Here is a 115,343-nt window from a genome sequence, read left to right as displayed (position 1 = left end):
TAGGTGCTTCGGTAGAAGAGGTTTCTAAATTAATCAACAAGGACAATCAAGCGGTTTTAGTGGATTTAGGAAATGGAAAACATCATATTATAACCAAACACGATATTATTAATTCGATTAAATAATTTTATTCGACAGATAATTTTAACCTGCAAACACTCCAATGTTTGCAGGTTTTTATTTTTTTATTACATTTGATTATTATACGCCAGTTAATTATTATACGCCACATTTATGAAAGAAGATTTTTTGCACTACGTGTGGCAAAATCAGAAATTTGATTTTGCCAATCTCCAAACTTCCGAAGGGGAGTTGCTACAAATTTTACAAACGGGAAAGTATCTACATCAAGCAGGTCCCGATTTTTTTAACGCTCAAATCATTGTTGGAAACCAAAAGTGGGCTGGAAACGTTGAAATCCATCTCAAATCTTCCGATTGGTATTTGCACCATCATGAAACTGATAAAAATTATGATAACGTCATTCTGCATGTAGTCTGGGAGCATGATGTAGGGGTTTTGCGAAAAGACAAATCTGAAATACCTGTCTTAGAACTTAAGGGATATGTTGCTAACAATTTAAGGCAGCAATATCAACAATTAAAACTTCAAAAGTCTTGGATTAATTGCGAGAACGATATCCAAAAAATACCTCAATTTATTTTTAAAAATTGGCAAGAGCGTTTGTTTTTTGAACGCTTGGAGCGGAAATCAAAACCCATTCTGGAATCGTTGGAAACAAATAATTACGATTGGGAGGCTACTTTGTTCTGTTTTTTGGCTAAAAACTTCGGACTGAATACCAACGGCGAAGTCTTTTTTCAATTGGCTAATGCCATTCCGTTTTCAGTTATACGAAAAGAAAGTTTTGATGTGCAGTACCTGGAAGCTTTGTTTTTTGGTAAATCGAATTTAATTCCAACCACTCCGGAAGATAGCTATTCAAAGGATTTGCGAAATCTGTATGACTATATTTCGATGAAGTATCAGTTACAAACGGATATTTCACAGCCAGTCCATTTTTACAAATTGCGCCCCGATAATTTTCCAACCATACGATTGGCGCAATTTGCAATGCTCTATCATAAGCAGCAAAATTTATTTACAAAAATCATTGGAGCAAAATCAATGTCAGCGTTACATCAACTATTTAATATTTCTGTCTCCGATTATTGGTTGCATCATTACAATTTTGAAAAACCATCAAAGTATAAGCAAAAATCGCTTTCCAAATCATTCGTAGAATTGGTCATTATAAATACTGTTTTACCTATAAAGTTTGCCTACGAACAAAGTTTGTCGATGGATTTTTCGGAGGAGAATATTGATTTGTTAGAGCAAATTCAGCCAGAAAATAACACCATTATTGATAAATTCAAAAGTATTGGTGTCGAATGTAAATCTGCATTTCAAACACAAGCCTTGTTGCAATTGAAAAAGGAATATTGCGAAAAAGGAAAATGTTTACAATGTGCCATTGGAATTGAACTACTTAAAAATTAAGAATCATGGAAAGAGCGATATTATTTCAAATAAAAAAAACTAACTTTATAACGATTAAATTATACATGTTGTCATTCGTAATTAAACTTAAATATTTCTTCGAAAAACAAGGATTTCATATTGCCTCCCGCTTAGCAGATAGGTTAGGGATGAGGGCCAATAGTGTTCGTTTGTTTTTTATTTATATTTCATTTGTTACAGCAGGTCTTTGGTTTGGGGTGTACCTTACAATAGGTTTTTTAATTAAGTTAAAAGATTTAGTCCGAGCAAAGCGTTCATCTGTTTTTGATTTATAGGGAGAGAGATGAAAGAATATTTCAGTTTTAATAAAGGGCAGCGAATAGGTTTGGTTGCCCTAGTTGGACTTATCCTTGTAGTTCAGTTCGTAAATTTCTTAATTAATCGTACTCCAGAAGAAAAGATTCAAAAAGATGAGCAACAATGGTTAGTGATGCAAACGAAAATTGATTCGTTGAAAAATACCAAGGAAGACTCGGGTTATAAAATATATCCCTTTAATCCTAATTTTATTACCGATTTTAAAGGGTATAAGTTGGGAATGAGTGTTGAAGAAATTGATCGCTTGTTGGCTTATCGTAAGACAGGTAGATTTGTTAATTCGGCAGAGGAATTCCAACTAGTCACCGAAGTTTCCGATTCATTATTGGCTAAAATTGCACCTTATTTCAAATTTCCAGATTGGGTAATTCAAAAGAGAAATAAGTATCAGAATTATTCAAAACCGGAGTATAAAAAGTATGAAAAACCTATAAAAAAGATTGTTGTTCAAGATATTAATACTGCTACCAAAGCGGATTTAATGAAAATTTTTGGAGTGGGAGATGCTATTTCAGAACGTATTATAAAGCAACGTGAAATTTTTGGTGGTTTCATAAGTATGGAACAAATGCAAGACGTTTGGGGACTTTCACCGGAAGTGATTTACGAAATGAATAAAAATTTCAAAATCGGAACAATACCTACGATCACTAAAATCGATATCAATAATGCTTCCACGAAAGAATTAATGAAATTGCCTTATTTTCGATATCCTTTAGCTCGGGAAATAGTGACGTATCGAAGCATGAATGGCGGAATTAATTCTGCTGACGATTTAACAAAAATTAAGGGCTTTCCAGTAGAAAAAGTAAAAATTATTGCCCTATATTTGGACTTCTAAAATCACAACAATTTTTTAATCAGATTATGAATTCAATATATTTTACAGAAGAACATCAATTATTCAGAAAAAGTTTGCAAGATTTCTTACACAAAGAAGTGGTGCCTCATATTGAAAAATGGGAAAAAACAGGAACAATTGAACGTTTTATTTGGAAAAAATTTGGTGAAATGGGCTTCTTCGGATTAAAGTACCCAGAAGCGTATGGAGGATTAAATTTGGATTTATTTTACACAGTAATATTTTTAGAAGAACTTCAAAAAATAAAATCTTCTGGTTTTGCGGCTGCTATGTGGGCACATGCGTATTTAGCGATGACTCATTTAAATGCTGAGGGAGATGAACGAATCAAACAAGAGTATTTGACCGCAAGTATAACTGGAGACAAAATTGGTGCCTTGTGTATTTCTGAGCCTTTTGGTGGTAGTGATGTGGCAGGAATGCGAACTACTGCAGTAAAAAAAGGAGATAAATACATCATTAACGGTTCTAAAACTTTTATTACCAATGGTATTTATGCCGATTATTATGTAGTGGCAGCAAAAACAAATCCGGAGTTGGGAAATAAAGGAATCAGTATTTTCTTGGTCGATACAACTACAAAAGGAATTGCGGCTACAAAATTGGATAAATTAGGATGGAGGGCTTCAGATACTGCTGAAATATCGTTTGATAATGTTGAGATTCCGTTGGAAAATTTAATGGGAGAAGAAGGAAAAGGATTTCCATACATTATGCAACATTTTGCTTTAGAACGTTTGATAATGGCTATAAATGCGCATGCCCGTGCTGAATATGCGATTGAGTATACCTTAGGTTATATGTCGGAACGTGAAGCCTTTGGAAAATCGCTAGATAAGTTTCAAGCCTTGCGTCATACGATGGTAGAACATGCTACAGAAGTAGAACATATCAAGGTGTTTAACTATGCAGCTGTAGCTCGATTAGACAAAGGCGAGTATGTAGTAAAAGAAGCTACGATGGCAAAATTGAAATCCACTAAAGTAGCGGATCAAACTATTTACGATTGTCTACAAATGTTAGGTGGATATGGTTATATGGAAGAATATCCATTAGCTCGATTATCTCGCGATAGCCGTTTAGGTCCTATTGGTGGTGGTACTTCAGAAATTATGAAAGAAATTTTATCAAAAATGATTATTGACAATCAAAATTATAAACCTGCGGTAGAATAATTGTTTTAGAGTTTGGTATTCACTTTATATAAAAGCCAAGGGTTAAATATTCTTGGCTTTCTTTTTTTTGTAATTTATTAGTATGATAGGATTGTTGATTTGTATTTTAATTTTGCTTATTCCAGTGTATTTTCAATTCAAATATGGAATTAAAGCTGCTTCGAGTTGGATTGATTTAAAGTTATGGCAATTAACTTTAATCTGCCTTTTTTCTGAATTATGTATTGCTTTTTTAATGTTTTTTATTCTGATGTTTTTGGATTCAAGTACAAATACAATGAAATGTGGTTTAGGATGAACGGGTGTCGTATTATTTGCTTTTCCAATTTCATTTTTCATATTTTTGATTGGGATATTTCAAAGAATTGTTATTAGAAAGGATGAATAATTCTGGGAATGAAATTTAGATGTTTTTTTTATTCTTCCACAACCAAGGTGTCTGAACTTACCCCCAACTCAAGTAAAATTCTAGAAATACTTTTCACAAAACTATCCGGACCACACACGTAAAAATGCTGACTAAAATCGGCGATAGTGTCGATTAAAAAATTGCGATCAATTCTTCGGCCTAGATAACCAATGATGTTTTCTCTTGTGTAAATATTTAAATAATTGTCTTTTAGCATTTCGCTTAGTTCTGCATCCATGATCACATCTTCCGAAGTTTTGTTCGTGTAAAGTAAACTGTTTCCTTCTAATTTGTTTTGTTGATGCAGGTCTCTAAATATAGAAATGAAAGGAGTGATACCGGCACCAGCAGCAATAAAAACACCTCTTTCTTTGTAACGAATTGCGCCAAATACGTCGTGAAGTATTAACTCGGCGCCAGCATTCATGCTGCCTAATTTGTTGGTAACGCCATCATGATCCCGATAAATTTTTATCATAAATTCGAGATAATCATCGGTTCGCAAACTAGTAAAAGTAAACGGACGCAGTTTGTCTTCCCAGCTGGCTAGATTTATAGATATTTCGGTAGCTTGACCTGGGATGAAATCATAATTTGTTGGCTTTTCTACCTTAAAACATTTTACATCGTGAGTAATATAATAGGCTTCAACTATTTTTACTATGTGCTTTTCCATTTTCCGAATGATTTTGATTATTATAAAGTTACTATTTTTAAATGAAAAGATGTTACAGAATTGTTGTTGATGGTCTTTATTCATTTGTCTATTCTCTTTTTTCTTTAAAAAAGGATTTGTAATCCAAAAATATTTTATAAGTTTGCACCCGTAAATGAGAGGAGGTGTCTAGATTATGTTAATTATACCAATTAAAGACGGAGAAAATATCGACAGAGCGCTTAAGCGTTACAAACGTAAATTCGATAAAACTGGAGTTGTAAGACAACTAAGAAGTCGTCAAGCTTTTATTAAGCCATCTGTAACAAGAAGAGCTCAAGTTCAAAAAGCGGCTTACATCCAAGGATTAAGAGATAGCTTAGAAAGTTAGTAGTTAATTTTCTGATAATATAAAATCGTTAGTTATAGAAGTTTTGTACTTTTATGCTAACGATTTCTTATTTTAACTAGGTACGAAGCAACCCAATCCTTTAATGAGTAACCAACACAAATTCCAAGACTATTTATTAAAAGAAAAGAACTATTCGGTTCATACGGCTTTGGCCTATGGAAAGGATTTGGAATTTTTTCAAGAATTTCTGCAGCAAAATTATGATGTGACAACGTTGGAAGAAGTTTCGTATACCTTAATTCGAAGCTGGATTGTTACTTTGGTTGACAAGGGAATGAGCAACGTGTCGGTCAATCGAAAAATTGCCTCGCTGAAAGCTTTTTATAAATTTCTTCTGAAAACCAAACAAATTGAAATCAATCCGCTAACCAAACACAAAGCGCTCAAAACACCTAAAAAAGTGCAAATACCATTTTCGGAAGAAGAGTTGGATTCGGTGCTCAATCAAATTACCTATAAAGAAGGTTTTGATGGATTGCGAGATAAGTTAATCATTGATTTATTTTATACCACAGGAATTCGACGTTCTGAACTGATTAATTTACAGCTACAGAATGTCGATATCACGAATCGTTCGCTTAAGGTTTTGGGAAAACGTAATAAAGAACGCATTTTACCGATGTTGGGTGTGATTTCTGAACAAATTGAAGTGTATTTAACTGAAAGAAATACATTACAAAGCATAAATGATGCGAATTTTTTATTTCTGCTTTCCAATGGAAATAAAATCAATGAAACGTTTGTATATCGACTAATAAATTCCTACTTTAGTAATGTCTCCGAGAAGGTAAAAAAAAGTCCGCACATGCTACGACATACATTTGCTACTCACATGCTGAATCACGGAGCCGATTTAAATTCGATAAAAGAACTCTTAGGACACTCAAGTTTAGCATCTACACAAGTATATACACATTCCAGCTTGGCTGAATTAAAAAATGTGTATCAGAATGCTCACCCCCGTAACCAAAAGTAGTTTCTTTTAATTGTATAACCGTAAAATTTTAAATTATGAAGGTAAATGTTCATGCAGTTAACTTTAACGTTGACAAAAAATTGGTAGATTTTGTAGATGTAAGAATAAATAAATTAGAAAAATTTTATGATAAGATTGTTTCTTCCGATGTTTTTATGAAGGTTGAGCAAACGAGTGAAAAAGAGAATAAAATTGTCGAAGTAAAAGTCATTGTTCCGGGTGACGAATTTGTAGTAAAAAAGACGTGCAAATCATTTGAAGAAGGTGTAGATTTATCAATTGAAGCGTTAGAAAGATTGTTAGTGAAACGAAAAGAAAAATTAAGAGCACATGCTTAATCAAAATTTTTAGAAAAAAGTTTTGATTAATAAAAATAATACATACATTTGCAGTCCGTTAGAAATAGCGGACTTTTTTATTGAGTCGCCGGTGTAGCTCAGCTGGCTAGAGCAGCTGATTTGTAATCAGCAGGTCGTGGGTTCGAGTCCCTCTATCGGCTCAATTTTCTTATTTTCAATCCGTTGGATGAAATAAGGTATTTGAAATATTGTGAAAAGCAAGGGGGGGGAGATACTCAAGCGGCCAACGAGGACGGACTGTAAATCCGTTGGGAAACCTTCGCAGGTTCGAATCCTGCTCTCCCCACAAAGTTTTAAATAAGAATTTATTCGAAAGTTTACTTTCGAATAAATTCGTTTTAAAAGTTTGAGTAAGGCTCCGCCTTACAGGATCAACGAATGAAAATGAGTTAGTCCGCAAATGGTTTTTAGCCAGGGAAAACTGCCGACTTAGCTCAGGGGTAGAGTGCTTCCTTGGTAAGGAAGAGGTCACGGGTTCAATTCCCGTAGTTGGCTCAACAAAGTAAAATTTGAACACTAATAAATTAATAAAGATTAAAACTAAGTAAAATGGCAAAAGAGAATTTTAACCGTTCGAAACCACACTTAAATATCGGTACGATCGGACACGTAGATCACGGAAAGACTACTTTAACTGCAGCAATCACTAAAGTATTATCTGATGCTGGTTACTGTCAAGCGAAATCATTTGATCAAATTGATAACGCTCCAGAAGAAAAAGAAAGAGGTATTACAATTAATACTTCACACGTAGAGTATGAAACTGCTAACCGTCACTACGCTCACGTTGACTGTCCAGGTCACGCGGATTACGTTAAGAACATGGTTACTGGTGCTGCTCAAATGGACGGTGCTATCTTAGTAGTTGCTGCTACAGATGGTCCAATGCCACAAACTCGTGAGCACATCCTTTTAGGACGTCAGGTAGGTATTCCACGTATCGTTGTTTTCATGAACAAAGTGGATATGGTTGACGATGCTGAGTTATTAGAATTAGTAGAAATGGAAATCAGAGATTTATTATCTTTCTATGAATATGATGGAGATAATGGTCCTGTAGTTCAAGGTTCTGCTTTAGGAGGATTAAACAACGATCCAAACTGGGTACCAAAAATTCTTGAATTAATGGAAGCTGTAGATTCTTGGATCGAAGAGCCAATCCGTGATACTGAAAAACCTTTCTTGATGCCAATCGAGGACGTATTTACAATTACTGGTCGTGGAACTGTTGCTACAGGTCGTATCGAAACAGGAGTTTGTAATACAGGTGATCCAGTTGAAATCATTGGTATGGGAGCTGAGAAATTAACTTCTACAATTACAGGTATTGAAATGTTCCGTCAAATCCTTGATAGAGGTGAAGCTGGAGATAACGCAGGTATCTTGTTAAGAGGTATTGCTAAAGAAGATATTAAAAGAGGAATGGTAATTGTTAAGCCAGGATCTGTTAAACCACACGCTAAATTCAAAGCTGAGGTGTATATCTTGAAAAAAGAAGAAGGTGGTCGTCACACACCATTCCACAACAACTATCGTCCACAGTTCTACGTACGTACAACTGACGTAACAGGAGTAATCATGTTGCCAACAGGAGTTGAAATGGTAATGCCAGGTGATAACTTAACTATCGATGTAACTTTATTGTCTCCAATTGCAATGAACGTAGGTTTACGTTTCGCTATCCGTGAAGGTGGTAGAACAGTTGGTGCTGGACAGGTTACTGAAATTGTTGAGTAATTAATCGACAAAAAATAAATAAGAATCCAGTGTCGTACTAACGACACTGGATTTTAACAAACGGGCGTAGTTCAAGGGTAGAATAGCGGTCTCCAAAACCGTTGATGGGGGTTCGAATCCCTCCGCCCGTGCAAAAAAAATAACAAAATGAATAAAGTTACTAATTACATATCAGAAGCTTTTGAAGAATTAAAGTCAAATGTAACTTGGCCTACATGGGAAGAGGTGCAAAAACTAACGATAGTTGTTGCTATTTTTTCTGTGATTTTTGCTCTAGCTACATGGGGTGTAGATACTGTTTTTGCTAAAGCAATTGAAGGATTTTTTAATTGGATTAAAGGTTAATAAATTGTTATGGCTGAAACTAGTGTAAAAAAGTGGTATGTTGTAAGAGCTGTAAGTGGCCAAGAAAACAAGGTTAAAGCTTATATCGAGCAAGAAATTAATCGCGTTGGAATGGCAGACTATATCTCTCAGGTATTGGTGCCAACCGAAAAAGTGGTAACCGTACGAGATGGGAAAAAAATCAGCAAAGACAAAGTATATTTTCCTGGTTATGTAATGATTGAAGCTAACTTAACAGGTGAAATCCCTCACATTATTAAGTCGATTACGGGTGTAATTGGTTTTTTAGGTGAAGTAAAAGGTGGAGATCCTGTGCCTTTACGTATGTCGGAAGTAAACCGAATGTTAGGTAAGGTTGATGAGTTAGCAGTAACAGTAGATCACGGCGCCATCCCTTTTACAGTTGGAGAAACTGTTAAGGTAACCGATGGTCCTTTTAACGGTTTCAATGGAACTGTTGAAAAAATTAATGAAGAAAAGCGTAAGCTAGAAGTAATGGTGAAAATTTTCGGAAGAAAAACACCATTAGAATTAAGCTTTATGCAAGTAGAAAAAGTATAATATTTTTGTTACATATATTAACCGCATTGATCGCTTCCACGATTAATGTAAAATTTTAAACAATGGCTAAAGAAGTTAGTAAAGTAGTTAAACTACAAGTAAAGGGAGGTGCTGCGAACCCGTCGCCACCGGTTGGACCTGCTTTGGGAGCTGCTGGTGTTAATATCATGGAGTTTTGTAAGCAATTTAATGCTAGAACTCAAGATAAAGCCGGCAAAATATGTCCAGTGCAAATCACTGTATATAAAGACAAATCGTTTGATTTTGTTGTAAAAACTCCACCTGCTGCTATTCAATTATTGGAAGCAACAAAATTAAAATCAGGATCAGGAGAGCCTAATCGTAAAAAAGTAGCTAGCGTTACTTGGGATCAGATTAAGACTATCGCTGAAGATAAAATGCCTGACTTAAATGCGTTCACAATTGAAAAAGCAATGAGCATGGTTGCTGGAACAGCTAGATCTATGGGTATAACTGTAACTGGAGATTCTCCTTTAAAATAAGAAGAAATGGCAAAATTGACGAAAAAACAAAAAGTTGCTGCTTCAAAGATTGAAAAGAATAAATTATATTCTTTAAAAGATGCGTCTGCATTAATCAAAGAAGTTGCTGCTGCAAAATTTGATGAATCAGTTGATATCGCTGTTAAATTAGGAGTTGACCCTCGTAAAGCGAATCAAATGGTTAGAGGTGTGGTTTCTTTACCACACGGAACAGGTAAAGACATGAGAGTATTAGCATTAGTTACGCCAGATAAAGAGGCTGAAGCTAAAGCTGCTGGTGCAGATCACGTAGGTCTTGATGACTATTTACAAAAAATTAAAGATGGTTGGACAGATGTTGATGTAATCATCACAATGCCTGCAGTAATGGGTAAATTAGGTCCATTAGGTCGTATTTTAGGACCTAGAGGTTTAATGCCAAACCCTAAAACTGGTACTGTAACTATGGAAGTAGGTAAAGCAGTAGAAGAGGTAAAATCTGGAAAAATCGACTTTAAAGTAGATAAAACAGGTATCGTTCACGCAGGAATTGGTAGAATCTCTTTTGATGCTGCTAAAATTCAAGAGAACGCTCACGAAATTATACAAACATTAATTAAATTGAAACCAACTGCTGCAAAAGGTACTTACATCAAGTCTATTCACTTGTCAAGTACTATGAGTCCAGCTATTGCTTTAGATCCTAAAGCCGTATAATTGGTAGTTAAAAATTTTTGATATGACAAGAGAAGAAAAATCAATCGCTATTGGAGATTTAACTGCACAGTTAGCTGGAGCAAATATCGTGTATCTTGCCGATATTTCTGGTTTAAATGCAGAGACTACTTCAAATTTAAGAAGAGCTTGCTTTAAAGCAGGAATCAAATTAGAAGTTGTTAAGAATACATTACTTGAAAAAGCAATGGAAGCTTCAGATAAAGAATTTGGTGAATTACCATCTACTTTAAAAGGAAACACTTCAATCATGATTTCTGATTTGGCAAACGGTCCAGCTAAAATCATCAAAGAATTTCGTAAGAAAAGCGATAAACCAGTTTTAAAAGGTGCTTTTATTAATGATGAAATCTATATTGGAGACAATTTATTAGATTCATTAGCATCACTTAAATCGAAAGAAGAAGTTATCGGTGAAATCATCGGATTACTTCAATCGCCAGCTCAACGTATTATTTCTGCATTATTAAACAATGCTGAAACTAAAGGAGAAGCTGCAGAATAAATTGCGCACAAATAAATTAATATAATTACAAATCATTTTAAAAGATAGAAAAAATGGCAGATTTGAAACAATTCGCAGAACAATTAGTTAACTTAACAGTTAAAGAAGTTAACGATTTAGCTACAATATTAAAAGACGAGTATGGTATCGAGCCAGCTGCTGCAGCGGTAGTAGTTGCTGCTGGTGGTGGTGATGCAGGTGCTGCTGCTGAACAAACTGAGTTCACAGTAGTATTAAAAGATGCTGGTGCTTCTAAATTAGGAGTTGTTAAAGCGGTTAAAGAATTAACTGGTTTAGGTCTTAAAGAAGCTAAAGATTTAGTTGATGCTGCTCCAACAAATGTAAAAGAAGGAGTTTCTAAAGATGAGGCTGAAGGTCTTAAAAAATCTTTAGAAGAGGCTGGAGCTGTTGTTGAGCTTAAATAAGCTTACATAGTTTAGAATACAGGTTTAGGTCTTTGAGAGCATTCTCAAGACCTAAACCATTTTTCGTATAATGAAATTGTTTAAATTTTATTAGCGATATAATTTAAAAAACGAAAGTTTTTAAACCAATACGAAGACGGAAATAAAGTTCTACTTCATTTTATTTTTTAGAGATGTATCGGTTATAAAAAGAAGTATAGATTGTTTTATAAATTACTGTGTTTGACACACAAAAAATTACTTTTTTTTAATCAAAATTTTGTCCATTGATGATAACAAATCAGACTGAAAGATTGAATTTTGCCTCTACAAAGAATATTCCTAACTACCCAGATTTTCTGGATGTTCAGGTAAAATCATTCCAAGATTTCTTTCAATTAGAAACGAAATCAGACGAAAGAGGCAATGAAGGGTTATACAACACCTTCATGGAAAATTTCCCGATTACGGATACACGTAATCAGTTTGTCTTAGAATTCCTAGATTATTTTGTTGACCCACCTCGTTATACAATTGAAGAGTGTATAGATAGAGGTCTTACCTATAGTGTGCCGTTAAAAGCCAGATTAAAACTATACTGTACAGATCCTGAGCATGAAGATTTCGAAACAATTGTACAAGATGTATATTTAGGTACTATTCCTTACATGACTCCTAGCGGAACGTTTGTAATAAACGGAGCAGAGCGTGTGGTTGTATCGCAATTACACCGTTCACCTGGTGTGTTCTTTGGACAATCATTCCATGCTAATGGAACTAAATTATATTCTGCCCGTGTTATTCCTTTCAAAGGATCATGGATTGAATTCGCTACCGATATCAATAGCGTAATGTATGCGTATATCGATAGAAAGAAAAAATTACCAGTAACTACTTTATTCCGTGCAATCGGTTTCGAAAGAGATAAGGACATCCTTGAAATTTTCGACCTTGCAGAAGAAATTAAAGTATCAAAATCTGGTTTAAAGAAATATGTAGGAAGAAAACTTGCTGCACGTGTATTAAATACATGGCATGAGGATTTCGTAGACGAGGATACTGGAGAAGTAGTATCTATCGAGCGTAACGAAATTATCTTAGATCGTGATACTATTTTAGATAAAGATAATGTTGAAGAAATTGTAGAATCTAATGTAAAATCTATCTTATTACATAAAGAAGACAATAATTCGGCTGATTATTCTATCATTCACAATACCTTACAAAAAGACCCTACTAACTCTGAAAAAGAAGCAGTAGAACACATTTACCGTCAGTTACGTAACGCTGAACCGCCTGATGAAGAAACAGCTCGTGGAATTATCGACAAATTATTCTTCTCAGACCAACGTTACAACTTAGGAGATGTAGGTCGTTATAGAATGAACAAAAAATTAGGTCTTGATATTCCTATGGACAAGCAGGTGCTTACCAAAGAGGATATCATTACTATCGTGAAATATTTAATCGAGTTAATTAACTCTAAAGCAGAGATTGATGATATTGACCACTTATCTAACCGTCGTGTTAGAACGGTTGGAGAACAATTATCAGCTCAGTTTGGTGTTGGTTTGGCTCGTATGGCACGTACGATTCGTGAGCGTATGAACGTTCGTGATAACGAGGTGTTTACTCCAATCGATTTGATCAATGCGAAAACATTGTCATCGGTTATTAATTCATTCTTCGGAACGAACCAGTTATCTCAGTTCATGGATCAAACGAATCCATTAGCAGAGATTACGCACAAACGTCGTTTATCTGCCCTTGGACCTGGAGGTTTATCTAGAGAAAGAGCTGGTTTCGAGGTACGTGACGTTCACTATACACACTACGGTCGTTTATGTCCTATTGAAACTCCTGAGGGACCAAATATTGGACTTATTTCTTCTCTAGGTGTATATGCGAAAGTAAACGGAATGGGATTCATCGAAACACCTTACCGTAAGGTTACCAATGGTGTGGTTGATTTAGAGTCGACTCCAATTTACTTGAGTGCTGAAGAGGAAGAAGGAAAAATGATTGCGCAAGCAAACATTGAAATGGATGCAAAAGGTAAAATTACTGCTGATAAAGTAATTGCTCGTGAGGAAGGTGACTTCCCAGTAGTAGACCCAACCGCGGTTCACTATACTGACGTTGCACCAAATCAGATTGCTTCTATTTCAGCTTCATTAATTCCGTTCTTAGAGCATGATGATGCGAACCGTGCGTTGATGGGATCGAACATGATGCGTCAGGCCGTACCATTATTACGTCCTGAATCTCCAATTGTTGGTACCGGATTAGAGCGTCAAGTAGCTTCTGATTCTCGTGTATTAATTAATGCAGAAGGAAACGGAACTGTTGAATACGTTGATGCGAACATGATTACTATTAAGTATGAAAGAACGGATGCCGAAAGAGCAGTAAGTTTTGATACGGATGAGAAATCATACAACCTTATCAAATTCAGAAAAACGAATCAAAGTACGTCTATCAACTTAAAACCTATCGTAAGAAGAGGTGACAAAGTGGTTAAAGGACAAGTACTTTGTGAAGGATACGCAACGCAAAACGGAGAGTTAGCTTTAGGTAGAAACCTACAGGTAGCGTTCATGCCTTGGAAAGGGTATAACTTCGAGGATGCGATTGTAATTTCAGAAAAAGTAGTTCGTGATGATATCTTTACATCAATCCATATTGATGATTATTCATTAGAAGTTCGTGATACTAAATTAGGTAACGAAGAATTAACGAATGATATTCCAAACGTATCGGAAGAAGCTACTAAAGATTTAGATGAAAACGGAATGATTAGAATTGGTGCTGAAGTAAAACCTGGCGACATTCTAATCGGAAAAATTACACCAAAAGGAGAATCTGATCCAACTCCAGAAGAAAAACTTTTAAGAGCGATCTTCGGAGACAAAGCAGGTGATGTGAAAGATGCGTCATTAAAAGCATCTCCTTCTTTACACGGTGTAGTTTTAGATAAAAAATTATTCTCAAGAGCAGTAAAAGACAAACGTAAACGTTCTCAAGACAAAGACGCTTTGGCTGAACTTGAAATGGAATTCGAAACTAAATTTGTTGAATTAAAAGACAGATTAATCGATAAATTATTTGTAATCATCGATGGTAAAACATCACAAGGGGTTATGAATGATTTAGGCGAGGAAGTATTACCAAAAGGTAAAAAGTATTCGAAAAAAATGTTACAATCTGTTGAAGACTTTGCTCACTTGACAAAAGGACAATGGGTTGCTGATGACGAAACGAATGCTATGGTTAATGATTTAATTCATAACTATAAAATTAAATTAAACGACCTTCAAGGAGCGTTACGTCGTGAAAAATTCACTATCACAGTTGGAGATGAGTTACCAGCAGGTATCTTAAAACTAGCTAAAGTTTACATCGCTAAGAAACGTAAATTGAAAGTGGGTGATAAAATGGCGGGACGTCACGGTAACAAAGGTATCGTTGCACGTATCGTTCGTCAGGAAGATATGCCATTCTTAGAGGATGGAACACCAGTAGATATTGTATTGAATCCACTTGGGGTACCTTCTCGTATGAACATCGGTCAGATTTATGAAACGGTGCTAGGATGGGCAGGTAAAAAATTAGGAAGAAAGTATGCTACACCAATTTTTGATGGAGCTTCTTTAGACCAAATTAATGCCTTAACTGATGAAGCGGGAGTGCCACGTTTCGGTCACACGTATCTTTATGATGGTGGTACTGGAGAGCGTTTCCACCAACCAGCAACTGTGGGTGTAATTTACATGTTGAAATTAGGACACATGGTTGATGATAAAATGCACGCACGTTCTATTGGTCCGTACTCGTTAATTACGCAACAACCATTAGGAGGTAAAGCACAATTCGGAGGTCAACGTTTCGGAGAGATGGAGGTTTGGGCACTTGAGGCATATGGTGCTTCTAGTACACTACGTGAAATCTTAACCGTGAAGTCAGACGACGTAATTGGTAGAGCTAAAACTTACGAAGCAATCGTTAAGGGTGAAACTATGCCAGAACCAGGATTACCAGAATCATTCAATGTATTAATGCATGAATTAAAAGGTCTTGGTTTAGACATTCGTTTAGAAGAATAAATAAATTTTCAGTAGTCGGTTCCGATTTTTTCGGGACTGATTACTCATTATTAGAGTTTTTAGGATTTAGCCCCGTAAACCGTTCCGATTTTTTATAAACCATTGCGTTTATAATTAGCACTTCAGAAAATGAAGTTTAGAGAAGTAATCCGAGGTAGTGGAAAGATGTTAGGATAACACCACTATAAATCAATTTTAATTGCAAATAAATCAATAGTAGAAACTATGATGAATAGAAATAAAGAGAAGAATACCATTAAACGATTCGATAAAATTTCGATAGGTTTAGCTTCACCAGAATCAATTCTGGCAGAATCTCGCGGAGAGGTATTAAAACCAGAAACGATTAACTATAGAACTCACAAACCAGAACGTGATGGTCTTTTCTGTGAACGTATTTTCGGTCCTGTAAAAGATTTCGAATGTGCTTGTGGGAAATACAAAAGAATCCGTTATAAAGGAATCGTTTGTGATCGTTGTGGTGTAGAAGTTACTGAGAAAAAAGTACGTCGTGATAGAGTAGGACACATCAATTTGGTGGTGCCTATCGCTCACATTTGGTACTTCCGTTCGTTACCTAACAAAATTGGTTATATTTTAGGATTGCCATCTAAAAAATTAGACATGATTATTTACTACGAGAGATACGTAGTAATCCAAGCCGGTATTGCTCAAAGTGCCGAAGGAGAATCATTAAAACGATTGGATTTCTTAACAGAAGAAGAATACTTGAATATCTTGGATTCTCTTCCGATGGAAAATCAATACTTAGATGACAACGATCCAAATAAATTCATCGCCAAAATGGGTGCTGAATGTATTATGGATTTATTAGCTCGTATTGACCTTGATGCGTTATCATACGAATTACGTCACGCAGCTAATAATGAAACGTCTAAACAAAGAAAAACGGAAGCATTAAAACGTCTTCAAGTTGTAGAATCATTCCGTGATTCAAATAAAAACAGAGAAAATCGTCCAGAATGGATGATTCTTAAAGTTATTCCAGTTATTCCGCCAGAATTGCGTCCGTTAGTGCCACTTGATGGAGGGCGTTTCGCAACTTCTGATTTGAATGATTTATACCGTCGTGTAATTATCCGTAACAATCGTTTGAAGCGATTAATGGAAATTAAAGCACCAGAAGTAATCTTACGTAACGAAAAACGTATGTTACAGGAATCTGTAGACTCGTTATTCGACAACACTAGAAAAGCTTCTGCGGTTAAAACAGAATCAAACAGACCATTAAAATCATTATCTGATTCTTTAAAAGGTAAGCAAGGACGTTTCCGTCAAAACTTACTTGGAAAACGTGTAGATTACTCGGCTCGTTCGGTAATTGTCGTTGGACCAGAATTGAAAATGTATGAGTGTGGTATTCCTAAAGATATGGCTGCTGAGCTTTACAAACCTTTCGTTATTCGTAAGTTAATCGAAAGAGGAATTGTAAAAACAGTGAAGTCTGCTAAGAAAATCATTGACAAAAAAGAGCCAGTAGTTTGGGATATCCTTGAAAACGTAATTAAAGGTCACCCAGTATTACTTAACCGTGCTCCTACGCTTCACCGTTTGGGTATCCAAGCGTTCCAGCCTAAGTTAATTGAAGGAAAAGCAATCCAGTTACACCCATTGACCTGTACGGCATTCAACGCCGATTTCGATGGTGACCAGATGGCGGTTCACTTACCATTAGGACCAGAAGCAATCTTAGAAGCACAATTATTAATGTTGGCTTCGCACAATATCTTGAACCCTGCTAACGGAGCACCTATCACGGTGCCTTCTCAGGACATGGTATTGGGTCTATATTATATGACAAAAGAGCGTATTTCGACTCCAGAGCATAAAATTTTAGGCCAAGATTTAACGTTCTATTCTGCTGAAGAAGTGCATATTGCCTTAAACGAAAACAGATTAGAATTAAATGCTCGTGTGAAAATTAGAGCAAAAGACTTCAATGAGAATGGAGAATTGGTTAACCAAATCATCCAAACTACTGCAGGTCGTGTATTATTTAACGAAGTAGTACCAGAAGCAGCAGGTTATATCAATGAGGTATTAACTAAAAAATCACTTCGTGATATTATCGGAAAAATCCTTGCAGTAACAGATGTTCCTACAACGGCTGCTTTCCTTGATAACATGAAGGATATGGGTTATAAATTTGCATTCAAAGGAGGATTATCATTCTCTTTAGGGGATATTCGTATTCCAGAGCAAAAAGGACAATTAATTGCAGATGCAAGAGAGCAAGTTGAAGCAATCTCTGTGAACTATAATATGGGTCTTATTACCAATAACGAACGTTACAACCAAGTTATTGACATCTGGACTTCTGCCAATGCACAATTGACAGAATTAGCAATGAAAAACATTAGAGAAGATCAACAAGGGTTTAACTCGGTGTACATGATGCTTGATTCTGGAGCGCGTGGATCGAAAGAGCAAATTCGTCAGTTAACTGGTATGCGTGGTTTGATGGCTAAGCCTAAAAAATCGACTGCTGGTGGTGGTGAAATTATTGAAAACCCGATTTTATCGAACTTTAAAGAAGGTCTTTCTATCTTAGAATACTTTATCTCTACGCACGGTGCTCGTAAGGGTCTTGCGGATACGGCGTTAAAAACGGCGGATGCAGGTTACTTAACGCGTCGTTTACATGACGTTTCTCAAGATGTTATTGTTAACACTGTAGATTGTGGTACTTTAAGAGGTGTAGAAGTTTCTGCTTTAAAGAAAAACGAAGAAATCGTGGAAACTTTAGGAGAAAGAATTTTAGGACGTGTTGCATTACAAGATGTAATTAATCCGTTAACTTCTGAAGTATTAATTGCTGCCGGTGAACAAATTACCGAAGCTATCATGAAAACTATTGAGGCTTCTCCAGTTGAAAAAGTGGAAGTACGTTCTCCATTAACTTGTGAAGCTGAAAAAGGTATTTGTGCGAAATGTTACGGACGTAACTTAGCAACTGGTAAAATGACTCAAAAAGGGGAAGCAGTTGGTGTTATTGCAGCACAATCAATTGGTGAGCCAGGTACACAGTTAACACTTCGTACGTTCCACGTTGGAGGGGTTGCTGGAGGTATTTCTGAAGAGTCTAGCATCGTTGCTAAATTCCCAGGTCGTTTAGAAATCGAAGATTTAAAAACGGTTAAAGGAGAAGATAGTGAAGGTAATATTGTAGATATCGTAATTTCTCGTTCAACAGAATTGAAATTAATTGATGAGAAAACAGGTATTTTATTAAGTACTCACAACATTCCTTACGGTTCAAGTATTTTTGTTGCTGATGCACAATCAGTAGGAAAAGGAGATGTAATCTGTAAGTGGGATCCATATAATGGGGTAATTATTTCAGAATTTACTGGTAAAGTTGGTTACGAAGATTTAGAGCAAGGACAATCGTTCATGGTTGAAATCGATGAGCAAACTGGTTTCCAAGAAAAAGTAATCTCTGAAGGTAGAAACAAAAAATTAATCCCAACATTACACATCTATGGTAAAGACGGTGAATTAATCAGAACCTACAACTTACCAGTAGGAGCGCACCTTATGGTAGAAGATGGCGAGAAAATTAAAGCCGGTAAAATTTTAGTAAAAATCCCACGTCGTTCTTCAAAAGCAGGCGATATTACAGGAGGTTTACCAAGAATTACCGAGTTATTAGAAGCTCGTAATCCATCTAACCCAGCGGTAGTTTCTGAAATTGATGGTGTGGTTTCTTTTGGTAAAATCAAAAGAGGTAACCGTGAAATCGTGATCGAGTCTAAATTTGGTGAAATCAAGAAATACTTGGTGAAATTATCCAACCAAATCTTAGTACAAGAGAATGACTTCGTAAGAGCTGGAGTGCCATTGTCTGACGGTGCGATTACTCCGGAAGATATCTTAAGAATTCAAGGTCCAGCGGCTGTTCAACAGTACTTGGTAAATGAAATTCAAGAGGTATACCGTTTACAAGGGGTAAAAATCAATGACAAACACTTTGAAGTAGTGATTCGTCAAATGATGCGTAAAGTAAGAGTGGAAGATCCAGGAGATACTTTATTCCTTGAAGAACAATTAATTCATACAAAAGACTTTATCGTTGAAAATGATAAATTATACGGAATGAAAGTAGTAGAAGATGCTGGTGATTCAGAAAACTTGAAACCAGGTCAAATCATCTCTGCTCGTGAATTGCGTGATGAGAATTCGTTACTAAAACGTAATGATAAAAACTTAGTAGTAGCTCGTGATGTAATCACAGCTACAGCGACTCCAGTATTACAAGGTATTACAAGAGCCTCGTTACAAACTAAGTCATTCATCTCGGCGGCATCGTTCCAGGAAACAACTAAAGTATTAAATGAAGCTGCTGTTGCAGGTAAAGTTGATAATTTAGAAGGTCTTAAAGAAAATGTAATTGTAGGTCACAGAATCCCAGCCGGAACCGGTATGAGAGACTATGATAACACAATTGTAGGTTCTAAAGAAGAGTATGATGAATTAATGATTACCAAAGAAGAATATAATTATTAATAATTAATTTTTCTGACTATATTTATAAATCCTAACAGTGTCATGCTGTTAGGATTTTTTACTATTTAAAAAAGAGAAAAATGAATAATCAAAACCCACAAGAAGGACAGATTAATATCGAATTAGACGAAGCAACCGCGGATGGTATTTATTCCAATTTAGCGATTATTAATCATTCTAATACCGAATTTGTTTTAGACTTTATCAATATCATGCCTGGTGTTCCTAAAGCAAAAGTAAAATCGAGAATTATCTTAACGCCACAACATGCCAAACGATTGGTAAAAGCACTGGCAGAAAATATCCAACGTTTTGAAAATGTGCATGGCGTGATTAAAGAAGTTGAGCAAGCGCCCATCCCCCTAAATTTTGGACCTACTGGCCAAGCCTAATAATACAACCTCTTCAATCTGAAGGGGTTTTTTATTTTGTATTAGTTTTTTTTGTAGATTTGAGTTTATATTGCTTTTAACAAATCAAACTAATTTTTATGATGAAAAATTACTTTCAAATTCGAACAAGACAAATTTCTACATGGAAATCCTTGTTTACAGCTTTTGTAATGTTATTCGCTTGTCAGACGATCTCTGCGCAAGTAGATGTGACTGCAACTGCTGGAACCCCAGCGGCAACTTATGCCACTGTAAAGCTAGCTTTCGACGCTATTAATGCGGGAACACACATGGGATCGATTGGAATTTCCCTAACAGGAAACACCACCGAAACAGCAAGTGCTGTATTAAACTCAGGTGCTGTTGGACCAGCATCGTATACTTCGGTTGCGATAACTGCAACGACTCCAGTAACAGTGAGTGGTGCTATTACAGGTGCTGTAATTAAACTAAACGGTGCTGATAACATAACCATTGACGGTCGTATTGGCGGTACAGGAAGAAATATTACGGTACAAAACACAAGTACAGCAGCTGCTACGGCAGCAATATGGTTGGCTAGTGTAGCTGCAGGTAATGGGGCTTCAAATAACGTTATACGTAATTTGGAACTGTTAACGGGTATTGATCCAACTGCTTCAGGGAATTCAACATTTGGAATTATTATGTGTGGTACAACTATTAGTACCACTGCTAATGGTGTAGATAATGATAACAATTCATTTATTGCCAATAGAATTATAAAAGCCAGATACGGAATTGTAACCAGAGGTACTACAACCGATTTGAATATCAATCCGATTGTAACAGATAATATTATCGGACCAAATGCTTTTGGAACAGATCAAATTTCTAGAGTGGGGATTCTTATGCAAGCTGATACGGGAGCACTTATAAGTAGAAATACAGTTCAGTTTGTTGGTGTTTTAGAACCACAAGCAGCAACAGGTGCTGATAGATTAGGAATCGCTATCGGAGGAGAAACTTGGACTATGACGGAAACAGCATCGATTACTTCACTAGGATATACAATTACCAAAAATGTGGTTCACGATGTTGTGGAGGAAAATACTTTTTCCGCTGTTGGAATTCGATTAGGGACTACTCAAAGTGGTGGTGCTACCAACAATCTAGTTGCCAATAATGTTGTGTATAATATTCGTTCAAACGGAACAACAGGTGACCAAGTTTGTGGAATTGGAGTTGCTGCCGGAAATGGTGATGTCATTGCCAATAATTCGATTAGCATAACAGGTGATATGGATCCTGGAGCTTCAACAGCTTCAGCTACTTCTGGTAATGCAATCAGAATTCCAGGGGCTAATGGGACTAATAATGCAAATTTTGTAGTGCAGAATAATAGTATTTATTTAGATGCTAGTAGTTCAAGTACAGCGGCATTGCGTTTTTACGCGATTTCCCTTAACTCCAATGCGTATGTGTTCGGAACAGGTGGTTTAAATTATAATAATTATTATATAAATGCTGCCAATACGCAATTACAAACTGGTGCGACAGGTACTGCAACAACTAATGCGCAAACAAATCAATTCGCAACTTTAGCAAACTGGCAGGCGGCACTTACTGCCCCACAGGATGCGAATTCAATACAAGCCAATCCAAATTATCCATCAGCTACTGATTTTCATTTATCTGGATCTTCTCCAAATGTTAATGCGGGAACTACAGTTGCAAGTGTAGTAGAAGATTTTGACGGTGAAGCAAGACCAAATGGTGCTGCTTATGAAATTGGGGCAGATGAGTATTATGCGAATCCAGGTGCTTTTCAATTTAGCTCTGCTACCTATGCCTCTAATGAAGGTACAACTTTAACGGTAACTGTTAACCGTGTAGGCGGTAATGCAGGGGCTGTAGGGGTTACCTATACATTAACTGATGCTACAGCAACAGGTGGAGCAGCATGTGGTGTTGGGGTTGATTATGTAAATCCAGGGCCTCAAGTTTTAAATTTTGCTGATGGTGTTACTTCGTTAACTTTTAACGTAACTATTTGTACAGATTTAATTTTAGATCCAAGTGAAACTTTTACTATTGCATTATCTTCTCCTACTGGAGGAGCCTCTTTAGGCTCGCCTGCGTCCACAACCGTAACTATTGGGGATGTTCCACCACCATTAAATGGAGTGTACACGGTTGGAACAGCTGGTAATTATCCTTCATTGACTAATGCAGGTGGAATTTTTGAAGCTATTAATCTTTCTGGAGCATCTGGAAATATAACTATTAATATCATTTCTGATTTAGCTGCTGAAACAGGTTTACATTCATTAAATGAAATTGCTGGCGGATTTACTACTTTGATTCAACCTTCAGGAGCAGCAAGAACTATAACAGGAAGTATCAACGGAGCATTAATCAAATTAAATGGAGCTGATGGTGTTACTATCAACGGTTCTACCACTGGAGCGACAGCAGCAGCATGTTTAGTAGGTGGTGACGCAGCTCTACGTGAATTAACAATTGCAAATACGAATGTAGGTACAAGTGCTGGAGTTATTTCTGTGCAATCAGGAACTAATGGAGCTATGAATAATGTAATTAAAAATGTAAACGTTATTGGTCAGGATCCAACAACTACTTTAATTGGAATTTCATTAGGTGGAAATACACTTGGAACTGTTGGAACAGATAACGATAATAATCGTGTAGAAAACTGTTCTGTACAAAAAGCAATATTCGGAATTTATGCTGCAGGTTTAAGTTTAGCAAATCAAAATACAGGTACTGTAATAAAACAAAATGATTTGTCTGGAACTGTAACAAATCGTATCAGAAGAGTAGGAATTTTAATGTTTAATGATAATGGTGCTGAGGTAAGTTATAATAATATTGGAGGTTTAGATTCTAATGAAAGTGCTGATGTTGTTGGAATTGCAATGGGTAATCAAGCCATTGATGCTACAATTGTTACTAACGGTGGTATCACTGGAGCTCTTGTTTCTAATAATAGAATTAATGGAGTAAACAGTAATAATACTTCTGGGTTTTCTTCTGCAGGTATAACTATTGCAGGAGCTGCTGGAGGATTTAATACTATACAAAACAATATGATTTCCGGAGTTATTTGTAACGGTACAAGTCCAGACTATCCTTCTGGGATATTTGTAGTAGGTGCCGTTGGATCAGATACTAGAATTTATCACAATACGGTGGTAATGACTGGAGATAGAGGAGCTACAGCTACACAAATGCCAAGTTATGGAATTGCTGTTACTGGTGCTGATGAATTATTACAATTGAAAAATAATATCATTTTTACATCACAAACTGCTTCAGGGGGTGGAGTAAATGCTAAAAGTTATGCAGTTGGTTTAGTTAGAACTGTATTTGCTAATTTGGATTCAAATTACAACGACTTTGTTAGTTCTGGTGCAAATGATGGAGGTTTCCGTACAGGTTCTCTTGCAGCTGGAGCTGGAGTTGATTACGCTACTGTTGCATTATGGGGAGCTGCTGTAGCTGATGATGCTAATTCAGTAGAAATTACTCCTGTTTTTGTATCTGCTTCAGATTTACATTTAGACCCTGTTTTAAATCCGACGTTAGACAATCTAGGAACACCAATCGCGGCGGTTACTCAAGATTTTGATTGTATTACAAGAGATACTTCAACTCCAGATATGGGAGCTGATGAAGGCGTTTTCTTAAATACTTCTCAATTTGATATGGCTAATGGTTTGAGAGTTTATCCAAATCCAGTAACTACGATTTTAAATATTGAATACACTACTGATTTGACACAAGTTTCTGTTCACAATATGTTAGGACAACAAGTGTTAGCTAAAAAAGTAACAGCAACTTCAACTCAAATTGATTTGTCTAGCTTAAATGCTGGAACCTATTTGGTAAAAATTGAAGCAGGTTCACTTACTAAAACCTTAAAAGTTTTCAAAAAGTAATCCTTACATTTTAATACTAATAAAAATCCCATTCATTAATATGAATGGGATTTTTTATATAATTGTTTTAACGTAATGAAATCAGATTAATCAAACTCTGAAGTAAAAAATAATTTCACACTCGGAAATTTACTTTGTGTCATTTGTATCGAAAAATCAGAATCGGCTAAGAATACTAATTGATTGTATTTGTCTTTGGCCAAAAACTTTTGTTTGATACGCTTAAACTCAGCAAATTCTTCGTTCTTGGGATCTTCTGGTTTTACCCAACACGCTTTGTACGCTGGGAAGTTCTCGTAATTACATTTGGCGCCGTATTCGTGCTCTAAACGGTATTGAATGACCTCATATTGAAGTGCTCCAACTGTTCCGATTACTTTACGGTTGTTCATTTCCAACGTAAACAACTGTGCTACTCCTTCGTCCATTAACTGATCGACTCCTTTTTCTAATTGTTTGGCTTTTAGTGGATCAGCGTTATTGATGTAACGGAAATGTTCTGGAGAGAAACTCGGAATTCCTTTGAAACTCATCTGCTCGCCTTCCGTCAAAGTATCTCCAATTTTAAAGTTACCGGTATCATGCAAACCAACAATATCACCGGGATATGAAATGTCTACAATTTCTTTTTTCTCGGCAAAAAAGGCATTCGGACTGGAGAATTTTAAATTCTTCCCGTGGCGAACATGTAAATAGGGCTTGTTTCGTTCGAAAGTTCCCGATACAATTTTAACAAATGCCAAACGGTCACGGTGTTTTGGATCCATATTGGCGTGGATTTTAAATACAAACCCAGCAAATTTATTTTCTTCAGGTTTTACTTCACGAGTATCAGAATCCTTTGGTCTTGGCGAAGGAGCAATATCTACGAAACAGTCTAGTAATTCACGCACTCCGAAATTATTCAACGCCGAACCAAAGAATACAGGTTGTAAATTTCCAGCCAAGTAGGCTTCTCTGTCGAATGCAGGGTATACTTCCGAAATTAATTCCAATTCCTCACGTAATTTGTTAGCTGGTTTTTCTCCGATAATTCCTTCCAATTCAGGGCTGTCAATATCATCAAAAGCAATGGTTTCTTCGATGTTTTTGCGACTGTCTCCTTCGAATAAGTTGATGTTTTTCTCCCAAATATTGTAAATTCCTTGAAAATCATATCCCATACCGATAGGGAAACTTAATGGAGTCACATGAAGACCCAATTTCTTTTCTACTTCATCCATCAAATCGAACGCGTCTTTTCCTTCACGGTCTAATTTGTTGATGAATACAATAATTGGGATATGACGCATGCGGCAAACAGAAACTAATTTTTCGGTTTGTTCCTCGACCCCTTTTGCAACGTCAATAACAACAATAACACTGTCTACAGCGGTTAAGGTTCTGAAAGTATCTTCTGCAAAATCCTTGTGTCCTGGAGTATCCAGAATATTGATTTTTTTGTCCTTGTATATGAATGCTAAAACCGATGTAGAAACAGAGATTCCTCTTTGACGCTCAATTTCCATGAAATCGGAAGTGGCTCCTTTTTTAATCTTATTACTTTTTACAGCACCTGCTTCCTGAATGGCTCCTCCAAAAAGAAGTAATTTTTCAGTTAAGGTAGTCTTACCAGCATCGGGATGTGAGATGATTCCGAAGGTTCTTCTTCTTTCTATTTCTTTTAAAAAACTCATTATTTGTAATTTTTGGCAAAGATAGCTAATACTTAACGGTTAGTAAATATTATTGTTTAAATTTAATGTTCAGAACTTTATCTTTGTCTAGTTGAAAAATAAATTTTATTAAGAAATGAGTTGTAAAACCTATTGGTGTTTCCTTATAATGTGTTTGGTTTCAGCTCATCAATTGCAAGCACAGCAAGAGGCACAGTTTACACAATACATGTATAATACCAGTGATTTTAACCCTGCATATGCGGGTTCTAGAGGATGTTTAAGTGTTTTGGCAATGCATAGAACACAATGGGTAGGATTAGAAGGTGCTCCAGTGACCAATACTGTAACATTACATACACCACTTGGGTCAAGCCAGAAAGTAGGATTGGGAGTTAGTTTTGTTAATGATCGTTTAGGTCCCTCTGATGAAAATACAATTTCAGTAGATATGAGTTATACAATACCTACTTCTGAAACGTTTAAACTAGCCTTTGGAGTTAAAGGGACAGCAAATCTTTTTAACGTTGATTTCAATAAATTGAAAACATTCGATCCAAATGATCCTTTGCAAAAAGGTAGAGAGAATATAGATAATAGGTTTTATCCAAATGTTGGAGCAGGTGTTTTTTGGTACTCACTTAGAACATATGTTGGACTTTCAATTCCATATATGCTAGAGCAAAAATACTATGACAATGATGTACAATATGTTGCAGGAGAAAGAATGCACATTCATTTTATTGCTGGGCATGTTTTTAAATTGAGCAATGAAATACAATTCAAGCCGGCAGCTTTAATAAAAGCGGTTAAAGGGGCTCCATTTCAAGCCGATATATCAGGTAACTTTTGGTTTAATGAAAAATTCTCTCTTGGGATTGCTTACCGTTTAGGTGATGCTGTTAGTGGGTTAGCTGGATTTCAAATTTCTGACTCTTGGTTAATAGGCTATGCTTATGACAAAGAAACAACACGATTAGGTAATTTTAATTCAGGATCACATGAAATATTTTTACGTTATGAGTTGTTTAAAAACTTCGACAAAGTAGTAGCTCCAAGATTCTTCTAAAAAAAAATAGATTATGAAAAGACAAATTCAAATAATATTTGTTACTTTATTAACTAGTTTTTCATTCTTTGCTCAAGAGACTAAAGTCGCTAAAGCAAATTCACAATATGATAATTTAGCCTATGTAGACGCCATTAAAACCTATGAAAAAATTGTGGCAAAAGGGTATAAATCAGTTAACCTATTTCAAAAATTAGGAGATTCGTATTACTTTAACGCCAACTTATTAGAAGCAAATAAATGGTATAATGAATTGTTTGTCTTAAACGAAAAAGTTGCTCCCGAATATTATTATCGTTATTCTCAAACTTTAAAAGCAACCGGAGATTACACTAAAGCAAATCAGTTTCTAGATAAGTTTTATGAATTAGCAGGTAATGATCTTAGAGGTAAATATTACAGTGAGCAAAAAAATTATAAAGAAATAATTGCAAAAAACTCTGGTAGATACGAAATAAAAGCTACTGAAGTTAATACAAAAGCATTCGAATACGGACCATATAAGTACGGAGATAAAGTGCTATTTTCTACGTCAAGAGATAGTATAGGTTATGCAAAAATCAAAACAAAATGGACAGGTCTTTCTTTCACAAATTTATATGCCGCAGATTTATCTGAAGATGGTTCTCTAGTGAAACCAAAACGTTTTTCTAATAAATTAAATTCTAAATTTCACGAGGATACTCCAGTATTTACAAAAGATTTGAAAACAGTTTATTTCACTAGAAATAACTACAATGATAGGAAAGTAGGTAAAAGTGCTGATAAGTTAATTTTGATAAAATTATACAAAGCAACACTTGAAGGAGAAGAATGGACTAATGTGAAAGAGTTACCATTTAATAGTGATGATTTTAGTACTGCTCATCCTGCTTTAAGTCCAGACGAAAAAACGTTATATTTTGCTACAAATAGACCAGGAACAACTGGACAATCAGATTTGTATAAAGTAGCAATTTTAGGTAACGACACCTATGGCGAGCCAGTTAAATTAACAGGTGGAATTAATACAGAAGGCAGAGAAACATTTCCCTATGTAAATGAAAATAATGAATTATATTTCGCCTCTGATGGTCATCAAGGTTTAGGAGGTTTGGATATTTTTATGGCCAAGCTTGATGAAAATGGAATGCCCACTAAAGCAGTGAATGTTGGTGAACCCGTTAATAGTCCGCAAGATGATTTCGCACTGATTATTGATGCAACAACAAAAAAAGGGTTTTTTACATCAAATAGAGCGGGTGGAAAAGGTTTAGATGACATCTATAGTTTTATTGAAAATAAACCATTAGAGATGGATTATAAACATGATTTGGAAGGCGCTATTACTGACTTAGAAACAAATCAAGTAATTCCAGGTGCAACAGTAACTCTTTTCGATGATAAGTTTAATACTGTTGCGACAACAACTGCTGACGAAAATGGAAATTATAATTTTAAAAATATTGATGCAGGTAAAAAATACTACGTAAGAAGTGAAAAAGAAGATTACGATACGGTAGAAACTCCTATTTTAATTCCTAATAAAGCTGGTAAAACCCAACTTCCAATCAAAAAAGGTAAAAAAGTTAAAGAGATTAAAGTGGGTACCGATTTAGCAAAAACTTTCGATATTAAAATCATTTATTTCGATTTAGATAAATCAAATATCAGAAAGGATGCCGCTTTAGAATTAGAAAAAATTCTAGATGTAATGCAACAAAATCCAACTCTAAAAATAGATGTAAGATCTCATACGGATTGTCGTCAAACAGCCGATTATAATATGAAATTATCTGAGCGCAGAGCAAAATCAACAATTGCTTGGTTGGTAAAAAATGGAATTTCTAAAACTAGATTAACAGGAAAAGGGTATGGAGAATCGCAACTAACAAATGATTGTGGTTGTGAACCAACCAATAACTCTTCTTGTTCTGAAGAGCAACACCAACAAAATAGAAGAAGTGAATTTATCATTGTTTCTATGAATTAAATTAGTCTCAGTAAAATTTTAAGAGCATCAATTACATTTGATGCTCTTTTTTTGGATAAAATTTTGTTAATACAAAGGGGATTACTTGTTTAATGTAAGCGAATTGTTATTTTTGCTACTCTATTTTAAAATAAATAAATTGAAAATGAAGTCAAGTCCTTTTTTGGTAGTTTTTTTTATGCTAGTTACAAGCGTTTTAGTTGCTCAAAATAGCGCTAAAGAGGTTTTGTTTACAATTGATGAAAAACCTTATTTTACTGATGAATTTGTTAGAGTTTATAATAAAAACATCGATTTAGTAAAAGACGAATCTCAAAAAGATTTGAATCAGTATTTGGAATTGTTTGTAGCCTACAAACTAAAAATTGCCAAAGCCAACAAATTAGGATTGCAAAACGGGCAACAATATATTAATGAATTGAAATCGTACAGAGGTCAATTATCAAAAAATTATACGTCCGACTCAAAAGTAACTAAAGCCTTGATCGAAGAAGGATATAATAGAATGCAAAAAGAAGTAAAAGCGGCACATATTCTTATCAAATGTGACGAAAATGCTTCGCCAGAAGACACGCTAAAAGCTTTCAATCAAGCATTAGATATTCGCAAAAGAATTGTGTCGGGTGAAAATTTCGAAGAGGTAGCTCAGCAAGTTTCTCAAGATCCTTCGGCAAAAGAAAACAAAGGGAATTTAGGTTATTTTTCAGCATTTAGAATGGTATATCCTTTCGAGACTGCGGCCTATACCACTAAAGTAGGTGAGGTGTCTAAACCCGTTCGTACCAGATTTGGTTATCATTTAGTTAAAGTATTAGATGTTAGAGAAAATAGAGGTGAAGTAACAGTTGCGCATATTATGGTGCTTAAACCGCAAACAATTACTCCTGAAATTACCGCAAAAATTACATCAACAATTAAAGATATTTATGCAAAATTAAAACAAGGTGAAAGCTTTGAAGCGTTAGCCAATCAGTTTTCTGAAGATAAAAACTCTGCACCAAAAGGAGGTGTTTTACCACGATTTGCTTCGGGTCAATTGAGTTCTGAAATTTTTGAAAATGTAGCTTTCGGATTGAAAAATGCGGGAGACTATTCAGAACCTTTTGAAAGTCAATTTGGATGGCACATCGTGAAATTATTAGAAAAGCATCCAGTTAAAAAATTAGAAGAGATGGAACGCGAATTGGATACTAAAATCCGTAAAGATGATCGTTCTAGAATTATTACAAACACTTTAAATGCTAAATTGAGAACCAAGTACAAAGTGGTTCGTAACGAAAAATTATACACAAAAATTAAAGCGTCAGTAACCGATAAGTATTATACTGGTGAATGGAAATTGCCGGAAGACACTAAAGAGTTTGATGCAGAATTGTTAAAAGTTGAAAACAAATCGATTACAGGATCAACGTTTTTACAAGAATTGAATTCGAAGCAGAAATCTAAATTAGCTATTAAACCAATCAGCAAATTAATTGATAATGTGTACACTAGTTTTGTAGACGGTCAATTAAATACCTATTACAATGATAATTTGGAAACTGAGTTTCCTGAATTTGCGAATATCGTTGAAGAATATCGTGATGGATTATTGCTTTTTGACTTAATGGAAAAAGAAATTTGGAACAAAGCCAAACAAGATTCTATCGGTTTAAAAAAACATTTTGAAGCCAACAAAGCGAATTACCAATGGAAAAATCGTGTTGAGGTGGTAACTGTTTCTTCTGCAAAAGAAGATTTTGTTAAAAAAGCGATGAAATTACTGAAAAGCGATGTCAAATTAGACGATATAAAAGCAAAATTAAACACAAAAGATGCGGTGAACGTGATGATAAAAGAAGAAATTCTTGAAGAAGGCGACGCGACTAAAAAGATTGCCTTCAAAGTAGGATTGTCTGAAATTTATAAAGACAAGGATTTTTATTATGTGAACAAAGTGATAAAAGTAATTCCAGCTGGACCAAAAACATTAGAAGAAACCAAAGGAAGAGTCATTAACGATTACCAACAATATCTTGAAGATAATTGGGTTTCTGAATTGAAAAAAGAATTTAAAGTCAATACTAATACTGCAGTTTTTGAGAAATTGAAAGCTACAATGAAAAAATAATTAAAGCCAAATAAATTAAATACAAATGATATTAATTAAAAAAATAAGTCTTTTTGCTGCCTTTTTACTGGTAACTATTTCTGCGTCTGCACAAAAGACAAAAATCGATGGAGTTGTAGGTGTCGTGGGAGATTATGTGATTTTAGATTCAGATATCGATAAGACCTATTTAGAATTAAAACAACAAGGCGTTGAGACTAAAGAAATTTCTCGTTGCCAAATGTTCGGAAAATTATTAGAAGACAAATTATACGCGCACCAAGCGATTCAAGATAGTATTGTGGTGACCGATACTGAAGTGAATCAAAAATTAGACGAGCAACTGAACTATATGGTAGAACAATTAGGTTCTATGGAAAAAGTAGTGCAATATTTCAAAAAGTCTAGTGTTGAGGATTTTAAAACCGAATTGTTTGATATTATCAAAATGAACAAGTTGACTTCAGAAATGCAAAAAAAGATTGTTGACGAAGTGAAAATCACACCAGAAGAAGTTCGTGATTTTTTTAAAGCAATTCCAAAAGATGACTTGCCTGTTTTCGGTGCCGAAATGGAAGTAGCTCAAATTGTAATAAAACCTGAGGTTTCAAAAGAAGCAAAACAAGCAGTTATTGATCAATTGAAAGCTTTTAAAAAGGACATCCAAGAAAATGGCGCTAGTTTTTTTACTAAAGCGGTTCTGTATTCAGAAGATCCTGGATCTAAAAACAATGGTGGGTATTACAAAATGAACCGTAAAACTCAGTTTGTTAAAGAATTCAAAGATGTAGCGTTTAGTTTGCAAGAAGGGGAAATTTCAGAGCCTTTTGAAACAGAATTTGGATATCACATCATTCAAGTTGATAAAATCAAAGGACAAGATGTAGAATTAAGACATATTGTTATTGCTCCAAAAGTTCCGGAAGCTGCTTTAAAAGCGGCCAAAGAAAAAGCAGAATCTATCCGTACAAAGATTTTGAACAAAGAAATCACTTTCGCAGAAGCAGCTCGTACCATGTCGGAAGAAAAAGAAACTAAAAATGATGGTGGTGTTTTAACCAATCCAAAAACACAAGATACGCGTTTTGAATTGACAAAAATGGATCCAGCAATGTATTCGGTTGTGGCGAATTTAAAAGATGGTGAAGTTTCTTATGCTGTTTCCGAAGACGATAGAACGGGTAGAAAATTTTACAAAATCATGACAGTTACCAATCGTTTCAACGAGCATACTGCCGATTATTCTAAAGATTACATTCGTCTAAAAGAATTGGCTTTAAAAGAAAAACAATTGAAAGCCATTGCAAAATGGAGTGAAGAAAAAATTAAAGAAACACACATCAAAATAAACGGAGAATACCGTGATTGTACTTATACAAACAACTGGTTAAAAAAATAAATTTTTATTAATTCAGATAAAAGAGTTAGTTTTATGAAATCATAGAATTAACTCTTTTTATTTTTACTAATGTCATGTTGAGATACTCTGTGAGAGCACAGTTTAAGTATCGAAGCATTAATATTCAAATTAAAAATGTCAGACGTTACCGCCATTCAAAATTTAGTTCAAAAGCAACAAGAACTAAAAAAAGAAATTGCAAAAATAATTGTAGGTCAAGAGGATGTTGTCAATCAAATTGTGTTGAGTATCTTTTCTGGAGGACATGCACTATTGGTCGGAGTTCCTGGATTAGCAAAAACCTTAATGGTTAACACTATTTCACAAGCTTTGGGCTTAGATTTTAAGCGTATTCAGTTTACACCCGATTTAATGCCTTCCGATATTTTGGGGAGTGAAATTCTAGATGAAACCCGAAATTTTAAGTTCATTAAAGGGCCTATCTTTTCCAATATTATTTTGGCCGATGAGATCAATCGTACCCCACCCAAAACACAAGCGGCGCTATTAGAAGCGATGCAGGAGAAATCGGTAACCGTAGCCGGACATCATTATAAATTAGAATTGCCGTTTTTCGTATTGGCAACGCAAAACCCGATCGAGCAAGAAGGGACTTACCCGCTTCCAGAAGCACAATTGGACCGTTTTATGTTTGCCATAAAATTAGATTATCCTTCTTTTGCGGAAGAAGTACAAGTGGTAAAAAGTACAACATCCGATTTTACCGAAAAAGTGAATCCGTTGTTTAGCGCACAGGAAATAATCGATTTTCAGCATTTAATTCGCCGCATTCCAGTGACAGATAACGTAATCGAGTACGCGGTGACCTTGGTGTCTAAAACACGACCAGATAATGCTTTAGCAACCGATTATATTAAAAATTACATCGATTGGGGTGCAGGACCTCGTGCGTCACAAAATTTAATTTTAGCAGCCAAAACACATGCGGCTTTGAATGGTAAATTTTCACCCGATATTGAAGATGTACAAGCAGTAGCTACGGGAATCTTGCGTCATAGAATTATTAAAAACTACAAAGCCGATGCCGAAGGAATCACCGAAGAAATGATTATTAAGAAATTGTTTTAATTTTTAATGCTCGGACTTAAAGTTACCTTAGAAAACAGATATCCTGGTCTAGATTTAGCAAGGAGTATCGCGATTTCATTAGTGGTATTTTCCCATTCCTTATGGATTAGTAATTATTATCCTTCCCTTATCAGCTGGTTAATGCGATTGAGCGGAACCATTGGTGTCGAAATATTTTTTGTAATTAGTGGTTTCCTAATTGGAAAAATAGTGTTGAAATTGATTCAGAAGGAAGATTATTCCTTACACGATGTTTTTGTTTTTCTGAAAAGACGCTGGTTTAGAACACTGCCCAACTATTATTTGGCATTGTTGATCAATTTAATTCTTTGGATTTGTATTTATAAAGAAATTCCAGAAAAATTATTTTTGTATTTCTTTTATCTTCAAAATATTACCACGACTTCACCTGCTTTTTTCAGAATAGCTTGGAGTTTAGCGGTAGAGCAGTTTTGTTATATTGTAGGTCCGATTTCCTTATTTTTCCTAATCAAATGTTTTCCAAAACAAGACAAAGGGAAGCTTTTTGTAATCATGTCGCTTCTAGTTATTCTAATCTTCGGGCTAATACGCTACTATTTTAACCAAACACACGTCATTCACAGTTTGTCCGATTGGAATGAAAAACTTCGTAAAGTGACTATTTATAGATTAGATGCAATCTATTATGGTTTTATCGCTTTTTATGTTGTCCACAACTATGCCATTTCAGATACTTTGAAAAGGCTATGTTTTAATATAGGTTTGACTATTTTACTCACCTTACACATCTTCATTTTTGCCCTGGGAATAAATGTGGAAGAATTTCCGTTTTTCTTTAATGTCTTGTTTTTACCTTTAAACTCCATCGCCATTTGTTTGCTATTGCCTTTTTTAACCACAATACAATTTCGATCGATGCTTTTTACCAAATGGATCACCTTAATTAGCGTGATATCCTACAGTATTTATTTACTTCACTACACAATTATACTGCATTTAATTAAAGAGATTTTCCCATCCGATACTTTGGCTGGATTTTCATTGGGTTTATACACAGTGACTTATTGGATGATTACGTTTGTATTTTCTTATTTGTTGTATAAATATTTTGAAAGTCCAATGACACGTCTTAGAGAAGTTAAAAACAACTAATTTCTAATTTGAAATTGCTATTTTTTTATTCTATTTTTTGAGTTTTATTTAAAAAAACGGTGTCAAATTTGTCTTTTGATAAAAAATGCAAATCAATTAACTTATTTATCTGAAAAATTTTCAAACAATAGCGCTAATTTGTAAATTTGGACAATAAAAAATAAAACTTCTAAAATGAATACTTATCAAGATTACATTAAAGAAATTGAAGAACGTAAAGGTCAAGGGTTACACCCAAAACCAATTGACGGTGCAGAATTATTAAGCGAAATAATTTCGCAAATCAAAGATGTAAACAATCCAAATAGAGAAGATTCTCTTAAGTTTTTTATCTACAATACATTGCCTGGAACAACTCCGGCGGCTGGCGCTAAAGCGAAATTTTTAAAAGAAATTATTTTAGGCGAAGCCACTGTTACTGAAATCACTCCAGCTTATGCTTTCGAATTATTATCGCATATGAAAGGTGGGCCTTCAATCGTAGTATTGTTGGACTTGGCTTTAGGAAATGACGAGGCTGTTGCGAAACAAGCTGCTGAGGTGTTGAAAGCACAAGTTTTCTTGTACGATGCCGATATGGATCGTCTAAAAGTGGCTTTTGAAAGAGGGAATGCTGTTGCAAAAGAAATATTAGAAAGTTATGCTAAAGCAGAATTCTTTACAAAACTTCCAGAAGTGGCTGAAGAAATCAAAGTGGTAACGTTCATTGCTGGTGAAGGAGATATTTCAACAGATTTACTTTCACCTGGAAACCAAGCACACTCGCGTTCTGATCGTGAATTACACGGAAAATGTATGATTACGCCTGAGGCTCAAGAGGAAATTAAAGCTTTACAAGCACAACATCCAGATAAATCAGTAATGTTAATTGCCGAAAAAGGAACAATGGGTGTAGGTTCTTCTCGTATGTCAGGGGTAAATAACGTGGCACTTTGGACAGGTAAACAAGCAAGTCCTTATGTTCCATTTGTAAACTTTGCTCCAATCGTTGGGGGTACAAACGGAATTTCTCCAATTTTCCTTACCACAGTTGATGTAACTGGAGGTATTGGTCTTGACCTTAAAAACTGGGTAAAGAAAACAGATGCTAACGGTGAAATAGTTCGTGATGAAAACGGTGATCCTATTTTAGAACAAAAGTACTCAGTAGCAACGGGGACTGTTTTAACAATCAATACAAAATCAAAAAAATTATACAACGGAAATCAAGAGTTGATTGATGTTTCTAAAGCGTTTACGCCTCAAAAAATGGAGTTTATCAAAGCGGGTGGTTCTTATGCCATCGTATTTGGTAAAAAACTTCAAACGTTTGCTGCGAAGACTTTAGGAATTGAAGCGCCACTTGTGTATGCTCCTTCAAAAGAGGTTTCTATTGATGGTCAAGGTTTAACTGCAGTTGAAAAAATCTTCAATAGGAATTCGGTAGGAACAATTTCTAAAAAAGCATTACATGCAGGTTCTGATGTTCGTGTGACGGTAAACATTGTAGGTTCACAAGATACTACTGGTTTGATGACAGCTCAGGAATTGGAATCTATGGCAGCTACCGTAATTTCTCCAATCGTTGATGGTGCATACCAATCTGGATGCCATACCGCTTCAGTTTGGGATAAAAAAGCACAGGCTAACATCCCGAAATTGATGAAGTTTATGAACGATTTCGGATTGATCACTGCTCGTGACCCGAAAGGGGTTTACCATGCAATGACCGACGTTATTCATAAAGTGCTTAATGATATTACTATTGACGAATGGGCTATCATCATTGGCGGTGACTCGCATACTCGTATGTCTAAAGGGGTGGCTTTCGGTGCCGATTCGGGTACTGTGGCTTTAGCTTTAGCTACAGGTGAAGCATCAATGCCAATTCCAGAATCGGTAAAAGTAACGTTCAAAGGAAATATGGCAAGTTACATGGATTTCCGTGATGTGGTGCATGCAACGCAAGCGCAAATGTTACACCAATTTGGTGGCGAAAATGTGTTCCAAGGTAGAATTATCGAAGTGCATATCGGTACATTAACCGCTGATCAAGCCTTTACATTTACCGATTGGACGGCTGAAATGAAAGCAAAAGCATCAATCTGTATTTCAGAAGATGAAACCTTAATCGAATCATTGGAAATTGCGAAAGGCAGAATCCAAATCATGATTGATAAAGGAATGGATAACGCAAAGCAAGTATTACAAGGATTAATTGATAAAGCAAACAAACGTATTGCTGAAATCAGATCGGGGGAAAAACCAGCCTTACGTCCTGATGCGAATGCAAAATACTACGCTGAGGTGGTAGTCGATTTAGATCAAATCGCAGAACCTATGATTGCTGATCCAGACGTAAACAATGCAGATGTTTCTAAACGATATACTCACGATACTATCCGTCCGCTTTCTTTCTACGGAGGAACAAAAACGGTAGATTTAGGATTCATCGGTTCGTGTATGGTGCACAAAGGAGACATGAAAATCTTGGCGCAAATGCTTAAAAATATCGAAGAGCAACAAGGTAAAGTGGAATTTAAAGCGCCGTTAGTGGTAGCGCCTCCAACTTACAACATTGTAGACGAGTTGAAAGCAGAAGGGGATTGGGAAGTTTTACAAAAATATTCTGGTTTCGAATTCAATGACGACGCGCCAAAAGGGGCTGCTCGTACCGAATACGAAAACATGTTATACTTAGAACGTCCAGGTTGTAATCTTTGTATGGGGAACCAGGAAAAAGCTGCTAAAGGAGATACCGTTATGGCAACGTCTACACGTCTTTTCCAAGGTAGAGTGGTAGAAGATACAGATACTAAAAAAGGAGAATCGTTATTGTCTTCTACACCAGTTGTTGTATTGTCAACAATCTTAGGAAGAACCCCTTCTATTGAAGAATATAAAGAAGCTGTTGAAGGAATCAACTTAACTAAATTCGCACCTTCTCACAAATTATTAGCGAATTAATTTTTTGATTTACTGACTATAATTTCAAAGCCCGAGTTGACAAACTCGGGCTTTTTCTTTTATTGCAACTATAATTTTTGTAAATTGGTAGGTTAGAATGGAATAACACAACAAAAAAATAAATCTTATGGCTTTTGATATTGAAATGATTGAAAAAGTGTATGCAAACATGGCAGCACGTGTCGATAAAGCACGCGAGTTGGTGGGGCGTCCACTTACACTTACCGAAAAAATATTGTATTCCCACTTGTGGGATGGAACGCCTTCAAGTGTTTATAAAAGAGGTGTTGATTATGTAGATTTTGCTCCCGATAGAGTGGCGTGTCAAGATGCGACAGCTCAAATGGCATTATTGCAATTCATGCATGCCGGTAAAAAAACAGTTGCTGTTCCAACAACAGTACACTGTGATCACTTAATTCAAGCAAAAGATGGCGCAGCTACCGATTTAGCTTTCGCCAACAAGCAATCAAAAGAGGTTTTCGATTTCCTTTCTTCGGTTTCTAATAAATACGGAATTGGTTTCTGGAAACCGGGTTCAGGGATTATTCACCAAATCGTTTTAGAAAATTATGCATTCCCAGGTGGAATGATGATTGGTACCGATTCGCACACCGTAAACGCGGGTGGCCTAGGGATGTTAGCAATTGGGGTAGGTGGTGCCGATGCGGTTGATGTCATGTCGGGAATGTCTTGGGAATTAAAATTTCCAAAATTAATTGGAGTAAAATTAACGGGCAAATTAAACGGTTGGACATCGCCAAAAGACGTAATCTTAAAAGTAGCCGATATTCTTACTGTCAAAGGAGGGACTGGAGCTATTGTTGAATATTTCGGTGAAGGCGCTACTTCTATGTCGTGTACAGGTAAAGGAACCATTTGTAACATGGGTGCAGAAATTGGAGCTACAACTTCCACTTTCGGGTATGATGATTCCATGAGAAGATATTTAGCGGCTACAGGTCGTCAAGATGTAGTAAATGCGGCGGATAAAGTTGCTGATTACTTGACCGCTGATAAAGAAGTGTATGCGAATCCAGGACCTTATTTTGATCAATTAATCGAAATTAACTTATCCGAATTAGAACCCCATATTAATGGACCTTTCACACCAGATCGAGGAACTCCAGTTTCTAAAATGAAAGCAGAAGCTGCAGCAAACGGTTGGCCAATAAAAGTAGAATGGGGTTTAATAGGTTCTTGTACCAATTCTTCTTATGAAGATATGTCGAGAGCAGCGTCCATTGTGGAGCAGGCTGTCGCGCAAGGAATAACACCTAAAGCAGAATTCGGAATTAATCCTGGTTCGGAACAAATTCGATATACTATTGAAAGAGATGGTATCATTGCGACGTTCGAAAAAATGGGAACTAAAGTATTTACCAATGCATGCGGACCTTGTATCGGTCAATGGGACAGAGCTGGTGCTGACAAACAAGAAAAAAACACCATCATTCACTCCTTTAACCGTAATTTTTCTAAAAGAGCGGATGGGAATCCAAATACACATGCGTTTGTAACTTCGCCCGAAATGGTGGCGGCGATTGCAATATCTGGGAGATTAGATTTTAATCCACTAACCGATACCTTATTGAGTGATAGTGGTCAGGAAGTAAAATTAAATCCACCGAAAGGAGACGAATTGCCAACTAAAGGTTTTGCTGTAGAAGATGCTGGTTTCCAAGCGCCAGCTGCTGATGGTTCTTCCGTAGAGGTGATTGTTTCTCCAACTTCTGATCGATTGCAATTATTAGCCCCATTCGCGCCTTGGGATGGTAAAAATATTACAGGTGCAAAATTGTTAATCAAAGCTTTTGGAAAATGTACTACAGATCATATTTCTATGGCGGGTCCTTGGTTACGTTTCCGTGGACATTTAGATAATATATCGAACAATATGTTGATTGGGGCAGAAAATGCGTTCAATGGTAAAGCCAATTCGGTTAAAAACCAATTAACAGGAGAATATGATGAAGTGCCTGCAGTTGCCAGAGCTTACAAAGCCGCAGGAATTCCTTCCATTGTTGTGGGAGATCACAATTATGGTGAAGGTTCTTCTCGTGAGCATGCAGCCATGGAACCGCGTTTCTTAGGGGTTACTGCGGTTTTAGTAAAATCGTTTGCACGTATACACGAAACGAACTTAAAAAAACAAGGAATGTTAGGATTGACCTTTGCTAACGAAGCGGATTACGATAAAATTCAGGAAGATGACACCATTAATTTCTTAGATTTGACCCAATTTGCACCAGGGAAACCATTAACATTAGAGTTTACCCACGCTGATGGTTCAAAAGATATTATTTTAGCCAACCACACGTACAACGAAAGTCAAATTGGTTGGTTTGTGGCTGGTTCGGCCTTAAACTTAATTGCAGCTGGTAAAGCTTAAGTATAGCGATTAAAACTATTAATGTTTAAAATAATGTTAAAACTCCCAGTGATACTGGGAGTTTTTTGGTATCTTGCGAACCTTGTAAATAGCAATTGGTTCTAATTGCGAAATAAAATATATGTCTTTTCAAAAACACACACTCTTAGTTTTTATTCTGTTGTCTACGGTGGTTTTTTCGCAAGAAGCAATAAATCATAAGGTGACCAAAGGGGAAACGGTTTATAGTTTAGCACAAAAATACCAAGTCAAGCAATCGGAAATATTTGAATTAAATCCAAAAGCAAAAAACGGATTGAAATTGGATATGGTATTGCAAATTCCAAATAAAAATCAATCGATTGCAACTGTCGAACCCACTGTTCACGAAGTGTTGCCGAAAGAAACCTTGTACGGAATTTCAAAAAAATACAACGTTAGTATCGAAAAAATAAAAGAAGCCAATTCATTTATTGAAACCGAAGGTTTAAAAATTGGCGCCAAAGTGACTATACCAACTGGAGTTTCAAATACAGTCGTAGCAAAATCCAAAAAAGAAATCCAAGAAGTTAAAAAAGAAACGCCTAAAAAAGTTGAAATAGCAGCTAAGATTGAACCGAAAGTGAATCATAATTCTTCAAATGAAGAAATTATTCATGAGGTACTAGCCAAAGAAACCAAATACGGCATTTCAAGAAAATACGGAATAACCATTGCCGAATTGGAGGCTCTCAATCCAACTATCAAATCAGGTTTAGCCATTGGTTCTAAGTTGGTGATTAAAAATGGAGTAAAAAAGGAGGCAACTATTCTTGAGGAAAAAAAAGAAGTAGCGACAAACGAAACTCCAATTGCTGAGAATAAAAAAGAGAAAGTTGAAAAAACAAAAAGTCAATTTAAGATTATTGGTAGAGTAGAATCGGATAAAAATGAGGAAATAGTTCAAGTTAAGCCTCAAATTGAAGAAACTGACGAAGAAGCCTCTGAAGTTACCCAAGCTGAAATGCCAATTGAAGAAGTAGTGCCACTTTCTCCTGAAAACATGACGAAAGCCGAGTTTTTAATTGCGAAAGCTTCCGAGAATTTAGGGGCGCGTTATCGAAGCGGAGCAACAGGTAATGGCGGATTTGATTGTTCGGGGTTAATGTTTGCCACGTTTAAAAATATCGAAATGACTTTGCCGCGTTCTTCACGTGATATGGCAGCCAATGCTGGAGTCAGAATTAATAAATCACAAGCCCAAAAAGGAGATTTAATTTTCTTCGCGACTAGTGGTAGAGGGGTAAGTCATGTGGGTATGATCACCGAAGTGTTAGAAGATGAAATCAAATTTATTCACTCTTCTACCAGTGCAGGAGTTATCGTTTCGTCTACCAAAGAGGCCTATTATGCCAAACGATTTGTACAGGTAAATAGAGTTTTGGAAAATTAATTAGTACCAGTCTTTTTTCTGAATTACATATTCAAAGTTTAATTTTTCGGGTTCGCCATGATAAGCAATATTGATTTCCCTCACTTTCGTGGCGCCTAATCGCTCAATGGCTTTTTGAGATCGAATATTTTGTGCGCCAATATGAAAAAACACCTTTTCTAAATGCTGAAAAGCATACTCTAACATCAACTTTTTGACTTTTGGATTATAAGTAGAGCCCCAATAGTTTCGATTGTAAAATGTATAGCCTATTAATATGCTTTTGTTTTCGATGTCTAAATCATAAAAACGGGTACTTCCAATGCAATTTCCAGTAATCAAATCTATAATTTTGAATGCCCCACAGGAAAGTAAGGCTCCATCAAAAAAGTTTTGGAACACTTCTCGTTTGTAACGGTCTTTGTTTGGGTGTTGTTCCCAAATTAAGGGGTCGGAAGCTACTTCATACAACTCTTCAAAGTCGGTTACTTGTAACGGAATTAATCGTACGAATTCATTTTCCAAAATTGGCTGTATATTCATTTTATAAAATAACTTTTAATAAAGTGCTGACTCCAGTGATAAAGATTAAAATTAAAACAATCTTTTTAAATTGTTGTTCCGGAATTTTCAAAACGATTTTTTTGCCAATAAACGTTCCTACTATACTGACAACAAATAGTATTGGAATGAGGTACAAGTCATCCTTGTGTAAATATCCATTCATGCCGTAAACTACTGTTCGACTTAAATCAATTCCCAAATCAATAATGGCTGAAGTAGCAATAAAAACTTCGGGTTTTAAATTATAAGCGGCCAAAGTTAACCCTCTAATAGCGCCACCTGTTCCTAATAAACCTGCTAACAAACCCGAAAAAGTTCCACCAATAATCGAATTACGATTGCTCGGTTTGAAATTTATATTTTCTTTCAAAATGAAAAGCAAACTGATACAAATTAAGAAGAGTGATAGTAAAATTTCTAAAACTGCAGCATTGATATATTTACTCAGGAAGGCACCAATAACTACAAAAAGCACCGCAGGAATACCAATATAAAGAATCAATTTTTTATCGTATCCTTTTCTAAAAAAGTATATTTTGGAAATATTACTGGATAAATGATATAAGGCGGTAATGCCTAATACCGAATGGAAATCAAAAAAATAACTGGCAATTGGAACAAAAAGTAGGGAAGAGCCGAATCCTCCAACAGTGCCCACAATTTCGGCTAATAAGGCAAGTAGAATAAAGTAAATGAGGAATTCCAATTGTTGAAGTTTTGTATAAAAGTAACAAAAAAATCCGCTTCAATTTCTTGAAACGGATTGTTATTTTAAAAAGCTTGACCCTGCTACTAGTAATACGTATAACGTCTTACTTTAGCAATATATTTCGCCAAACGAATTACTTGGTGGCTATAGCCATATTCGTTGTCATACCATACATACATTACTACGTTTTTACCATCGGCAGAAACAATAGTAGCGTTGCTATCAAAAATAGCTGGAGCCGAAGTTCCAACGATATCTGAAGACACCAATTCGTTGTTTAATGAATATTTGATTTGCTCTACTAAGTTTCCTTCTAAAGCATATTTTTTCATGATGTTATTCAAATCCTGAACCGTAGTTGTTTTGTTTACTTCTAAATTTAAAACTACTAGAGATCCATTAGGAACGGGTACACGAATCGCATTTGAAGTCAATTTTCCAGCTAAACTTGGTAAGGCTTTAGCAACAGCGCTTCCAGCACCAGTTTCAGTGATTACCATGTTTAAAGCAGCAGCTCTTCCACGACGGTATTTTTTGTGCATGTTATCGACCAAGTTTTGGTCATTGGTATACGCATGAATCGTTTCTAGGTGTCCTTTAACAACTCCTAAAGTTTCTTCCATTGCTGCTAAAACCGGAGTAATAGCATTGGTAGTACAAGAAGCCGCAGAGAAGATGTTTACTTCGTCTGGATTGTATTCTTCGTGATTTACTCCATAAACAATGTTTGGAACTCCTTTTCCTGGAGCTGTCAATAATACTTTATCAGCGCCTTTTGAGCTTAAGTGACGACGTAACGCTTCTTCCGTAGTGAAAGCTCCCGTGTTATCAATCACTAAGGCATCGTTGATTCCGTAAGCTGTATAATCAATTTCTTCAGGAGAATTGGCAGTGATGATGTGAACGGTTGTTCCGTTAATGGTTAACGCATTGTTTTCTACATCCGCTTGAACAGATCCTTCGAAATCACCGTGAACGGAATCATAGCGTAATAAAGAAGCACGTTTTTCTAATAATACTGCATCATTTTTATCACGAGTTACAATCGCACGTAAACGCAATTGTTGTCCTTTTCCAGCTTTCGACATTAATTCGCGCGCTAATAAACGTCCAATACGTCCAAAACCATACAATACTACATCTTTAGGTTTGATGTCGTGTGTGTTTTTAGCATCTTTTAATTTGTCAATTACAAATGCTTTGGCATCGTTGTATTTATTGTCTTCTAAATGGTATTCGAAAGTTAATTTACCAATATCGATTCTTGAAGGTGGTAAATCAAGCGATTCAATAGCTCTTAAAATTTCAACCGAATCAAACACGTTGATTGGTTTTTGTACAAATTCGCCAGCATATTCGTGTAAGTTCATAATATCACTTACATTTCTGTCAATCAATTGGTTTCTAAATAAAACCATTTCAATTGATTTGTCATACCACAAATCGCTAACAATTTTAATAAATTCTACAGCAGCTTTTCTTCTGTCGGCTTGAAAAGCTAATTCTTTTTCGTAAACAGTTGTGTTGTTCATCTTTACAATTAAAAAAATTTATGGTGCAAAAGTATCTATTTCAAACGTTTTCGTAAACTTTTTTTGCACTTTTTTTGCATAAAAAAATCCCGACGAATCGGGATTGATTTTTAAGTTTTGTTATAAAAGCATCTGAAGTCGTTGTCCGTCTTGGGTAATGACCTCAATTCTGAATTTTTGAGTTTCCGATTTCGAATTCAATAATTTCGAAGCCTGTTCCATCGAAGTAATTTTCTGACCATCTACGGCCAAAATGATACTTCCTTTTAACTCCTGTGCATATTCTTGGAATTTTTCATTGGTGATTTCCTTAATCTTCACTCCAGAAGAAAGACGGAATCGTTTTTTATCAGCAACATCAATATCTTCCAATTCAAAACCATTGTATTCATAATTCACCAATTCCTTTTTGGTTAAGGGAACGGATAGGGTTACGGTGTTTCCATCTCGTACTACACTTACTTTTACGATATCATTTGGTCGTTTGGTGTTAATGTAAGACGAAAGTGTAGCAAATCCTGTCACTTTTTGGTTGTCCAATTGTGTAATAACATCGCCTTTACGAATGCCGCCTTTTTCGGCTCCCGAATTTTTGTATACTTTATTCACATAAAAACCTTGGGTTTCCTTAATGCCTAATTCTTTAGAAGAATTTCCGTTTAATTCACCTCCTTCAACCCCTAATACACCGCGTTGTACATTTCCAAATTCCATTAAATCTTCTACGATTTTACGCGCTAAATTCGACGGCACCGCAAATGAGTAGCCTACATAAGAACCGGTTTGTGAAGAAATCATCGTATTTATTCCTACTAACTCACCACGCGTGTTTACCAAAGCACCACCACTGTTACCTGGATTTACGGCCGCATCGGTTTGAATAAAGGACTGAATGCCATTGTTGGTTAAATCACGCGCTTTTGCCGAAACAATTCCAGCAGTTACTGTTGAGGTTAAATTATATGGGTTACCCACAGCCAAAACCCATTCGCCCACTTTAATAGTGTCGGAATTTCCAAAGGTCGCATACGGTAACTTTTCGTTCGCATCTACTTTTAATAAAGCGATATCCATTTTACTGTCGGTACCAATTAATTTGGCTTTGTACGTTTTATTATTGTTTAAGGTAACTTCTAACTCGGTTGCATTTTGAATCACGTGATTGTTGGTGACAATATAGCCATCTTCGCTAATAATAACTCCAGAACCGGTTCCTACCTGTGTTTGTTGTCCACCGCCACCGCGTTGTCCAAAAAAGTATTCCATAAAAGGATCGCTTGGAACATTATAGGTCGTCATGTTTTTGACGTGAACAACGGTATGCACTGCGTTATCAGCAGCAACGGTAAAATCTACGTTTTCAGCACCAAGTCCAACGTTTTTAGCAAAACTTTCAGAAGCTATTGATAATTTTGATTGTGGCGCATTATTCTCTATAAATAATTTGTAAGCGCCTAAGGTTGTAGCTCCACTTAATAGAGACACAAAAAATAAATTGGCTAAATTTTTCATAGTATACATATTTGTTATTCAATTCTAAACGTAAAAATATAATTTTCTTATTTTTTTTAAAACAGTTTAACGGTCGTTTAACAGACTTTAACTTCTCATTAATATTTGTACTTTTGATATCACAATTAGGAGCACTACATTTGTGTTTCAGTTCGAGCAACTACCTGCTGTTCGCTGTATCTTTTCTTGTTGCCTTCGAGAACCTCAGGCCAAAAAAAAAGGATGCCGCTACCATCAGGGCTATAATTCAACTTTTTTGTACTACACATGAGTATAACTTTTTACAAATATCAAGGAACAGGTAACGATTTTGTTATTATAGACAACCGTGATTTATCATTTCCCAAAAATAATACCAAATTAATTGAGCATTTGTGCGACAGAAGATTTGGCATAGGTGGTGACGGATTAATGTTGCTCGAAAATGACAATTTGACCGATTTTAAAATGGTGTACTACAATTCCGATGGAAATGAAAGTTCTATGTGTGGAAACGGTGGACGCTGTTTGGTGGCTTTTGCAAAGCACTTGGGGATGGTTGAAAAAGAAACGACTTTTATCGCGACCGATGGTTTACATCAGGCTCAAATTAATGATGAGAATATTGTGTCACTTCAAATGATTGATGTAGCGGAAGTCAAAATAGAAAGTAATTATGTTTTTTTAAATACGGGTTCACCACATCACGTACAATTTGTAGATGATTTGGAGCATTTTGATGTTAAAACAGAAGGGGCAAAAATTCGCTACGGGAATTTATACGGTAAGCCGGGAAGTAATATTAATTTTGTAAAACAAATTTCAGATACCGAGTTTTCAATTCGTACCTACGAACGTGGCGTAGAAGATGAAACTTTGTCTTGTGGTACAGGCGCTACTGCCGTTGCTATTGCCATGCATGCGATTGGAAAAACGTCAAAAAATGAAATCACCATTAATGTTGAAGGCGGAAAATTGAAAGTTTCCTTCGAAAAAGAGGGAGAAACCTATAAAAATGTTCACCTAATTGGACCAGCGAAATTTGTTTTTTCTGGAAGTCTAACAATCTAATAATCTAATTTGATTACTCTAAAAGGAAATAAAATTTATTTGCGTGCACTCGAACCCGAGGACCTAGATTTTGTGTATTCGGTCGAAAACAATGAATCTATTTGGGAAGTGAGCAACACACAAACGCCTTATTCTCGATTTTTGATCAAACAATATCTGGAAAATGCCCAGCAAGATATTTACGAAGCCAAACAACTACGGTTGGCAATTTGTAATAATGATGCTACTGAAGCTATTGGTTTAATCGATTTGTTTGATTTTGATCCTAGGAATCATCGTGCCGGAATAGGTATTGTAATCCAAGATCAAAAAGAACGAGGGAATGGTGTAGGAGCAGAGGCATTGGACTTGTTGGTAAAATATGCATTTCAACACTTAAATCTGCATCAGTTGTATGCAAATATTGGAAGTAATAATAAAATCAGTTTAAAGCTTTTTACTACATTTGGATTCCAAAAAATCGGAGTAAAAAAAGAGTGGAATTTTCTACACGGAGAATACCATGACGAAGAACTATATCAATTAATCAATACAAAATAAGAAACGTTTTGAGTAAGAAAAAAATAATTTTAGGAATAGGAGTTGTCTTCTTCGCATTGGCAGCCTACGTGTATGTAAAAGCTTTTTCGGCGAATACTAAGTTTGAAGAAGATAAAAAGTATGTTTTCATCCCAACAGGTGCTACCTATGAGGATGTTATAAAAATACTTTCTTCAGAAGTGAAAAACATTGACGGTTTTAAATTTGTTGCCGAAAAGAGATCCTACGATTCGAATGTGTTTCCTGGGCGATTTTTGTTAAAAAAAGGTATGGGAAGTTTTCAAATTGTTAGCGCATTGCGACATAATGAACCGTTGAATTTATCATTCAACAATCAAGAAACCATCGAAAAATTAGTATCTCGTGTGTCTTCTCAAATGGAAGTAGATAGTTTGACTTTGATGAAATCTTTAAAAGATTCTGTTTTTATGAACCAAAACGGATTTAATGAAGAAACTATCTTAGCCATGTTTATTCCGAATACTTACGAAGTAAAATGGAATCTTTCTGCCAATGATTTTAGAGATAAAATGGCCAAAGAGTATAAAAAATTCTGGAATGAGGAACGTTTGGCCAAAGCCAAAGCCTTAAATATGACTCCAGTACAAGTGATGACTTTGGCGGCCATTGTGCACAAAGAAACGGTTAAGCAAGACGAAAGACCTCGTGTGGCGGGTGTCTATCTGAATCGATTAAAAGCCGGTATGCCACTTCAAGCCGATCCAACCATCATTTTTGCCCTTCGTAAAAAAGCAAACAATCAAGATTTAGTGATTAAACGCGTTTTTGAAGGTGATTTACGTGTGAATTCTCCATATAATACCTATGTAAATCTAGGTTTGCCACCTGGACCAGTAGCAATGCCAGATATTTCTGCGATTGATGCGGTGCTAAGCCCTGAAAATCATAAGTATATCTACTTTTGTGCGAGTGTAGAGCGTTTTGGGTACCATGAGTTTGCCGAAACCTTTAATGAACATGTCGCAATTGCCAAAAAATACCGTGATTGGGTTGCTAATCAAGGAGTTAAGCGTTAGGTCCATAAAACACACTTGTTCCCGAGGTTATAAACAATTGCATTATTTCTTGTTGATAAGTTGTTTTGCCGATGTTTATTGCGTTTTTCGCTGTTTTTGATCGCATTAACAAAATATTATGTAATTTTTTAAAGATTTGTCGTATCTTTGACCCAGTGAAATTTTCTGACGATGATAGATTTTTTGTGCGAAAGGCCAAATTTTCTTAGTTAGAAAGAAAATTATTTTATGACAAAGAAACAGATTTTTTATCTCGGATTATTTGCCTCAATTATTACCTTAAGTTCTGGTTTTAGACCATTTTCAGTTGAACTATTTCCATGGTTCCATGTATTTGAAAAGCATGGAATCTACACAGTACCTACAGAAGTAGAAGTCGAACAAAAATTTTTTGACGTCCCTTTTACTGGAAAAACATTCGTTGGATTTCAACAAAATTTAGCCGCTCGTGAATCGCATTGTAAATACAATAAGGTGAACACGTTGGGTTATTTAGGGAAATACCAATTTGGGTCTGAAACGCTGGAAAGTTTAGGTATTAATGACGAGGAAAAGTTCCTTAGAAGTCGCAAATTACAAGAAAAAGCCTTTTTAGCTAATTTATCTCGTAACAAATGGGAACTTCGTAAGGAAATTGCAAAGTATGATGGTAAAACAATTAAAGGAATTGAAATTACAGAATCAGGAATTTTAGCTGCGGCACATTTAGGCGGAGCGGGTTCAGTAAAGCGATTCTTGAAAACGAATGGAAACCGTAAATTTAAAGACGGCTACGGAACTTCAATTACAGAGTATTTAAGAGAATTTGCGGGATATGACACGAGTTCTATCGAAGCAAACAAAAGAGCAAAAGCAAAACATTACTCTATTAATTAGTAGTTTTTGTGGATAATGAAAATGCAAGGTCGATTATGTAAATCGACCTTTTGTTTTTTCCAGTCTTTTACCGCCAGTGTTTTAATGTATTCCGTTGGTAAGGTAATATCGCAAGCAATGCATAAATTCGTATTGGATTGAAGAATTACTAATAAATCTTCTAGTAATTTGTTGTTGCGATAAGGTGTTTCAATAAATAACTGCGACTGATTTTTATCAAAAGATAATTTCTCAAAATTCTTTAACGCCGATTTTTTCTCTCCTTTGTCAATCGGTAAATAGCCATTAAAAGCAAAACTTTGACCATTCATTCCTGAGGCCATCACAGCCAATAAAATCGAACTCGGTCCAACTAACGGAATGACTTGAATGCCTTTTTCGTGGGCTAATTTTACAATGACAGCACCCGGATCAGCAACGCCAGGACAACCGGCTTCACTCATCAATCCAATATTTTGTCCGTTTAATAAAGGTTGAATAAATTCTTGATGTTCGTGGGTTTCAGTATGTTTGTTAAGTACTGAAATCTTTAAATCAGGTTGTTTCTTTTCAGGATGAACACTTTTGATAAAACGACGGGCTGTTTTTTCGTTTTCAACAATATAATGATTGATGAAGTCAAGAGTTCTTTTTATGGTAACCGGTAACACCTCTTCAGTATTCATTTCACCCAATGTGGTGGGGATTAAATATAATTTACCTAAAAATGTGACTGGTTTCATGTTTTGTTATTTTGTTAATTTCGCTGCAATACTTTCGCAGGCTTCGTCAAGCATTTCATACACTTTTTCGAAACCGTCTTGCAAACCATAATATGGATCGGGAACATCTACGCGTTCGCCAGGAAAAATGGTATCCAAAATTAATTGCACTTTGGCTTTGTCTTCTTCGGTAGTGGCTAAGGCTATAACATCTTTGTAATTCTGATTGTCCATCACATAAATGTAATCAAAATCAGCAAAATCATTTTTAGTGAATTGTCTTCCTTTAAGATTGGAAATGTCGATGTTGTGACTTTTAGCTGTGGCAATAGATCTTGGATCCGGAGCGTTGCCTACATGCCAATTTCCGGTACCAGCAGAATCTACGATAAAACTATTGGAAAGTTTACTACGCAAAATACCTTCAGCCAAAGGAGAACGACAAATGTTTCCCAAGCATACCATTAAGATTTTAGCCGCCATTGTTACAGTGAAAGTTTTTTGTTGATGTCGTCAACGAACTTTTTAAATTGCTTATCTGTCGAAACTAGGTTGTCTACTGTTTTACAAGCATGTAAAACCGTTGCATGATCTCTATCACCAATTTGTGAACCAATATTGGCTAAAGAAGCCTTGGTGAATTTCTTGGCAAAAAACATAGCTAACTGACGTGCTTGTACAACGTGGCGTTTTCTAGTTGGCGATTGTAATGTGTCTACGTCTAACTGGAAATAATCGGAAACGACTTTTTGAATGTAATCTATCGAAATTTCACGTTTTACATTTTTCACAAACTTCTCTACCACTTGTTTGGCCAAATCAATAGTCACTTCTTTTTTGTTGAAAGACGATTGCGCGATTAACGAAATGATAGCGCCTTCTAGTTCACGAACATTCGATTTGATGTTACGCGCAACATATTCAATAATGTCTTCTGGCATTTCTACACCATCGCGGTACAAGATGTTTTTTAAGATAGAAACTCTTGTTTCGTAATCCGGTTGGTGCAACTCGGCCGATAATCCCCATTTGAAACGAGACAACAAACGTTGTTCGATATCTTGCATGTCAACAGGAGCTTTGTCGGAAGTTAAGATAACTTGTTTTCCGTTTTGGTGCAAATGATTGAAGATGTGGAAGAAAACGTCTTGCGTTCCTGTTTTTCCAGAAAGGAATTGTACATCGTCAATAATTAATACATCAATTAACTGGTAGAAATGAATAAAGTCATTTCGTGTATTTTTCTTAACCGAATCAATATATTGTTGCGTGAAAATTTCAGCAGAAATATATAAAACGGTTTTGTCTGGATATTTGTCTTTGATCTCTACACCTATAGCGTGGGCTAAGTGCGTTTTTCCTAATCCAACACCACCAAAAATCAATAGCGGATTGAAAGAAGTTCCTCCGGGTTTATTGGCCACCGCCATACCAGCACTACGCGCTAATCGGTTAGAATCTCCTTCCAAGAAATTGTCAAAACTATAATTCGCATTCAGTTGCGATTCGATTTTAATATTTCGAATGCCAGGAATGATAAATGGATTTTTTAACTCTGGATTTTTTTGTTGCACTGGAACGTCAATTTCCTGCGTTTTTACAGGTTGACGGGTAGCACTTGGTAACTGCTCAGTAAATGGAAGTTTATTACCATAAGTATTTTCCATTTTGATTTTATACAGTAACTTCGCATTTTTCCCAAGTTCTTTTTGCAAGGCCACTTTTAATAATTTAACATAGTGTTCTTCTAGCCATTCGTAGAAGAATTTACTAGGCACCTGAATGTAAAGCGCGTTGTCTGTAAGCTCTACTGACTTGATTGGTTCAAACCAAGTTTTGTATGCTTGTTCCTGTATATTATCCTTTATGAATAGTAGACAGTTCTCCCAGACCGATTCCGCAGTTTTGTTCATTATGTGCATTCTAATTTGTTAATTTATTTAAGGTTTTACTTGATAAAATTACGGTCAAGTATTTGGATGAATTGGGATAGCAAATATGACTTATAAAATCTTTAAAAAAAAATTTTTTTCATATTGATTTTATAAAAAAATTGTCGTAAAGGACTTTATTGGGGTTACGAGAGTATTAATTTTTTGTTATAAAATTTAGATGAAAATACATGAGATACAAGTGCGGGTTCGTTACGCAGAAACCGATCAAATGGCAGTGGTTTACCACGGAAATTACGCTCAATATTTTGAAATGGGCCGCGTGGAATGGCTGAGAAACCTAGGGGTTTCGTATAAATGGATGGAAGAAAATGGCATTATGCTTCCGTTGGTTTCCTTATCGATGAATTATAAAAAACCAGCACGCTATGATGACTTGTTAACAATACGAACTATCTTCAAAAGTCAGCATTCAGTGAAGATTGAATTTGATTATGAGGTCTATAACGAAGCGAACGAGTTGTTAACAATTGGGAACTCCATTTTAGTATTTGTAGACGTTAAAACAGGACGTCCCGTTTTGCCTCCAGATTACTTAAAAAAGTTATTGCAAGAAGATTAAACTTCTTCTACTTCCACTTCAAATAAATTAGTAAAAATGTCGAGCACCATCTCGGCATTTTTTTTTCGAGTACTGATTTCAATCTGACAATTTTCGTTCATCAGTTGCGAAACAATGTTGAGGTTTTTTTCTTTGATCACACGCATCACTTTATTCATGTTTTTATAGTCGAAGGTCACACGAAAATGAATGTCAATTGTTTTTTCAATAATTTCGGAAGCTTCAAGGGCTAATTTCGCTCCTTCTCGATAGGCAGCGATCAATCCGCCCACGCCTAATTTTACGCCCCCAAAATAACGAACCACTACCACAAGTACATTGGTTACTTCAAACGATTGAATTTGTCCATAAATGGGCATTCCGGCACTATTGTTGGGTTCGCCGTCATCATTGGCGCGGTATTGAATTTTAGTTGTGCCAATTTGGTAAGCATAACACCAATGTCGGGCTGAAAAATGTTCTTTTTTAAGTTGCTCAATAAGGGGTTTGACTTCTTCTTCGGAAGAAATAGGAAAGGCATAGCCAAAAAACTTGCTGTTTTTTTCTTTAAATAAGACTTCTGGGGAAGCAGAAGCAATGGTTTTATAGGTGTCGGACGAACTCAATGGTGTAATTTGAGCACAAAAGTATAAAATAAGTTAAAAAGGCAATTCTTTTCTCGAAAGTAATTCGGTAACATCTTCCTTATCGACTTGTATGTTCCAAACATGCATGCCTAAACTTGCGGCAATATCGGTATTTTCTTTTTTATCATCTATAAATAAGGTACGACTTGGATTTAACGCATGTTTTTTAATCACATAGTTAAACGCTTCTAGTTCTGGTTTTCTGTAGCCAATTTCATGGGAAAAATACACTTGTTCAAAACACTGATAAAACTCTCTGGCAAAGGTATAGCCTAATTTGTGTTCGAATTTGGCCACTTGAATTTCATCGGAATTACTTAATAAAAACAATTTGTATTTATGAGAAAGACGTTGTAAAAATTCTAATCTATTTAATGGGAAGTCAGACAATACTTGATGCCAAGCCGCTCTAATATCTTCTATAGAAGCATTTGGAATTAATTTTTTGATTTCAATCATGAATTGAACCTCGGTAAGTTTGCCTTTTTCGAATTTCTGATTTATTTTTTCAATTTCATCATTCCAAGATTCAAGACCTAATTTTTTTAAGGCTTCTAATGAAGCTTCTTTGTTTAAATCGATAAACACGCCGCCAAAATCAAAAATAATTGTATTAATCATAGTTCGAATAAATTAGAAGTTCGTCACTCACTATTTTTTGCATTTCTGCTTTCTTTTTGGGCAACAATGGGGCTCTTGTACCGCTTGAAAAATAACTATCGCCAATAAAAACTCTCGCTTCATCCCATAGGTTTTCTGTAATGAAAGTTTGCAAGGTTTTACTTCCGCCTTCAATAATTACCGACTGTATGTTGTTCTCAAATAGCAGGTTAACTATTTGTTGGGCAACATTTTCAGTATGCTTTATATCGTTGTTTGACAACAATAGGGTACTAGCGGAACTATCAAATATAAGACTTTCTTTTGAAATTCTACAATTTTTATCTAAAACTATTCTTACAGGATTATTTCCTGTCCAGTCGCGAACATCTAACTTAGGATTGTCATCCACTACGGTTTGTGTACCGACAAGTATGGCTTGTTCTTCGCTTCTCCATTTGTGAACCAATTGTCTGGAATAGGGATTAGTTATCCAAACCGGTGCTTTTTGATCCCGAACGGAAGGGGCAATAAAACCATCAGCCGTTTGCGCCCATTTCAAAATGATATAGGGTCTTTGCTTGTTGTGAAAGGTGAAAAAACGTTTGTTGAGCGCGTGACATTCGTCTTCTAAAATACCAACCGTAACCTTACATCCCGCTTCGATTAATTTTTTGATGCCATTGCCGGCTACTTTTGCAAAAGGATCTACTGTTCCGATAACTACATTCGGAATTTTATGTTGAATAATTAAATCACTACAAGGAGGTGTTTTTCCAAAATGACTGCAAGGTTCTAAACTAACATAGATGGTGGATTCTTGTAATAAGGATTTATCCTTAACCGAACGAATAGCGTTGACTTCGGCGTGGGCTTCGCCAGCTTTTTTGTGCCAGCCTTCCCCAATAATTATCCCGTTATGCACAATTACGCTGCCCACTAATGGATTTGGATAGGTGGTGCCCAATCCGTTTTTGGCTAATTGAATACAGCGCTGTATGTAAATCTCATGTGTCTTCACTATACAAATTTAGAATTTATTTGACTTTAATGAATCAAACTAGAAATAAACATTTTATAATTCTATCTTTTTATCTTTGTTGTATGAGAATTAGAGTAATCGAAAAAAAGGATAACGAACAAGTAGCTCGCGTTATCCGAAGTGTTTTGGAAGAATTTAATGTTCCTAAAGTCGGAACGGCCTATGCTGACCCCGAATTGGATATGATGTTTGAAACGTATAGCAAACCGAAATCAGCCTATTTTGTAGTGGAAAACGAAGATAGAATTGTTGGTTGTGCTGGAATTGCTCCCTTAGCCAATGGTGCTCCAGAAGTTTGTGAATTGCAGAAGATGTATTTTTTATCCGAAACACGCGGATTAGGAATCGGTACTCAAATGATGGAAGTTTGTTTGTCCAAAGCAAAAGACTTTGGTTTTGAAAAATGCTATTTGGAAACCATGCCCTACATGGAAGCCGCTCAAAAACTGTATAAAAAATCAGGTTTCGATTATTTAGATGGTCCAATGGGTTGTACCGGACATTCTTCATGTCCTGTTTGGATGATCAAGCAATTGTAAAATTAATTTGTCACCTCGAGCGCGGTCGAGAGGTAAATTTATAGAGAATAAAAATGCTAGTAAAAGACTACCGAGTTCAATTTAAAGAAGCCCTTGATACACTTTACGACGAAAAAGAAATCGAAAGTTTTTTCTATATCCTTTTGGAAGCCTTTCATCAAATCAAACGTGTCGATTTGGCTTTGAATCCCACTATTGAATTAGACGGAATGCAATTATTGCAATGGGAAACGGTTTTGTCACAATTAAAAGACGAAAAACCCATTCAGTATATTTTAGGTGAAACCGAATTTTACGGATTGCCATTTTATGTCAATGAAAATACGTTAATTCCTAGACCTGAAACAGAAGAACTTGTAGAATGGATTATTAAAGATTACTTCGTTCCTCGCAATGACGTTAGCACGATTCGGATTTTAGACATAGGAACGGGAAGTGGTTGTATTGCCATTTCGTTGGCTAAAAATTTGCCTAATGCTGAAGTTTTTGCTTTAGATGTTTCGGAGAAAGCACTACAGATTGCTAAGAAAAATGCAGATCGAAATGAGGTGAAGATTACGTTTTTACATCAAAGTATTTTGGAAACAATCGATTTAGGTCAGCAATTTGACATCATTATGTCCAATCCACCCTATGTACGTAATTTAGAAAAAGCGGAAATTAACAAAAATGTATTGGAATATGAACCCCATTTGGCCTTGTTTGTAGAAGATACCGATGCGTTGCTTTTTTATCGAAAAATAACGGAACTCGCTCAAAAAAATCTTTCTCAAAACGGACAATTGTATTTCGAAATAAATCAGTATTTGGGAAAAGAAATGGTCGAATTATTGGAAAAATACCATTTTAAAAATATCGAATTGCGAAAAGATATTTATGGAAATGACAGAATGATGAAAGGAAACATTTAATCACTTTGTATTTTTAACTTCGTACTTCGTACTTTTTACTTTTACTCGTATCGTAACGCTTCAATTGGGTCCAATTTGGCTGCTTTCATGGCAGGATAAGAACCAGAAAAAACGGCCACAATAAAACTTACTATAAATGCCGAACTAATGGCTAGCCATGGAATGGTAAATTGAAAATCAATTAAAATGGCAATTAAATACCCAATACTAATTCCGAAGATGACTCCCAATAAACCACCTAATTGTCCAATTACCAAGGTTTCCATAAAAAATTGAAAGGCAATCGTACTGCGCTTGGCGCCTAATGCTTTTCGGGTACCTATTTCACGTGTTCTTTCAGTGACAGAAACCAGCATGATGTTCATTAAGGCAATAGAGGAACCAAAAATCGTGATGATCCCAATCACCCAAGCCGAAATGCCTAAATAATCGGTAATACTTAATATTTTATTGATCAAGTCATCACTACGCGAAACACCAAAGTTGGCATCTTCAATTGGATTAAGTTTTCGAACTTGACGCATGGTAATCATGGCATCGTCCACTGCTTCGTCAAGTAATTCCTTTTTATCAATCATTATGCTGGTGGCATAATTGATATTAGGGGCAGTAAATAAAGTTCGGGCCACTTGAATCGGAATTATCATTCGTAAGTCTTGACTATTTCCAAAAGTTGAGCCTTTCTCCTTTAAAACACCAATAACTCTAAATTTTGCGCCACGAACCGAAATTATTTTGTCAATCGGGTTGACATCTCGCAATAATTTTTTTTCAAAATCAGAACCCAAAACACATACATAGGCATTGTTTTCAACATCAAAATTGGTAAAATTTCTTCCTTTAACCACTTCGAGTCCAGAGTTTGGAACAAAATTTTCATCGGCACCCACCACCATAACTTCAGGATCGGTTTTATCATTTTCAAATTTCACTTCCGAAGTGGTGCTGGCTGTAAAGGATAAAGAGGTAGTAGTAAATGGGAAATCGTATCGGTCTTTGAACGCTTTGGCTTCTGGATAGCTAATAATTGGATTTATTTTTTCAACTTCTCCGTTTCCTTGTGTTCTGGTTAAATTGTCGTACTGATTAATCGAAAAAGTGTTAGAACCCATCGAGGCAAAATCTTTGGAAATAGTGTTTTCAAGCGCCGAAACAACAGTTAAAATGGCAACAAGTGCCATGATTCCAATAGCGATAATTAAAACCGTTAAGATGGTTCTAAGCAATTGTGTCTTTATAGAGCCTAAAGCAATTTTGATGTTTTCTCGTACTAATCCTACCATATCCGTTAGACAGTAAAAAAGCTATTTTGTTACAAACTGTTTCAAAATTTTACTATTCATTTAAAAAGTAAGATATTTGCGAAAGCAATTGATAATTGACAATTGATAATTTGTAATTCATATTTTAAAATGGCTCAAAAACCAAGCATTCCTAAAGGTACTCGTGATTTTTCTCCAATTGAAGTGGCGAAGCGTAATTATATTTTTAATACGATTCGCAGCCATTTCGAAAAATTCGGTTTTCAACCTATTGAGACGCCAACGTTTGAAAATTCAGAAACCTTAATGGGAAAGTATGGTGAAGAAGGCGATCGACTGATTTTTAAAATATTGAATTCGGGAAATTTCTTTTTCAATAAAAATAAAATTGAATTGCCAGAATCTTTGGATGTACTGCAAACCAATTCTGCTGAAACGATTTCAGTGAAGGAATTAGTTGAACTAAATAAATTCACATCTAAAATTTCCGAAAAAGCATTGCGTTACGATTTAACGGTGCCGTTTGCGCGTTATGTAGTACAACACCAAAATGAAATTGAATTTCCATTCAAACGATACCAAATTCAACCGGTTTGGCGTGCCGACCGACCTCAAAAAGGGCGTTTTAGAGAGTTTTACCAATGTGATGCCGATGTGGTGGGTTCTACCTCCTTATGGCAAGAAGTAGAATTGGTACAATTATACGATTCGGTTTTTACCGATTTAGGGTTGAAAGGTGTTACCATTAAAATTAACAATCGTAAAGTGTTGTCTGGAATTGCTGAAGTTATTGGGGCTTCCGATAAATTAATCGATTTTACAGTGGCGCTAGATAAACTGGATAAAATAGGAGAGGACGGTGTTAAAAAAGAAATGCTGGAAAAAGGAATTTCGGAAGCAGCCCTTCAAAAAGTGCAACCTTTGTTCAGTTTTACAGGAACTATTGAAGAGAAAATAGAAAAGTTAGCGCAGTTGTTAGCCTCTTCAGAAGAAGGGTTAAAGGGAGTTGCGGAATTAAAATTCATCTGCGAAAATGTATCGGAAATTGGGTTGCAATCTGCTAATCTTGATTTAGATGTTACTTTGGCTCGTGGATTAAATTACTATACCGGTGCTATTTTTGAAGTAGGAGCACCAGCTGGAGTTGCTATGGGTTCTATTGGTGGCGGTGGTCGTTACGATGATTTGACTGGAATTTTCGGATTGAAAAATATGAGTGGTGTTGGGATTTCCTTCGGATTGGATCGAATTTATTTGGTTATCGAAGAATTGGGATTGTTTCCAGAAACCGTTACTTCTGCACCAACGGCAATGTTCTTGAATTTTGGGGAAACCGAAGCAAAATATGCTATGAAAGCCGTTTCAAAATTACGTCAAGAAGGCATAAAAGTTGAAATGTATCCGGATACTGCTAAAATTGGAAAGCAATTTCAACACGCTGATAAACGCGGGATTCCTTATGCCGTGATCGTAGGAGCTGATGAGGTTGCCAATCAGGTGTATAATCTTAAAAACCTGGCTTCAGGAGAACAACAAACCGTTTCTTTTGAAGAATTAGTAAAGTTGTTAAAGTAAAGAAAGTTGGCTGAGGCTCTCGAAGCCAACGTTACAAAATTTATTTACTTCTTGGATGAAACGTTTGCATGACTTGATTGAGGTGTTTTCGATCGACATGCATATAGATTTCGGTAGTTGTAATCGACTCATGGCCTAACATTAATTGTATCGAGCGCAAATCGGCACCATTTTCTAATAAATGCGTTGCAAAGGAATGTCGAAATGTATGCGGACTAATGGTTTTGTTGAGGTTGATTTTTACCGCTAAGTTTTTAATAATGGTGAAAATCATGGCTCGCGTAAGTTGTTTTCCTCTTCGGTTTAGAAATAAAGTGTCTTCGTGTCCTTTTTGAATGTTTAGATGGGTTCGAATCTCGTTGCGATAAATGTCAATGTATTTTTGGGTTAATTCACTTATCGGTACAAATCGCTGTTTGTCGCCTTTTCCGGTAACTTTGATAAAACCTTCGTTAAAGAATAAATCGGAAATTTTTAAAGCTACCAACTCGGAAACACGCAAACCGCAACCATACAACGTTTCTAACAAGGCTCTGTTGCGTTCGCCTTCTGCCGTTGTCAAATCGATGGCAGCAATTAAATTGTCTATATCTGCGACGTTTAAAGTATCGGGTAATTTCCGACCCAATCTTGGTGCTTCAATTAGTTCTAACGGATTGTTTTGTCGGTAATCTTCAAAAATTAAATAATTAAAAAAGCTTTTTAAACCCGAAATGAGTCGTGCCTGACTTCTCGGATTGATATGTTTGGAACTTTCGTAAATGAATTCTTGTAGGGTTTCTTCTGTAATAGTTAGTGGCGATACATTTATTTCATTTTGATGGAGATAATGCTGTAATTTTTCTACGTCAAGCACATAGTTATCAATAGAATTTTTGGATAAACCTCGTTCTATTTTTAAATACGATTGAAAATTTTTGATGTAGGAATTCCAGTTCATTGTGGAGTATCGGTTAGCAATAGAAATAAAAATAATGATAAAAATAGGTTTTTATTTTAGCATTCTTATTTTTGTTAAAAAAATATACAAATGAGAAAAATTAAATATTCAATTCTTTTTCTATTGACTGCTTTTTTGTGTGAAGCACAAAGTGTTAAATTCGGAGTAAAAGGAGGGGTAAATTATTCAGATCCATCTGTGGTGAATTCTAAAGCAGATGCAAAATTAGGATATCATGGCGGTGTTATGTCCGAAATTAAATTTACAAAATTTGCCATTCAACCAGAACTTACGTATTCGGTGCTTGGTGCAGAGTTTAATGGGAATGTAATTAAATCGGACGCGAACGTAGGTTATTTGTCTTTGCCAGTTTTTGTGAAAGTATACGTGTTAGACAAAATTAGTATCGAAGCAGGTCCACAGATTTCTTACGCTATAGCGAAAGATACCCAGACTAGTTTTAGTGGAAACAATTTAGGTGAAATTTTACAAGTAAATGATTTTGATTACGGGATTTCTGCTGGCGCCAGTTTGCATTTAACATCCAACTATGTTATTCAATTGCGAGGCGTATATGGATTTAACGAAATTACCAAAACTACAGGTATACCAGAGGTGGATTCTTTTGAAGTAAAAAACAGAGCCTTACAATTGTCTGTAGGATATATGTTTTAATACTGTACGATTTATTGTATAAAAAAAACCACGCAATTGCGTGGTTTTTAAATTATTTGATTTTTCTCTTGGATTAGAATTTGTAGTTAAATCCTAAATTAACGCTAGCAATCGAACCGCCAGTAACTGAAACACCTTTGTATCCAGCATAAAGTTCAATTTTTTCAGTTTGGTATCCAAATTTTGGTTGGTAATAAAATCCACCATCACCATTTCCGTCTCCTGCATAAAGACCATAACCTAAATCAGCTCCTGCAAAAAGATTGTCTGTAACGCTGTATTGAGCTGTACCTGCAACTGGGATAAATCCTCCATTTACTTTCACTCCGAAGAATTCTTTACCAGAATAATATGCATAACCAGTGGTTACACCAGCATTGAATTTATCACCCACGTTCCATAAGTAAGCAGCGTCAACCCCACCAGTAAATGAATATATATCACCTGATGTTCCGATTGGCATACCTGCATTGATACCAACTTTAAAACCTCCTTCTTGTGCGTTAGCAAATCCAAATGTGAATACTGCAGCTGCAGTTAATAATAATTTTTTCATAGTTTATTTTATTTTAAAAATTAGTCTAGTGAAAATAATAAATTTTATAAAGGTCATTCTGACTAAAAACTAAAGTTATTAACAATTTTAATTAACATTGTTAATCAGTACTTTGAGCTTTAGTTAGTGTATTTTATCCCTTAAAAGTGGAATCTTGCTAAAAAAAAACATTCCCATAAATGCTGTCGTTTCGGTCTGAAATGATTGATGAGTTTGCTTTTTACACTTTTTCGCACTTTTTTTCGTTATGAATCATAAACCTGAATCTTATGAAAAAGTTTAGATTAATTACAACTGTTTTATTTTTACTTGTCTCTACCGTAAGTCAAACACAAGTATTGAAATTGGGTGCGAAAGCCGGACTTAATTATGCTAATTTTTCGGGTTCCGATTTGCAAACGGACGCTATTACCAGTTATCATGCAGGATTGTCTGCTCAATTTAAACTGGGAGATAAATTCTCTTTACAACCCGAAATTATTTATTCAACCCAAGGCGCATCCTACGCAAATTTAAATCAAGAGTTAACACAGAAATTAGGGTACATGTCGATCCCAGTATTAGCACGCATTCATGTGGCAAAAATCGTGAGTTTAGATTTTGGGCCACAGTTTTCATATTTGTTGTCTAAAGATATTGACTTCGATACTGATGTTAATGAATTTGATTTTGCTGCTGCGGGAGGATTAACTTTTAATGTAACGGAAAATTTGTTTGTTCAAGGGAGGTATGTTTTAGGATTAACCGAAATATCTAAAAATGCCAATGTAAAAAACTCAGTGGGACAATTATCAGTAGGATTTACTTTTTAAGAATTAAAAAAAATTTAATTTGAGAAAACCATTTCTTTATAGGAATGGTTTTTTTATTTTTACCAAAACCTTTTGTATGAAGATTATAATTGTTAACGGTCCTAATTTAAATTTACTCGGAAAAAGAGAACCTGAAATATATGGTGATAAAGGGTTTGAAACGTATTTAGAGGAATTGAAACCTAAATTCGAAAAGGTTTCGTTGACTTATTTTCAAAGTAACATCGAAGGTGAAATTATTGACAAACTTCAAGAAGTAGGTTTTTCATACGACGGAATTATTCTAAATGCAGGCGCTTATACCCATACTTCAATAGGAATAGGGGATTGTGTAAAAGCTATTGCTACTCCAGTAATAGAGGTGCATATTTCCAATACGTTTTCCAGAGAAACATTTCGTCATCAATCGTATATTTCGCCCAATGCAAAAGGTGTGATTATAGGTTTCGGATTGAAAAGTTACGAGTTGGCCATTCAGTCTTTTCTCTAATTTTTGAAGAAGATGTCGTAACTCAAACGGATTAATGTTCCGATTACAACTACCAAGAAAAAGATTCGAATAAAATCATTTCCTTTTTTAATGGCCAATTTGGCACCAATCCATCCGCCTAATCCATTGCAAACCGCCATGGGTAATGCCATTAACCAAATGATCTTGCCTTTAGCAATAAATAAAGTGAGGGAGCCCATATTAGACGCTAAGTTGACCAATTTGGCATTGGCAGAAGCATGTAAAAAATCGAAACCTAAAACAGTGATAAAAGCTACCATTAAGAAACTTCCGGTGCCCGGACCGATGAAACCGTCGTAAAATCCAACAAGTGTACTGATGATTATACCTAGAATTGCCGATTTTTGAAAAGGGATTTCTTTTGGGGTGTGCTTTCCGAAGTCTTTTTTGACGAATGTATAAATCGCTAATAAGACTAGAATTCCAAAAAGCAGCGGCTTCATGAAATCATTACTTACGATTGTCAGTAAATAAGAACCTCCAAAAGCGGCAATACAAGAAAAAACGGCCATGATAAATAGCAGTTTCCAATTCATGTCCACTTTTTTTAAATACTGAACGGAAGCCACACTCGTTCCTGTAAAACCAGGAATTTTAAGCGAACCCATTAGCGAAGAAACGGGCTCTAAAGGAAGTAGTATTAAGGCAAAAGGAGTTTGTATTAATCCACCACCACCAGCTATCGCGTCTATAAATCCTGCGAAAAAAGAGGCAATACAGAGAATAATAATGATGTAGGTTTCCATGGAGAATCGATGTTAAAATAAAATTCCAAACTCCAATAGTAATAGTACTGGAATTTGGAATTGATTATCATAGTGTTTTTATAAAATTAAGCTCTTACAATATTTGCTCCTAAAGCTCTTAAACGCTCGTCGATACGCTCGTATCCACGATCAATTTGTTCGATATTTTGGATAGTACTGGTTCCTTTTGCGGTTAAAGCTGCAATTAATAGCGAAATACCCGCTCTAATATCTGGCGAACTCATTGTCGTTGCCTTCAATTGTGATTGGAAATTATGTCCCATAACAACAGCACGGTGTGGGTCGCATAACATAATTTTGGCTCCCATATCAATTAGTTTATCTACGAAGAACAATCGGCTTTCAAACATTTTTTGATGAATTAAAACATCTCCTTTAGCTTGCGTGGCTACTACCAATACAATACTCAATAAATCAGGAGTAAATCCTGGCCAAGGTGCGTCAGAAACCGTTAATATAGATCCATCAATATCCGTTTTAATTTGGTAACCATCCGTATGAGCAGGAATATAAATGTCATCTCCTTTTTTCTCTAGCGTGATTCCTAGTTTTCTGAAAACATTAGGGATAACTCCTAAATTTTCCCAAGAAACATTTTTAATAGTGATTTCACTTCTGGTCATAGCGGCAAGGCCAATCCAAGAACCTATTTCTACCATATCTGGTAAAATGCGGTGTTCACAACCTCCAAGGCTGTCAACTCCCTCAATGGTTAATAGGTTAGAACCAACACCCGTAATTTTGGCTCCCATAGAGTTCAACATTTTACACAACTGTTGTAAGTAAGGCTCACAAGCAGCATTGTAAATTGTTGTTCTACCTTCCGCTAGTACAGCTGCCATTACAATATTAGCTGTTCCAGTTACTGAAGCTTCGTCCAGAAGCATATAAGAACCTTGTAATTTTCCATCTATTTCAACTCCATAAAAATGGTCTTCTCTTTCGTATCTGAATTTAGCGCCCAGATTAATAAATCCTTCAAAGTGGGTGTCTAAACGACGACGACCAATTTTATCACCTCCTGGTTTTGGAATATACCCACAACCAAAACGTGCTAAAAGAGGGCCAACAATCATAATCGAACCACGTAAACTTCCGCCTTCTTTTTTGAACGCTTCTGTTTTTAAGTAGTTTACATTTACTTCATCGGCTTGGAAAGTATAATCGCCAGGACCATTTTTTTGAATTTTCACTCCAAGATTTCCTAAAAGTGTAATCAGTTTGTTGACATCTATAATATCAGGGATATTAGTGACTCTCACTTTTTCTGAAGTCAATAAAACAGGACATAAAACTTGCAACGCTTCGTTTTTTGCTCCTTGAGGTTGTACATTTCCTTTTAATGGCTTTCCGCCTTCTATTTTAAAAGTGCCCATTTTGAAATATGAGTTATAAGTTAGTAATTATGAGTTGTACTCTTAATTATTTTGGATTGTTATTGTTTTTTATAAACGGTTTTTTAGGTCCGTTTTTCTGAGTCATAATTTTTGGTTTTCCGCTGTTATTATTGGTTTGCATTTTGTTGGAAACCCTTTTATTGGTGCGTATTAAATCGTGGGTATTCGATAATTCTTCCGTAGACCCTGTTAGGTTTAATTTGCCTTCTGAAAGTTCGTACAAATGCTCAAAAATAACAGCATCGGTTACGGTGTCTTTGTTCCAGCTTAGGTAGCATTTTTTCATGTGGTTGGCAATTACTTTTACCAAAGCACTTTTCATTTCGCCTTCGTCCCATTTATTCGCCACATCAATCATATAAGTGATGTTGTTTCCGTAAAAACGATACTTTGGAAAGTTTTGTGGGTAATTCAGCGGGTCGGGTTTCATTTTTAAAACCTCTTTTGACGGAATTGGGTAAGGAGAATCCACATCCAATTTAAAATCGGACATAATGAAAATTTGATCCCATAATTTGTGCTGAAAATCAGGCACATCACGCAAATGCGGGTTCATGGTTCCCATTACAGAAATAATGTATTTCGCCAATTTATTTCGGTCTTCGCGATTATCGGTAGCAATGGCTTGATCGACAAGTTTGTGAATGTGGCGCCCATATTCAGGAATGATAAGCGGTTTTCTTTCAGAATTGTATTCTAAATTACTGACCACATCATTGGCATTTTCTTTCGTATATTTTGTAACCATTTATAATGAGATTATACCTTCTATAGTCGAAACTTCTTGGTATTTTTTTATGATTTCGTCAGCATTTGGCATTACTACGTCTACAGAAACACTAGTAAATTTGCCGGTTTTAGATTGTCGTGTGTCAATTACAGCGCCCATTCTGTCAAAAGCTTTTTCAACAGCATTGATTTTTTCGGTATCTGTTGGGACTATAAATTTATATAAATATTTTGAAGGCCAAACTTTATTTACACTATTTAATTCTTCTTTTAATCGAATATAAAATTCAGTCGTTTTTTTATCCATCTCTTGCATTAAAATAAACGCAAATATACAGTTTTTTGCTTTTACTTTTATTTCCTAAAAAGGGAATTCAGAAATCATTTTTATAAACCAAATACTTTATTTAAATTTGCGCCTTGAATAGCCTGTTTTGGAAAAAGAAATTATAGTTATTACTGGTGGTCCCGGTACTGGGAAGTCTACTATTATAGATACATTGATTGAAAAAGGATACGCCTGTTATCCTGAAATTTCGCGCGAGGTTACTTTAGAGGCGCAAAAGCGTGGGATTGATCAACTTTTTTTGACAGAACCACTACTTTTTAGTCAAATGTTACTTGACGGAAGACTAAAACAATACCAAAACGCACACCAAGAAGAAAATCATCCTGTATTTATAGACAGAGGTATTCCCGATATCTTAGCGTATATGGAGTTTTCAGGCGATGATTACCCCGATTATTTTGATCAACATTGTAACGATACTCGCTATCATAAAGTATTTGTACTTCCACCTTGGGAAGAAATTTACGTGAGTGATGAAGCGCGTTATGAAAATTTTGAACAAGCAAAAGTTATTTACGACCACTTAAAATTAACCTATAAAAAATACGGCTACGAATTGATAGAAGTACCTATAGGTTTGGTTGAAGAAAGAGTCGATTTTATTCTCGAATATTTGAAGTAAAGTTGGTTTAAAACCTTAAACTTTATAACTTTAGACTTTAAACGTTTTTCAATTGCAAAAAGCCTTACAAATTCTTGAACAGTACTGGAATCACAAATCCTTTCGATCGGTTCAGGAAGATATTATACAATCGGTTTTAGATGGAAATGACACCTTTGGATTAATGCCAACAGGTGGAGGTAAATCATTATGCTTTCAAGTACCCGCAATGGTAAATGAAGGAATTTGTTTGGTGATTTCTCCATTAGTGGCCTTGATGAAAGACCAAGTCGCACAATTGCAATCCAAAAATATTAAAGCTATTGCATTGACCGGCGGAATTAAGCCTGATGACTTAATTGATTTGCTTGATAATTGTCAGTATGGGAATTATAAGTTTTTGTATTTGTCTCCCGAACGCTTGGAGCAAGACTGGGTATTGGAACGAATAAAAGCACTTCCCATTTCTCTAATTGCGATTGACGAAGCGCATTGTGTGTCGCAATGGGGACATGATTTCCGGCCATCGTATTTAAAAATTAAAAATCTTAAATCTCACTTTACTAAAATTCCCTTTGTGGCCTTAACCGCTTCAGCTACACCACAAGTGCAGGAAGATATTGTAACACTTTTGGGTTTAGAAAATCCGAAGTTGTTTCAAAAATCGTTTGCTAGAGAAAATTTGGGCTATCACATTATTAAAGCGGAAGATAAACTCTACAAAATCAAACAAATTCTTCAAAAAAATACCGGACCCAGTATTATTTATGTCCGAAATCGAAAAAATTGTCACGATTATGCTTCGCAACTCAATACTTTAGGGTTCAAAGCAACTTTTTATCACGGCGGATTATCCGTAAAAGAAAAAGAAGCGAATATGGCGTCATGGATGAAAGAAGTGAATCCTATTATGATTGCGACCAATGCTTTCGGAATGGGAATTGATAAACCCAATGTAAAAACGGTTATTCATGTAAATTTACCAGAAAGTTTGGAGAGTTATTACCAGGAAGCGGGCAGGGCAGGGCGTAATGGCGAAAAAGCATTTGCCGTGTTACTTTCCTCTCCTTCCGATGTAATACAGGCGGAAAGTCAATTTTTAGAAGTGTTACCCGAAGTAGCATTTTTAAAGGATGTATATGTGAAGCTGTGTAATTATTTTCAAATTGCTTATGGTGAAGGAATTGCAGAAGAATTTCCGTTTAGTTTGACTCATTTTTGCCATCAATACAAATTACCCGTTTTAAAAACGTTTAATGGTCTTCAGTTTTTGGACCGACAAAGTATTATTTCGCTGTCCAATGAACAATCAGAAAAAGTACAAGTGCAATTTATTATAGATTCCAGGGAAGTTATTCGTTATATTAGTTTACATCCGAATGATGAACCTATCTTAAATTCCATCTTGAGAAATTATGCTGGTATTTTTGAAATGCAAACCAATGTGAATACCGTTTTTGTGGCTAAAAATGCCGGTACAACCGAAACGAATGTCTTAAATTTGCTGGAAAAATTAAAAGGATTAGGGGTTGTGGAACTTTTTTCGACACAAAACGAGTCTAAAATTACCTTTTTGGAAGTTCGAGAAGATGACAGAACCATTAATAGAGTGGCAAAATACCTCGAAAAACAAAATTTGAATAAAAAAAATCAGCTAGCTTCAGTTGTTGCATTTGTTTCCGATGAATTGCAATGCAAAAGCAGATTGTTATTGACCTACTTTGGGGAGAAATCGGAAAAGGATTGCGGGATTTGTTCCTATTGTTTAAGTCAAAAACCCAAAGAATTTAGCCAAGAAGAAATTAGAAAACAAGTTTTGCAATTGGTTAATGAAGCGCCAAAAACTTCCAGAGAGCTTTCTGAAAATATTAGAATGGAGGAAAAACAACTTTTAATTATTCTGAAACAACTATTGGAGTATAATTTAATAACAATTAATACAAAGAATCAATTTACACCTATATAATGAAGCCATTACGAATTGTTTTTATGGGTACGCCCGAATTTGCCGTAGGAATTTTAGATGCTATACTAAAAGATAATAAGCATGAAGTTGTGGGTGTCATTACAGCCGCTGATAAACCAGCAGGACGCGGTCAAAAAATCAAATATTCAGCAGTGAAAGAATATGCTTTGGAGAAAGGGTTGCGATTATTACAGCCGACCAATTTAAAAAGTGAAGAATTCCTTTCCGAATTACAATCTTTAAATGCTAATTTGCAAGTGGTGGTGGCTTTCAGAATGTTGCCAGCCGTCGTTTGGCAAATGCCCGAATTAGGAACCTTTAATCTGCATGCTTCTTTATTGCCAAATTACCGTGGAGCGGCTCCTATTAATTGGGCAATTATTAATGGAGAAACCAAAACCGGAGTGACTACTTTCTTTATAGATGATAAAATTGATACCGGCGCCATGATTTTAAGTAAAGAAATTGCAATTTCAGAAAAGGAGAATGCAGGCGAGTTACATGATAGGTTGATGGAATTGGGTAGTGGAGCAGTCGTTGAAACGTTGGATTTGATTTCTACCGGAAAAGTTACAACAACAATTCAACACGATACAGACGACATTAAAACAGCTTATAAATTGGATCGAGAGAATTGTAAAATTGATTTTTCTCAGGATATCCATACAATATATAATCTAATAAGAGGATTATCACCGTATCCAACGGCATATTGTACTTTTAAAGATGGAGAAGAAGAATGGAATGTGAAAATGTACGACGTCGAAAAAGAGTTGGAAGTGCATAATTTAGCTTCAGGAACTGTTTTGACTACCAAAAAAGAAATGAAAATTGCCATTAATGGTGGGTTTTTGAAGGTAATTTCGCTTCAATTTCCTGGAAAAAAGAAAATGTTGACGCAGGAATTGCTTAATGGGATGTCTTTTTCAGAGCAAACAATTGTCTTATAGCTTGCTAATAATGCAAAAAATGGCAATTTTATCGACAAAAAACATGGTTTATCAACAAAAAATCGAAGTTATTAACAAAATATGCAAAAATAACGCTCAGGTGTTGTGTAATAAGGAAATCCTATTAAATTTGTAAGACTAAGTATTAATATTAACCAATCAATTAATAACAATTATTATGAACAAATCAGATTTAATCGATGCTATTGCTGCTGATGCAGGAATTACAAAAGCAGCTGCAAAAGCAGCTTTAGAATCATTCTTAGGAAATGTTGAAGGTACTTTAAAAAAAGGTGGTAGAGTTTCTCTAGTAGGATTTGGATCTTGGTCAGTATCTAAAAGAGCTGCAAGAGATGGAAGAAACCCTCAAACAGGGAAAACTATTAAAATTGCTGCTAAAAATGTAGTAAAATTCAAAGCTGGTGCAGATTTAGAAGGATCAGTAAACAAATAATAGTTTATTATAATTTCAAAAAGCCACGCATTGCGTGGCTTTTTTTGTGTAGTTTAACGATTTAATTTGGAGAGTATGCAATTATTTTGTTAAATTTAAATGTAAATCTTATAATTATGATAGCAGCTAAACCAAAAAGAGGGCATTTGCTGGTAGCAGAACCTTCTATCACTGGAGATTTGTCTTTTAATAGATCAGTTGTGTTGTTGGCTGATCATAACGATGAAGGATCGGTAGGTTTTATTTTGAACAAACCACTTGGCTATACTATACATGATTTAATTCCGGAAATTTCGGCATCCTTTAAAATATATAACGGAGGCCCTATAGAGCAGGATAATTTATACTTCATACATAATATTCCACAACTTATTCCTGGGAGTATAGAAATCGCAACTGGTATTTATTGGGGTGGTGATTTTGAGTCGACAAAAGATTTGATAAATCAAGGGAAAATAAGCAGAAATAATATCCGTTTCTTCTTAGGATATTCAGGTTGGGATGCCGAGCAATTGCAAAATGAATTAGCGTCTAATTCCTGGATCATCTCCGAAAATGAATTGCGGAATAAAATAATTGGTAAATCAGCTTCCGATTTTTGGAGAGAAAAAATTATGGAGCAAGGTGGCGATTATTTAATTTGGTCAAATGCACCCGAAAATCCGATTTATAACTAACCCAGTCTTATTTTAGTATTCAATTTTTGTGTTAACACTTCTGAAATATTTGTTTGAAATTCTTTTTTACGGTATTTTGTTATGGGTTGAATACCTTTTATCACATTAGTAATAAACAATTCATCAGCTTTTTGTATATCAAAAGGTGAAATAGGTGTTTCTTGCACTTCTAAATCGGGAATCGTTTTTGCTAGGCTTATGATTTGTTTGCGCATAATTCCGTTTAAACAACCTTCAGAAATTGGTGGCGTATGTAACACTCCATCTTTTAGCATAAAAATATTTCCATTTAATGCTTCTACAACGTTTTTATCTGTATTAAGTAAAATACAATTGTCTAAACCATTTTCATTGGCGTAAATGCTTCCTGTGATGTTTATGGCTTTGTTTGTACTCTTTATGGTGGAAAGTAATTGTTTCGGGATTACAAAATCTTTGTAAATATCAACTTCATACTCTTGCTTTTCAACTTGGTACAGTGGGTTTGCAATTTTTGATACAGAAATAAGGTATTCTATTTCATTGGTTTCGGGTAGGTAGTAGCCTCCATCTTTTCGATACACCGTTATTCTTGCACGGGCAGAAGTTTCAAGTTGTTGTGATTGCACTGCCTTTAAAATTTCACTTTCAAAAAATTCTAAAGTAAAATTCATTGGAATTTCCATTCGTAAAATTCGCATCGATGCCATTAAACGGAAATAATGATCTTCCGAAAAAAGAACTTTATTGTCTATGATTTTGACAGTTTCAAAAATTGCATCACCAAAAAGAAACCCGCGATTGTTTTGTAGAACAGAATTTTGCATAAAAAAAACCGCCTTTTAATTAGTTAAAAGACGGTGCAAATATAAGCGTTATAAATGAAATTTTAAACCGAACCAATCACGTGTTTTAAGTCGGAAATTTGATTTTCCCAAAGCATTTTAGCTTCGTCAATGTCTTCTTGAATGGCAAAGTCAACGACCATTAATGATACGTCTTTAGTGATGTCGTCTTCTAAAATACGCAATTCAAAATAATACTCGGTGTCTTTGTTTTCTTCATCCACCCATTTGAATTTTATTTTCTCACCTGTTTTTTTAGAATGTAAGCGCGCTTTTTCTTCCGAATCGTCCCATTTGAAAGTAAAAAATTCGCCACGTGAATTTACATTATCTGCAAACCATTCTTGAAGTCCAGATGGAGTTGAGATATATTGATATAAAAGTTGTGGAGAGGAATGTATAGGGAATTCTAATTCGTAACGTACTTTGTTGTCCATTTGTTTTTTTTGGCAATATATATAATATTAGTATTTAAAAAAAATATTTTTTAAGAGTTTTTTTATTGAAAAAATTTGCAACCTTTAAATATAGTCTTATATTTGCACCCGCATTGAGAGATGCAATAACCACAAACCTTGGCGAGGTAGCTCAGTTGGTTAGAGCGCAGGATTCATAACCCTGAGGTCACGGGTTCAACTCCCGTCTTCGCTACAAAAAAATAAACCCTAACGAATCAAATAGTTAGGGTTTTTTTGTGCGTATATTTTCTTGTTTTATGACTCAAACGATTGCATCATCACTAATTTAGAGTAAGTGCCGTTTTTTGCTAATAATTCATCGTGAGTACCTTGCTCAACAATTTCACCTTTTTGCATCACTACAATTTTATCTGCCTTTTGAATGGTTGATAAACGGTGTGCAATGACAATTGATGTTCTATTTTGCATCATGTTTTCTAAAGCCACTTGTACAAATTTTTCACTTTCGGTATCCAAAGCAGAAGTTGCTTCATCAAGAATCATGATTGGAGGGTTTTTTAACACTGCACGGGCAATAGACAAACGTTGCTTTTGTCCGCCAGAAAGTTTTCCACCCGAATCACCAATATTGGTTTCAATGCCATTCGGTAAGTCTTTTACAAATTCGTAAGCATTGGCTACTTTTAGTGCCTCAATTATTTCTTCATCGGTTGCTGTTGGCTTTCCGATTAGGAGATTATTTTTGATGGTGTCGTTAAATAAAATGGAGTCTTGTGTTACCAATCCCATTAAGCCTCTTAAAGAATGCATATTCATTTCTTTGATGTCAACCCCATCAATAGTGATTTTACCCTCTTGAACATCGTAAAAACGCGTCAATAAATTGGCAATAGTACTTTTCCCTGACCCAGATTGACCAACAAGTGCTACCGTTTTTCCTTTTGGTACTTCCAAAGAAAAATTCTTTAAAACGTTTTCTTTTTGATACGCAAAATTGATATTTTCAATTAAAATGGAAGTATCGAAATTCTCTTTTACAATGGCATTTGGATGGTTTACAATTGTGTTTTCTTGTTCCATTAAACTAAAAACCCTTTCAGCAGCAGCCAAACCACCTTTTACTTGATAGGATGATTTAGAAATTGCTTTTGCAGGCGTTAAGATGGTATAGGCTAGAGCGATGTAGGTAATGAACGCAGTACTACTTAGACTTTTTTCAATTAAAACCAAATGGCCACCATACCAAAGTAATGTTCCAATAGTCATGATTCCTAAAAATTCACTCATAGGAGATGCCAAGTTATTTTTATTGGCGATACTATTTGATAATTTTAGCAATCGGTCTACTGAATTGTTGAACTTTTGAATAAAAATATTTTCAGCATTAAAGCCTTTTACAACTTTAAGTCCAGAGAGTGTTTCATCTAAAGTAGAAATAAATATACCTTGTTCTTGTTGTGCTCGTTGTGATTTCGATTTTAAATTTTTACCTAATCTTGAAATAATAAATCCAGAAATCGGAATAAAAACAAATACAAATAAAGTCAGTTTTGCACTGATGGCAAACATAGCAACGATTGAAAAAGCGATAGTTAAAGGTTCACGAACAATTAATTCTAAAATTTGAAAAAAAGAATTTTGAACTTCGCCTACATCACCTAACATTCTGGCCATCACATCTCCTTTTCGTTGATCGGAATAATACGAAATCGGTAAATTAATTATTTTATGATATAATTTTTGGCGAATATCTCTCAAAACACCATTTCTTAATGCAGTAACATGTCTTGCCGCTAAGTAATTGAATAAATTTTTAAACAATGCTGTTAAAAGCACAATTCCAATTACTAAAAGTAAGGCATTTTGAGAACCGTAATTGTCTGTAATTTGTGTAATGTTGTAATTTAAATAATTTTCGGCAAAAGATTTAATATCACTTAGACCAGTAAAAATTGGCTTTTCAGTAACCCGAGTTCCTTTTTCAAAAATGACATTTAAAGTTGGCATTAAGGACACCATCAAAAGGGTGCTAAAAAAAGCATACAAAATATTAAAGAAGATGTTGAAAATTACATTTCTCTTATAGTGTAATGCAAACGGAATTATTTTTTTGAGATTGTTATCCATTAGTTCAATTGCATTGCTGCTATAATGTTATTAATTTTTGTGTCTAATTGTATTTCAGCTTCAGTAACATCAGTTATGTTTTCAATTTGACAGTTTACGCTAAAGTAAAATTTAATTTTAGGTTCAGTACCACTAGGACGAGCACATATTTTGCTTCCGTCTTCCAAATAATAAATCAATACGTTCGATTTCGGAATTAAAATGTCAAATTCTTCACCGTTCATAAAATCTTTTCCTTTTGAAGATTGGTAATCTTCTACGCATACCACACGTTGTCCATTGATTTCTTTTAACGGATTTTGACGCAGTTCTACCATCATTTGTTTGATTTCATTAGCGCCTTCAATTCCTTTTTTGGTAATCGAAATTAAATGCTCTTTGTAAAATCCGAAATCGACATACATTTGAAGTAATTCTTGGTATAAAGTACTTCCTTTTTCTTTGGCTTGAGCCGCGATTTCACAGACTAATAAAATAGCAGCCACAGCATCTTTATCTCGCACGGCATCGCCCACCATATAACCAAAGCTTTCTTCTCCACCACCAATATAGGTTTGGTTTGGGAAATCTTTGATGAATTTGGCAATCCATTTAAATCCAGTCAATCCTACTTTACATTCTACGTCATAAGCCGAAGCCAATTCTAGCATCATCGGAGTAGAAACGATTGTAGAACCTATAAATTCATTTCCAGTTAATTTTCCTTGCTTTTTCCATTGCTCCAACAAGAAAGCAGTCATGACAACCATGGTTTGATTTCCATTAAGCAACATCATTTTACCATCCGTATTACGAACGGCAACGCCAAGTCGGTCAGAATCAGGATCGGTACCCACTACGATATCACCTCCAATTTTTTCAGCCAAAGCCAAAGCCATTGTTAAGGCTTCTGGTTCTTCTGGATTGGGAGAAACTACAGTTGGAAAATTTCCATTAGGTTCGGCTTGTTCGGCTACAATATTAACATCGGTATAGCCTGCTTTTTCCAAAACACCAGGAATCGCTTTAATCGAAGTCCCGTGAAGGGAAGTGTAAATAATTTTTAAATTTTTTCTGGCTTCTGTTGAAGTGTTGAAACTTGCATTTTTGATGGTTGAATCTCTAAATGCTTCATCGACAGCAACATCTATATATTCGATTAAACTTTCATTGGCGTCAAATTTAATATCACTGTATTGTAAACTTTCAATTTCGGCAATCACAGCAGCATCTTGGGGCGGAACGATTTGTCCACCGTCTTGCCAATATACTTTGTAACCATTGTATTCTGGTGGATTGTGTGAAGCGGTTAAAACAATTCCAGTATGACACCCTAAATGTCTTACGGCAAAAGAAAGCTCTGGTGTTGGACGCATTTCTGAAAATAAAAAAACTTTTATTCCATTAGCAGAAAAGACATCTGCAACCACTTTTGCTAACGTATCACTATTGTTACGACAATCGTAGGCAATGGCCACTTTTAATTCCTCATTAGGAAAACTAACTTTTAAATAGTTCGCCAAGCCTTGGGTGTTTTTCCCAAGGGTGTATTTGTTAATTCGATTGGTACCTATGCCCATAATACCACGCATTCCGCCCGTTCCGAATTCTAAATTTTTATAAAAACTGTCCTCTAACTCCTTAGGAGAAGAAGTCATAATTTCTTTAATAGTCTCTTGTGTATGTTCGTCGAATGTAGGGGTTAACCAAACATTTACTTTGTCTAAAATTTCCTGTTCTATGTGCATATTCGTTATTTTTTATAACCAATTTTCTCTCTTTCTGTATTACTTGATTCTTTTGCATCATTATCTACAAGATAATTTAATGCTTTGTATATGTCTGGGAATTGACTTTCAATTTCTTCAATTCTTTTTTTTAATTCTTCATAGCTCAAGGAAAATTGTCTGATTTTGACAAAAGTTCTCATAATAGCAATGTTAATATCTATCGCTCTTTGACTTTTTAAAACAGAAGAGAGCATTGCAATTCCTTGTTCTGTAAAAGCGAAGGGTTTAGCTCCTCCTAAAAAACTTTTAGATGGTATCACAAAATGTGATACCATAATTTCTATTTCTTCTTCTGTGAGTTCAAACATAAAATCTTCAGGAAATCTTTCAATGTTTCTTCTTACGGCTTGCTTTAAAGTTCTTGTTTCAGTTTCATAAAGTATTGCTAGATTATAATCTAACATTACTTTTTGTCCACGAATTTCGTGAATCCTACTTTTAATGGTTTCTAAATTAGTCATTTTGGCTTATATTAAATTAATTTTTTTTGGCTTGTATGTTTGAGGTCACAAATTGAGATCTCAAGTTAAATCACTTCTTGTATTTTGTATCGTTCTTCATTGTTTTTCGTACGAAGTATGATTTCACCTAGAAACCCTGCCAAAAACAATTGTGTTCCAATAATCATGGTGGTTAATGAAATATAAAACCAAGGATTTTCGGTAATCAAAATGGTTTCATAATTATTGTAAAGCTTCCAAAGTTTCATCGCACCGATATAGCCTGCCGAAAGCAAGCCAATCATAAACATAATGGTTCCTAAAAGTCCAAACAAGTGCATCGGTCTTTTTCCGAATTTTGATAAAAACCAAATCGTAATCAAATCCAAAAAACCATTAATAAAGCGATTCATGCCAAATTTAGATTCTCCATATTTTCGAGCTTGGTGTTGTACTACTTTTTCTCCAATGTTGGAAAAACCGGCATTTTTTGCTAAAACTGGAATGTAACGGTGCATTTCGCCTGAAACCTCAATGTTTTTGATGACTACATTTTTATAGGCTTTCAGCCCACAGTTAAAATCATTCAATTTCACTCCAGAAGTTTTTCTAGCTGCAGCGTTAAACAATTTAGAAGGTAAATTTTTAGCCACTACTGAATCGTAACGCTTTTTCTTCCAGCCTGAAACCAAATCAAAATTCCCTTTGGTAATCATGTTGTATAATTCTGGAATCTCATCCGGACTATCTTGTAAATCGGCATCCATAGTAATGACTACATCTCCTTCTGCCTTCGCAAAACCAGCGTGTAATGCTTGACTCTTACCATAATTGCGTAAAAAACGGATGCCTTTTAGGTTTCCGTTTTCTTTTGATAATTGTTGAATTATTTCCCATGAATTATCGGTACTTCCATCGTCAATAAAAATAACTTCATAAGAAAATTTATGAGTATTCATTACTTTGGAAATCCAAGAAGTTAATTCGGGTAACGATTCGTGTTCGTTTAGTAAAGGGATTATAATTGAAATGTCCATTAATTAGTTAAATTGAGGTCTTTCATTTTTTAAAATTGCTCCAATCACTAACGAATAGATTAATCCAACAAATGTTATCATTAAAATAGTCATCGGAATTGAAAACATGGGTGACGAGAATTTCTTAACCATAACCAAACTGGCGTCAATTTGTTCGGAAGTCAGGCTTGGATTTTGTTTCATCATGATTTTTCGTGTTTGATTCATCATTTCGTCAAGATACTCAGGGAAAACCAAGTTGAAGATTAATGAAAAAACAGCTAATAATACCGAAGCCACAAAAGCCACAGTAACACCTGTTTTTAGGCATTCTCCAAAAGAAGCAAAGCCACTGTTGGCTTTTTTAAACCCTGAAATAGCTAACCATATAAATAAAATAGGAAAAACAAAATAGCTTAAAACACTTGAAATTGTTCCGATGAAAGGATTTTCAACCAAATCTATATTTAGTGCATATACTATTACAAAAGATAAAATCATTGCTAATCCGTAGTAGATACCATTGTCTAATCCAAATTTTTTTGTTGCTGTTTTGCTTTCCATGTTTTTAGTTTGTTTTAAGTTGCAAATATAATAATAATTAAAGTTATGCGGTTAGTTGTAAAAACACAAAAAAAGTTACATAATTGTTTGATTATTAAAAAATAGTTGTAAATTTGCACCCTGAATTAAAAAGAAATACAACAAAAGTTACAGTAAGTCGATACCTTTTTATCAGGAAAGCATCAAGACCCAGCGTAGCAAAACATAAAAAGATTTATTATGAAAAAAGGAATTCACCCAGAAAATTACAGATTAGTTGCTTTTAAAGACATGTCAAACGAGGATGTTTTTATCACTAAATCAACAGTAGAAACTAAAGAAACTATCATGCACGAAGGTGTTGAGTACCCAGTATTCAAAATGGAGATTTCTAGAACGTCTCACCCTTTTTACACAGGTAAATCGAAACTTATTGATACTGCAGGACGTATTGATAAATTCAAAAACAAATACGCTAAATTCAGCAAATAATCGCTGTTTTTATTTTGATACGAAAGCCTTTCCAATCGGAGAGGCTTTTTTTATTTTGGTTTTGTGGTTTTTGGGTCAAACTTTGTAACTTAGCGACTCAGAAACTTAGCGACTTTAAAAATGAACTATATATTATTTGACGGAACCGTTCGCAATGCCTTACTTCCTTTTACGTTTACCCGACCTGTTGCCGATATTCGCGTTGGAATTTTGACCATCCGTGAAAAATGGGAAAAACATTTGGGTTATACCACCACCACTTTGACAGAAGAGTATTTGATGGAAAAATATCCAATGGTGGAAATGGAAGAAAATGTAATGATTAATGCTTCCTTTTTACCAAATGATATATTGGCGGAGATGATTAAAAGTTTGGAAGCCAATCAAGCCATATTCTGTAACGATGAAGTGATTGCTTTTTACAGCAAAGAAAATCAAGAAGAGGTTGATTTCGACACCTATGATATTATCGAATTTACGGAAGATTGTATTCGTATTGAAAATACCTGGGATATTTTTGCTAAAAACGATATAGCGTTACGGGAAGATTTTGAATTGATTACCGAAGGAAGAAATTCACAACCAATTCCTAAATCGGTAAATGTGCTGTCATCTGAAAATATTTTTATTGAAGAAGGTGCCAAATTGGAATTTGTCACTTTAAATGCCGCTACAGGTCCCATTTATATCGGTAAAAATGCTGAAATTATGGAAGGATCTGTTATTCGTGGACCTTTTGCACTTTGCGAAAGTGGTCGTGTGAAATTAGCATCCAAAGTATATGGAGCAACGACCGTTGGTCCGCATTCCGTAATTGGGGGAGAAGTGAACAACTCGGTATTATTTGGTTATTCGAATAAAGGACATGACGGATTTTTAGGAAATTCGGTATTGGGTGAGTGGTGTAACATTGGCGCAGACAGTAATAATTCTAACCTAAAAAATAATTACGAAGAAGTAAAATTATGGAGCTATGAAACGGAAGGTTTTGCCAAGACCGGGTTGCAATTTTGTGGACTAATGATGGGCGATCATAGCAAATGCGGAATCAATACCATGTTCAATACAGGAACTGTTGTTGGTGTTTCTACCAATATTTTTGGTTCTGGTTTTCCTCGTAATTTTGTGCCAAGTTTTTCTTGGGGCGGTGCTTCTGGATTTACTACTTATATGACCAGTAAAGCTTTTCAAACCGCTAAAATTGTAATGGCGCGTCGTCAAGTTGATTTTACAGAAGAAGATGCTAAAATCTTAGAACACGTTTTTGAAGAAACTAAAAAATATAGAAAAGAGTAAAAAAAAGGGAGATAATACTATCTCCCTTTTTTAATATTATAAAGTGGGTTGAAATGCAAAGCTCAAATCCCCAGCATAATATGTTGTTTCAAAATTAGTTGGGTAGGTTTGTGCTGTTCCAGAAACCCATCCGTAACCTGTGATGGAAATATTTCCAGCGGTTATTGGATACGTTGCAGGAGAACTGTCAGCTTTTTTTCTGTTGTACCAATCATTAGAATTGTAAGTAATCATATACTCTTTGCCTTTCTTTAATGCAAGTGGAGATATAGATTTAGAAGCCATTACATCTGCCGTTACAGATGCAATTTTTTCAGTTCTGTAAATAATTCCTTCGGAAACGTCCCAAATAGTGATTCTTACATTTGTTTGTGCGTCTGGGATTTTTACAAATAGTTTATTTATCGTTCCGTTTACAGTGGGCTTGAAACGCATTCCGAACTCGTAATTACCTGAATTTACATAATTAGTGGTAGTGCTAAATTCTGTTTTTGTAATATACGTTTTCAATGGATTTTCCTCTGGGAAAACAATTGGTGTTGGCGTTGATGAAGCATCATCATCATTGCTGCAAGATATGTTTCCTGCAAAAATCGTTGCTAATAAAATAGCGTTTAAAATTAGTTTTTTCATAGTGTTTGTTTTTATAATTTTGAGCAAATGTATACGTATTATCCTCTCAAAAAAGCACAAATCTACCAACGACTTTTTAAATCGACGTAGGTAGTTTGTCTAATTATTTTTATTTTTTTTTCTAACCTAAAATGGTGATAAAAATAATATTCTTAGATTTGCACTCTCAATTTTTTGACAACGATTTCATTAATTGAGCACTTATATGGAAAACAACAAAAAAGTAGCCTTTTATACTTTAGGCTGTAAACTGAATTTCTCAGAAACTTCTACCATTGCCCGTAATTTTAAAGACGAAGGTTTCGATCGTGTAGACTTTGAAGAAGTGGCTGATATTTATGTTATCAATACTTGTTCGGTAACTGAAAACGCCGACAAGCAATTCAAGCAAATTGTAAAAAAAGCCATGAAACTCAACGATAAAGCGTTTGTCGCTGCCGTGGGTTGTTATGCGCAACTAAAACCAGAAGAATTAGCGGCAGTTGATGGAGTTGATTTGGTTTTGGGTGCTACCGAAAAATTTAAAATTACCGATTATTTGAATGACTTGTCCAAAAATGACATGGGTGAGGTGCATTCTTGTGAAATTGAAGAAGCCGATTTTTATGTCGGAAGTTATTCCATTGGAGATCGAACTCGTGCTTTTTTGAAAGTGCAGGACGGATGTGATTATAAATGTACGTATTGTACTATTCCATTAGCTCGTGGAATTTCTCGAAGTGATACGATGCAAAATGTATTGCAAAATGCTGCTGAAATTTCTGCCAAAGGAATTAAAGAAATTGTATTAACGGGTGTGAATATTGGCGATTACGGAAAAGGAGAGTTTGGAAACAAAAAACACGAACATACTTTTCTAGATTTGGTCAAAGCGTTGGATGAGGTAGACGGTATTGAACGTTTGCGCATTTCTTCGATCGAACCCAATTTATTAAAAAACGAAACCATCGATTTTGTGTCGCAAAGTCGCACTTTTGTACCGCATTTTCATATTCCATTACAATCAGGCTCTAATGAGATTCTGAAAAAAATGAAACGCCGTTATTTACGTGAATTGTATTTTGATCGCGTGACCAAAATTCGCGAAGTCATGCCGCACGCTTGTATTGGTGTAGATGTGATTGTTGGTTTTCCAGGTGAAACGGATGAATTGTTTTTAGAAACGTATAATTTCCTGAATACTTTGGATATTTCCTATTTACACGTATTTACCTATTCAGAAAGAGACAATACTGAAGCTGCTGCTATGGATGGTGTGGTTCCTGGGAATGTTCGTGCCAAAAGAAGTAAAATGTTACGTGGATTATCAGTAAAAAAACGTCGTGCTTTTTATGAAAGTCAAATTGGAACCAATAGAACCGTTTTGTTTGAAGGGGAAAATAAAGAAGGCTATATTCACGGCTTTACCGAAAATTATGTCAAAGTAAAAACGCCTTGGAATCCAGAATTAGTCAATACTTTACATGAAATCAATTTGACAAAAATTGACGAAGATGGAAGTGTAAGAATGGAATTTTTAAATGTTTCTGTGTAAATATTTAAAATTCACTTTTAATATTTATAATGAAAGCGAAGTTTTGTAATTCTAAAAACACTTTCACCGAGTTGCTCTACAAATTCAAATTTATGTCTACCGGGTTGGTTTAATGATAGAATCGCATGGGCGTCCAATTCGTAATAAAAACCATCGCCTTCCATCATGAAGCGCGCGCCATTATTTCGATAGGCAGAACGGACTAAATTAAATTCGAATAAATTCCAGGTGGTTTTTTCGGCAGAAAAATCACCACTAGAAGTGCATAAACCTTCGGTGATTTCAACTTTAGATTCGTAATATTTCTGAATTTCTTCAAAAAATTCTAAGATTTTAATTTTGTTTGCTTCTGTGTTCATTCCATAAAAATAGGAAATTATGAAAGAACTTTTGAGTTATATCCTAATTCCCGGTGGAAGTAATTCTCTGTAAACCGGATTTTTTTTAAAAAAGGCAGCCACTTTTGGGAAAATTGGAACGACTTTTAACTTTCGCTCCAAGGCGATGGCCATTACATTTTTTAATAAATCTGAAATAAATTCTTCATCATCAAAGTTTTCTGGCGTGTTCAATCGCGTTAAAAATATTTTTTTCTCTTGAAAAGAATATTCCAACGTGATTAATTTATCGTCAGCAAAAGTTTCAAATTGTCTTGAAAAAGTATTGTCTTTAATTTCCATGTTAGTATTTCGAGCCGTGAATATTTTGGTGAATGCCAAAAGCGATTCTTAAAAAATTGATAATTTTAGGTAAAGTTCAATTCATTCAAATTGGAAATACTTATTTTTATGCAAATTTCGTGAAAATTTATTGAATAAAAGTAATCTGACCCGATAATGTCAAAAATCCATGTTTATTTTATGCCAGGAATGGCGGCAAGTTCTGCTATCTTTGAACGAATTAAGTTGTCGGAAGAACTGTTTGAAATGCATTTACTCGAGTGGGTCTTGCCTGAAAAGAAGGAAACCTTGGAACACTATGCCAAACGAATGGCTGAAAAGATTACGCATGAAAATCCTGTTTTAATTGGAGTTTCGTTTGGTGGAATTCTGGTTCAGGAAATGGCACAATTTGTGAATCCTAAGAAAGTAATCATAATTTCGAGCGTGAAAAGCAATAAAGAATTACCACGCCGAATGAAAATTGCCAAAACAACCAAAGCCTATAAAATTTTGCCCACGAGTTTGGCACAAAATGTGGAAGCTTTAGCGAAGTATGCATTTGGGGATTTAATTAAGCAAAGGGTCAAGTTGTATGAAAAGTATATGACCATGCGCGATAAAAACTATTTGGATTGGGCGATAGAGCAAGTAGTTTGTTGGGATAGAGTTGAAATGGATGAAAAGGTAATTCATATTCACGGGGATGCTGATGAAGTTTTTCCGTCAAAGAATATCAAAGAATTTATACAAGTAAAAGAAGGTACGCATATTATGATTTTGAATCGTTTCCGATGGTTCAACAGTAATTTGCCTGAAATAATATTGAAATAAACAGAATGAAGAAAGTAATAAGTATAGTATCGGTTGTAGTAGTGTCTTTAGTGTTTTTAAGTGCTAAAGTTGTAGAATTTTTACCAGAGAAAATTGATTTTTGCGGAGAAGAAACACCATTACATATACCGGATGTTAAAGAACGTTTTGATCGGGAATTAGTGGTGAATGAAAATTTACATGGCTCCACTATATTGATAATGAAGCGAGCCAATAAATTTTTTCCAATCATTGAACCTATTTTGGCGAAAAACAATGTTCCAGATGATTTTAAGTATTTAGCAGTAATTGAAAGTTCGCTTACGAATGCTACTTCAAGTGCCGGAGCCAAAGGTTTTTGGCAATTTATGCCTCAAACGGCTCGCGAAAAAGGAATGGAAGTAACCGAAACAGTTGACGAACGCTACCATCTTGAAAAGTCGACACAAGCGGCTTGTGATTATTTGATAAAAGCCAAAGAAAAGTTTGGTTCTTGGACCATGGCTGCAGCTTCTTATAACGGAGGCATGTCGGGTTTGCAAAAGCAAATTGAATTCCAAGAGACAACCAACTACTATGATTTGTTACTAACAGATGAAACGTTTCGATATGTTTTTAGAATTTTAGCATTAAAAGAGATAATGAAAAATGCTGAGAAGTATGGTTTTTCAATTCCAAAAGAGGCTTTGTATGAGAATGTTCCAACCCGAAAAATTGAAATCGACAGTGCCATTACAAATTTGACTACTTTTGCTAAAACGCAAGGAGTTAATTATAAGGAATTAAAAATTTACAATCCGTGGTTGCGTGATCGAAAATTAGATAATCCAGATAAGAAAAAATATATAATAGAGCTACCAATAAAATGAAAACTATGAGCATGACTACAATCGTATTGTTACTTATTATAGGACTATTAGCAGGAATGCTTAGTGGTTTAGTAGGTGTTGGAGGTGGCATTATAATGGTGCCCATGTTGGTGTTGTTGTTAGGGTTTAGTCAACATCAAGCACAAGGAACAAGTTTGGCTGTTTTAGTAGTGCCTGTAACGGCGATTGCGGTGTTTAATTACTATAAAGAAGGTTATATTAACTGGAAATATGCGGCGGTTATAGCGGTGTTTTTTGTTGTAGGAACTTATTTTGGGAGTAAATTGGCTTTAAGCTTGGATCAAAAAATGCTTAAAAAAATATTTAGCATCGTCCTAATTATTATTGCTGGTAAAATGTTATTGGAAAAATAACTTACTTTTTCTGTTTCTTCGGTTTGGGAATTCTCCCAATTCGTAAATCCTTATTTAACATGAGGTTGCAAAGATTTCTTACAGAAGTTTCAAAATCTTTATTTTCTTCAGAAATCAATAACCATTCCTTTTCTTCTGAAGCAATTGATGTCAAAGCTGAAATATCTTTTTTCAGGCTCTGATGAAATTCTTTATGAGTGGCCACCCAAATACCGTTTGATTGCGGGTTTTTATCTCGTTGCCTTAAGATAAGCATGATTTTATCCTCTACATAAATGGACCACATGCCAAACATGGGTTTGATTTTTAGATCTAAAGAAATGAGATAGTCAAAAATAAATGAAAAGGGAATATTCTTGTTTACCATGAATTAAAGGTAGCACATAAATAGATATGCTTTATTTTTAATTTGTAGTAAGTTGTTCGTCTTTGATGTTTTTTCCAATGAGTAAACTTCCTAAACCATCTCTGAAAGCATTATAGTTCATAGTGTAGGCTTGAACAAAGGAACTTTTTCGGTTAGGCTGAGCGCCACCTCTTTTAATGTTTACGACTTTAAGATTTTCATCGAGAAAATAAGAAGTAGGGAATCCTAGAGTATGTTTTAAATGGGATACGATAAGCGCATCATTTTTATAGGTTTCATGAGCATAACAAATGGTAATATTGTGATTAAACTTTTGGGCAATTTTTTTAATCGAATGTTTTTTGTCCCAAAAAAGAATGACAAATTTTACGTCTTTTGAAAATTTTTGCGCCAATTTGTTCAGGGCTTGAAATTCACCTTTACTAGGAACGCACCAAGAAGCATAGGTTAATATGAAAACTGGTTTTTTAAACTTGCTCAGTTTGGTTTTCTTTTTTTCGAAGCTTTTTAAAGTGTAATCCTGAAATTGAGTTCCGATAAGATAATTCGAAACTAAAGAATCAAATAATACTTGTGCTTTAACGGTTTCGTTTTCTTTGAATGCTAAATCACTTTGTTTGTTATATTCTTTAATATGCTTTTTTATGGCATTAGGAAAACTGTCTTCCGTATTTTGAGAAAATACTAAAGTTGTAACAATTAGTCCTATGTAAGTAAGTGTTGCTTTCATAACTTCTTTTATTGGGATCAAAAGTATGCTTACCTACTAAATGTAAAAAATTAACCCGACAAACAAGTAAAATTCTCGATGAACGACATTTTTGCATAAAAAAAGCTGTACTTTTCGCACAGCTTTTTGTTTTTATTTACTTGTAAAACAGTGAGTTATATTTTTTTCAACTGATCTTTCATCATCGTGATTTGCTCTTTTAACATGTTGTGTTTGTCCAATTTTTTAGCTTCATTTAATAAATTGGTAGCTTCAATTTTTCTTCGACGACTCATAGCAATTCCAGCAAGATTTAATTTTGCCAATGCTAAATCCTGATCCATACTCAATCCTAAGCTAATGGCTTTTTTAAAGAATTTCTCTGCTTGATTTAAATTGGTTTGGGAAACCATTAATCCATTAAGGTAGTTGTAATATCCTTGTTGTTTTTGAACTAAAGCAGTTTCGGGATTCGCAATTTTATCTAGCCATTTCTTCGCACCTGGGAAGTCTTGACTTCTTAGTTTTAAGAATGCTAATAAGATATATTCGTTTTTGAAGTATAAAAATATAGGAATAATTGCCAAAAGGATTAAGAAAATACCGTTCCCGATATTACTTTCCGTAAATTGCCAAATGCCTGTAATTATTAATAATGCAGCGATTACTAGCTTGATATTTCTGTGAAACATTTTATGTGTTTTTGTATTGAGTTGCAAATATAGTAAAAGGAATTAAAATTATTTTATAAAACTACTTGCAAGAAAAAAAAATGATTGTATATTTGCACTCGGTTTTACAGAAACCTATTTGATAGATATTTATACAAGATTTTAAAGATACCAAGTTATGAGTAAGAGAACGTTTCAACCATCGAAAAGAAAAAGAAGAAATAAGCACGGTTTTATGGACAGAATGGCTTCTGCAAATGGAAGAAAAGTGCTTGCTCGTCGTAGAGCTAAAGGAAGACATAAATTAACTGTTTCTTGCGAACCAAGACACAAAAAATAATGTTTGACTTTTTCTAAACATATTAAAGGCGTTACTATTCAGTATCGCCTTTTTTTTATACCTTTTCGCCAAATAATACAAACAACAACAACACACTACAATGCCAAAAGACAATTCAATTAAATCGGTTTTAATTATTGGATCAGGACCTATCGTAATTGGTCAAGCCTGCGAATTTGATTACGCAGGATCACAATCTGCACGTTCTTTAAGAGAAGAAGGAATTGAAGTTATTCTTATCAATTCCAACCCAGCAACTATCATGACGGATCCTACTATGGCCGATCATGTATACCTAAAACCACTGACAACCAAATCAATCATCGAAATTCTAAAAGCGCATCCGCAAATTGATGCTGTTTTGCCTACCATGGGAGGACAAACCGCTTTAAATTTATGTATTGAGGCAGATGAAAAAGGAATTTGGAAAGATTTTAACGTACGATTAATTGGGGTAGATATCAACGCGATTAATATTACGGAAGACAGAGAGCAATTTAAAAATTTATTAAATAAAATTGGTGTTCCTCAAGCGCCTGCTAAAACGGCTAATTCTTTCTTAAAAGGAAAAGAAATTGAGCAAGAGTTTGGGTTTCCACTGGTAATTCGTCCTTCGTTTACTTTGGGTGGAACGGGAGCTGCCATTATTTATAAAAAAGAAGATTTTGATGCTGCTTTGACTTATGGTTTAGAAGCATCGCCAATTCACGAAGTTTTAATTGACAAAGCATTGATGGGTTGGAAGGAATACGAATTAGAATTATTACGCGATAGTAACGACAACGTGGTCATCATCTGTACGATTGAAAATATGGATCCGATGGGAATTCATACGGGAGATTCGATTACAGTAGCGCCGGCAATGACACTTTCGGATACAACATTCCAAAAAATGCGTGATATGGCCATCTTAATGATGCGTTCTATCGGAAATTTTGCGGGTGGTTGTAACGTACAATTTGCCGTTTCACCTGACGAAAAAGAAGATATTGTAGCGATTGAAATCAATCCTCGTGTATCGCGTTCTTCAGCATTGGCTTCTAAAGCAACGGGTTATCCGATTGCAAAGATTGCTTCGAAATTGGCTTTAGGCTATAACTTAGATGAGTTGCAAAATCAAATTACAAAATCCACTTCTGCTTTATTTGAGCCGACTTTAGATTACGTAATCGTAAAAATACCACGTTGGAATTTCGATAAATTCGAAGGTTCTGATAGAACGTTAGGATTGCAGATGAAATCAGTGGGAGAAGTAATGGGAATTGGACGTTCATTCCAAGAAGCCTTGCACAAAGCCACGCAATCTTTAGAGATTAAACGAAATGGTTTAGGGGCTGATGGGAAAGGATACAAGAACTATGAGCAAATCATCGAAAAACTAACCTTTGCGAGTTGGGATCGTGTTTTTGTGATTTATGATGCTATCGCGATGGGAATTCCGTTGAGTAGAATTCATGAAATTACAAAAATCGACATGTGGTTCTTAAAGCAATACGAAGAATTATTCCACTTAGAGAGAGAAATTTCAAAATATAAAGTAGATTCTTTACCAAAAGAATTATTACTGGAAGCCAAACAAAAAGGATACGGAGACCGTCAAATTGCTCACATGATGGGCTGTTTGGAAAGTCAAGTGCATAAATTACGCGATGAAATGAACATTCAACGTGTATACAAATTAGTAGATACGTGTGCGGCCGAATTTAAAGCGCAAACGCCTTATTATTACTCAACTTTTGAAGCTGAAATTGAGAAAGCTGACGGAACGCGATATGTACACAATGAAAGTAGTGTGTCTGATAAGAAAAAAGTAATTGTTTTGGGTTCTGGACCCAATAGAATTGGACAAGGAATTGAGTTCGATTACTCTTGTGTGCACGGGGTTTTAGCAGCCAAAGAATGTGGCTTCGAAACCATCATGATTAATTGTAATCCAGAAACGGTTTCAACCGATTTTGATACGGCCGATAAGTTGTATTTCGAACCTGTTTTTTGGGAACATATTTATGATATCATTCAACATGAAAAACCAGAAGGTGTAATCGTACAGTTAGGTGGTCAAACCGCTCTGAAATTAGCCGAAAAATTAAACAAATACGGAATTAAAATCTTAGGAACTTCTTTTGATGCCTTAGATTTAGCGGAAGATAGAGGTCGTTTTTCGGAATTGTTAACCGATTTAAAAATTCCTTTTCCAAAATTCGGAATTGCTGAAAGCGCTGAAGAAGCTACAAAACTTGCAGATACCTTAGATTTTCCATTATTAGTACGTCCTTCGTATGTGTTGGGTGGTCAAGGGATGAAAATTGTTATCAACAAACAAGAATTAGAAGAGCATGTAATCGATTTGTTAAAATCAATTCCAGGAAATAAATTATTACTAGACCATTATTTAGATGGTGCGATTGAAGCGGAAGCCGATGCAATTTGCGATGCAGATGGCAATGTCTACATCATCGGAATTATGGAGCATATTGAGCCTTGTGGGGTGCATTCAGGCGATTCTAATGCAACTTTACCGCCATTTAATTTAGGTGAATTTGTGATGCAACAAATTAAAGACCACACCAAAAAAATTGCAGTGGCTTTAAAAACAGTTGGTTTGATCAATATTCAGTTTGCCATAAAAGACGATACCGTATATATAATCGAGGCTAATCCAAGAGCTTCTAGAACAGTACCTTTCATTGCAAAAGCGTATGGAGAACCTTATGTGAATTATGCTACGAAAGTAATGTTGGGTAAAAATAAAGTCACCGATTTCACTTTCAATCCTAAACTGAATGGATATGCCATCAAACAGCCAGTCTTCTCATTTAGTAAGTTTCCGAATGTAAACAAAGCTTTAGGGCCTGAGATGAAATCTACCGGAGAAAGTATTTTATTCATAGACGATTTGAAAGACGATCAGTTTTACGATTTATATGCAAGAAGAAAAATGTATTTAACGAAGTAAAATAAATATCCTATTCCGAAGACTTTTTTATCGATTTGATTCGTTACTTTTTTTGTATTTTTACCCAGTAATTAAAAGTAATGTCAGAAGAAAAGGTAATTTTAGTAAACGAAAAAGACGAACAAATAGGCTTAATGCCAAAATTGGAAGCGCACGAAAAAGCTATGCTACATCGTGCTTTTTCCGTTTTTGTATTGAATGATAATAACCAAATTATGTTGCAGCAACGCGCGCATCATAAATATCATTCCCCATTGTTATGGACCAATACGTGTTGCAGTCATCAACGCGAAGGAGAAACGAATATTCAAGCCGGAACGCGTCGTTTACAAGAAGAAATGGGTTTTGTAACCGAATTAAAGGAACTTTTTCATTTTATTTACAAAGCTCCGTTTGATAATGGTTTAACTGAACACGAACTGGATCATGTTATGATTGGTTACTTTAATGGTGATCCAAAAATAAATGATGAGGAGGTGGAGAGTTGGAAATGGATGGCTATTGAAGATGTAAAATCGGATATGGAAATTCACCCAGAAATTTACACGGTTTGGTTTAAAATTATTTTCGAAGAGTTTTATCATTTCTTAGAAGACCACAAATTATGAGAGTAACCGTAAGTAGAAAGGCTCATTTTAATGCTGCACATCGTTTGTATCGTAAAGATTGGACAGATGAGCAAAATCATAGTGTTTTCGGGAAATGCAATAATCCTAATTTTCACGGTCATAATTATGAAGTAATTGTCAGTGTTACTGGGAAAATCAATCCGGAAACCGGTTATGTAATCGATATTAAGGATTTGTCAACTATAATTTTTGAAGAAGTAGAAACGCCTTTTGATCATAAAAATCTAAATCTTGACGTGCCAGATTTTTTTGATTTGAACCCTACTGCCGAAAATATAGTGGTCGTAATTTGGAATAAAATTAGAAAAAGAATCGCTTCTGAAAATCATCTAGAAGTGACCTTATATGAGACACCTCGTAATTTTGTAACCTATAAAGGAGAATAATGCAAGAAGGACTTAAAATAGGAGATAGGTTACCGTTGTTTGGTGCCAAAGATCAAAATGGAAATGATTTTTATATTCAATCGGTATTAGAAAAGAAAGTATTGGTGATTTATTTTTACCCAAAAGATGATACGCCAGGTTGTACTAAACAAGCCTGTTTTTTACGCGATCAATACGAAGAATTTAAAGCTATTGGAGCTGAAGTTATTGGTATAAGTGGTGATAGTGTGCCAGCTCATAAAAAATTTGCAAGTAAGTATGATTTGCCTTTCATTTTGCTTTCCGACGCAGATAAATCCCTTCGGAAATTATTTGGAGTCAAAAGTAATATGATGGGATTATTACCTGGTCGTGTGACGTATGTAGTAGATAAAAAAGGGATTATTCAAATGGTTTTTGACGACATGAACGCGACAAACCATCTTGATAAAACGGTTGAAAAAGTTAAAAGTTTGCTGTAATGAAGTTAGAATTATATCCATTACTTTTTGAGCCTATTTTCAAAGATAGAATTTGGGGTGGAAACAAGTTAAAATCTCTGTTAAACAAAAATATTCCCAACGAAACTATTGGTGAAAGTTGGGAGTTGTCTTCTGTGGAAGGCGATATAAGTATTGTGAAAAATGGATTTTTACAAGGTAAATCATTGTTAGATTTACTGGAGAAATATCCGATAGAAATTTTAGGAGAAAAAGTACACCGACAATTCGGTAATCAATTTCCATTGTTGTTTAAGTTCTTAGATGCAAAGGAAGACTTGTCCATTCAATTGCATCCCAATGATACTTTAGCCAAAAAGCGACACAATTCCTTCGGGAAAACAGAGATGTGGTATGTAATGCAAGCAGATGAAGGAGCAAAGTTAATTGTTGGCTTTAAAGAAGATTCCTCTCCGGAAGATTATTTAAAACATTTAAATGATAAATCTTTAGTTTCTATATTAAACGAAATTCCAGTTAAAAAAGGCGATGTTTTTTTCTTAGAAACAGGAACAGTGCATGCTATTGGTGCAGGAACGGTGATTGCAGAAATCCAACAAACTTCAGATATTACTTATCGTCTATATGATTTTGATCGTAAAGATGCTCAAGGAAAAACCAGAGAATTGCACATTGACATGGCTTTAGAGGCCATTAACTATAAAAAAGTGCAGACACAAGTTGCTTATTCAACGCTAAGCAATCAATCGAATGATGTAGTGGAATGCCCTTATTTTACAACTCGAGTTTTGCCTCTTGAAGGTAAGGTTAAAAAACACAATAATGGAGATTCATTCATGGTTTACATGTGTACGGAAGGTGATTTTTCTATTGTGTATAATCAGCAAGAGCAATCGTTTACAAAGGGAGATACGGTTTTGTTGCCGGCAATAATTTCTGATTACCAAATAGTTGGTCAAGCCATGTTGCTAGAAATAACTATTTCATAGTGCTAAATAAAAAGAATAGTTGTAATTTTGCAACCGAAATTTAAAATTCATAAAAATGGGAAGTGTTAAAAACTTAAAAAAAGACATCAACTTCGTAATAGGTGATATTATTGAAGCAGTTTATTTATACGAGATGACTTCAACAGGAAAACCTACTGAAGAAACAAATGCAATTATTGACGAAGCGATCCGTACTTTTGATGGATTAGTTGCAAAAGTAAACGCTAAAAATGTTGAAAATAAAAAAGCACACTTCAAACAAATTAATAAAGATTTAGAAGTTGCTGCGAATCAATTAGTTGATAAAATCAACGCGCTTTAATTAAAAAATAGACGAAAAAAAGTGCATTTTTCTTTTGGAAATTAAATTTTCAATTTTATATTTGCACTCGAATTGAGTCGCCGGTGTAGCTCAGCTGGCTAGAGCAGCTGATTTGTAATCAGCAGGTCGTGGGTTCGAGTCCCTCTATCGGCTCTTAATAAAAAAGGTTTCCATAACGGAAACCTTTTTTCGTTTTAAGGAATAACTATTTTTTATTTGCGAGTATGTGATATGTCTCTAAACAAAAAAAGCCGCCTCAATTTATTTGAGACAGCTTCTTTTTTTATTTTATCAAGAATTATTTTCTCTTGATGACTCTTTCTACCGCTTCCACAATCGCTTGATTGTTTAGCTTGTATTTTTCCATTAATTGTTCTGGCGTTCCTGATTCACCGAAGCTGTCATTCACCGCAACAAATTCCTGTGGTTTCGGACTGTTTAAGGCTAATACTCTAGCCACACTTTCTCCAAGTCCGCCCAAGATGTTGTGCTCTTCAGCGGTAACGATACAACCTGTTTTGGCTACCGATTTTAAAATCGCTTCGTCATCCAATGGTTTAATCGTATGAATGTTGATTACTTCAGCAGAAATACCTTTGGCTTCTAAGGCTTCAGCAGCGATTAAAGCTTCCCAAACCAAATGACCAGTCGCTACAATGGTAACATCAGTTCCTTCGTTTAGCATGATGGCTTTTCCAATTACGAATGGTTCATCAGCAGGAGTAAAGTTTGGTACTACTGGACGACCAAAACGTAAATACGCTGGACCATGATGATCTGCTAATGCCAAAGTTGCCGCTTTGGTTTGATTGTAATCACACGTATTGATTACCGTCATTCCAGGTAACATTTTCATTAAACCGATATCCTCTAAAATTTGATGCGTAGCGCCGTCTTCTCCTAAAGTCAAACCAGCATGAGAAGCACATATTTTTACGTTTTTATCAGAATAAGCCACCGATTGACGAATTTGATCGTACACACGTCCTGTAGAAAAGTTTGCGAATGTTCCTGTAAATGGAATTTTTCCTCCAATAGTTAAACCCGCTGCAATACCAATCATGTTGGCTTCTGCAATTCCGATTTGGAAGAAACGCTCTGGATGATTTTTCTTGAAATCATCAAATTTTAATGAACCAATTAAATCGGCACAAAGCGCCACTACATTTTCGTTCTTTTGACCTAATTCGGTCATTCCCGCTCCAAAACCAGAACGAGTATCTTTACTTCCTTGATTTGTATATTTTTTCATAATCTTAATAATCTCCTAAAGTTGCTGGATTCTGGTTTAAAGCATTTTCCAATTGTTCATTACTAGGTGCTTTTCCGTGCCAAGCGTGAGTATGCATCATAAAATCGACACCATTCCCCATTTCAGTATGCAATAAAACACAAACCGGTTTGCCTTTGCCTGCTTTCGATTTGGCTTCTGTCATTCCAGCTATAATGGCTTCTATATTGTTTCCTTCATTTATTTCAACTACTTCCCAATCAAACGCCTCAAATTTAGCTTTCACACTTCCCATGCACAATACATCATCTGTAGAACCATCAATTTGTTGTCCGTTTAAATCGACTGTCGCAATAAGGTTGTCCACTTTTTTAGCAGAAGCATACATAATCGCTTCCCAGTTTTGTCCTTCTTGTAATTCACCATCACCAGTTAATGCATAAACCAAGTGGTTGTCTTTGTTCAATTTTTTTGCTTGAGCGGCACCAATCGCAACTGATAAACCTTGACCTAAAGATCCGGAAGCCATACGGATTCCTTCTAAACCTTCATGTGTTGTTGGGTGTCCTTGCAACCTTGAATTTAACTTACGGAACGTTGCCAATTCTTTAACAGGGAAATAGCCACTACGTGCTAATACAGAATAAAAAACAGGAGAAATATGTCCATTGGAAAGGAAGAATAAATCTTCGCCCACGCCGTTCATGTCAAATCCTGCATTTCGTTTCATTAGGTGTTGGTAGAGTACTGTAAAAAATTCGGCACAGCCTAGAGAACCTCCTGGGTGACCTGAATTTACAGCATGTACCATGCGAAGAATGTCTCTTCTTACTTGTGTTGTAAAATCTTTTAGTTGTTGAATGTCAGACATTTTAAATGTATTTTTATTAAGTACGTCAAAATTACTTCTAATTTTATCGACTGCCAAATCAAAATGAGAATCGTTGTTAAAAAACTTCTAACTTCTTCCTGAAATTTCGAGGCTAACGTAACTTTGCATATCTTTGCCAATCAAAATTTAGGAAGAGAACCAATATGAAGTTTGATTTATTAGCAAAAGACCCGCAAACCAAAGCTAGAGCGGGGAGTATTACCACCGATCATGGAGTTATCGAAACTCCTATTTTTATGCCTGTAGGAACCGTAGCTTCGGTAAAAGGAGTACACCAAAGAGAATTAAAAGAAGAAATTAACCCCGATATCATTTTAGGGAATACCTATCATTTATACTTACGTCCACAAACCGAAATTCTTGAAAAAGCAGGTGGTTTGCATAAATTTATGAATTGGGATCGTAATATTTTGACCGATTCTGGAGGGTATCAAGTGTATTCGCTTTCAGCTAATAGAAAGATTAAAGAAGAAGGAGTAAAATTCAAATCACATATTGATGGTTCGTATCATTTCTTTTCACCTGAAAATGTGATGGAAATTCAACGTACCATTGGTGCTGATATTATCATGGCATTTGACGAATGTACACCGTATCCATGCGATTATCGTTATGCAAAACGCAGTATGCACATGACGCACCGTTGGTTGGATCGTTGTATTGCACATTTAGATAAAGTACCAACGAAATATGGCTATGATCAAGCTTTTTTCCCGATAGTACAAGGGAGTACTTATAAAGATTTAAGACAACAATCGGCCGAATATATTGCCAATGCAGGTGCGGTTGGAAATGCTATTGGTGGATTATCAGTAGGGGAGCCTGCAGAGGAAATGTACGCGATGACGGAAGTCGTTACGGCAATTCTTCCAGAAGACAAACCACGTTACTTAATGGGAGTAGGAACTCCGATTAATATTTTAGAAAATATTGCCTTAGGAATTGATATGTTCGATTGTGTGATGCCAACGCGTAACGCACGAAACGGAATGTTATTTACAGCACATGGAACCATCAATATCAAAAATAAAAAATGGGCCGATGATTTTTCTCCAGTCGATGAAATGGGACACACCTTTGTCGATACCGAATATACTAAAGCGTATTTACGACATTTATTTGCAGCCGATGAATACTTAGGAAAACAAATTGCCACGATTCACAATCTCGGATTTTACATGTGGTTGGTTCGTGAAGCTAGAAAGCATATCTTAGCGGGAGATTTCCGCGAGTGGAAAGAAAAAATGGTAAAACAAATGAGCCAACGTTTATAATGTTCAAAGCACTTTTTTCAAAATTAACGATAATTGATAAGTACATTTTGAAAAGGTATTTAGCCACCTTTTTCATCATGTTATTGTTGTTTATTCCTATTGGAATTACTTTAGATGTTTCGGAAAAAATTAATAGAATACTTGAAAACAATGTCCCTTTTATTAATGTTGCCGAATATTACTTAGATTTTATCATTTATTTTGCCAACCTGCTTTTTCCTATATTTTTATTCCTTTCCATTATTTGGTTTACTTCTAAGTTAGCCAATAACACCGAAATTGTTGCCATTTTAAGTTCGGGTATTTCCTTTCAACGCTTTTTAAGACCCTATATTGTTGGAGCGACTATTGTGTCGTTACTGGCTTTGTTGATGGGTTTTTTCCTCGTACCAAAAGCCAGTGAAGGTTTTAAGACTTTCAGATATACGTATTTAACGGGTGGCGGAAAAGAGGAAATGCGAAAAACCAATGACGTTTTTCGACAAATAAGTGATAGTGAATTTATTTATGCAAGTAATTTAAATATCGAAAACAATACAGCTTATAACTTTGTGTTGGAAAAGTTTGACAAAGAAAAACTGATCTATAAAATTACTGCAAGTTCTATTGAGTATAATGAAAAACAAAAAAATTATACCTTGATGAACTATACGAAAAGAACCGTAGGTGAGCTTGACGATAAATTAGAATCGGAAATGAGCAAATCTATGAAGTTCAATTTCGAAATAGAAGATTTAACTCCTGTGGTGTACATTGCCGAAACTTTGATGCCCAATGAACTGGATAAGTTTATTGAAAAAGAACGAAAAAGAGGATCGTCAAACATCAACACCTATTTAGTAGTAAAATATAGAAAATATACGATTCCAATATCAGCATTTATCTTAACCATTATTGCGGTTGCCGTTTCTTCCATGAAACGTCGCGGCGGAATGGGTATTAATTTAGCCATTGGTATTGGTGTCGCGTTTAGCTACGTGTTTTTAGATAAAATTTTCGGAACAATGGCTGAAAAATCAGATTTTTCACCTTTTATAGCAGTTTGGATTCCAAATATTGTATTCGGGATTTTAGCCTATTATTTACTAAAAAATGCCAAACGATAAAAATCTTAATAGTTATTTACACCTTCATTTAATTGTTTTTATTTGGGGATTTACCGCTGTTTTGGGCGCATTAATTACCTTAGATGCACTTCCTCTAGTTTGGTTTCGAATGTTTTTTGCGGTTCTCTTTATCGGAGTGTATATCGCGTTTAAAAAAAATTCACTGCGACTTAACTATCAAACGATACTCAAGCTTTTGGTGGCAGGACTAATTATAGCCTTGCATTGGTTTACCTTTTTTGAAGCCATAAAAGTTTCCAATATATCGGTAACCTTGGCTTGTTTGTCTACCGGTGCTTTTTTTACCTCGATATTGGAGCCTATTTTTTTCAAAAGAAAAGTAATCCTTTATGAGGTATTCTTCGGATTAATTGTCATTGCAGGTTTGTATTTGATTTTTCAAGTGGAAGGAAAATATATTTACGGAATTATTTTAGCCTTAACCTCTGCATTTTTATCGGCCTCGTTTTCAATTATCAATGGAAAATTTGCCAAAGAATATGATTCCTCTGTAATATCTTTTTATGAATTACTAGGAGGTGTTTTATTCTTTTCGTTGTTTTTAATGTTCAAAGGCAGTTTTTCTATTTCCTTTTTCCAGCTTTCTACCAACGATTTTATTTGGCTAATGGTGCTGAGTTCTGTTTGTACTGCCTATGCTTTTATCGCTTCTGTTGCGGTAATGAAATATTTAAGTCCTTATACTGTAATGCTGACCATTAATTTGGAGCCTATTTACGGAATCATTTTGGCACTTATCGTATTTGGTGAAAAGGAACAAATGAATAGTCAGTTTTATATTGGAGCAGTAATTATTCTCTCCACAGTAATTTTAAACGGAATTTTAAAAAATAAGAGTAAGTAAATCTTGATAATTACTTCATATTGAGTGGTATAGGAATCAAAAGGTACAATAACTCAAATTATACTTTCAAACTCAATTGAAAATTTTATCTTTGTTGATTCAAATCAGAATTAAAAATTAAAAATCTTATGGAATATTTAGATTTTGAACTACCTATAAAAGAATTAGAAGAGCAGTTAGAGAAGTGCCAACTTATTGGTCAAGAATCTAATGTAGACGTAACGGATGCTTGTAAAAAGATTGTTGACAAAATGGAAGAAACCAAGAAAGAAATCTACGGAAATCTTACCGCTTGGCAACGTGTTCAATTGTCTCGTCATCCTAACCGTCCGTACACGTTAGAGCATATTACCAATTTAACAGATGGTAATTTCTTAGAACTTTTCGGTGATCGTAATTTTAAAGACGATAAAGCAATGGTGGGTGGTCTTGGAAAAATTGACAACCAATCGTTTATGATTATCGGTCAGCAAAAAGGAATCAATACGAAAATGCGCCAGTTGCGTAATTTCGGTATGGCCAATCCTGAAGGGTATCGTAAAGCCTTACGTTTAATGAAAATGGCTGAAAAATTCAATGTACCTGTACTAACGTTAATCGATACTCCGGGAGCGTTTCCTGGAATTGAAGCGGAAGAAAGAGGACAAGGAGAAGCCATCGCTCGTAATATCCTAGAAATGGTACGTCTTAAAGTGCCTATCATTTGTGTGATTATCGGAGAGGGTGCTTCGGGTGGAGCCTTAGGAATAGGTGTGGGTGACAAAGTATTAATGATGGAAAACACTTGGTATTCTGTTATTTCTCCAGAGTCTTGTTCGTCTATTTTATGGAAAAGCTGGGAGTACAAAGAAAAAGCAGCCGATGCCTTAAAATTAACTTCAAAAGATATGTTGGCTCAAAATTTAGTGGATGGAGTGATTCCTGAACCATTAGGTGGAGCGCATTATGATAAAGAAACAGCTTTCAAAAACGTAAAAGAATATGTGATGAAAGGGTTTAATGAATTGAAAGACTTATCAACAACTGATTTAGTAGCCCAGAGAATGGACAAATACAGTAAGATGGGGCATTTTAATGAGTAAAAATATCATTTTAGAATATAAAATCCGAAGCCCCTATGGTTTCGGATTTTTTTTTGGATGTTAACAGAAAATAAAAGTTATCAACAGGAGTTATTAACATATTAAGGATTGTTTTTTCTTCGACTTCCGCATAATATAGACTACATTCGCAACATGGAAAACCTCAGAAATATTAACCCGGTTAAAGTAGATAAGACTACGATTATTAACCTAGAAAAAGGAAAGTTACCTCCACAAGCGCTAGACCTTGAAGAAGCGGTGTTGGGAGCGATGATGATTGATAAAAAAGGGGTAGATGAGGTTATCGATATTTTACAACCGGATGCTTTTTACAAAGAGGCACACAAGCATATTTTTGAAGCTATCGTAACGTTGTTCAACGATTCGCAACCAATTGACTTATTAACAGTTTCGGCTCAGTTGAAAAAAATGGCCAAACTGGATTTGGCGGGTGGCGATTTTTACTTAATTCAGCTGACGCAAAAAATATCGTCTTCAGCTCACATCGAGTTTCACTCTAGAATTATTCTTCAAAAACACATTCAACGTAGTTTGATTAAAATTTCTTCTGAAATTATTGAAGAATCCTACGACGAAAGCACCGATGTTTTCGATTTGTTAGACAAAGCCGAATCGAAACTGTACGAAGTAACACAAGGAAATATTAAACGTAGCTCGGAAACAGCTCAAAGTTTAGTAATTCAAGCGAAAAAACGTATCGAGCAAATTGCAAGTAAAGAAGGATTGAGTGGTGTGGCTACTGGATTTCATGCTTTAGATAAAGTGACTTCGGGTTGGCAACCTTCCGATTTAATTATTATTGCGGCTCGTCCAGGTATGGGTAAAACGGCATTTGTATTGTCTATGGCTCGAAATATGGCCATTCAGTTCAATCAAGCGGTGGCGGTTTTCTCGCTGGAGATGGCATCGGTACAGTTAATTACGCGTTTAATTTCTTCGGAAACAGGATTGTCTTCTGAAAAATTAAGAACCGGAAAATTAGAAAAACACGAATGGGAGCAACTTTCGGTAAAAGTACGTGACTTAGAAAAAGCACCATTGTTTATTGATGATACGCCTTCACTTTCTATATTCGATTTACGTGCGAAAGCGCGTCGTTTGAAATCGCAACACGATATTAAAATGATTATTGTCGATTACCTTCAGTTAATGACAGCTGGCGGAAGTGGAAAAGGTCCTGGAAATCGTGAGCAAGAAATTTCGACTATTTCCCGAAACTTGAAAGCATTAGCGAAAGAATTAGAAGTTCCCGTGATTGCGTTATCTCAGTTATCGCGTGCGGTAGAAACTCGTGGATCTAGTAAAAGACCTTTGCTTTCTGACCTTCGTGAATCGGGAGCAATTGAGCAAGATGCCGATATTGTATCCTTTATTTACCGTCCGGAATATTATAAAATTGACGAATGGGATGATGATGAGCATTCTCCAACACAAGGACAAGCCGAATTCATTATTGCGAAACACCGTAATGGTAGTTTGGAAAATATCCGCTTGAAATTCATTGGTAATCTAGGTAAGTTTGATAATCTTGATGATTTTTCAACGGGATATGGTGATTTACCGTCTAAAATGAATTTGGACGATCACAATCCGTTTATTACGCCAAATCTACCCACACCAAATGAAGCTTTTGGAAGTAATCTCAACAATTTCGATGACGACAGTGATGTCCCATTTTAAAAATATAATCCCGATTTATTGGGATTTTTTTATGCAAAAATGTATCTTTGGTATAGTGTTCGATTTGTACTACACATGAAAAAACTACTTTATTTATTCCTTTTTTTGGTGGGATTACCGGTTTTTGGTAATTCCATTCTTATTCCTATGGATGAAACTTCTCAAAAGAATCATTTAAAAGCGTATGGAATTACCTATTGGGTTTTGGATAAAGGATATAAAGGAAGTTGGTTGTTAAACTATCGTGGTGGCTCTTTTTTATTGCCTGATGTTTCCGAAATAAGAAAAGAATGTCAAATTCGAGGCGTCAGTTTTGAAGTGCTCTCCGATGCCGAAAGTCAACAAATATTGGCTGATATATCGTCTCCCTCCCAAAACATGGAAACGGTTATTTTGGAAAAAGCACCCAAAATTGCCGTGTATTCACCCCCAGGGAAACAGCCTTGGGATGATGCGGTAACCATGGTGTTGACCTATGCAGAAATTCCTTTCAAAGTAGTATATGATGAAGAAGTACTGAGCGATCAACTCATTTTATACGATTGGTTGCATTTACATCACGAAGATTTTACAGGACAATACGGAAAGTTTTATGCCAATTATAGAAATATGCCTTGGTATATTGAACACAAAAAAGACGCAGAAGCGTTGGCTGCAAAGTTAGGTTATGCTAAAGTGTCACAAGAAAAATTGGCTGTTGCTCAAAAAATTAGAGATTTTGTGATTGGTGGCGGATTTATGTTTGCCATGTGTTCGGCGACTGATAGTTTTGATATAGCCTTAGCCGCTGAAGGGGTAGATATTTGCGAAACCATGTTTGATGGAGATCCAAGCGAAGCCAATTATCAGCAAAAAATTGATTTTACAAAGACCTTTGCTTTCAAAGATTTTATTTTAGATCGAAAACCCGAGCATTATGAGTTTTCTTCCATCGATATGACCGAGAAAAGAATTGTTCCTTTTGAAAAAGATTATTTCACACTGATGGAATTTTCAGCCAAATGGGATGTTATTCCGAGTATGTTATGTCAGAACCATACAGCTTTAGTAAAAGGTTTTATGGGACAAAGTACTGCTTTCGATAGAAACTTGATAAAATCGAATGTGCTTGTCATGGGCGAATGTCAAATTAATGGTGAAGCGCGCTATATTCATGCGCAAAAAGGGAAAGGATTTTTTACTTTTTATGGAGGACACGATCCTGAAGATTACCAACACCGAGTAGGTGATGAACCAACTGATTTGAATTTGCATCCTAATTCTCCAGGATTCCGATTGATCTTAAACAACATTCTTTTTCCAGCGGCGAAAAAGAAACATCAAAAAACGTAACCCGTTTATGAATTACCAAAATATTCTCCAGGAAATTTATCAGGAATCATTGGTGCAACCCAAGATTGGGAATATTGCCACCTATATCCCAGAATTAGCAAATGTACATCCCGATAAATTCGGAATTAGTTTGACTACCATAAATGGTGATAATTTCGGAATTGGTGATTCCAATGAACGTTTTTCGATTCAATCGGTTTCAAAAGCCTTGTCCTTAACACTTGCCTTTTCGCTGTATGGAGAAGAAATATGGAAAAGAGTTGGAGTAGAGCCCTCCGGAAGTGCTTTCAATTCATTGGTGCAGTTGGAATATGAAAAAGGCATTCCGCGCAATCCATTTATTAATGCTGGCGCATTGGTTATTGCCGACATGTTGGTTTCGGGACTTAAAAATCCGAAGCAAGATTTTCTTGATTTTATTCGAACGACTTCTGGAATTTCAACCATCAATTTCGATGAAAAAGTAGCACAATCGGAGAAAAATACAGGTTATCGAAATGCCGCTTTAGCCAATTTTCTGAAATCGTTCGGAAATATTAAAAATGATGTAGAGGAAGTATTGGATTTTTATTTTCATCAATGTTCCATTAGTATGTCTTGCCATGAATTAAACCATGCTTTTTTCTTTTTTGCTAATGAAGGGTTAACGCAAAAAGGAATTCAGATTTTAAATCAGAGTCAAATTAAGCGAATGAACGCCCTAATGCAAACCTGCGGATTTTATGATGAATCGGGCGAGTTTACGTATCGTGTTGGTTTGCCTGGAAAAAGTGGTGTTGGCGGTGGAATCGTAGCATTAATGCCCAAACAATTTATAGTATCGACTTGGAGTCCACGATTAAATTCTAACGGAAATTCTGAATTAGGTATGTTTGCTTTGGAACAATTAACTACTAAAACAGGACTTTCTATTTTTTAACTGCTTCATAGGTGGAATCATAATCTTCTCGAACGGTGCCCAACCATCGGTCCCAAATTAAGGTATATAAACCGTAATTGCCAAAGAAAGATTTATGATGTTGGTTGTGTGCAACACTAGTGTTGACCCACTTTCCAATCCATGTTTTATGAAAATTTTTAGGGTATAACTCATAGCCTAAATGACCATAGACATTATAGATGATTTGGAAAAGCATAAAAATAAAGAATGCAGTACGATGAACTGGTACAGTAAATGCGACTAAAGGAACAATTCCAGCTTCTAAAACGGCTTCCAAAGGATGAAAAGCATAGGCTGTCCACGGAGAAGGATTGGTCGATTTATGATGAATTAAATGTACTTTTCGATATAAAATCGGATGATGCATGGCGCGGTGACACCAATAAAAATAAGTGTCGTGTAAGAAAAACATCCAAACAAAACTCAAGGCAAACCAATACGGATTAATTATCGGACCATAATTGATATTGTTATACGGTCGCAAAGCGGTAAAACACAAATAAGCCATAGTGGCAAAAATGAGCATTGAAACAACAGAATAGCCAATGTCGCGGTAATAATTATCTTTTTTTGGAAACTTCTTCTGGATTTTAATTTTCTCAAATACTTTCGGAAAAAGGATATAAAAAATTAAAAAAGTGATGCTCGCCAATAAGAAATAACGCACCGAAATATTCGTCAATGACTTTAACCAAATGTCAACTTCAAAATTCATAGCTTCATTTTTATTTAAAAGAAAGAACGGTTAAACCGCTCCTTCTTCATTTTCTTTGTCTAAATATTCTTGTACCGTTTCGATTGCGTTATTGATCACATCGCTTAAAGCGGTGATAAAACTTCCATCTTCCGCATTATCCATCGCATGTTTCAAAGCTTCCACTTCAATGGATATAATTTCGGTTGTTACATTTTTACCACTTTCTGCAATTCCAGCTAAAATGATATTATTAATTTCTTCCTCGGTTCGGCCACGTAAATGCTTTTCTTGACGAATAATAATGTGGTCAAACATTCTTCCAGCAATTTTGGCACATTCTTTAATGTCTTCGTCACGACGATCACCCACACCGGCTATAATTCCGATTTTTTTAGTCGCTTGTACACTACTTAAATATTCTTCTACGCCACGATATCCTGCAGGATTGTGAGCGAAATCAATCAATACTTTGAATTTTTTGAATTCGAAAATATTCATTCTTCCTGGTGTTTGTGCAGCACTCGGAATGAAAGTTTGTAAAGACAAACTAATATCTTCTGTTTTGAAACCTTGTAAATAAGCAGCTAAAGTGGCTGCTAAGGCATTGGCGATCATAAATTTGGCTTTCCCTCCAAGGGTTAGAGGAACGTGAGTTGCTTTTTCAACTCTAATTTTCCATTCGCCTTTTTTGATAGTAATAAACCCATTTTCATAAACGGCTACAATTTTACCTTCTTTGGCAAATTTTTGAACCACGGGATTGTCTTCATTCATGGCAAAATATGCCACATTACAATCCAATAGATTGGCAATTTTCAAACATTGCTCGTCTTCGGCATTCAAAATTGCCCAACCATCTTTTTTAACACTTCTCACAACAGTCGCTTTTACTCTAGCCAAATCATCTAGCGTGTGAATATCAGATAATCCCAAATGGTCTTCTTGGATGTTGGTGATAATACCGATATCGCAACGGCTAAAACCTAGTCCGGCGCGTAAAATTCCACCACGAGCGGTTTCTAAAACTGCAAATTCTACAGTAGGATCTTTTAAAATATATTCGGCAGAAATTGGCCCTGTTGTATCTCCTTTTTCCATCATGTGGTTTTGAACATAAATACCATCGGAAGTCGTAAATCCAACTTTATACCCATTATTTTTTACAATATGCGCTAATAATCGGGTAGTGGTCGTTTTTCCATTGGTTCCTGTTATCGCTATAATCGGAATGCGACTTGGTTTTCCGGGTGGATACAGCATGTCAATTACTGGAGCTGCCACGTTTCTTGGTAATCCTTCCGAAGGCGCCAAGTGCATACGGAAACCTGGTGCAGCATTTACTTCTAAGATACAACCTCCGTTTTCTTTTAAAGGTTGCGTTAGGTTTTCGGCCATGATATCCACGCCACAAACATCCAATCCAATCACTCTTGAAATACGTTCACACAAGAAAATATTTTCAGGATGCATCATGTCGGTCACATCGATGGAAGTTCCGCCAGTACTTAAATTAGCAGTCGATTTTAAATAAACGATTTCATCTTTCATCGGAACCGTTTCTAGAGTATAACCTAATTTTTCTAACAAATCAGTAGTATCTCTGTCGACATCAATTTGGGTTAAGACATTTTCGTGTCCGTAACCTCTGCGTGGATCTTTATTGGTTTCGTCAATTAATTGTTGAATGTTGTGATTGCCATCTCCTTTTACGTGAGCAGGTTCTCTTTTGGCTGCTGCGACCAATTTATTATCAATAATTAAGACTCTAAAGTCGAAACCGGTAATGAATTTTTCAACGATGACACGACGGCTATAATTTTTAGCATAGGCTAATCCAGCGACAGCATCTTCCCAGTTTTTGACATTAATGGAAGCGCCTTTCCCGTGATTACCATCTAATGGTTTTATCACAATTGGATAGCCAATTTTTTTGATCACGCTTTCTAAATCTTCTTCATCTACACAAATGCCACCACTCGCTACAGGAATAGAAGCCAATTCTAACATACGTTTGGTTTCTTCTTTATTACAAGCTATATCTACGGCTATATTACTAGTTTTACAAGTGATAGTAGCCTGAAAACGCATTTGATTGACACCATATCCCAATTGTACTAAAGAATTTGTCCCTAAACGAATCCAAGGAATATCACGGGCTACGGCTTCTTCTACGATACTTCCTGTGGAAGGACCTAGACGAACGCGTTCACGAATTTCACGCATTTTTTGAATATCAGCTTCTACGTCATAAGGCGTTCCGGCGATTAAAGCTTCGGCGATTCTAACAGACGATTCGGCAGCAAAAAGTCCCACGTTTTCTTCGGTATAGCTGAAAACCACATTGTATACTCCAGGAGTTTTGGTTTCTCTAGTGCGTCCAAAACCGGTTTCCATTCCGGCAAGAGTTTGGATTTCCAACGCAATGTGCTCAATAACATGACCCATCCAAGTACCACGTTCTACGCGCATGAAAAAACCACCGCGACATCCTTCTGAACAACGATGTTCGATCATAGTCGGGAACATGGCTTCAATACGTTCTCTAAAACCATCAATTTTGTCCGTTGGAAATTGCTCCATTTCTTCCAAGTCCAAACGCATTTGAATTAATTTTTTGCGTTTTACACTCCAAATATTAGGTCCACGTAACGCTTGAATTTTATCTATTTTCATTTTCTGATGGTTTTGTATTGATTTTGTTAAAAATAGGAAAATTTTAGTATTGGTTTCTACTTTTTTGAGATAATATTTATTGTAGAAGTGCTAAATGATTGGAATTATGAAAACTAGCCCCGATAGTAGCGATATCCTTTTAATTGTAGAACAGTGTTTCGACAATTAAAAGATAAAGCGAATAGCGGGTAAAATGTTGATAAGTGCCGAAAAACTTTTGCTTCAAAACCTATAAATTGGTTGGTGTAAATTCATTTTTTGGCTATTTTTACCGCATGAATATAAAAGGAAAATTAGTCATTATTGGCGGTGCGGTTGATAAAGGGAGTTTTACAGAGACCGATATAGATAAAAATGCAGCGAAGAATTTAAACTTTTTTGAGGAAGGAATTTTGAAAAGAATTCTTGACGAATCAAAGCATAAAAAAGAATCTAGAATAGAAGTGATTACTACCGCTTCTAAAATTCCTAGAGAAATTGGACCAGAATATGTCAAAGCCTTGAATTATTTAGGGGCGAATAACGTTGATGTTTTACACATTGAAAAAAGAGAACAAGCGACAGAACCTGAAGTTTTAGCGCGATTAAAAGCAGCAGATGTGGTGATGTTTACAGGTGGTGATCAATTGCGTTTGACTTCTATTTTGGGAGGAACACAGTTTGATGAGATTTTGTTAAACAAATATCATAATGAAGATTTCATTTATGCTGGAACTTCGGCAGGAGCAGCTGCAGCTTCTAACAGTATGATTTACCAAGGAAGTAGTAGTGAAGCCTTATTGAAAGGGGAAGTAAAAATAACTTCTGGTTTAGGTTTGATTGATGGAGTAGTAATTGATACCCATTTTGTACAACGTGGTCGCATTGGACGATTGTTTCAAGCGGTAGTTGGAAATCCGAAAGTATTAGGAATTGGTTTGGGAGAAGATACTGGTTTACTAATTACAAACGGGAAAAAGATGGAAGCAATTGGTTCAGGTCTTGTGATTCTTGTGGATGGTCGTGAAATTAAAGATACGAACTTAACCCAAGTAGAATTAGGACAACCAATTTCGATTTCACATTTGGTGACGCATGTAATGAGTAAATATGACACGTTCGATTTGGATACTTATAAAATGAGTATTCATTCGTCGCAATATGTTTAATTGGTAACTTCGAGAGCCTCAGTTACCATTCGAGTGCCTTAGTTACTTGTTGGCTGAGGTTCTCGAAGCCAACATCCTGTTAATTAATCCTAACTCTATATGAAAATAATAATCCACGGTGGTTTTTTTTCCGAATCTTCTACCAATGCCGAAACCAAATTAGCCAAGCAAAATGCCTTAGAACGAATTGCTAAAGAGTCGTTTGCCTATTTGCAACATCATTCGGCGGTTGAAACGGTTGTGTTTGCAGTTTCTTTATTGGAAGACGATGCGTTGTTTAATGCAGGTATTGGATCTCAAATTCAAAGCGACGGAAAAATCCGTATGAGTGCTTCTTTGATGGATGGTGTGACGCAAAAAATGAGTGGTGTGATTAATATTGAAGAGGTTAAAAATCCGATTCAAGTAGCGGAAGTTTTGATGAGTGTTGACGATAGAGTTTTAGGTGGAAGTGGCGCTACTCATTTTGCTAGACAACACGGGTTTGACGTTTTTTCGACCGAAATACCACAGCGTAGAGCCGAATATGAAGCGAAACTAAAATCACTTGGAACCGGAACGGTAGGTTGTGTGGCTTTGGATGCTAATGGAAATTTAGCTGCTGCCACTTCTACAGGTGGAAAAGGATTTGAAATTCCAGGTCGTATTTCTGATTCGGCGACGGTAGCGGGCAATTATGCGAATGCTTTTTGTGGCGTAAGTTTGACAGGAGTAGGAGAAGATATTGTGAGTAATGCTACTGCTGCTAAAATTGTTACTCGTGTAACCGACGGATTTTCATTAGAAAAAGCCTTTGAAAAAACATTTAACGAGTTACAACCGTATGATGGTTTTGCCGGAGCTATTGCGATTGATAAAGACGGCAATATGTTTCACCAAGATTCGCATCCAAGTATGGTTTTTGCAAGTTTTGACGGAGAAAAATTCGAGGTTTTTAACTAAGCTAAAATTTCCAAGCTAGAATTCTACTGGTTTTATTGCCTTGATTCATTTCGATAATTTCCACTTCAGCCTTAACTTTTTTCAGGACTGTAAAGAGTGGTTTTAGGTTTTCTTTTTTGGAAACCAACGAGGTAAACCATTTGCATTGGGTTTTAAAATGCACACTTTCATAGATCATATTGGTGATAAAAGCGAGTTCGCCGCCTTCGCACCACAGTTCGTTGTTTTGTCCGCCGAAGTTTAATGTCGGTTTGGCTTCTATTGCTTTCCCTAAGTTTTTGAGTTTGCGTTGTGTTCCTTTGGTTGCTTCTTCTTTAGAGTTGTGAAAGGGGGGATTGCAAATGACACAATCAAATTTTTCATCGGGAAGTATAATTCCTTTTAATATGTTTCGTTTGTTGTCTTGTTGGCGAATTGAAATGGCTTCGCTTAATCCGTTTTTTTCAATGATTGTTTTTGCGGTAGCAATCGCTGGCTTGTCAATTTCGCTTCCTACAAAGGTCCAATGGTATTCCTGATGTCCAATGATGGGATAAATAACATTGGCTCCTGTTCCGATATCTAAAATTTTTATACCGCTTCCCGTGGGTAAGGTACCGTTGATTCCTTTAGCTAATAAATCGGCGATATGATGAATATAATCGGCGCGGCCGGGAATGGGCGGACAAAGATTTGTTGGTGGTAATTCGTAATAGGCAATTTTGTAAAAATGCTGAAGTAGGGCTTTGTTTAAAGCTTTTACGGCATCGGGATTAGCAAAATCTACGCTTTCATTTCCGAATTTGTTGGGGTGAACAAAGGCTTTTAAATCAGGTAGGGTTTCGATTAGGGTTTTGAAGTCATAATTGGAATTATGTTTGTTTCGTGGGTGCAAGTTTTTTGAAGTATCGATAGTTTTCATGGATTCGATTATTTTGATGTAAAAGTACGCAATTCTGAGGAAAGTTGCTCAGAAGTTTGCGGCTTGTAGAGTAGCCCCGATAGGAGTGGAAATCCTGTCATTGCGAGTTGGCGAAGCTATCTCGCAATGACAGATTGCAGCGGACAGCGGGTGAAGGCTGAAAGGGGACGGAAGGTTGTGCTCCTGAAAATTTGAGATATAAAAAAAGTCCCACTCTTTCGAATGGGACTTTTGAATAAGTAAGTTAAATATATTGTTAAACGTTTATTATTTTACTTTGTTAAGAATAGCTTTGAAAGCTTCTGGGTGGTTCATCGCTAAATCAGCTAATACCTTACGGTTTAACTCGATGTTGTTCTTTTTTACTTTACCCATAAACTGAGAGTAAGACATTCCTTCTAAACGAGCTCCAGCGTTAATACGTTGAATCCATAAAGCACGGAAGTTTCTCTTGTTTACTTTTCTATCACGGTATGCATAGCACATTGCTTTTTCAACCGCATTCTTAGCAACTGTCCAAACGTTTTTTCTACGACCAAAGAAACCTTTGGCTTGCTTCATTATCTTTTTTCTTCTTGCTCTTTTAGCAACTGAATTTACTGATCTTGGCATAATTTTACTTTTTTTTTGTAGCAGGCGGTTCGAATTTAATCAAGAACACTTATTGGCCATACTCCAAGGTTATTAAATTGTTTTTAACCTAAAGAATTATTCTTAGTTAATTGACAATAAATTGTCGATTAGATAATTCTTAATTGTTGTTTGATGCTTTTCATATCTGTTTCGTGAACTAGAGCTGAATGTGTCAACGCTAATTTACGTTTTTTAGATTTTTTAGTCAAAATGTGACTTTTGAAAGCATGCTTTCTTTTAATTTTTCCAGAACCAGTAACTTTAAAACGTTTCTTAGCACTAGATTTAGTTTTCATTTTAGGCATAATTTCCCAAATTTATTTAATTTAACTTACTTACTGTCTTTGCGAGTTTGCGAAGCAATCTCTTTACTTTTTCTTTTTCGGAGAAATGAACATAATCATTCTCTTTCCTTCTAGAACAGGCATCGCTTCTACTTTACCTACTTCTTCAAGATCTTGTGCTAATCTTAATAATAAGATTTGACCTTGTTCTTTATAAATGATAGAACGTCCTTTGAAGAATACAAAAGCTTTTAATTTTGAACCTTCTTTTAGGAATTTCTCCGCATTTTTCTTTTTGAATTCGTAATCGTGCTCATCAGTTTGAGGTCCGAAACGAATTTCTTTTATTACAATTTGAGTAGCTTTAGCTTTAAGTTCCTTCTCACGCTTCTTTTGCATGTATACGAACTTTTTATAGTCCATAATTTTACACACTGGTGGTTCAGCGTTTGGAGAAATCTCTACTAAATCTAAATCTAGTTCGTCTGCCATACGTAGTGCTTCCGAAGTTTTAATAACTCTTGGCTCTACATTGTCTCCTACAAGGCGTACTTCTGGAACACGGATGAAATTGTTAATTCTGTGTTCGTCTTTTTTTTCTACTCTAGGTTGGTAACCTCTGTTGTTTCTAATTGCGATAACTTTATAATTTTAGTTAAACATCAAATGACTTTAAAGATTTGCTCACTTCTTCTTTAACAAGTGCTGCAAATTCTTCTATTTTAATTGTAATATTTCCTTTTCCTTCTTGACCATGACGTCTTACAGAAACAGTACCGTTTTTCTCTTCTTCCTCGCCAACAATCAGCATAAACGGGTATTTCTGTACTTCAGCTTCTCTAATTTTCTTCCCGATTGTTTCGTTTCGGTTGTCAATTAGGGCGCGAATTTCGTCATTTTCTAGCAATTCTGAAACTTTTTTCGCATAATTTTCATATTTCTCACTCAAAGATAGGATAATAGCCTGTTCTGGCATTAACCAAAGTGGGAAATTTCCTCCAGTGTGCTCGAGTAAAATTGCGATAAAACGTTCCATTGAACCAAAAGGCGCTCGGTGAATCATTACCGGTCGGTGTAATTCATTGTCTGAACCTTTATAATGTAAGTCGAAACGCTCCGGTAAGTTGTAATCTACCTGAATCGTTCCTAACTGCCAACTTCTGCCTAAAGCATCTTTTACCATAAAGTCTAGCTTCGGTCCGTAAAAGGCAGCTTCACCATATTCAATAACATAGTTTAAGTCTTTGTCTTTGGCAGCATTGATAATGGCGTTTTCTGCTTTTTCCCAGTTTTCGTCACTACCGATGTATTTATCTCTGTTTTCTTTATCACGTAACGATACTTGAGCAGTAAAGTTTTCGAATCCTAAGGAACCAAATACATATAATACAAGGTCAATTACTTTTTTGAATTCTAAATCCAATTGGTCTGGCGTACAAAAAATATGGGCATCATCCTGAGTAAATCCTCTTACACGAGTCAAACCGTGTAATTCTCCCGATTGCTCATAACGGTATACAGTTCCAAATTCAGCATAACGTTTCGGTAGATCTTTATACGACCAAGGTCTTGCATTGTAAATTTCACAATGGTGCGGACAGTTCATTGGTTTTAATAAAAACTCTTCGCCTTCTGCTGGAGTGTGAATAGGTTGAAAACTATCTGCTCCGTATTTGGCATAATGCCCAGAAGTTACGTATAATTCCTTTTGACCAATATGAGGTGTAACCACTTGTTCGTACCCGCCTTTCTTTTGTGCTTTCTTTAAAAACTGCTCCAAACGATCGCGTAACGCAGCTCCTTTTGGTAACCATAATGGCAAACCTTGACCAACACGTTGTGAAAAATGGAATAATTCCAATTCTTTTCCAAGCTTTCTGTGGTCACGACGCTTTGCTTCTTCTAATAACTCTAAATATTCCGTTAACTCTTTTTGTTTTGGAAATGAGATTCCATACACACGAGTCAATTGTTTATTTTTTTCATCACCTCTCCAATAGGCTCCTGCAACCGATAAGATTTTCATGGCTTTAATGATTCCTGTATTTGGAATGTGTCCACCACGGCATAAATCAGTAAAAGTTGAGTGATCACAAAAGGTAATCGTTCCGTCTTCTAGGTTTTGAATTAATTCTGTTTTGAATTCATTGTCCTTATATAATTCCAACGCCTCCGCTTTTGTAGCGCTGCGCATTTTGAATTCATGTTTTTCACGAGCAATCTCTAAAACACGGTCTTCTACTTTTTTGAAATCAGCATCCGTAATTTTTTTATCTCCAAAATCTACGTCATAGTAAAAACCTCTTTCGATAGCTGGACCTATAGTAAGTTTGATTCCAGGGAATAATTCTTCCAAGGCTTGCGCCATTACATGCGAAGTCGAGTGCCAAAATGCTTTTTTCCCTTCAGCAGTATCCCATGTATATAAGGTAAGATTACCGTCGGTTGTTAATTGGGTTTCTGTTTCAATGGTCGTACCATTAAAAGAAGCCGAAATAACATTTCTTGCTAAACCCTCACTGATAGATTTAGCCACATCCATAGGAGTCACACCATTTGCGTACTCTCTAACCGAACCGTCTGGTAAAGTAATCTTAATCATTATTGTTAATTTAAGTCCGCAAATATATGCCATTCACAAAACACATACAATATATATATGGGATGTTTTTTATTTTCTTCAAAAAGAGAGCCGTTGTTTTTTCTTTTAATTTAAAAACCATCGAATCTTAGGAGAAGAAACGATGGTTTTTTTTTGTTATTCTGTTATGATTTTTCGGGTAGTTGTGCTTCTGTCTTCTAATATCACTTTAACGAGTAAAACTTGGTTAGATTTGATGTTGTTGAACAAAACTTCTTTGGAGTGACAATTGGATTTGTTTATTAAAGTTCTCCCGAGTAAGTCAAAAATGACTACATTGGAAATAGTCGAGCTACTAATAATCTTAATTTCAGAATTTTTTGAAATAATTTTAAGTAGGTTTTCGCTAGTAAATGAGGGATAGCTTAGCACAGTCGGCTCGTAGATTTTTACATTTCTGAAAAAAGAAGTGGCGTCATTAAAGCTTCCGCCACCAGGATAGATACTTGCGGTCCAAGCTGGATTTGTAAAAGTGTCATTTTCACTTGAGAAAAATAAATACTTTGCAAGACCTGTAAAATAGGTTCCTATTGGAATATTGTAATGCTTGTAAGTGTATTTATCAGCATCTGTGTAAGTGTTATAGGTGTTTATGTTTGCTGCAGAATCAGGAATCGCTTTGTTTCCGAATAATTTAAAAGATAACGTATGACCCGCAACCAAATCATTATCGATGCCAATAGCATGTCTTTCACCATCAATGGTGCTCATGAAGTCGAACTCTAAAATCGTATTGGCAGTTACGTTGTAGTTTACATCAATCGCTTTCCAGGCGTTTACGGAAGTGTGCAGTGTGGCTCCTCCATCATCAATAGAATGTACTCCTTTGTCTTCAATATCTGCGCTATATCTCAAAATTGGATTCGTGTTAAAATCTATAATTGGTAGTAAAGCGTCACAAGCGTCAGAACTAGCTGGATTTGCATCTAAATTTACGTCTGGTTTTCCTGGACATTGATCCGCGCTATCGCATATGCCATCGCCATCACTGTCGTTATAAATGTCATTTGGACATGTGTCACAAGTGTTCGGAATTCCGTCTCCGTCGGAATCCACTCCTGTAGTACAGCCATATAGTTTCGCTAAAACATTCGCAGCAGACCATAAATTATTTCGACTTGAAACGGTTGAATTCAAAGTGGCCTCAGTTCTGTTTTTCTGTCCTACAGTAAACATTCCGTAAATAGAGGATGTATAATCCATTACATTGTTGTAATTATCCACAATGCCTGTACAGCTTATATGGGAAAATCCAGGAAAATTATCCATATCAGACAAGCTGTTTCCTCTTGTTTTAGGGGTGTCAGTAACAAAATCATCACTACCAAAACAGTTTGTTGCAGCACCATTGTTTCCGTTATACGCCCATATATGTGCAAGGTTTAACCAATGGCCTGTTTCGTGAGCGATGTTGTAATACCAGTTTTGCCACATGTTGGTGTGTTCTCCATACGCCCAAAAGCACATAACTTGACCGTCTAAGTATGCGTTTGTAGTTGAAGCAACATCTGATGGGAATGTTGCAAATCCAGAACTGGTGCTTGTGTCTGATAAACGAGAAACAATATAGATATTGTAATAATTCTCTCTTGGCCAGCCATAGGTCGATTTTAATGCATTGCCATATCCGTTATTACTATTGGTTACATCTAAGTCTCTAGTAATTCCGCTTGTTGGGTTACCGTTTGGGTCAAATTTTGCTAATTCAAAATGTAATTTTTTACCGTTGTAGGCACCTCTAATCGAAGCGAATAAAGGGTCGTTAAATCTATCGTTTTCAGTAACTCCACTAAAAAACTGGTTCAATAAATCTATAGATCTCTTAATAGTGGCATCTGATAAATTTTCAATCCCTCCTTTATGTACAACATGTACAACGACAGGAATGATATAGTCGTATCCGATTTGTAAATTTGAATTTATATTTTTTTGACTTTCCACGCTCTCAGGTTTGAAATCTTTTATAAAACTTTCTAAATCTTTAAAAGCTTTATTGTTTTCAGGGCGTAATTCAGGGTGATTGTTGTAAAGGTTTTCTTGATATTTCTCTTGTCCGCAATGATGATCGACTTGAGCATAAATTGAAAAAGAGAAAAGGGTTAGTGTTAAAAATGTAAATTTTTTCATGTTATTTTTTTATTTTCAGCGCGAAAGTAGCCATAAAAAGGTTATAAAACATATTTGAATTAGTCATTTTCCAAGGGTTATAATGTAAGTATTACATATATAGTATATTACATTTCTTTTTTTTAGCGTGTCCCTTTGGGTCGGGCTATCCGCTATATCTTTTTCCTCCATTTCATTTCGTAAAAGGATGTCGCTTTTATCCCTCACACAGAAGTATCCTAATATGTAGATATAAATAAGTTGGATTGATTTGTGTACTAGTATTGCTGGTGCTTGTTCTTTCTTATTTGATAAGATGCAGTATAATCCTCTTTCAGAAGTTTATTTTGTTTCTACTATATATAAGTGTATTTCTTATTTGGGCGTGTCCCTTCGGGTCGGGCTGTTCGCTGTATCTTTTATAAGTTGTCTGAGGTTCTCGAAGACAACTATAAAAGGATGCCGCTACCATCCCTCACGCGTCCCTCGTGAGTTTTTCCTGATCCACGGTATTTGTAACTATCTGATAATTAACCAAGCAAAAAAAAGATTTAAAAAAGGTTTCAAAAAGATTAGGAAAGCTAAAAAGAAGTACTACTTTTGCACCCGCAATCAGCAACAAGTTGTTTGCAAAACAAAGCAAAGTTCTTTAAAATACTGATTCAAATTTAAAAGTGACTGTAAATGAGGGTTTAAAAAAAACTTTCAAAAAAGTTGTAAAAAGATTTGGAAATGGAAAAATAAAGATGTTATCTTTGCACCCCGCAA

108 protein-coding genes and 6 tRNA genes (1 of these 114 running past the window's edge) are annotated in these 115,343 nt (G+C 35.5%); 72 read left to right on the top strand and 42 right to left on the bottom strand.

The window, feature by feature from the left end; translation table 11 throughout:
* The 5 genes from EQG63_RS00570 to EQG63_RS00550 form a co-directional block, all read left to right on the top strand.
* Positions 1-125, top strand: the 3' portion of a protein-coding gene (locus tag EQG63_RS00570) for a pyridoxal-phosphate dependent enzyme (RefSeq protein WP_129433189.1). 1,237 nt of this gene lie to the left of the window's left edge; only the last 125 of its 1,362 coding nucleotides appear in the window; the start codon falls outside the window, past its left edge; the stop codon is at positions 123-125.
* Between the two features lie 109 nt (positions 126-234).
* Positions 235-1,503: a DUF2851 family protein gene (locus EQG63_RS00565; RefSeq protein ID WP_129433186.1), complete on the top strand. Its 1,269-nt coding sequence runs from the start codon at positions 235-237 to the stop codon at positions 1,501-1,503.
* Positions 1,504-1,568: 65 nt separating this feature from the next.
* Complete coding sequence (locus tag EQG63_RS12345) at positions 1,569-1,799, top strand: PspC domain-containing protein (protein ID WP_394343567.1); 231 nt, start codon at positions 1,569-1,571, stop codon at positions 1,797-1,799.
* 8 nt (positions 1,800-1,807) lie between these two features.
* Positions 1,808-2,683, top strand: coding sequence for a ComEA family DNA-binding protein (locus tag EQG63_RS00555; RefSeq protein ID WP_129433183.1), 876 nt, complete (start codon positions 1,808-1,810; stop codon positions 2,681-2,683).
* Between the two features lie 26 nt (positions 2,684-2,709).
* On the top strand, positions 2,710-3,879 hold the full coding sequence (locus EQG63_RS00550; RefSeq protein ID WP_129433181.1) for an acyl-CoA dehydrogenase family protein: 1,170 nt from the start codon (positions 2,710-2,712) through the stop codon (positions 3,877-3,879).
* A gap of 416 nt (positions 3,880-4,295) precedes the next feature.
* Here EQG63_RS00550 and EQG63_RS00545 read toward each other — a convergent pair whose 3' ends face one another.
* Positions 4,296-4,964 carry an FAD-binding oxidoreductase gene (locus EQG63_RS00545; RefSeq protein WP_129433179.1) on the bottom strand — a complete coding sequence of 223 codons (669 nt, stop codon included), beginning with the start codon at positions 4,962-4,964 and terminating at the stop codon, positions 4,296-4,298.
* A gap of 175 nt (positions 4,965-5,139) precedes the next feature.
* Between EQG63_RS00545 and rpsU the strand changes: the two genes are divergently transcribed.
* From rpsU to EQG63_RS00455, 18 genes are all read left to right on the top strand, one after another.
* Positions 5,140-5,334 (top strand): 30S ribosomal protein S21, encoded by a 195-nt coding sequence (rpsU, locus tag EQG63_RS00540; protein WP_129433177.1) that lies wholly within the window; start codon positions 5,140-5,142, stop codon positions 5,332-5,334.
* 103 nt (positions 5,335-5,437) lie between these two features.
* A complete protein-coding gene (locus EQG63_RS00535) occupies positions 5,438-6,331 on the top strand; it encodes a tyrosine-type recombinase/integrase (protein ID WP_129433175.1) in 894 nt (297 codons plus the stop codon).
* A 35-nt stretch (positions 6,332-6,366) separates the two neighbouring features.
* Complete coding sequence (hpf, locus tag EQG63_RS00530) at positions 6,367-6,669, top strand: ribosome hibernation-promoting factor, HPF/YfiA family (RefSeq protein ID WP_129433173.1); 303 nt, start codon at positions 6,367-6,369, stop codon at positions 6,667-6,669.
* A gap of 87 nt (positions 6,670-6,756) precedes the next feature.
* Positions 6,757-6,830 (top strand) — tRNA-Thr (locus tag EQG63_RS00525).
* A gap of 65 nt (positions 6,831-6,895) precedes the next feature.
* A tRNA-Tyr gene (locus EQG63_RS00520) sits at positions 6,896-6,976 on the top strand.
* Positions 6,977-7,113: 137 nt separating this feature from the next.
* Positions 7,114-7,185, top strand: a tRNA-Thr gene (locus EQG63_RS00515).
* A 54-nt stretch (positions 7,186-7,239) separates the two neighbouring features.
* Positions 7,240-8,427, top strand: coding sequence for an elongation factor Tu (gene tuf / locus EQG63_RS00510; protein ID WP_129433171.1), 1,188 nt, complete (start codon positions 7,240-7,242; stop codon positions 8,425-8,427).
* A 60-nt stretch (positions 8,428-8,487) separates the two neighbouring features.
* Positions 8,488-8,558, top strand: a tRNA-Trp gene (locus tag EQG63_RS00505).
* A gap of 16 nt (positions 8,559-8,574) precedes the next feature.
* Complete coding sequence (gene secE, locus EQG63_RS00500) at positions 8,575-8,772, top strand: preprotein translocase subunit SecE (RefSeq protein WP_129433169.1); 198 nt, start codon at positions 8,575-8,577, stop codon at positions 8,770-8,772.
* 9 nt (positions 8,773-8,781) lie between these two features.
* On the top strand, positions 8,782-9,333 hold the full coding sequence (gene nusG / locus EQG63_RS00495) for a transcription termination/antitermination protein NusG (protein ID WP_129433167.1): 552 nt from the start codon (positions 8,782-8,784) through the stop codon (positions 9,331-9,333).
* Positions 9,334-9,395: 62 nt separating this feature from the next.
* A complete protein-coding gene (gene rplK / locus EQG63_RS00490; protein WP_129433165.1) occupies positions 9,396-9,836 on the top strand; it encodes a 50S ribosomal protein L11 in 441 nt (146 codons plus the stop codon).
* 6 nt (positions 9,837-9,842) lie between these two features.
* Complete coding sequence (gene rplA, locus EQG63_RS00485; RefSeq protein ID WP_129433163.1) at positions 9,843-10,532, top strand: 50S ribosomal protein L1; 690 nt, start codon at positions 9,843-9,845, stop codon at positions 10,530-10,532.
* A gap of 22 nt (positions 10,533-10,554) precedes the next feature.
* Complete coding sequence (rplJ, locus tag EQG63_RS00480; protein WP_129433161.1) at positions 10,555-11,055, top strand: 50S ribosomal protein L10; 501 nt, start codon at positions 10,555-10,557, stop codon at positions 11,053-11,055.
* A gap of 53 nt (positions 11,056-11,108) precedes the next feature.
* A complete protein-coding gene (gene rplL, locus EQG63_RS00475) occupies positions 11,109-11,480 on the top strand; it encodes a 50S ribosomal protein L7/L12 (protein ID WP_129433159.1) in 372 nt (123 codons plus the stop codon).
* Positions 11,481-11,749: 269 nt separating this feature from the next.
* Entirely contained in the window at positions 11,750-15,562 is a 3,813-nt protein-coding gene (rpoB, locus tag EQG63_RS00470) for a DNA-directed RNA polymerase subunit beta (protein ID WP_129433157.1), read from the top strand.
* A gap of 225 nt (positions 15,563-15,787) precedes the next feature.
* Positions 15,788-20,089: a DNA-directed RNA polymerase subunit beta' gene (rpoC, locus tag EQG63_RS00465; protein WP_129433155.1), complete on the top strand. Its 4,302-nt coding sequence runs from the start codon at positions 15,788-15,790 to the stop codon at positions 20,087-20,089.
* Between the two features lie 80 nt (positions 20,090-20,169).
* Positions 20,170-20,481, top strand: coding sequence for a DUF3467 domain-containing protein (locus EQG63_RS00460; protein ID WP_129433153.1), 312 nt, complete (start codon positions 20,170-20,172; stop codon positions 20,479-20,481).
* 98 nt (positions 20,482-20,579) lie between these two features.
* The gene (locus tag EQG63_RS00455) at positions 20,580-24,401 is read left to right on the top strand and encodes a beta strand repeat-containing protein (protein ID WP_129433151.1); all 3,822 of its coding nucleotides are present in this window, start codon (positions 20,580-20,582) and stop codon (positions 24,399-24,401) included.
* A gap of 86 nt (positions 24,402-24,487) precedes the next feature.
* On the opposite strand, the gene EQG63_RS00450 is transcribed toward EQG63_RS00455, so the two are convergent.
* Complete coding sequence (locus tag EQG63_RS00450) at positions 24,488-26,077, bottom strand: peptide chain release factor 3 (protein ID WP_129433149.1); 1,590 nt, start codon at positions 26,075-26,077, stop codon at positions 24,488-24,490.
* Between the two features lie 148 nt (positions 26,078-26,225).
* Here EQG63_RS00450 and EQG63_RS00445 point away from each other — a divergent pair, with 148 nt between their 5' ends.
* From EQG63_RS00445 to EQG63_RS00405, 9 genes are all read left to right on the top strand, one after another.
* On the top strand, positions 26,226-27,125 hold the full coding sequence (locus tag EQG63_RS00445; protein ID WP_235827793.1) for a PorP/SprF family type IX secretion system membrane protein: 900 nt from the start codon (positions 26,226-26,228) through the stop codon (positions 27,123-27,125).
* A gap of 13 nt (positions 27,126-27,138) precedes the next feature.
* Positions 27,139-29,097, top strand: coding sequence for an OmpA family protein (locus EQG63_RS00440; RefSeq protein ID WP_129433145.1), 1,959 nt, complete (start codon positions 27,139-27,141; stop codon positions 29,095-29,097).
* A gap of 178 nt (positions 29,098-29,275) precedes the next feature.
* Positions 29,276-31,207 (top strand): peptidylprolyl isomerase, encoded by a 1,932-nt coding sequence (locus EQG63_RS00435; RefSeq protein WP_235827792.1) that lies wholly within the window; start codon positions 29,276-29,278, stop codon positions 31,205-31,207.
* 25 nt (positions 31,208-31,232) lie between these two features.
* On the top strand, positions 31,233-32,585 hold the full coding sequence (locus tag EQG63_RS00430; RefSeq protein WP_129433141.1) for a peptidylprolyl isomerase: 1,353 nt from the start codon (positions 31,233-31,235) through the stop codon (positions 32,583-32,585).
* A 135-nt stretch (positions 32,586-32,720) separates the two neighbouring features.
* On the top strand, positions 32,721-33,674 hold the full coding sequence (locus EQG63_RS00425; protein ID WP_129433139.1) for an AAA family ATPase: 954 nt from the start codon (positions 32,721-32,723) through the stop codon (positions 33,672-33,674).
* Positions 33,675-33,680: 6 nt separating this feature from the next.
* The gene (locus tag EQG63_RS00420) at positions 33,681-34,808 is read left to right on the top strand and encodes an acyltransferase family protein (protein ID WP_129433136.1); all 1,128 of its coding nucleotides are present in this window, start codon (positions 33,681-33,683) and stop codon (positions 34,806-34,808) included.
* A gap of 174 nt (positions 34,809-34,982) precedes the next feature.
* Positions 34,983-37,754 (top strand): bifunctional aconitate hydratase 2/2-methylisocitrate dehydratase, encoded by a 2,772-nt coding sequence (locus EQG63_RS00415; RefSeq protein ID WP_129433134.1) that lies wholly within the window; start codon positions 34,983-34,985, stop codon positions 37,752-37,754.
* A gap of 127 nt (positions 37,755-37,881) precedes the next feature.
* Positions 37,882-40,146, top strand: coding sequence for an aconitate hydratase (locus EQG63_RS00410; RefSeq protein WP_129433132.1), 2,265 nt, complete (start codon positions 37,882-37,884; stop codon positions 40,144-40,146).
* Between the two features lie 121 nt (positions 40,147-40,267).
* Positions 40,268-41,557 carry a peptidoglycan endopeptidase gene (locus tag EQG63_RS00405; protein WP_129433130.1) on the top strand — a complete coding sequence of 430 codons (1,290 nt, stop codon included), beginning with the start codon at positions 40,268-40,270 and terminating at the stop codon, positions 41,555-41,557.
* Here the strand turns inward: EQG63_RS00405 and EQG63_RS00400 are convergent, their stop codons facing one another.
* The 4 genes from EQG63_RS00400 to EQG63_RS00385 form a co-directional block, all read right to left on the bottom strand.
* The gene (locus EQG63_RS00400; RefSeq protein WP_129433128.1) at positions 41,558-42,079 is read right to left on the bottom strand and encodes a GNAT family N-acetyltransferase; all 522 of its coding nucleotides are present in this window, start codon (positions 42,077-42,079) and stop codon (positions 41,558-41,560) included.
* Position 42,080: 1 nt separating this feature from the next.
* Positions 42,081-42,806, bottom strand: a complete 726-nt coding sequence (locus tag EQG63_RS00395; protein ID WP_129433126.1) for a sulfite exporter TauE/SafE family protein — start codon at positions 42,804-42,806, stop codon at positions 42,081-42,083.
* 86 nt (positions 42,807-42,892) lie between these two features.
* Positions 42,893-44,341, bottom strand: a complete 1,449-nt coding sequence (locus EQG63_RS00390; RefSeq protein WP_129433124.1) for a glyceraldehyde-3-phosphate dehydrogenase — start codon at positions 44,339-44,341, stop codon at positions 42,893-42,895.
* A gap of 120 nt (positions 44,342-44,461) precedes the next feature.
* Positions 44,462-45,853, bottom strand: coding sequence for a S1C family serine protease (locus tag EQG63_RS00385; RefSeq protein ID WP_129433122.1), 1,392 nt, complete (start codon positions 45,851-45,853; stop codon positions 44,462-44,464).
* Positions 45,854-46,120: 267 nt separating this feature from the next.
* Here EQG63_RS00385 and dapF point away from each other — a divergent pair, with 267 nt between their 5' ends.
* The 4 genes from dapF to EQG63_RS00365 all read left to right on the top strand — a co-directional run bounded on the left by dapF (position 46,121) and on the right by EQG63_RS00365 (position 49,356).
* Entirely contained in the window at positions 46,121-46,903 is a 783-nt protein-coding gene (gene dapF, locus EQG63_RS00380; protein ID WP_129433120.1) for a diaminopimelate epimerase, read from the top strand.
* Between the two features lie 9 nt (positions 46,904-46,912).
* A complete protein-coding gene (locus tag EQG63_RS00375; protein WP_129433117.1) occupies positions 46,913-47,443 on the top strand; it encodes a GNAT family N-acetyltransferase in 531 nt (176 codons plus the stop codon).
* An 8-nt stretch (positions 47,444-47,451) separates the two neighbouring features.
* Positions 47,452-48,480, top strand: a complete 1,029-nt coding sequence (gene mltG / locus EQG63_RS00370; protein ID WP_129433115.1) for an endolytic transglycosylase MltG — start codon at positions 47,452-47,454, stop codon at positions 48,478-48,480.
* A gap of 228 nt (positions 48,481-48,708) precedes the next feature.
* Positions 48,709-49,356 (top strand): peptidoglycan-binding protein LysM, encoded by a 648-nt coding sequence (locus EQG63_RS00365; RefSeq protein WP_129433113.1) that lies wholly within the window; start codon positions 48,709-48,711, stop codon positions 49,354-49,356.
* On the opposite strand, the gene EQG63_RS00360 is transcribed toward EQG63_RS00365, so the two are convergent.
* The 3 genes from EQG63_RS00360 to dnaA are packed head-to-tail and all read right to left on the bottom strand — an operon-like array spanning position 49,353 to position 51,970.
* A complete protein-coding gene (locus EQG63_RS00360) occupies positions 49,353-50,078 on the bottom strand; it encodes an SAM-dependent methyltransferase (protein WP_129433110.1) in 726 nt (241 codons plus the stop codon). The two genes, EQG63_RS00365 and EQG63_RS00360, sit on opposite strands and share 4 nt — an antisense overlap.
* Before the next feature lie 6 nt (positions 50,079-50,084).
* Positions 50,085-50,540 carry a low molecular weight protein-tyrosine-phosphatase gene (locus tag EQG63_RS00355; RefSeq protein ID WP_164974430.1) on the bottom strand — a complete coding sequence of 152 codons (456 nt, stop codon included), beginning with the start codon at positions 50,538-50,540 and terminating at the stop codon, positions 50,085-50,087.
* A 2-nt stretch (positions 50,541-50,542) separates the two neighbouring features.
* Positions 50,543-51,970 (bottom strand): chromosomal replication initiator protein DnaA, encoded by a 1,428-nt coding sequence (dnaA, locus tag EQG63_RS00350; protein ID WP_164974429.1) that lies wholly within the window; start codon positions 51,968-51,970, stop codon positions 50,543-50,545.
* Between the two features lie 199 nt (positions 51,971-52,169).
* Here dnaA and EQG63_RS00345 point away from each other — a divergent pair, with 199 nt between their 5' ends.
* Positions 52,170-52,571, top strand: coding sequence for an acyl-CoA thioesterase (locus tag EQG63_RS00345; protein WP_129433106.1), 402 nt, complete (start codon positions 52,170-52,172; stop codon positions 52,569-52,571).
* Here EQG63_RS00345 and EQG63_RS00340 read toward each other — a convergent pair.
* The 3 genes from EQG63_RS00340 to ribD are packed head-to-tail and all read right to left on the bottom strand — an operon-like array spanning position 52,568 to position 54,818.
* The gene (locus tag EQG63_RS00340) at positions 52,568-53,176 is read right to left on the bottom strand and encodes an IMPACT family protein (RefSeq protein ID WP_129433104.1); all 609 of its coding nucleotides are present in this window, start codon (positions 53,174-53,176) and stop codon (positions 52,568-52,570) included. The genes EQG63_RS00345 and EQG63_RS00340 overlap by 4 nt on opposite strands.
* Before the next feature lie 33 nt (positions 53,177-53,209).
* Positions 53,210-53,818, bottom strand: coding sequence for an HAD family hydrolase (locus tag EQG63_RS00335; RefSeq protein ID WP_129433102.1), 609 nt, complete (start codon positions 53,816-53,818; stop codon positions 53,210-53,212).
* Entirely contained in the window at positions 53,811-54,818 is a 1,008-nt protein-coding gene (gene ribD / locus EQG63_RS00330) for a bifunctional diaminohydroxyphosphoribosylaminopyrimidine deaminase/5-amino-6-(5-phosphoribosylamino)uracil reductase RibD (protein ID WP_129433100.1), read from the bottom strand. The genes EQG63_RS00335 and ribD overlap by 8 nt, the downstream gene beginning before the upstream one ends.
* Before the next feature lie 83 nt (positions 54,819-54,901).
* Between ribD and EQG63_RS00325 the strand changes: the two genes are divergently transcribed.
* Entirely contained in the window at positions 54,902-55,378 is a 477-nt protein-coding gene (locus tag EQG63_RS00325; protein ID WP_129433098.1) for a GNAT family N-acetyltransferase, read from the top strand.
* 53 nt (positions 55,379-55,431) lie between these two features.
* The gene (prmC, locus tag EQG63_RS00320; protein ID WP_129433096.1) at positions 55,432-56,289 is read left to right on the top strand and encodes a peptide chain release factor N(5)-glutamine methyltransferase; all 858 of its coding nucleotides are present in this window, start codon (positions 55,432-55,434) and stop codon (positions 56,287-56,289) included.
* A 41-nt stretch (positions 56,290-56,330) separates the two neighbouring features.
* On the opposite strand, the gene EQG63_RS00315 is transcribed toward prmC, so the two are convergent.
* A complete protein-coding gene (locus tag EQG63_RS00315; RefSeq protein ID WP_129433094.1) occupies positions 56,331-57,572 on the bottom strand; it encodes an ABC transporter permease in 1,242 nt (413 codons plus the stop codon).
* Positions 57,573-57,701: 129 nt separating this feature from the next.
* Between EQG63_RS00315 and hisS the strand changes: the two genes are divergently transcribed.
* Positions 57,702-59,126 (top strand): histidine--tRNA ligase, encoded by a 1,425-nt coding sequence (hisS, locus tag EQG63_RS00310; protein ID WP_129433092.1) that lies wholly within the window; start codon positions 57,702-57,704, stop codon positions 59,124-59,126.
* Between the two features lie 40 nt (positions 59,127-59,166).
* On the opposite strand, the gene xerD is transcribed toward hisS, so the two are convergent.
* Positions 59,167-60,066 (bottom strand): site-specific tyrosine recombinase XerD, encoded by a 900-nt coding sequence (gene xerD, locus EQG63_RS00305; protein WP_129433090.1) that lies wholly within the window; start codon positions 60,064-60,066, stop codon positions 59,167-59,169.
* A gap of 90 nt (positions 60,067-60,156) precedes the next feature.
* Here xerD and EQG63_RS00300 point away from each other — a divergent pair, with 90 nt between their 5' ends.
* Positions 60,157-60,741: a porin family protein gene (locus tag EQG63_RS00300; RefSeq protein ID WP_129433089.1), complete on the top strand. Its 585-nt coding sequence runs from the start codon at positions 60,157-60,159 to the stop codon at positions 60,739-60,741.
* 73 nt (positions 60,742-60,814) lie between these two features.
* Here the strand turns inward: EQG63_RS00300 and EQG63_RS00295 are convergent, their stop codons facing one another.
* Entirely contained in the window at positions 60,815-61,297 is a 483-nt protein-coding gene (locus tag EQG63_RS00295) for a hypothetical protein (RefSeq protein ID WP_129433087.1), read from the bottom strand.
* A gap of 269 nt (positions 61,298-61,566) precedes the next feature.
* Here EQG63_RS00295 and EQG63_RS00290 point away from each other — a divergent pair, with 269 nt between their 5' ends.
* Both EQG63_RS00290 and EQG63_RS00285 read left to right on the top strand, forming a co-directional pair.
* The gene (locus EQG63_RS00290) at positions 61,567-62,109 is read left to right on the top strand and encodes a porin family protein (protein ID WP_129433085.1); all 543 of its coding nucleotides are present in this window, start codon (positions 61,567-61,569) and stop codon (positions 62,107-62,109) included.
* Positions 62,110-62,185: 76 nt separating this feature from the next.
* On the top strand, positions 62,186-62,599 hold the full coding sequence (locus EQG63_RS00285; protein WP_129433083.1) for a type II 3-dehydroquinate dehydratase: 414 nt from the start codon (positions 62,186-62,188) through the stop codon (positions 62,597-62,599).
* On the opposite strand, the gene EQG63_RS00280 is transcribed toward EQG63_RS00285, so the two are convergent.
* The 4 genes from EQG63_RS00280 to EQG63_RS00265 all read right to left on the bottom strand — a co-directional run bounded on the left by EQG63_RS00280 (position 62,596) and on the right by EQG63_RS00265 (position 65,820).
* Positions 62,596-63,366 (bottom strand): sulfite exporter TauE/SafE family protein, encoded by a 771-nt coding sequence (locus EQG63_RS00280; protein WP_129433081.1) that lies wholly within the window; start codon positions 63,364-63,366, stop codon positions 62,596-62,598. The two genes, EQG63_RS00285 and EQG63_RS00280, sit on opposite strands and share 4 nt — an antisense overlap.
* An 86-nt stretch (positions 63,367-63,452) precedes the next feature.
* Positions 63,453-64,763 carry a UDP-N-acetylglucosamine 1-carboxyvinyltransferase gene (murA, locus tag EQG63_RS00275; protein WP_129433078.1) on the bottom strand — a complete coding sequence of 437 codons (1,311 nt, stop codon included), beginning with the start codon at positions 64,761-64,763 and terminating at the stop codon, positions 63,453-63,455.
* Positions 64,764-64,809: 46 nt separating this feature from the next.
* Positions 64,810-65,532 (bottom strand): DUF4290 domain-containing protein, encoded by a 723-nt coding sequence (locus EQG63_RS00270; RefSeq protein ID WP_129433076.1) that lies wholly within the window; start codon positions 65,530-65,532, stop codon positions 64,810-64,812.
* A complete protein-coding gene (locus EQG63_RS00265) occupies positions 65,533-65,820 on the bottom strand; it encodes a DUF493 family protein (RefSeq protein ID WP_129433073.1) in 288 nt (95 codons plus the stop codon).
* Between the two features lie 127 nt (positions 65,821-65,947).
* Between EQG63_RS00265 and EQG63_RS00260 the strand changes: the two genes are divergently transcribed.
* From EQG63_RS00260 to EQG63_RS00240, 5 genes are all read left to right on the top strand, one after another.
* On the top strand, positions 65,948-66,484 hold the full coding sequence (locus EQG63_RS00260) for an AAA family ATPase (RefSeq protein ID WP_129433071.1): 537 nt from the start codon (positions 65,948-65,950) through the stop codon (positions 66,482-66,484).
* Positions 66,485-66,536: 52 nt separating this feature from the next.
* Complete coding sequence (locus tag EQG63_RS00255) at positions 66,537-68,429, top strand: RecQ family ATP-dependent DNA helicase (RefSeq protein WP_129433069.1); 1,893 nt, start codon at positions 66,537-66,539, stop codon at positions 68,427-68,429.
* Complete coding sequence (gene fmt, locus EQG63_RS00250; protein WP_129433067.1) at positions 68,429-69,379, top strand: methionyl-tRNA formyltransferase; 951 nt, start codon at positions 68,429-68,431, stop codon at positions 69,377-69,379. The genes EQG63_RS00255 and fmt overlap by 1 nt, the downstream gene beginning before the upstream one ends.
* Before the next feature lie 178 nt (positions 69,380-69,557).
* Positions 69,558-69,833 carry an HU family DNA-binding protein gene (locus tag EQG63_RS00245; RefSeq protein ID WP_129433065.1) on the top strand — a complete coding sequence of 92 codons (276 nt, stop codon included), beginning with the start codon at positions 69,558-69,560 and terminating at the stop codon, positions 69,831-69,833.
* Between the two features lie 116 nt (positions 69,834-69,949).
* Entirely contained in the window at positions 69,950-70,510 is a 561-nt protein-coding gene (locus EQG63_RS00240; RefSeq protein WP_129433063.1) for a YqgE/AlgH family protein, read from the top strand.
* Here EQG63_RS00240 and EQG63_RS00235 read toward each other — a convergent pair.
* Complete coding sequence (locus EQG63_RS00235) at positions 70,507-71,316, bottom strand: aminotransferase class IV (RefSeq protein WP_129433061.1); 810 nt, start codon at positions 71,314-71,316, stop codon at positions 70,507-70,509. The two genes, EQG63_RS00240 and EQG63_RS00235, sit on opposite strands and share 4 nt — an antisense overlap.
* 62 nt (positions 71,317-71,378) lie before the next feature.
* Positions 71,379-71,771: an START-like domain-containing protein gene (locus tag EQG63_RS00230; protein ID WP_129433059.1), complete on the bottom strand. Its 393-nt coding sequence runs from the start codon at positions 71,769-71,771 to the stop codon at positions 71,379-71,381.
* 140 nt (positions 71,772-71,911) lie between these two features.
* Here EQG63_RS00230 and EQG63_RS00225 point away from each other — a divergent pair.
* A tRNA-Met gene (locus EQG63_RS00225) sits at positions 71,912-71,985 on the top strand.
* A 62-nt stretch (positions 71,986-72,047) separates the two neighbouring features.
* On the opposite strand, the gene EQG63_RS00220 is transcribed toward EQG63_RS00225, so the two are convergent.
* From EQG63_RS00220 to EQG63_RS00200, 5 genes are all read right to left on the bottom strand, one after another.
* Positions 72,048-73,880, bottom strand: coding sequence for an ABC transporter ATP-binding protein (locus EQG63_RS00220; RefSeq protein ID WP_129433057.1), 1,833 nt, complete (start codon positions 73,878-73,880; stop codon positions 72,048-72,050).
* Positions 73,880-75,607 carry a phospho-sugar mutase gene (locus EQG63_RS00215; protein WP_129433055.1) on the bottom strand — a complete coding sequence of 576 codons (1,728 nt, stop codon included), beginning with the start codon at positions 75,605-75,607 and terminating at the stop codon, positions 73,880-73,882. The genes EQG63_RS00220 and EQG63_RS00215 overlap by 1 nt, the downstream gene beginning before the upstream one ends.
* Before the next feature lie 5 nt (positions 75,608-75,612).
* Complete coding sequence (locus EQG63_RS00210) at positions 75,613-76,110, bottom strand: ORF6N domain-containing protein (RefSeq protein WP_129433053.1); 498 nt, start codon at positions 76,108-76,110, stop codon at positions 75,613-75,615.
* A gap of 65 nt (positions 76,111-76,175) precedes the next feature.
* On the bottom strand, positions 76,176-77,126 hold the full coding sequence (locus EQG63_RS00205) for a glycosyltransferase family 2 protein (protein ID WP_129433050.1): 951 nt from the start codon (positions 77,124-77,126) through the stop codon (positions 76,176-76,178).
* A gap of 3 nt (positions 77,127-77,129) precedes the next feature.
* A complete protein-coding gene (locus tag EQG63_RS00200) occupies positions 77,130-77,669 on the bottom strand; it encodes a DUF4199 domain-containing protein (RefSeq protein WP_129433048.1) in 540 nt (179 codons plus the stop codon).
* Between the two features lie 219 nt (positions 77,670-77,888).
* On the opposite strand from EQG63_RS00200, the gene EQG63_RS00195 reads away from it, so the two are divergent.
* The gene (locus EQG63_RS00195) at positions 77,889-78,140 is read left to right on the top strand and encodes a type B 50S ribosomal protein L31 (protein ID WP_129433046.1); all 252 of its coding nucleotides are present in this window, start codon (positions 77,889-77,891) and stop codon (positions 78,138-78,140) included.
* 120 nt (positions 78,141-78,260) lie between these two features.
* Positions 78,261-79,436 (top strand): GlmU family protein, encoded by a 1,176-nt coding sequence (locus tag EQG63_RS00190; protein ID WP_129433044.1) that lies wholly within the window; start codon positions 78,261-78,263, stop codon positions 79,434-79,436.
* Positions 79,437-79,472: 36 nt separating this feature from the next.
* On the opposite strand, the gene EQG63_RS00185 is transcribed toward EQG63_RS00190, so the two are convergent.
* Positions 79,473-80,069: a DUF4082 domain-containing protein gene (locus EQG63_RS00185; RefSeq protein ID WP_129433042.1), complete on the bottom strand. Its 597-nt coding sequence runs from the start codon at positions 80,067-80,069 to the stop codon at positions 79,473-79,475.
* Between the two features lie 205 nt (positions 80,070-80,274).
* On the opposite strand from EQG63_RS00185, the gene mtaB reads away from it, so the two are divergent.
* Positions 80,275-81,603, top strand: a complete 1,329-nt coding sequence (gene mtaB / locus EQG63_RS00180) for a tRNA (N(6)-L-threonylcarbamoyladenosine(37)-C(2))-methylthiotransferase MtaB (RefSeq protein WP_129433039.1) — start codon at positions 80,275-80,277, stop codon at positions 81,601-81,603.
* Positions 81,604-81,620: 17 nt separating this feature from the next.
* On the opposite strand, the gene EQG63_RS00175 is transcribed toward mtaB, so the two are convergent.
* Together EQG63_RS00175 and EQG63_RS00170 are read right to left on the bottom strand one after the other, a co-directional pair.
* Positions 81,621-81,962: a hypothetical protein gene (locus tag EQG63_RS00175; protein ID WP_129433037.1), complete on the bottom strand. Its 342-nt coding sequence runs from the start codon at positions 81,960-81,962 to the stop codon at positions 81,621-81,623.
* Positions 81,963-81,998: 36 nt separating this feature from the next.
* Positions 81,999-82,283, bottom strand: coding sequence for a GNAT family N-acetyltransferase (locus EQG63_RS00170; RefSeq protein WP_129433034.1), 285 nt, complete (start codon positions 82,281-82,283; stop codon positions 81,999-82,001).
* A gap of 156 nt (positions 82,284-82,439) precedes the next feature.
* On the opposite strand from EQG63_RS00170, the gene EQG63_RS00165 reads away from it, so the two are divergent.
* Genes EQG63_RS00165 through EQG63_RS00155 form a run of 3 tightly spaced genes read left to right on the top strand, consistent with a single transcriptional unit; the run spans position 82,440 to position 84,318 of the window.
* The gene (locus EQG63_RS00165; protein WP_129433032.1) at positions 82,440-83,096 is read left to right on the top strand and encodes an alpha/beta fold hydrolase; all 657 of its coding nucleotides are present in this window, start codon (positions 82,440-82,442) and stop codon (positions 83,094-83,096) included.
* A 5-nt stretch (positions 83,097-83,101) separates the two neighbouring features.
* Positions 83,102-83,944, top strand: a complete 843-nt coding sequence (locus tag EQG63_RS00160; protein ID WP_129433030.1) for a lytic transglycosylase domain-containing protein — start codon at positions 83,102-83,104, stop codon at positions 83,942-83,944.
* 5 nt (positions 83,945-83,949) lie between these two features.
* Complete coding sequence (locus EQG63_RS00155; RefSeq protein WP_129433028.1) at positions 83,950-84,318, top strand: sulfite exporter TauE/SafE family protein; 369 nt, start codon at positions 83,950-83,952, stop codon at positions 84,316-84,318.
* 1 nt (position 84,319) lies between these two features.
* On the opposite strand, the gene EQG63_RS00150 is transcribed toward EQG63_RS00155, so the two are convergent.
* The 3 genes from EQG63_RS00150 to EQG63_RS00140 form a co-directional block, all read right to left on the bottom strand.
* Complete coding sequence (locus tag EQG63_RS00150; protein WP_164974428.1) at positions 84,320-84,685, bottom strand: hypothetical protein; 366 nt, start codon at positions 84,683-84,685, stop codon at positions 84,320-84,322.
* A gap of 37 nt (positions 84,686-84,722) precedes the next feature.
* Positions 84,723-85,415 (bottom strand): TlpA family protein disulfide reductase, encoded by a 693-nt coding sequence (locus tag EQG63_RS00145; RefSeq protein ID WP_129433024.1) that lies wholly within the window; start codon positions 85,413-85,415, stop codon positions 84,723-84,725.
* 155 nt (positions 85,416-85,570) lie between these two features.
* On the bottom strand, positions 85,571-86,086 hold the full coding sequence (locus tag EQG63_RS00140) for a DUF2892 domain-containing protein (protein ID WP_129433022.1): 516 nt from the start codon (positions 86,084-86,086) through the stop codon (positions 85,571-85,573).
* Positions 86,087-86,243: 157 nt separating this feature from the next.
* Between EQG63_RS00140 and rpmH the strand changes: the two genes are divergently transcribed.
* The 8 genes from rpmH to EQG63_RS00100 all read left to right on the top strand — a co-directional run bounded on the left by rpmH (position 86,244) and on the right by EQG63_RS00100 (position 92,280).
* On the top strand, positions 86,244-86,405 hold the full coding sequence (rpmH, locus tag EQG63_RS00135) for a 50S ribosomal protein L34 (RefSeq protein ID WP_007136275.1): 162 nt from the start codon (positions 86,244-86,246) through the stop codon (positions 86,403-86,405).
* Positions 86,406-86,505: 100 nt separating this feature from the next.
* Positions 86,506-89,361, top strand: a complete 2,856-nt coding sequence (carB, locus tag EQG63_RS00130; protein ID WP_129433020.1) for a carbamoyl-phosphate synthase large subunit — start codon at positions 86,506-86,508, stop codon at positions 89,359-89,361.
* Positions 89,362-89,441: 80 nt separating this feature from the next.
* The gene (gene idi, locus EQG63_RS00125; protein WP_129433018.1) at positions 89,442-89,969 is read left to right on the top strand and encodes an isopentenyl-diphosphate Delta-isomerase; all 528 of its coding nucleotides are present in this window, start codon (positions 89,442-89,444) and stop codon (positions 89,967-89,969) included.
* A complete protein-coding gene (locus EQG63_RS00120; RefSeq protein WP_129433016.1) occupies positions 89,966-90,376 on the top strand; it encodes a 6-carboxytetrahydropterin synthase in 411 nt (136 codons plus the stop codon). Before idi ends, EQG63_RS00120 begins: the two co-directional genes overlap by 4 nt.
* A complete protein-coding gene (locus EQG63_RS00115; protein WP_129433014.1) occupies positions 90,376-90,837 on the top strand; it encodes a peroxiredoxin in 462 nt (153 codons plus the stop codon). The genes EQG63_RS00120 and EQG63_RS00115 overlap by 1 nt, the downstream gene beginning before the upstream one ends.
* Positions 90,837-91,805, top strand: coding sequence for a type I phosphomannose isomerase catalytic subunit (locus EQG63_RS00110; RefSeq protein WP_129433012.1), 969 nt, complete (start codon positions 90,837-90,839; stop codon positions 91,803-91,805). The genes EQG63_RS00115 and EQG63_RS00110 overlap by 1 nt, the downstream gene beginning before the upstream one ends.
* Before the next feature lie 55 nt (positions 91,806-91,860).
* The gene (locus EQG63_RS00105; protein WP_129433010.1) at positions 91,861-92,127 is read left to right on the top strand and encodes a hypothetical protein; all 267 of its coding nucleotides are present in this window, start codon (positions 91,861-91,863) and stop codon (positions 92,125-92,127) included.
* A gap of 79 nt (positions 92,128-92,206) precedes the next feature.
* Positions 92,207-92,280: transfer RNA gene (locus tag EQG63_RS00100), tRNA-Thr, on the top strand.
* A 145-nt stretch (positions 92,281-92,425) separates the two neighbouring features.
* Here EQG63_RS00100 and EQG63_RS00095 read toward each other — a convergent pair.
* Both EQG63_RS00095 and EQG63_RS00090 read right to left on the bottom strand, forming a co-directional pair.
* On the bottom strand, positions 92,426-93,379 hold the full coding sequence (locus EQG63_RS00095; RefSeq protein WP_129433008.1) for a transketolase family protein: 954 nt from the start codon (positions 93,377-93,379) through the stop codon (positions 92,426-92,428).
* 4 nt (positions 93,380-93,383) lie between these two features.
* Positions 93,384-94,271, bottom strand: a complete 888-nt coding sequence (locus EQG63_RS00090; protein WP_262707790.1) for a transketolase — start codon at positions 94,269-94,271, stop codon at positions 93,384-93,386.
* Between the two features lie 122 nt (positions 94,272-94,393).
* On the opposite strand from EQG63_RS00090, the gene tgt reads away from it, so the two are divergent.
* The 7 genes from tgt (at position 94,394) to EQG63_RS00055 (ending at position 102,529) form a co-directional block, all read left to right on the top strand.
* A complete protein-coding gene (gene tgt / locus EQG63_RS00085) occupies positions 94,394-95,524 on the top strand; it encodes a tRNA guanosine(34) transglycosylase Tgt (RefSeq protein WP_129433004.1) in 1,131 nt (376 codons plus the stop codon).
* Positions 95,524-96,630 (top strand): LptF/LptG family permease, encoded by a 1,107-nt coding sequence (locus EQG63_RS00080; RefSeq protein WP_129433002.1) that lies wholly within the window; start codon positions 95,524-95,526, stop codon positions 96,628-96,630. The genes tgt and EQG63_RS00080 overlap by 1 nt, the downstream gene beginning before the upstream one ends.
* Positions 96,617-97,495 (top strand): DMT family transporter, encoded by an 879-nt coding sequence (locus EQG63_RS00075; protein ID WP_129433000.1) that lies wholly within the window; start codon positions 96,617-96,619, stop codon positions 97,493-97,495. The genes EQG63_RS00080 and EQG63_RS00075 overlap by 14 nt, the downstream gene beginning before the upstream one ends.
* Positions 97,496-97,623: 128 nt before the next feature.
* Entirely contained in the window at positions 97,624-98,577 is a 954-nt protein-coding gene (locus EQG63_RS00070; protein WP_129432998.1) for an acetyl-CoA carboxylase carboxyltransferase subunit alpha, read from the top strand.
* A gap of 153 nt (positions 98,578-98,730) precedes the next feature.
* Positions 98,731-100,278 carry a replicative DNA helicase gene (dnaB, locus tag EQG63_RS00065; protein ID WP_129432996.1) on the top strand — a complete coding sequence of 516 codons (1,548 nt, stop codon included), beginning with the start codon at positions 98,731-98,733 and terminating at the stop codon, positions 100,276-100,278.
* Positions 100,279-100,353: 75 nt separating this feature from the next.
* Entirely contained in the window at positions 100,354-101,610 is a 1,257-nt protein-coding gene (locus EQG63_RS00060) for an asparagine synthetase B (RefSeq protein WP_129432994.1), read from the top strand.
* Positions 101,611-101,617: 7 nt separating this feature from the next.
* Positions 101,618-102,529, top strand: a complete 912-nt coding sequence (locus EQG63_RS00055) for a glutaminase (RefSeq protein ID WP_129432992.1) — start codon at positions 101,618-101,620, stop codon at positions 102,527-102,529.
* Here EQG63_RS00055 and EQG63_RS00050 read toward each other — a convergent pair.
* Positions 102,519-103,265, bottom strand: coding sequence for a sterol desaturase family protein (locus tag EQG63_RS00050; RefSeq protein ID WP_129432990.1), 747 nt, complete (start codon positions 103,263-103,265; stop codon positions 102,519-102,521). The genes EQG63_RS00055 and EQG63_RS00050 overlap by 11 nt on opposite strands.
* Positions 103,266-103,295: 30 nt before the next feature.
* Positions 103,296-105,920: a cyanophycin synthetase gene (gene cphA, locus EQG63_RS00045; protein ID WP_129432988.1), complete on the bottom strand. Its 2,625-nt coding sequence runs from the start codon at positions 105,918-105,920 to the stop codon at positions 103,296-103,298.
* Positions 105,921-106,195: 275 nt separating this feature from the next.
* Here cphA and EQG63_RS00040 point away from each other — a divergent pair, with 275 nt between their 5' ends.
* Positions 106,196-107,068, top strand: coding sequence for a cyanophycinase (locus EQG63_RS00040; RefSeq protein WP_129435226.1), 873 nt, complete (start codon positions 106,196-106,198; stop codon positions 107,066-107,068).
* 99 nt (positions 107,069-107,167) lie between these two features.
* The gene (locus tag EQG63_RS00035; protein WP_129432986.1) at positions 107,168-108,010 is read left to right on the top strand and encodes an isoaspartyl peptidase/L-asparaginase; all 843 of its coding nucleotides are present in this window, start codon (positions 107,168-107,170) and stop codon (positions 108,008-108,010) included.
* 1 nt (position 108,011) lies between these two features.
* Here EQG63_RS00035 and rlmF read toward each other — a convergent pair whose 3' ends face one another.
* From rlmF to EQG63_RS00005, 6 genes are all read right to left on the bottom strand, one after another.
* Entirely contained in the window at positions 108,012-108,911 is a 900-nt protein-coding gene (rlmF, locus tag EQG63_RS00030; RefSeq protein WP_129432984.1) for a 23S rRNA (adenine(1618)-N(6))-methyltransferase RlmF, read from the bottom strand.
* A 267-nt stretch (positions 108,912-109,178) separates the two neighbouring features.
* Positions 109,179-109,523 carry a 50S ribosomal protein L20 gene (gene rplT, locus EQG63_RS00025; protein WP_026708677.1) on the bottom strand — a complete coding sequence of 115 codons (345 nt, stop codon included), beginning with the start codon at positions 109,521-109,523 and terminating at the stop codon, positions 109,179-109,181.
* Between the two features lie 128 nt (positions 109,524-109,651).
* Positions 109,652-109,849, bottom strand: a complete 198-nt coding sequence (rpmI, locus tag EQG63_RS00020; RefSeq protein WP_129432982.1) for a 50S ribosomal protein L35 — start codon at positions 109,847-109,849, stop codon at positions 109,652-109,654.
* Between the two features lie 63 nt (positions 109,850-109,912).
* Positions 109,913-110,461: a translation initiation factor IF-3 gene (infC, locus tag EQG63_RS00015; RefSeq protein ID WP_129432980.1), complete on the bottom strand. Its 549-nt coding sequence runs from the start codon at positions 110,459-110,461 to the stop codon at positions 109,913-109,915.
* A gap of 22 nt (positions 110,462-110,483) precedes the next feature.
* On the bottom strand, positions 110,484-112,430 hold the full coding sequence (gene thrS / locus EQG63_RS00010; protein ID WP_129432978.1) for a threonine--tRNA ligase: 1,947 nt from the start codon (positions 112,428-112,430) through the stop codon (positions 110,484-110,486).
* Positions 112,431-112,586: 156 nt separating this feature from the next.
* Positions 112,587-114,596 (bottom strand): M43 family zinc metalloprotease, encoded by a 2,010-nt coding sequence (locus EQG63_RS00005; protein WP_129432976.1) that lies wholly within the window; start codon positions 114,594-114,596, stop codon positions 112,587-112,589.
* Between the last annotated feature and the right edge of the window lie 747 nt (positions 114,597-115,343).

The sequence above is a fragment of the Flavobacterium amnicola genome (genome assembly GCF_004122165.1).
GTDB lineage: Bacteria > Bacteroidota > Bacteroidia > Flavobacteriales > Flavobacteriaceae > Flavobacterium > Flavobacterium amnicola.
Note: the sequence above shows the minus strand (reverse complement) of the source record. Positions and strands in the feature narration are given on the sequence as shown.

What these genes read in the sequence shown, in the direction of transcription:
- EQG63_RS00400 (WP_129433128.1), bottom strand. Translation starts at nt 42,079, where the DNA reads ATGAATATACAGCCAATTTTGGAAAATGAATTCGTACGATTAATTCCG.
- EQG63_RS00145 (WP_129433024.1), bottom strand. Translation starts at nt 85,415, where the DNA reads ATGAAAGCAACACTTACTTACATAGGACTAATTGTTACAACTTTAGTA.
- rplJ (WP_129433161.1), top strand. Translation starts at nt 10,555, where the DNA reads ATGACAAGAGAAGAAAAATCAATCGCTATTGGAGATTTAACTGCACAG.
- EQG63_RS00430 (WP_129433141.1), top strand. Translation starts at nt 31,233, where the DNA reads ATGATATTAATTAAAAAAATAAGTCTTTTTGCTGCCTTTTTACTGGTA.
- EQG63_RS00095 (WP_129433008.1), bottom strand. Translation starts at nt 93,379, where the DNA reads ATGAAAAAATATACAAATCAAGGAAGTAAAGATACTCGTTCTGGTTTT.
- EQG63_RS00115 (WP_129433014.1), top strand. Translation starts at nt 90,376, where the DNA reads ATGCAAGAAGGACTTAAAATAGGAGATAGGTTACCGTTGTTTGGTGCC.
- EQG63_RS00285 (WP_129433083.1), top strand. Translation starts at nt 62,186, where the DNA reads ATGAAGATTATAATTGTTAACGGTCCTAATTTAAATTTACTCGGAAAA.
- EQG63_RS00190 (WP_129433044.1), top strand. Translation starts at nt 78,261, where the DNA reads ATGAACTATATATTATTTGACGGAACCGTTCGCAATGCCTTACTTCCT.
- EQG63_RS00185 (WP_129433042.1), bottom strand. Translation starts at nt 80,069, where the DNA reads ATGAAAAAACTAATTTTAAACGCTATTTTATTAGCAACGATTTTTGCA.
- EQG63_RS00270 (WP_129433076.1), bottom strand. Translation starts at nt 65,532, where the DNA reads ATGGTTACAAAATATACGAAAGAAAATGCCAATGATGTGGTCAGTAAT.
- EQG63_RS00210 (WP_129433053.1), bottom strand. Translation starts at nt 76,110, where the DNA reads ATGACTAATTTAGAAACCATTAAAAGTAGGATTCACGAAATTCGTGGA.
- dnaA (WP_164974429.1), bottom strand. Translation starts at nt 51,970, where the DNA reads ATGAACAAAACTGCGGAATCGGTCTGGGAGAACTGTCTACTATTCATA.
- rlmF (WP_129432984.1), bottom strand. Translation starts at nt 108,911, where the DNA reads ATGAAAACTATCGATACTTCAAAAAACTTGCACCCACGAAACAAACAT.
- EQG63_RS00435 (WP_235827792.1), top strand. Translation starts at nt 29,276, where the DNA reads ATGCTAGTTACAAGCGTTTTAGTTGCTCAAAATAGCGCTAAAGAGGTT.
- EQG63_RS00175 (WP_129433037.1), bottom strand. Translation starts at nt 81,962, where the DNA reads ATGAACACAGAAGCAAACAAAATTAAAATCTTAGAATTTTTTGAAGAA.
- cphA (WP_129432988.1), bottom strand. Translation starts at nt 105,920, where the DNA reads ATGAAAATAGATAAAATTCAAGCGTTACGTGGACCTAATATTTGGAGT.
- EQG63_RS00040 (WP_129435226.1), top strand. Translation starts at nt 106,196, where the DNA reads ATGAATATAAAAGGAAAATTAGTCATTATTGGCGGTGCGGTTGATAAA.
- EQG63_RS00390 (WP_129433124.1), bottom strand. Translation starts at nt 44,341, where the DNA reads ATGAACAACACAACTGTTTACGAAAAAGAATTAGCTTTTCAAGCCGAC.
- EQG63_RS00075 (WP_129433000.1), top strand. Translation starts at nt 96,617, where the DNA reads ATGCCAAACGATAAAAATCTTAATAGTTATTTACACCTTCATTTAATT.
- EQG63_RS00300 (WP_129433089.1), top strand. Translation starts at nt 60,157, where the DNA reads ATGAGAAAAATTAAATATTCAATTCTTTTTCTATTGACTGCTTTTTTG.
- EQG63_RS00410 (WP_129433132.1), top strand. Translation starts at nt 37,882, where the DNA reads ATGGCTTTTGATATTGAAATGATTGAAAAAGTGTATGCAAACATGGCA.
- thrS (WP_129432978.1), bottom strand. Translation starts at nt 112,430, where the DNA reads ATGATTAAGATTACTTTACCAGACGGTTCGGTTAGAGAGTACGCAAAT.
- EQG63_RS00545 (WP_129433179.1), bottom strand. Translation starts at nt 4,964, where the DNA reads ATGGAAAAGCACATAGTAAAAATAGTTGAAGCCTATTATATTACTCAC.
- EQG63_RS12345 (WP_394343567.1), top strand. Translation starts at nt 1,569, where the DNA reads ATGTTGTCATTCGTAATTAAACTTAAATATTTCTTCGAAAAACAAGGA.
- EQG63_RS00155 (WP_129433028.1), top strand. Translation starts at nt 83,950, where the DNA reads ATGAGCATGACTACAATCGTATTGTTACTTATTATAGGACTATTAGCA.
- carB (WP_129433020.1), top strand. Translation starts at nt 86,506, where the DNA reads ATGCCAAAAGACAATTCAATTAAATCGGTTTTAATTATTGGATCAGGA.
- dapF (WP_129433120.1), top strand. Translation starts at nt 46,121, where the DNA reads ATGAGTATAACTTTTTACAAATATCAAGGAACAGGTAACGATTTTGTT.
- EQG63_RS00360 (WP_129433110.1), bottom strand. Translation starts at nt 50,078, where the DNA reads ATGAAACCAGTCACATTTTTAGGTAAATTATATTTAATCCCCACCACA.
- EQG63_RS00195 (WP_129433046.1), top strand. Translation starts at nt 77,889, where the DNA reads ATGAAAAAAGGAATTCACCCAGAAAATTACAGATTAGTTGCTTTTAAA.
- EQG63_RS00555 (WP_129433183.1), top strand. Translation starts at nt 1,808, where the DNA reads ATGAAAGAATATTTCAGTTTTAATAAAGGGCAGCGAATAGGTTTGGTT.
- EQG63_RS00080 (WP_129433002.1), top strand. Translation starts at nt 95,524, where the DNA reads ATGTTCAAAGCACTTTTTTCAAAATTAACGATAATTGATAAGTACATT.
- mtaB (WP_129433039.1), top strand. Translation starts at nt 80,275, where the DNA reads ATGGAAAACAACAAAAAAGTAGCCTTTTATACTTTAGGCTGTAAACTG.
- EQG63_RS00235 (WP_129433061.1), bottom strand. Translation starts at nt 71,316, where the DNA reads ATGCAAAATTCTGTTCTACAAAACAATCGCGGGTTTCTTTTTGGTGAT.
- EQG63_RS00415 (WP_129433134.1), top strand. Translation starts at nt 34,983, where the DNA reads ATGAATACTTATCAAGATTACATTAAAGAAATTGAAGAACGTAAAGGT.
- EQG63_RS00405 (WP_129433130.1), top strand. Translation starts at nt 40,268, where the DNA reads ATGTCTTTTCAAAAACACACACTCTTAGTTTTTATTCTGTTGTCTACG.
- EQG63_RS00120 (WP_129433016.1), top strand. Translation starts at nt 89,966, where the DNA reads ATGAGAGTAACCGTAAGTAGAAAGGCTCATTTTAATGCTGCACATCGT.
- EQG63_RS00105 (WP_129433010.1), top strand. Translation starts at nt 91,861, where the DNA reads ATGGGAAGTGTTAAAAACTTAAAAAAAGACATCAACTTCGTAATAGGT.
- rplL (WP_129433159.1), top strand. Translation starts at nt 11,109, where the DNA reads ATGGCAGATTTGAAACAATTCGCAGAACAATTAGTTAACTTAACAGTT.
- rpoB (WP_129433157.1), top strand. Translation starts at nt 11,750, where the DNA reads ATGATAACAAATCAGACTGAAAGATTGAATTTTGCCTCTACAAAGAAT.
- EQG63_RS00335 (WP_129433102.1), bottom strand. Translation starts at nt 53,818, where the DNA reads ATGATTAATACAATTATTTTTGATTTTGGCGGCGTGTTTATCGATTTA.
- EQG63_RS00265 (WP_129433073.1), bottom strand. Translation starts at nt 65,820, where the DNA reads ATGGATAAAAAAACGACTGAATTTTATATTCGATTAAAAGAAGAATTA.
- EQG63_RS00315 (WP_129433094.1), bottom strand. Translation starts at nt 57,572, where the DNA reads ATGGTAGGATTAGTACGAGAAAACATCAAAATTGCTTTAGGCTCTATA.
- EQG63_RS00385 (WP_129433122.1), bottom strand. Translation starts at nt 45,853, where the DNA reads ATGAAAAATTTAGCCAATTTATTTTTTGTGTCTCTATTAAGTGGAGCT.
- rpmH (WP_007136275.1), top strand. Translation starts at nt 86,244, where the DNA reads ATGAGTAAGAGAACGTTTCAACCATCGAAAAGAAAAAGAAGAAATAAG.
- EQG63_RS00440 (WP_129433145.1), top strand. Translation starts at nt 27,139, where the DNA reads ATGAAAAGACAAATTCAAATAATATTTGTTACTTTATTAACTAGTTTT.
- EQG63_RS00005 (WP_129432976.1), bottom strand. Translation starts at nt 114,596, where the DNA reads ATGAAAAAATTTACATTTTTAACACTAACCCTTTTCTCTTTTTCAATT.
- EQG63_RS00550 (WP_129433181.1), top strand. Translation starts at nt 2,710, where the DNA reads ATGAATTCAATATATTTTACAGAAGAACATCAATTATTCAGAAAAAGT.
- EQG63_RS00565 (WP_129433186.1), top strand. Translation starts at nt 235, where the DNA reads ATGAAAGAAGATTTTTTGCACTACGTGTGGCAAAATCAGAAATTTGAT.
- rplA (WP_129433163.1), top strand. Translation starts at nt 9,843, where the DNA reads ATGGCAAAATTGACGAAAAAACAAAAAGTTGCTGCTTCAAAGATTGAA.
- EQG63_RS00355 (WP_164974430.1), bottom strand. Translation starts at nt 50,540, where the DNA reads ATGGCGGCTAAAATCTTAATGGTATGCTTGGGAAACATTTGTCGTTCT.
- EQG63_RS00535 (WP_129433175.1), top strand. Translation starts at nt 5,438, where the DNA reads ATGAGTAACCAACACAAATTCCAAGACTATTTATTAAAAGAAAAGAAC.
- EQG63_RS00425 (WP_129433139.1), top strand. Translation starts at nt 32,721, where the DNA reads ATGTCAGACGTTACCGCCATTCAAAATTTAGTTCAAAAGCAACAAGAA.
- rpmI (WP_129432982.1), bottom strand. Translation starts at nt 109,849, where the DNA reads ATGCCTAAAATGAAAACTAAATCTAGTGCTAAGAAACGTTTTAAAGTT.
- EQG63_RS00140 (WP_129433022.1), bottom strand. Translation starts at nt 86,086, where the DNA reads ATGTTTCACAGAAATATCAAGCTAGTAATCGCTGCATTATTAATAATT.
- rpoC (WP_129433155.1), top strand. Translation starts at nt 15,788, where the DNA reads ATGATGAATAGAAATAAAGAGAAGAATACCATTAAACGATTCGATAAA.
- EQG63_RS00055 (WP_129432992.1), top strand. Translation starts at nt 101,618, where the DNA reads ATGAATTACCAAAATATTCTCCAGGAAATTTATCAGGAATCATTGGTG.
- hisS (WP_129433092.1), top strand. Translation starts at nt 57,702, where the DNA reads ATGGCTCAAAAACCAAGCATTCCTAAAGGTACTCGTGATTTTTCTCCA.
- rplT (WP_026708677.1), bottom strand. Translation starts at nt 109,523, where the DNA reads ATGCCAAGATCAGTAAATTCAGTTGCTAAAAGAGCAAGAAGAAAAAAG.
- secE (WP_129433169.1), top strand. Translation starts at nt 8,575, where the DNA reads ATGAATAAAGTTACTAATTACATATCAGAAGCTTTTGAAGAATTAAAG.
- EQG63_RS00170 (WP_129433034.1), bottom strand. Translation starts at nt 82,283, where the DNA reads ATGGAAATTAAAGACAATACTTTTTCAAGACAATTTGAAACTTTTGCT.
- EQG63_RS00445 (WP_235827793.1), top strand. Translation starts at nt 26,226, where the DNA reads ATGTGTTTGGTTTCAGCTCATCAATTGCAAGCACAGCAAGAGGCACAG.
- EQG63_RS00200 (WP_129433048.1), bottom strand. Translation starts at nt 77,669, where the DNA reads ATGGAAAGCAAAACAGCAACAAAAAAATTTGGATTAGACAATGGTATC.
- xerD (WP_129433090.1), bottom strand. Translation starts at nt 60,066, where the DNA reads ATGAACTGGAATTCCTACATCAAAAATTTTCAATCGTATTTAAAAATA.
- nusG (WP_129433167.1), top strand. Translation starts at nt 8,782, where the DNA reads ATGGCTGAAACTAGTGTAAAAAAGTGGTATGTTGTAAGAGCTGTAAGT.
- tgt (WP_129433004.1), top strand. Translation starts at nt 94,394, where the DNA reads ATGAAGTTTGATTTATTAGCAAAAGACCCGCAAACCAAAGCTAGAGCG.
- EQG63_RS00325 (WP_129433098.1), top strand. Translation starts at nt 54,902, where the DNA reads ATGAGAATTAGAGTAATCGAAAAAAAGGATAACGAACAAGTAGCTCGC.
- EQG63_RS00070 (WP_129432998.1), top strand. Translation starts at nt 97,624, where the DNA reads ATGGAATATTTAGATTTTGAACTACCTATAAAAGAATTAGAAGAGCAG.
- EQG63_RS00160 (WP_129433030.1), top strand. Translation starts at nt 83,102, where the DNA reads ATGAAGAAAGTAATAAGTATAGTATCGGTTGTAGTAGTGTCTTTAGTG.
- dnaB (WP_129432996.1), top strand. Translation starts at nt 98,731, where the DNA reads ATGGAAAACCTCAGAAATATTAACCCGGTTAAAGTAGATAAGACTACG.
- hpf (WP_129433173.1), top strand. Translation starts at nt 6,367, where the DNA reads ATGAAGGTAAATGTTCATGCAGTTAACTTTAACGTTGACAAAAAATTG.
- EQG63_RS00205 (WP_129433050.1), bottom strand. Translation starts at nt 77,126, where the DNA reads ATGGACATTTCAATTATAATCCCTTTACTAAACGAACACGAATCGTTA.
- EQG63_RS00420 (WP_129433136.1), top strand. Translation starts at nt 33,681, where the DNA reads ATGCTCGGACTTAAAGTTACCTTAGAAAACAGATATCCTGGTCTAGAT.
- EQG63_RS00215 (WP_129433055.1), bottom strand. Translation starts at nt 75,607, where the DNA reads ATGCACATAGAACAGGAAATTTTAGACAAAGTAAATGTTTGGTTAACC.
- EQG63_RS00345 (WP_129433106.1), top strand. Translation starts at nt 52,170, where the DNA reads ATGAAAATACATGAGATACAAGTGCGGGTTCGTTACGCAGAAACCGAT.
- EQG63_RS00365 (WP_129433113.1), top strand. Translation starts at nt 48,709, where the DNA reads ATGACAAAGAAACAGATTTTTTATCTCGGATTATTTGCCTCAATTATT.
- EQG63_RS00280 (WP_129433081.1), bottom strand. Translation starts at nt 63,366, where the DNA reads ATGGAAACCTACATCATTATTATTCTCTGTATTGCCTCTTTTTTCGCA.
- EQG63_RS00165 (WP_129433032.1), top strand. Translation starts at nt 82,440, where the DNA reads ATGTCAAAAATCCATGTTTATTTTATGCCAGGAATGGCGGCAAGTTCT.
- EQG63_RS00110 (WP_129433012.1), top strand. Translation starts at nt 90,837, where the DNA reads ATGAAGTTAGAATTATATCCATTACTTTTTGAGCCTATTTTCAAAGAT.
- murA (WP_129433078.1), bottom strand. Translation starts at nt 64,763, where the DNA reads ATGGGCACTTTTAAAATAGAAGGCGGAAAGCCATTAAAAGGAAATGTA.
- EQG63_RS00295 (WP_129433087.1), bottom strand. Translation starts at nt 61,297, where the DNA reads ATGAAAAAATTATTATTAACTGCAGCTGCAGTATTCACATTTGGATTT.
- prmC (WP_129433096.1), top strand. Translation starts at nt 55,432, where the DNA reads ATGCTAGTAAAAGACTACCGAGTTCAATTTAAAGAAGCCCTTGATACA.
- EQG63_RS00220 (WP_129433057.1), bottom strand. Translation starts at nt 73,880, where the DNA reads ATGGATAACAATCTCAAAAAAATAATTCCGTTTGCATTACACTATAAG.
- idi (WP_129433018.1), top strand. Translation starts at nt 89,442, where the DNA reads ATGTCAGAAGAAAAGGTAATTTTAGTAAACGAAAAAGACGAACAAATA.
- rpsU (WP_129433177.1), top strand. Translation starts at nt 5,140, where the DNA reads ATGTTAATTATACCAATTAAAGACGGAGAAAATATCGACAGAGCGCTT.
- tuf (WP_129433171.1), top strand. Translation starts at nt 7,240, where the DNA reads ATGGCAAAAGAGAATTTTAACCGTTCGAAACCACACTTAAATATCGGT.
- EQG63_RS00035 (WP_129432986.1), top strand. Translation starts at nt 107,168, where the DNA reads ATGAAAATAATAATCCACGGTGGTTTTTTTTCCGAATCTTCTACCAAT.
- EQG63_RS00460 (WP_129433153.1), top strand. Translation starts at nt 20,170, where the DNA reads ATGAATAATCAAAACCCACAAGAAGGACAGATTAATATCGAATTAGAC.
- EQG63_RS00245 (WP_129433065.1), top strand. Translation starts at nt 69,558, where the DNA reads ATGAACAAATCAGATTTAATCGATGCTATTGCTGCTGATGCAGGAATT.
- EQG63_RS00455 (WP_129433151.1), top strand. Translation starts at nt 20,580, where the DNA reads ATGATGAAAAATTACTTTCAAATTCGAACAAGACAAATTTCTACATGG.
- EQG63_RS00050 (WP_129432990.1), bottom strand. Translation starts at nt 103,265, where the DNA reads ATGAATTTTGAAGTTGACATTTGGTTAAAGTCATTGACGAATATTTCG.
- EQG63_RS00240 (WP_129433063.1), top strand. Translation starts at nt 69,950, where the DNA reads ATGATAGCAGCTAAACCAAAAAGAGGGCATTTGCTGGTAGCAGAACCT.
- EQG63_RS00450 (WP_129433149.1), bottom strand. Translation starts at nt 26,077, where the DNA reads ATGAGTTTTTTAAAAGAAATAGAAAGAAGAAGAACCTTCGGAATCATC.
- EQG63_RS00060 (WP_129432994.1), top strand. Translation starts at nt 100,354, where the DNA reads ATGAAAAAACTACTTTATTTATTCCTTTTTTTGGTGGGATTACCGGTT.
- rplK (WP_129433165.1), top strand. Translation starts at nt 9,396, where the DNA reads ATGGCTAAAGAAGTTAGTAAAGTAGTTAAACTACAAGTAAAGGGAGGT.
- fmt (WP_129433067.1), top strand. Translation starts at nt 68,429, where the DNA reads ATGAAGCCATTACGAATTGTTTTTATGGGTACGCCCGAATTTGCCGTA.
- EQG63_RS00150 (WP_164974428.1), bottom strand. Translation starts at nt 84,685, where the DNA reads ATGGTAAACAAGAATATTCCCTTTTCATTTATTTTTGACTATCTCATT.
- EQG63_RS00230 (WP_129433059.1), bottom strand. Translation starts at nt 71,771, where the DNA reads ATGGACAACAAAGTACGTTACGAATTAGAATTCCCTATACATTCCTCT.
- EQG63_RS00290 (WP_129433085.1), top strand. Translation starts at nt 61,567, where the DNA reads ATGAAAAAGTTTAGATTAATTACAACTGTTTTATTTTTACTTGTCTCT.